The sequence below is a fragment of the Mesorhizobium huakuii genome, from assembly GCF_014189455.1.
Taxonomy (GTDB): Bacteria; Pseudomonadota; Alphaproteobacteria; order Rhizobiales; family Rhizobiaceae; genus Mesorhizobium; species Mesorhizobium huakuii_A.
Map to the genome: position 1 here is coordinate 403,700 of NZ_CP050299.1, position 115,343 is coordinate 519,042.

Annotated in this window: 92 protein-coding genes, 1 tRNA gene and 28 pseudogenes (1 of these 121 cut by a window edge); 78 read left to right on the plus strand and 43 right to left on the minus strand. The window is 59.8% G+C overall.

Going from position 1 to position 115,343, the window contains the following annotated elements; all coding sequences use genetic code 11:
- Positions 1–39: 39 nt before the first annotated feature.
- The 6 genes and pseudogenes from HB778_RS39605 to HB778_RS43785 all read left to right on the plus strand — a co-directional run.
- A pseudogene (locus HB778_RS39605) lies at positions 40–498 on the plus strand (pantoate--beta-alanine ligase); the annotation flags it as partial.
- A gap of 111 nt (positions 499–609) precedes the next feature.
- On the plus strand, positions 610–1,002 hold the full coding sequence (locus tag HB778_RS43010; protein WP_192021960.1) for an autoinducer binding domain-containing protein: 393 nt from the start codon (positions 610–612) through the stop codon (positions 1,000–1,002).
- Between the two features lie 163 nt (positions 1,003–1,165).
- The gene (locus HB778_RS43015; protein WP_280515988.1) at positions 1,166–1,318 is read left to right on the plus strand and encodes a LuxR C-terminal-related transcriptional regulator; all 153 of its coding nucleotides are present in this window, start codon (positions 1,166–1,168) and stop codon (positions 1,316–1,318) included.
- A gap of 483 nt (positions 1,319–1,801) precedes the next feature.
- Entirely contained in the window at positions 1,802–3,673 is a 1,872-nt protein-coding gene (locus tag HB778_RS39615; protein ID WP_183465608.1) for an acyltransferase family protein, read from the plus strand.
- Between the two features lie 152 nt (positions 3,674–3,825).
- Positions 3,826–5,040: an IS701 family transposase gene (locus HB778_RS39620; RefSeq protein ID WP_183445108.1), complete on the plus strand. Its 1,215-nt coding sequence runs from the start codon at positions 3,826–3,828 to the stop codon at positions 5,038–5,040.
- A 223-nt stretch (positions 5,041–5,263) separates the two neighbouring features.
- The gene (locus HB778_RS43785) at positions 5,264–5,539 is read left to right on the plus strand and encodes a transposase (RefSeq protein ID WP_183465609.1); all 276 of its coding nucleotides are present in this window, start codon (positions 5,264–5,266) and stop codon (positions 5,537–5,539) included.
- Here the strand turns inward: HB778_RS43785 and HB778_RS42515 are convergent.
- Positions 5,487–5,863 (minus strand): annotated as a pseudogene (locus tag HB778_RS42515) (LysR family transcriptional regulator); the annotation flags it as partial. The gene HB778_RS43785 and the pseudogene HB778_RS42515 sit on opposite strands and share 53 nt — an antisense overlap.
- Before the next feature lie 324 nt (positions 5,864–6,187).
- Between HB778_RS42515 and HB778_RS39635 the strand changes: the two are divergent.
- The 5 genes from HB778_RS39635 to fabG all read left to right on the plus strand — a co-directional run bounded on the left by HB778_RS39635 (position 6,188) and on the right by fabG (position 9,556).
- Entirely contained in the window at positions 6,188–6,778 is a 591-nt protein-coding gene (locus tag HB778_RS39635) for a NodA family N-acyltransferase (protein ID WP_183455235.1), read from the plus strand.
- Positions 6,779–6,796: 18 nt separating this feature from the next.
- Positions 6,797–6,955 carry a polysaccharide deacetylase family protein gene (locus HB778_RS43310; protein ID WP_348524794.1) on the plus strand — a complete coding sequence of 53 codons (159 nt, stop codon included), beginning with the start codon at positions 6,797–6,799 and terminating at the stop codon, positions 6,953–6,955.
- 95 nt (positions 6,956–7,050) lie between these two features.
- Positions 7,051–7,332 carry an acyl carrier protein gene (locus tag HB778_RS39640; protein ID WP_183465610.1) on the plus strand — a complete coding sequence of 94 codons (282 nt, stop codon included), beginning with the start codon at positions 7,051–7,053 and terminating at the stop codon, positions 7,330–7,332.
- Positions 7,333–8,541, plus strand: a complete 1,209-nt coding sequence (locus tag HB778_RS39645; protein WP_183465611.1) for a beta-ketoacyl-[acyl-carrier-protein] synthase family protein — start codon at positions 7,333–7,335, stop codon at positions 8,539–8,541. It begins immediately after the preceding gene.
- 277 nt (positions 8,542–8,818) lie between these two features.
- Positions 8,819–9,556: a 3-oxoacyl-[acyl-carrier-protein] reductase gene (gene fabG / locus HB778_RS39650; RefSeq protein ID WP_183465612.1), complete on the plus strand. Its 738-nt coding sequence runs from the start codon at positions 8,819–8,821 to the stop codon at positions 9,554–9,556.
- A gap of 485 nt (positions 9,557–10,041) precedes the next feature.
- Here the strand turns inward: fabG and HB778_RS39655 are convergent.
- A pseudogene (locus tag HB778_RS39655) lies at positions 10,042–10,232 on the minus strand (IS630 family transposase); the annotation flags it as partial.
- A gap of 130 nt (positions 10,233–10,362) precedes the next feature.
- Here HB778_RS39655 and HB778_RS39660 point away from each other — a divergent pair.
- The 11 genes from HB778_RS39660 to HB778_RS39710 all read left to right on the plus strand — a co-directional run bounded on the left by HB778_RS39660 (position 10,363) and on the right by HB778_RS39710 (position 21,325).
- On the plus strand, positions 10,363–10,794 hold the full coding sequence (locus tag HB778_RS39660; RefSeq protein ID WP_183465613.1) for a hypothetical protein: 432 nt from the start codon (positions 10,363–10,365) through the stop codon (positions 10,792–10,794).
- The gene (nodB, locus tag HB778_RS39665) at positions 10,791–11,447 is read left to right on the plus strand and encodes a chitooligosaccharide deacetylase NodB (protein WP_183465614.1); all 657 of its coding nucleotides are present in this window, start codon (positions 10,791–10,793) and stop codon (positions 11,445–11,447) included. Before HB778_RS39660 ends, nodB begins: the two co-directional genes overlap by 4 nt.
- A 14-nt stretch (positions 11,448–11,461) precedes the next feature.
- Positions 11,462–12,814, plus strand: coding sequence for a chitooligosaccharide synthase NodC (gene nodC, locus HB778_RS39670; protein ID WP_183465615.1), 1,353 nt, complete (start codon positions 11,462–11,464; stop codon positions 12,812–12,814).
- Positions 12,815–13,045: 231 nt separating this feature from the next.
- Positions 13,046–13,960: a nodulation factor ABC transporter ATP-binding protein NodI gene (nodI, locus tag HB778_RS39675; RefSeq protein ID WP_183455228.1), complete on the plus strand. Its 915-nt coding sequence runs from the start codon at positions 13,046–13,048 to the stop codon at positions 13,958–13,960.
- Between the two features lie 3 nt (positions 13,961–13,963).
- Complete coding sequence (locus HB778_RS39680) at positions 13,964–14,752, plus strand: ABC transporter permease (protein WP_183455227.1); 789 nt, start codon at positions 13,964–13,966, stop codon at positions 14,750–14,752.
- Positions 14,753–15,041: 289 nt separating this feature from the next.
- Entirely contained in the window at positions 15,042–15,788 is a 747-nt protein-coding gene (locus HB778_RS39685; RefSeq protein WP_183455226.1) for a sulfotransferase, read from the plus strand.
- Between the two features lie 216 nt (positions 15,789–16,004).
- Positions 16,005–16,238 (plus strand): DUF2061 domain-containing protein, encoded by a 234-nt coding sequence (locus HB778_RS39690; RefSeq protein ID WP_183465616.1) that lies wholly within the window; start codon positions 16,005–16,007, stop codon positions 16,236–16,238.
- Between the two features lie 195 nt (positions 16,239–16,433).
- Complete coding sequence (gene cysD, locus HB778_RS39695) at positions 16,434–17,339, plus strand: sulfate adenylyltransferase subunit CysD (RefSeq protein ID WP_183465617.1); 906 nt, start codon at positions 16,434–16,436, stop codon at positions 17,337–17,339.
- 2 nt (positions 17,340–17,341) lie between these two features.
- Positions 17,342–19,282, plus strand: a complete 1,941-nt coding sequence (cysN, locus tag HB778_RS39700; RefSeq protein ID WP_183465618.1) for a sulfate adenylyltransferase subunit CysN — start codon at positions 17,342–17,344, stop codon at positions 19,280–19,282.
- A gap of 442 nt (positions 19,283–19,724) precedes the next feature.
- Positions 19,725–21,167 (plus strand): methylmalonyl-CoA mutase subunit beta, encoded by a 1,443-nt coding sequence (locus HB778_RS39705; protein WP_183455222.1) that lies wholly within the window; start codon positions 19,725–19,727, stop codon positions 21,165–21,167.
- Entirely contained in the window at positions 21,164–21,325 is a 162-nt protein-coding gene (locus HB778_RS39710) for a hypothetical protein (protein ID WP_183455494.1), read from the plus strand. The genes HB778_RS39705 and HB778_RS39710 overlap by 4 nt, the downstream gene beginning before the upstream one ends.
- A gap of 283 nt (positions 21,326–21,608) precedes the next feature.
- Here HB778_RS39710 and HB778_RS39715 read toward each other — a convergent pair whose 3' ends face one another.
- The 6 genes from HB778_RS39715 to HB778_RS39740 all read right to left on the minus strand — a co-directional run bounded on the left by HB778_RS39715 (position 21,609) and on the right by HB778_RS39740 (position 27,637).
- Complete coding sequence (locus HB778_RS39715) at positions 21,609–22,646, minus strand: IS110 family transposase (RefSeq protein ID WP_183465578.1); 1,038 nt, start codon at positions 22,644–22,646, stop codon at positions 21,609–21,611.
- A gap of 398 nt (positions 22,647–23,044) precedes the next feature.
- Complete coding sequence (locus HB778_RS39720) at positions 23,045–24,190, minus strand: hypothetical protein (RefSeq protein ID WP_183465619.1); 1,146 nt, start codon at positions 24,188–24,190, stop codon at positions 23,045–23,047.
- A 652-nt stretch (positions 24,191–24,842) separates the two neighbouring features.
- Entirely contained in the window at positions 24,843–25,106 is a 264-nt protein-coding gene (locus HB778_RS39725) for a hypothetical protein (RefSeq protein WP_348524795.1), read from the minus strand.
- Between the two features lie 771 nt (positions 25,107–25,877).
- A complete protein-coding gene (locus tag HB778_RS39730) occupies positions 25,878–26,147 on the minus strand; it encodes a hypothetical protein (protein WP_183455218.1) in 270 nt (89 codons plus the stop codon).
- Positions 26,144–26,581 carry a PIN domain-containing protein gene (locus tag HB778_RS39735; RefSeq protein WP_183455217.1) on the minus strand — a complete coding sequence of 146 codons (438 nt, stop codon included), beginning with the start codon at positions 26,579–26,581 and terminating at the stop codon, positions 26,144–26,146. The genes HB778_RS39730 and HB778_RS39735 overlap by 4 nt, the downstream gene beginning before the upstream one ends.
- A gap of 576 nt (positions 26,582–27,157) precedes the next feature.
- Complete coding sequence (locus tag HB778_RS39740; protein WP_183455485.1) at positions 27,158–27,637, minus strand: ProQ/FINO family protein; 480 nt, start codon at positions 27,635–27,637, stop codon at positions 27,158–27,160.
- Between the two features lie 360 nt (positions 27,638–27,997).
- On the opposite strand from HB778_RS39740, the pseudogene HB778_RS39745 reads away from it, so the two are divergent.
- Positions 27,998–29,133, plus strand: a pseudogene (locus HB778_RS39745) (transposase); the annotation flags it as partial.
- 14 nt (positions 29,134–29,147) lie between these two features.
- Here the strand turns inward: HB778_RS39745 and HB778_RS39750 are convergent.
- From HB778_RS39750 to HB778_RS39760, 3 genes and pseudogenes are all read right to left on the minus strand, one after another.
- A pseudogene (locus HB778_RS39750) lies at positions 29,148–29,471 on the minus strand (helix-turn-helix domain-containing protein); the annotation flags it as partial.
- Positions 29,472–30,139: 668 nt separating this feature from the next.
- Complete coding sequence (locus tag HB778_RS39755; RefSeq protein WP_183465621.1) at positions 30,140–30,340, minus strand: hypothetical protein; 201 nt, start codon at positions 30,338–30,340, stop codon at positions 30,140–30,142.
- Between the two features lie 158 nt (positions 30,341–30,498).
- A tRNA-Leu gene (locus tag HB778_RS39760) sits at positions 30,499–30,586 on the minus strand.
- A 276-nt stretch (positions 30,587–30,862) separates the two neighbouring features.
- Between HB778_RS39760 and HB778_RS42520 the strand changes: the two genes are divergently transcribed.
- From HB778_RS42520 to HB778_RS39775, 4 genes are all read left to right on the plus strand, one after another.
- Complete coding sequence (locus HB778_RS42520; RefSeq protein WP_244662132.1) at positions 30,863–31,378, plus strand: CYTH domain-containing protein; 516 nt, start codon at positions 30,863–30,865, stop codon at positions 31,376–31,378.
- 107 nt (positions 31,379–31,485) lie between these two features.
- Positions 31,486–32,313, plus strand: a complete 828-nt coding sequence (locus HB778_RS42525; protein ID WP_244662133.1) for a CHAD domain-containing protein — start codon at positions 31,486–31,488, stop codon at positions 32,311–32,313.
- 191 nt (positions 32,314–32,504) lie between these two features.
- Positions 32,505–32,864 carry an IS630 transposase-related protein gene (locus HB778_RS39770; RefSeq protein WP_183465622.1) on the plus strand — a complete coding sequence of 120 codons (360 nt, stop codon included), beginning with the start codon at positions 32,505–32,507 and terminating at the stop codon, positions 32,862–32,864.
- A 16-nt stretch (positions 32,865–32,880) separates the two neighbouring features.
- On the plus strand, positions 32,881–33,126 hold the full coding sequence (locus HB778_RS39775; RefSeq protein ID WP_183455213.1) for a transposase: 246 nt from the start codon (positions 32,881–32,883) through the stop codon (positions 33,124–33,126).
- A 160-nt stretch (positions 33,127–33,286) separates the two neighbouring features.
- Here the strand turns inward: HB778_RS39775 and HB778_RS39780 are convergent, their stop codons facing one another.
- The 3 genes and pseudogenes from HB778_RS39780 to HB778_RS43315 form a co-directional block, all read right to left on the minus strand.
- Entirely contained in the window at positions 33,287–33,685 is a 399-nt protein-coding gene (locus HB778_RS39780; RefSeq protein ID WP_348524796.1) for a GFA family protein, read from the minus strand.
- Between the two features lie 224 nt (positions 33,686–33,909).
- On the minus strand, positions 33,910–34,260 hold the full coding sequence (locus HB778_RS42530; protein WP_244662217.1) for a sunset domain-containing protein: 351 nt from the start codon (positions 34,258–34,260) through the stop codon (positions 33,910–33,912).
- Positions 34,261–34,301: 41 nt separating this feature from the next.
- Positions 34,302–34,721: pseudogene (locus HB778_RS43315) on the minus strand (thermonuclease family protein); the annotation flags it as partial.
- Between the two features lie 665 nt (positions 34,722–35,386).
- Between HB778_RS43315 and HB778_RS39790 the strand changes: the two are divergent.
- The 5 genes and pseudogenes from HB778_RS39790 to HB778_RS39810 all read left to right on the plus strand — a co-directional run bounded on the left by HB778_RS39790 (position 35,387) and on the right by HB778_RS39810 (position 39,824).
- Positions 35,387–36,436, plus strand: coding sequence for a DUF1796 family putative cysteine peptidase (locus tag HB778_RS39790; protein WP_183455212.1), 1,050 nt, complete (start codon positions 35,387–35,389; stop codon positions 36,434–36,436).
- A gap of 379 nt (positions 36,437–36,815) precedes the next feature.
- Positions 36,816–37,547, plus strand: a pseudogene (locus HB778_RS39795) (DUF3363 domain-containing protein).
- Between the two features lie 202 nt (positions 37,548–37,749).
- Positions 37,750–37,944, plus strand: a complete 195-nt coding sequence (locus tag HB778_RS39800; RefSeq protein WP_183455211.1) for a hypothetical protein — start codon at positions 37,750–37,752, stop codon at positions 37,942–37,944.
- A 143-nt stretch (positions 37,945–38,087) separates the two neighbouring features.
- Positions 38,088–38,435 (plus strand): annotated as a pseudogene (locus HB778_RS39805) (glutamine--fructose-6-phosphate transaminase (isomerizing)); the annotation flags it as partial.
- 267 nt (positions 38,436–38,702) lie between these two features.
- Positions 38,703–39,824: a beta-ketoacyl-ACP synthase III gene (locus tag HB778_RS39810; RefSeq protein ID WP_183455210.1), complete on the plus strand. Its 1,122-nt coding sequence runs from the start codon at positions 38,703–38,705 to the stop codon at positions 39,822–39,824.
- Between the two features lie 88 nt (positions 39,825–39,912).
- On the opposite strand, the pseudogene HB778_RS43790 reads toward HB778_RS39810, so the two are convergent.
- Positions 39,913–40,314 (minus strand): annotated as a pseudogene (locus HB778_RS43790) (DDE-type integrase/transposase/recombinase); the annotation flags it as partial.
- A gap of 227 nt (positions 40,315–40,541) precedes the next feature.
- On the opposite strand from HB778_RS43790, the gene HB778_RS43320 reads away from it, so the two are divergent.
- The 22 genes and pseudogenes from HB778_RS43320 (at position 40,542) to HB778_RS39910 (ending at position 62,515) form a co-directional block, all read left to right on the plus strand.
- Positions 40,542–40,988, plus strand: coding sequence for a hypothetical protein (locus tag HB778_RS43320; protein ID WP_183455209.1), 447 nt, complete (start codon positions 40,542–40,544; stop codon positions 40,986–40,988).
- Positions 40,989–41,024: 36 nt separating this feature from the next.
- The gene (locus tag HB778_RS43325) at positions 41,025–41,834 is read left to right on the plus strand and encodes a hypothetical protein (RefSeq protein WP_348524797.1); all 810 of its coding nucleotides are present in this window, start codon (positions 41,025–41,027) and stop codon (positions 41,832–41,834) included.
- Positions 41,807–43,882 (plus strand): hypothetical protein, encoded by a 2,076-nt coding sequence (locus tag HB778_RS43330; RefSeq protein WP_348524798.1) that lies wholly within the window; start codon positions 41,807–41,809, stop codon positions 43,880–43,882. The genes HB778_RS43325 and HB778_RS43330 overlap by 28 nt, the downstream gene beginning before the upstream one ends.
- Positions 43,764–44,537, plus strand: coding sequence for a Ulp1 family isopeptidase (locus HB778_RS43335; protein WP_348524824.1), 774 nt, complete (start codon positions 43,764–43,766; stop codon positions 44,535–44,537). Before HB778_RS43330 ends, HB778_RS43335 begins: the two co-directional genes overlap by 119 nt.
- A 379-nt stretch (positions 44,538–44,916) precedes the next feature.
- Positions 44,917–45,099 (plus strand): annotated as a pseudogene (locus HB778_RS43795) (hypothetical protein); the annotation flags it as partial.
- Between the two features lie 515 nt (positions 45,100–45,614).
- Positions 45,615–46,508, plus strand: coding sequence for a nitrogenase iron protein (gene nifH, locus HB778_RS39830; protein WP_183455206.1), 894 nt, complete (start codon positions 45,615–45,617; stop codon positions 46,506–46,508).
- 98 nt (positions 46,509–46,606) lie between these two features.
- Complete coding sequence (gene nifD, locus HB778_RS39835) at positions 46,607–48,100, plus strand: nitrogenase molybdenum-iron protein alpha chain (protein ID WP_183465623.1); 1,494 nt, start codon at positions 46,607–46,609, stop codon at positions 48,098–48,100.
- 133 nt (positions 48,101–48,233) lie between these two features.
- Positions 48,234–49,775, plus strand: a complete 1,542-nt coding sequence (gene nifK / locus HB778_RS39840) for a nitrogenase molybdenum-iron protein subunit beta (RefSeq protein WP_183465624.1) — start codon at positions 48,234–48,236, stop codon at positions 49,773–49,775.
- A gap of 63 nt (positions 49,776–49,838) precedes the next feature.
- Positions 49,839–51,329: a nitrogenase iron-molybdenum cofactor biosynthesis protein NifE gene (gene nifE, locus HB778_RS39845; protein WP_183465625.1), complete on the plus strand. Its 1,491-nt coding sequence runs from the start codon at positions 49,839–49,841 to the stop codon at positions 51,327–51,329.
- A gap of 9 nt (positions 51,330–51,338) precedes the next feature.
- On the plus strand, positions 51,339–52,721 hold the full coding sequence (nifN, locus tag HB778_RS39850) for a nitrogenase iron-molybdenum cofactor biosynthesis protein NifN (protein ID WP_183465626.1): 1,383 nt from the start codon (positions 51,339–51,341) through the stop codon (positions 52,719–52,721).
- Positions 52,687–53,181 (plus strand): nitrogen fixation protein NifX, encoded by a 495-nt coding sequence (gene nifX / locus HB778_RS39855; protein ID WP_183465627.1) that lies wholly within the window; start codon positions 52,687–52,689, stop codon positions 53,179–53,181. Before nifN ends, nifX begins: the two co-directional genes overlap by 35 nt.
- 17 nt (positions 53,182–53,198) lie before the next feature.
- Positions 53,199–53,678 (plus strand): NifX-associated nitrogen fixation protein, encoded by a 480-nt coding sequence (locus HB778_RS39860; protein ID WP_183455200.1) that lies wholly within the window; start codon positions 53,199–53,201, stop codon positions 53,676–53,678.
- A gap of 27 nt (positions 53,679–53,705) precedes the next feature.
- A complete protein-coding gene (locus HB778_RS39865; protein ID WP_183465628.1) occupies positions 53,706–54,491 on the plus strand; it encodes a response regulator transcription factor in 786 nt (261 codons plus the stop codon).
- Between the two features lie 105 nt (positions 54,492–54,596).
- Positions 54,597–55,484, plus strand: a complete 888-nt coding sequence (locus HB778_RS39870; RefSeq protein WP_183455198.1) for a universal stress protein — start codon at positions 54,597–54,599, stop codon at positions 55,482–55,484.
- 741 nt (positions 55,485–56,225) lie between these two features.
- Positions 56,226–56,405 (plus strand): hypothetical protein, encoded by a 180-nt coding sequence (locus HB778_RS39875; RefSeq protein WP_244662207.1) that lies wholly within the window; start codon positions 56,226–56,228, stop codon positions 56,403–56,405.
- A gap of 67 nt (positions 56,406–56,472) precedes the next feature.
- A complete protein-coding gene (gene istA / locus HB778_RS39880) occupies positions 56,473–57,981 on the plus strand; it encodes an IS21 family transposase (protein WP_183465630.1) in 1,509 nt (502 codons plus the stop codon).
- Positions 57,978–58,783: pseudogene (gene istB, locus HB778_RS39885) on the plus strand (IS21-like element ISRm9 family helper ATPase IstB). The gene istA (HB778_RS39880) and the pseudogene istB (HB778_RS39885) overlap by 4 nt, the downstream one beginning before the upstream one ends.
- A gap of 850 nt (positions 58,784–59,633) precedes the next feature.
- Positions 59,634–60,791, plus strand: a complete 1,158-nt coding sequence (locus HB778_RS39890) for a TlpA disulfide reductase family protein (RefSeq protein WP_183465631.1) — start codon at positions 59,634–59,636, stop codon at positions 60,789–60,791.
- Positions 60,792–61,151: 360 nt separating this feature from the next.
- Entirely contained in the window at positions 61,152–61,619 is a 468-nt protein-coding gene (locus HB778_RS39895; RefSeq protein ID WP_183465632.1) for a NifX-associated nitrogen fixation protein, read from the plus strand.
- Between the two features lie 26 nt (positions 61,620–61,645).
- Positions 61,646–61,849: a CCE_0567 family metalloprotein gene (locus tag HB778_RS39900; protein WP_183465900.1), complete on the plus strand. Its 204-nt coding sequence runs from the start codon at positions 61,646–61,648 to the stop codon at positions 61,847–61,849.
- On the plus strand, positions 61,846–62,163 hold the full coding sequence (gene fdxB, locus HB778_RS39905; protein WP_183465633.1) for a ferredoxin III, nif-specific: 318 nt from the start codon (positions 61,846–61,848) through the stop codon (positions 62,161–62,163). Before HB778_RS39900 ends, fdxB begins: the two co-directional genes overlap by 4 nt.
- 4 nt (positions 62,164–62,167) lie before the next feature.
- Positions 62,168–62,515 (plus strand): exopolysaccharide production repressor protein, encoded by a 348-nt coding sequence (locus HB778_RS39910; protein WP_244662134.1) that lies wholly within the window; start codon positions 62,168–62,170, stop codon positions 62,513–62,515.
- 273 nt (positions 62,516–62,788) lie between these two features.
- On the opposite strand, the gene istB (HB778_RS39915) is transcribed toward HB778_RS39910, so the two are convergent.
- Positions 62,789–63,541 (minus strand): IS21-like element helper ATPase IstB, encoded by a 753-nt coding sequence (gene istB / locus HB778_RS39915; protein WP_183465635.1) that lies wholly within the window; start codon positions 63,539–63,541, stop codon positions 62,789–62,791.
- Positions 63,542–63,563: 22 nt separating this feature from the next.
- Positions 63,564–64,478 (minus strand): annotated as a pseudogene (locus HB778_RS39920) (Mu transposase domain-containing protein); the annotation flags it as partial.
- Between the two features lie 131 nt (positions 64,479–64,609).
- Here HB778_RS39920 and HB778_RS42550 point away from each other — a divergent pair.
- The 4 genes and pseudogenes from HB778_RS42550 (at position 64,610) to HB778_RS39930 (ending at position 66,520) form a co-directional block, all read left to right on the plus strand.
- On the plus strand, positions 64,610–64,921 hold the full coding sequence (locus HB778_RS42550; RefSeq protein ID WP_244662135.1) for a hypothetical protein: 312 nt from the start codon (positions 64,610–64,612) through the stop codon (positions 64,919–64,921).
- Positions 64,915–65,391 (plus strand): site-specific integrase, encoded by a 477-nt coding sequence (locus HB778_RS43800; RefSeq protein WP_432421296.1) that lies wholly within the window; start codon positions 64,915–64,917, stop codon positions 65,389–65,391. The genes HB778_RS42550 and HB778_RS43800 overlap by 7 nt, the downstream gene beginning before the upstream one ends.
- Positions 65,337–65,907, plus strand: a pseudogene (locus tag HB778_RS43805) (tyrosine-type recombinase/integrase). The gene HB778_RS43800 and the pseudogene HB778_RS43805 overlap by 55 nt, the downstream one beginning before the upstream one ends.
- Positions 65,846–66,520, plus strand: a complete 675-nt coding sequence (locus tag HB778_RS39930; RefSeq protein WP_183465636.1) for a tyrosine-type recombinase/integrase — start codon at positions 65,846–65,848, stop codon at positions 66,518–66,520. Before HB778_RS43805 ends, HB778_RS39930 begins: the two are co-directional and overlap by 62 nt.
- Before the next feature lie 264 nt (positions 66,521–66,784).
- Here the strand turns inward: HB778_RS39930 and HB778_RS39935 are convergent.
- Positions 66,785–67,901: pseudogene (locus tag HB778_RS39935) on the minus strand (IS110 family transposase).
- Between the two features lie 105 nt (positions 67,902–68,006).
- Here HB778_RS39935 and HB778_RS39940 point away from each other — a divergent pair.
- Together HB778_RS39940 and HB778_RS39945 are read left to right on the plus strand one after the other, a co-directional pair.
- Positions 68,007–69,092 (plus strand): annotated as a pseudogene (locus HB778_RS39940) (IS110 family transposase); the annotation flags it as partial.
- A 305-nt stretch (positions 69,093–69,397) separates the two neighbouring features.
- Positions 69,398–69,943 (plus strand): annotated as a pseudogene (locus tag HB778_RS39945) (IS630 family transposase); the annotation flags it as partial.
- A 392-nt stretch (positions 69,944–70,335) separates the two neighbouring features.
- On the opposite strand, the gene HB778_RS39950 reads toward HB778_RS39945, so the two are convergent.
- The 7 genes and pseudogenes from HB778_RS39950 to HB778_RS39980 all read right to left on the minus strand — a co-directional run.
- Positions 70,336–71,373, minus strand: coding sequence for an IS110 family transposase (locus HB778_RS39950; RefSeq protein WP_183465578.1), 1,038 nt, complete (start codon positions 71,371–71,373; stop codon positions 70,336–70,338).
- A 45-nt stretch (positions 71,374–71,418) separates the two neighbouring features.
- Positions 71,419–72,657, minus strand: a complete 1,239-nt coding sequence (locus HB778_RS39955) for an IS256 family transposase (RefSeq protein WP_183465579.1) — start codon at positions 72,655–72,657, stop codon at positions 71,419–71,421.
- Positions 72,658–72,789: 132 nt separating this feature from the next.
- Complete coding sequence (locus tag HB778_RS39960; RefSeq protein WP_244662136.1) at positions 72,790–73,614, minus strand: tyrosine-type recombinase/integrase; 825 nt, start codon at positions 73,612–73,614, stop codon at positions 72,790–72,792.
- A 313-nt stretch (positions 73,615–73,927) separates the two neighbouring features.
- Positions 73,928–74,922 (minus strand): annotated as a pseudogene (locus tag HB778_RS39965) (tyrosine-type recombinase/integrase).
- A complete protein-coding gene (locus HB778_RS39970) occupies positions 74,919–75,857 on the minus strand; it encodes a tyrosine-type recombinase/integrase (RefSeq protein ID WP_183465638.1) in 939 nt (312 codons plus the stop codon). The pseudogene HB778_RS39965 and the gene HB778_RS39970 overlap by 4 nt, the downstream one beginning before the upstream one ends.
- Positions 75,854–77,077 (minus strand): site-specific integrase, encoded by a 1,224-nt coding sequence (locus HB778_RS39975; protein WP_183465639.1) that lies wholly within the window; start codon positions 77,075–77,077, stop codon positions 75,854–75,856. Before HB778_RS39975 ends, HB778_RS39970 begins: the two co-directional genes overlap by 4 nt.
- A gap of 328 nt (positions 77,078–77,405) precedes the next feature.
- Positions 77,406–78,066 (minus strand): annotated as a pseudogene (locus HB778_RS39980) (IS110 family transposase); the annotation flags it as partial.
- Positions 78,067–78,702: 636 nt separating this feature from the next.
- Here HB778_RS39980 and HB778_RS39985 point away from each other — a divergent pair.
- From HB778_RS39985 to HB778_RS40005, 6 genes and pseudogenes are all read left to right on the plus strand, one after another.
- Positions 78,703–79,905, plus strand: a complete 1,203-nt coding sequence (locus tag HB778_RS39985) for an ABC transporter substrate-binding protein (RefSeq protein WP_244662137.1) — start codon at positions 78,703–78,705, stop codon at positions 79,903–79,905.
- A complete protein-coding gene (locus tag HB778_RS42565) occupies positions 79,902–80,306 on the plus strand; it encodes a hypothetical protein (protein WP_244662138.1) in 405 nt (134 codons plus the stop codon). Before HB778_RS39985 ends, HB778_RS42565 begins: the two co-directional genes overlap by 4 nt.
- Position 80,307: 1 nt before the next feature.
- On the plus strand, positions 80,308–81,312 hold the full coding sequence (locus HB778_RS39990) for an ABC transporter permease (protein WP_183465640.1): 1,005 nt from the start codon (positions 80,308–80,310) through the stop codon (positions 81,310–81,312).
- Entirely contained in the window at positions 81,309–82,241 is a 933-nt protein-coding gene (locus HB778_RS39995) for an ABC transporter permease (protein ID WP_183465641.1), read from the plus strand. Before HB778_RS39990 ends, HB778_RS39995 begins: the two co-directional genes overlap by 4 nt.
- Positions 82,238–83,241: pseudogene (locus HB778_RS40000) on the plus strand (ABC transporter ATP-binding protein). The gene HB778_RS39995 and the pseudogene HB778_RS40000 overlap by 4 nt, the downstream one beginning before the upstream one ends.
- Entirely contained in the window at positions 83,241–84,242 is a 1,002-nt protein-coding gene (locus HB778_RS40005; protein ID WP_183465642.1) for an ABC transporter ATP-binding protein, read from the plus strand. Before HB778_RS40000 ends, HB778_RS40005 begins: the two are co-directional and overlap by 1 nt.
- A 483-nt stretch (positions 84,243–84,725) precedes the next feature.
- Here the strand turns inward: HB778_RS40005 and HB778_RS40010 are convergent, their stop codons facing one another.
- Positions 84,726–86,402, minus strand: a complete 1,677-nt coding sequence (locus tag HB778_RS40010) for a CocE/NonD family hydrolase (RefSeq protein WP_244662140.1) — start codon at positions 86,400–86,402, stop codon at positions 84,726–84,728.
- Positions 86,403–87,895: 1,493 nt separating this feature from the next.
- Between HB778_RS40010 and istA (HB778_RS40015) the strand changes: the two genes are divergently transcribed.
- The 5 genes and pseudogenes from istA (HB778_RS40015) to HB778_RS40035 all read left to right on the plus strand — a co-directional run.
- Positions 87,896–89,404, plus strand: a complete 1,509-nt coding sequence (istA, locus tag HB778_RS40015; RefSeq protein WP_183465630.1) for an IS21 family transposase — start codon at positions 87,896–87,898, stop codon at positions 89,402–89,404.
- Positions 89,401–90,118: pseudogene (istB, locus tag HB778_RS40020) on the plus strand (IS21-like element helper ATPase IstB); the annotation flags it as partial. The gene istA (HB778_RS40015) and the pseudogene istB (HB778_RS40020), both read left to right, overlap by 4 nt.
- Positions 90,119–90,536: 418 nt before the next feature.
- On the plus strand, positions 90,537–92,642 hold the full coding sequence (locus tag HB778_RS40025) for a recombinase family protein (RefSeq protein WP_183465644.1): 2,106 nt from the start codon (positions 90,537–90,539) through the stop codon (positions 92,640–92,642).
- Positions 92,641–92,811: pseudogene (locus tag HB778_RS40030) on the plus strand (ATP-binding protein); the annotation flags it as partial. The gene HB778_RS40025 and the pseudogene HB778_RS40030, both read left to right, overlap by 2 nt.
- A 291-nt stretch (positions 92,812–93,102) precedes the next feature.
- Positions 93,103–93,358: pseudogene (locus HB778_RS40035) on the plus strand (phage integrase N-terminal SAM-like domain-containing protein); the annotation flags it as partial.
- A 459-nt stretch (positions 93,359–93,817) separates the two neighbouring features.
- On the opposite strand, the gene HB778_RS42570 reads toward HB778_RS40035, so the two are convergent.
- From HB778_RS42570 to HB778_RS40050, 3 genes are all read right to left on the minus strand, one after another.
- Complete coding sequence (locus tag HB778_RS42570) at positions 93,818–94,453, minus strand: hypothetical protein (protein ID WP_244662141.1); 636 nt, start codon at positions 94,451–94,453, stop codon at positions 93,818–93,820.
- Between the two features lie 278 nt (positions 94,454–94,731).
- A complete protein-coding gene (locus HB778_RS42575) occupies positions 94,732–95,061 on the minus strand; it encodes a hypothetical protein (protein WP_244662142.1) in 330 nt (109 codons plus the stop codon).
- A gap of 678 nt (positions 95,062–95,739) precedes the next feature.
- Positions 95,740–96,564 carry an IS5 family transposase gene (locus tag HB778_RS40050; RefSeq protein WP_183465646.1) on the minus strand — a complete coding sequence of 275 codons (825 nt, stop codon included), beginning with the start codon at positions 96,562–96,564 and terminating at the stop codon, positions 95,740–95,742.
- A gap of 662 nt (positions 96,565–97,226) precedes the next feature.
- Here HB778_RS40050 and HB778_RS43020 point away from each other — a divergent pair.
- Complete coding sequence (locus HB778_RS43020; RefSeq protein WP_183465933.1) at positions 97,227–97,709, plus strand: hypothetical protein; 483 nt, start codon at positions 97,227–97,229, stop codon at positions 97,707–97,709.
- Positions 97,710–98,100: 391 nt separating this feature from the next.
- Here HB778_RS43020 and HB778_RS40065 read toward each other — a convergent pair whose 3' ends face one another.
- Positions 98,101–98,301 (minus strand): XRE family transcriptional regulator, encoded by a 201-nt coding sequence (locus HB778_RS40065; RefSeq protein WP_244662208.1) that lies wholly within the window; start codon positions 98,299–98,301, stop codon positions 98,101–98,103.
- Here HB778_RS40065 and HB778_RS42585 point away from each other — a divergent pair.
- Positions 98,281–98,485: pseudogene (locus HB778_RS42585) on the plus strand (type II toxin-antitoxin system HipA family toxin); the annotation flags it as partial. The gene HB778_RS40065 and the pseudogene HB778_RS42585 sit on opposite strands and share 21 nt — an antisense overlap.
- 232 nt (positions 98,486–98,717) lie before the next feature.
- Here HB778_RS42585 and HB778_RS40070 read toward each other — a convergent pair.
- The 8 genes and pseudogenes from HB778_RS40070 to HB778_RS40100 form a co-directional block, all read right to left on the minus strand.
- Positions 98,718–98,969, minus strand: coding sequence for a hypothetical protein (locus HB778_RS40070; RefSeq protein ID WP_183465647.1), 252 nt, complete (start codon positions 98,967–98,969; stop codon positions 98,718–98,720).
- Positions 98,970–99,761: 792 nt separating this feature from the next.
- Positions 99,762–101,218: pseudogene (locus HB778_RS40075) on the minus strand (NAD-dependent succinate-semialdehyde dehydrogenase).
- A gap of 479 nt (positions 101,219–101,697) precedes the next feature.
- Positions 101,698–103,093: pseudogene (locus HB778_RS40080) on the minus strand (M16 family metallopeptidase).
- A 7-nt stretch (positions 103,094–103,100) separates the two neighbouring features.
- Positions 103,101–104,399, minus strand: a complete 1,299-nt coding sequence (locus tag HB778_RS40085) for a M16 family metallopeptidase (RefSeq protein ID WP_183465648.1) — start codon at positions 104,397–104,399, stop codon at positions 103,101–103,103.
- A gap of 1,327 nt (positions 104,400–105,726) precedes the next feature.
- Positions 105,727–106,266 (minus strand): annotated as a pseudogene (locus HB778_RS40090) (class I adenylate-forming enzyme family protein); the annotation flags it as partial.
- Positions 106,251–106,628, minus strand: a complete 378-nt coding sequence (locus tag HB778_RS43340; RefSeq protein ID WP_348524801.1) for a biotin carboxylase N-terminal domain-containing protein — start codon at positions 106,626–106,628, stop codon at positions 106,251–106,253. The gene HB778_RS43340 and the pseudogene HB778_RS40090, both read right to left, overlap by 16 nt.
- Positions 106,522–106,854 carry a biotin carboxylase N-terminal domain-containing protein gene (locus HB778_RS43345; RefSeq protein WP_348524802.1) on the minus strand — a complete coding sequence of 111 codons (333 nt, stop codon included), beginning with the start codon at positions 106,852–106,854 and terminating at the stop codon, positions 106,522–106,524. Before HB778_RS43345 ends, HB778_RS43340 begins: the two co-directional genes overlap by 107 nt.
- A 613-nt stretch (positions 106,855–107,467) precedes the next feature.
- Positions 107,468–107,716 (minus strand): hypothetical protein, encoded by a 249-nt coding sequence (locus HB778_RS40100; protein WP_183455186.1) that lies wholly within the window; start codon positions 107,714–107,716, stop codon positions 107,468–107,470.
- Between the two features lie 205 nt (positions 107,717–107,921).
- Between HB778_RS40100 and HB778_RS40105 the strand changes: the two genes are divergently transcribed.
- On the plus strand, positions 107,922–108,134 hold the full coding sequence (locus HB778_RS40105; protein ID WP_120019369.1) for a cold-shock protein: 213 nt from the start codon (positions 107,922–107,924) through the stop codon (positions 108,132–108,134).
- 249 nt (positions 108,135–108,383) lie between these two features.
- Here HB778_RS40105 and HB778_RS40110 read toward each other — a convergent pair whose 3' ends face one another.
- Complete coding sequence (locus tag HB778_RS40110) at positions 108,384–108,854, minus strand: MucR family transcriptional regulator (protein ID WP_183465904.1); 471 nt, start codon at positions 108,852–108,854, stop codon at positions 108,384–108,386.
- Positions 108,855–109,450: 596 nt separating this feature from the next.
- Between HB778_RS40110 and HB778_RS40115 the strand changes: the two are divergent.
- From HB778_RS40115 to HB778_RS40130, 3 genes and pseudogenes are all read left to right on the plus strand, one after another.
- Positions 109,451–110,499 (plus strand): annotated as a pseudogene (locus HB778_RS40115) (cytochrome-c peroxidase).
- A gap of 451 nt (positions 110,500–110,950) precedes the next feature.
- Positions 110,951–111,307 carry a hypothetical protein gene (locus HB778_RS40125; protein ID WP_183465651.1) on the plus strand — a complete coding sequence of 119 codons (357 nt, stop codon included), beginning with the start codon at positions 110,951–110,953 and terminating at the stop codon, positions 111,305–111,307.
- A 380-nt stretch (positions 111,308–111,687) separates the two neighbouring features.
- Positions 111,688–111,861, plus strand: a complete 174-nt coding sequence (locus HB778_RS40130; RefSeq protein WP_183465652.1) for a hypothetical protein — start codon at positions 111,688–111,690, stop codon at positions 111,859–111,861.
- Between the two features lie 9 nt (positions 111,862–111,870).
- On the opposite strand, the gene HB778_RS40135 is transcribed toward HB778_RS40130, so the two are convergent.
- The 4 genes and pseudogenes from HB778_RS40135 to HB778_RS42600 form a co-directional block, all read right to left on the minus strand.
- The gene (locus HB778_RS40135; RefSeq protein ID WP_183465653.1) at positions 111,871–113,268 is read right to left on the minus strand and encodes an ATP-binding protein; all 1,398 of its coding nucleotides are present in this window, start codon (positions 113,266–113,268) and stop codon (positions 111,871–111,873) included.
- 178 nt (positions 113,269–113,446) lie between these two features.
- Complete coding sequence (locus tag HB778_RS40140; RefSeq protein WP_244662143.1) at positions 113,447–114,085, minus strand: PAS domain-containing protein; 639 nt, start codon at positions 114,083–114,085, stop codon at positions 113,447–113,449.
- A gap of 48 nt (positions 114,086–114,133) precedes the next feature.
- Positions 114,134–114,385 (minus strand): hypothetical protein, encoded by a 252-nt coding sequence (locus HB778_RS40145; RefSeq protein ID WP_244662144.1) that lies wholly within the window; start codon positions 114,383–114,385, stop codon positions 114,134–114,136.
- A 174-nt stretch (positions 114,386–114,559) separates the two neighbouring features.
- Positions 114,560–114,712, minus strand: a pseudogene (locus tag HB778_RS42600) (ATP-binding protein); the annotation flags it as partial.
- A gap of 405 nt (positions 114,713–115,117) precedes the next feature.
- Here HB778_RS42600 and HB778_RS40150 point away from each other — a divergent pair.
- On the plus strand, positions 115,118–115,343 hold the beginning of the coding sequence (locus HB778_RS40150; RefSeq protein WP_183465654.1) for a hydrogenase small subunit. The gene runs 860 nt beyond the window's last position; only the first 226 of its 1,086 coding nucleotides appear in the window; it begins with the start codon at positions 115,118–115,120; its stop codon lies beyond the right edge, outside the window.

Below are 115,343 nucleotides of genomic sequence, written 5' to 3' on the forward strand. Positions count from 1 at the left end.
GCAAGGGAAGGAGGCGCGGGTTGAGCGCAGCTGGCTGTCGATGGTGTGGCGACGGTCGTGGCCAAGCTCTTTCCGCAGACCGGCGCTGACTTCGCGTTTTTTGGCGAGAAGGATTTCCAGCAGCTTCAGACTGTCAGACGCATGGTGAGGGACCTTGATATTGCGCAACGTCCGGCTCTCGCCAGCGGAACGCGTCATCGCCCCAAAGCTGGCATCGGTCCTCTTCGATACGGCCGAGCGGCTTGAGCGCGGCTCTCCCGTCAGCCAACGCTTGATGAAGCGCGTGCAACAATTCTGGCCGCCGGCTATCGCGAGGTCGAATACCTGGAACTTCGCGGGGAAACAGATCTGCGAGCTTTGGCAAGCCTTGACCGACCGGCACGGCTGCTTGTCGCGGCTTGGCTGGGCGACACACGGCTCATCGACAATGTGTCAACGTCACCGCCTGGCAATTGGTCAGGTTCGCGGCGTTGTCTTCAAGCAGAAGCAGGAAAGTAATGGGAGCGATGATGGGGACGAGATCCTGCGCGTCGCTTCGATTCGCGATCGTTTAGCCCGAGCCCCGCGCCTGAGCATCGAGGAACATCCGCGGAGTTTACGCAAAACCAGATGCATCGGCTATTTGAAAAATTCATCGAGCAACTTTCAGCAAGCGTCGATGCTGCGGATCTCCACGAGGCAATGGCCTCGGCCGCCGCCGGCTTGGAATTTCCGCTCTTCGCTTACTTCACTTACCCGCCAGCCTCCAGCGACACGCCGTTAGTGATCTCGAATTATCCTTCTTCCTGGACCTCCAATTATCTGCGACTGCGCTACCACAGCGTCGATCCGGTGATCCTGCGCGGGCTGCGAGGCTTGAATACTTTCCACTGGGGGCTGGATCGAGATCATCGGTATTTGCCAGCCTCGCAGCAAGAAGTTTTGGAAAACGCAGCTCAGTTTGGCATTCGGTGCGGCTTGACCATGTCCATACATGATCATCGCGGCCGCTTTGCTGGCTGACCTTCGCTTCAGATGAGGCGCGTCCGCCTGTCTTGCGGTCGCTGGAATGCTACGAAAAAGCCTTGCAGTTGGTAGCGATCAACTTCCACATTCATGTCCGGCGCAGGCTCGCCGGCAATTGCGTGGTGGATGGCGCAAAGACGCGGGAGTTCGAAGCTCTGAAATGGGCGGCGCGGCGTGGGATATCAGCCAGATCCTCGGCCTCTCGAAACGCACCGTGACCTTCCATCTGGAAAACGCCAAGGCAAAGCTTGGCGTGCGAACCATCAATCAGGCTGTAGCAAGGATGGCCGCTTCCGGTCACGCCACAACCTGATCGTCTCGTTCGCCTCTATCTGAACCGAGCATCGTCTGCGCCAGTCTCCTTAATTCCGGCAGTGAAGGCACCCGGGGGGCATGCATCCATCAATTGGATGGGGCCGCATAAACAAAATCGATTTGCTCAATAGCGCGAGGAGACGTTAGTCCGCCGTCGACTAAGTTTTGGTGCCGATTTTTGGAACCGACTACGCAGCATCGCAATGGATCCTCATGCTTCGAAATCACGTCAGGACACCTGGCACAGGATGTTTCTTGGTTCGGCGGTCAATAGCAGAGAACGCCTTTAACCCGAATGCCTTCCCCGAAAATGTCATTGTCCCAGCGAAGGAGGCTGGCGTCGATGACATGGTCGTACACGTCCGGAGAGCTTTGCGGGCGACCGGAAGGGGAGTGGCCGCCAAGGGCTGCGGGTACCGACGCCAGCCCAAACTGTGTGCTGCCGACACTCGCCTTGGCCTGTGAACAGAGGACTAATTTAATGACATACAGGCGTGATATCGATGGCCTTCGGGCCCTTGCGGTGTTGCCGGTCGTACTGTTCCATTTCGGAATCTCGGCAATTCCCGGCGGTTTTACCGGCGTGGACATCTTCTTCGTCATATCTGGCTACCTGATCACCGGAAGCCTTCTGGACGACCTTGAACGCGGCGAGTTTTCGATCGTCAGCTTCTACTGGCGCCGTGCCCGACGCATTCTGCCGGCCCTGATCTTTGTCACGCTCCTCACCTGCATCGCGGCATTGTTCATTCTTCTGCCGTCAGATCTGCACGAATTCAGTCTCAGCGTCATAGCGGCATCGACTTTCTGGTCAAACATCTATTTTTGGAAAACGTCAAATTACTTCTCCATCGATGCCGAGCTCCGACCGCTGTTGCACACGTGGTCGCTTTCGGTCGAGGAGCAGTACTATATCTTTGCCCCAATCCTGATGTTCCTGATCTATCGCTATTTTGCGAAGCGCTGGCTGACAGCACTCCTACCGATCATTCTCGGCAGCTTCGTGCTCGCGGTCATGGCGACATGGCTGGCGCCAAGCGCTGGATTCTACCTGCTGCCGACACGAGTCTGGGAACTCATGCTGGGCGCCGTGCTCATGCTGAAACGGCCCCCGCCGTTGAACAATCAATTTCTTATGGAAATGGTAGGGCTGGCCGGATTTGGCCTTCTCGCCATCGGGTTCTTCGCGATTTCGGAGAGCGATCCGTTCCCGGGCTACAACGCGCTGTATCCGTGCCTCGGAACGGCCCTCCTTATCTATGTCGGCCAAAATAGCCCATCGACGATTGCTAGCCGCATACTCGAAGTCCGGCCACTGGTCTTGATCGGCCTCATCTCCTATTCGCTGTATCTTGTTCACTGGCCGATCAATGCGTTCGCGCACTATCTTTCGTTACAAAATCTCGACCCGTCGATAATCATTGCGATGACGGTTGCAAGCTTCGCATTGGCTGCATTCTCCTGGAAGTATATCGAGCAGCCGTTTCGGCAGAAAAGGTCCTTCACCGCCCCGTTGCCGATCTTCGCCTTTTCAGCGGGTGCGATCGCTCTTGTTTGCGTTGGCGGGGCGGCCGGGGCGATCGGCAACGGCTTTCCGCAACGGTTCCCGGAGTATGCCCAGCAGCGGATTCCTGCCGGGGACTGGCTCGAGGGGACCTGTTTCAACGAGGGCTCGAGCCGGATCGAAAGCTGGAACATCGAGGACTGCACACGCACTCGCGGCTTCGCTACGACCGTTTTGTTGTGGGGCGACTCCTTCGCCGCCCACTATGTTTCAGGGCTGGAGGCCAACAAAAAGAAAATTCAAGCCAACGTCGTGGAATATACTTACGCAGGCTGTCCACCGATTCTCTCTTACTTCTCGTATGCACGCCCGGATTGCATACGGTTCAATCAGAAGGCCCTGGAGATCATCCGGGACGCAGGCATCAAGACGGTTGTCCTCAGCGGGCGGTGGACCGACTACGAGGCGAGAAGTTTCGACGGTCTCCAGCAAACGATCGATACGCTTCGTGGCCGGGGCGTGCGCATGTTCGTCATCGGCCAGTCTCCGCAATTCATAACCGACGTTCGGAAAATCGCATTCTTCGCAAAGCGCAGAAATTCGGATGATACATACTGGCCAATGGCCATGGATCCCGACATCAACAATCGTATGCGCTCATTTACCAAAGGCGCCACTTTCATCGATCCGCTGAAATTCCTCTGTAGCGCAGGACGCTGCCCCTACGCCGACGCAGGCGAGTTTCTCTATTTCGACTACGGTCATTTTTCTTCCGTCGGCGCCATTCTGGCAATTTCGAAATACTGGCCGGTTTTAGCCACAGACAATGCCCTTGCTGTGACGAAATAAGCCCGCGGGCGGCTGGCAAAGCACGAAAGCGAGGCGCACTCGCGCGCGTAGCAAAACTCACACATGTGTTGGGGCAAGTTTGGAGACACTGTCGTCTATTAGCTTAGCATTACAGTTGCATATTTATCTACGGTCTGAATCTATGGGTCTCCATGATTCGGAGGTCATGGATGACAGGTGCATCAATCGAGACGACGCTTGAGCTTTGGGCATCATCGCTGCGTGACGTGAAGGCTCGCATGCGCGGACTGTTTACGCAGGAGCGAGTTGCAGCCTCTGCGAACCTCTTCCTGGACGGCCTGCTGGGTGACGAGCGGCGTAAGACAGGTTGGATGCGCGCTGAGGCGGCCGGTGACCCCGGCCCGTGGCGGCAACAAGCCGTTCTGGGTCGCGGGCGTTGGGACGCGGACGCACTTCGCGACATCGTGCGAGAGTATGTTGTAGAAAACCTCGCCACGGATGATGCGGTCCTGGTCATCGACGAGACGGGCTTCCTCAAGCAGGGCAAGACGTCGTGCGGTGTTGCGCGTCAATATACAGGTTCGGCAGGCAAGATAACGAACTGCCAGATCGGTGTGTTCGCCGCCTATGTGTCCGCTCGCGGTCATGCCTTTATCGACCGGGCCTTGTACTTGCCCAAAAGCTGGACCGGAGATCGGGCAAGGCTTGCAGCAACCCATGTTCCTGAGGCTATAGCCTTCGCTACCAAGCCAGGCTTGGCTGTCGATATGATACGGCGTGCGCTGGCAGCCGATGTGCCGTTTTCATGGGTGGCCGCAGATGCGGTGTATGGCGTCGGGGACGTCGAAGGAACCCTGCGCCGAGCCTGCAAAGGCTACGTTCTTGGGGTCAAATCGGACCACCATTTCGGCTCCTGGTCGGGTAAGCCTCCGGTCGCCGGCACAGCTCAGGAGATCGCCCGTGATCTTGATCCAACTGCATGGCAGCGTCTTTCCGCCGGTGAGGGCACCAAAGGCGCGCGGCTTCATGACTGGGCCTACTGCGAACTCGCCGATCTCGATGCCGACGAATATAACGAGACGAAATCGGGGCTTTGGACCCGTGGCCTCCTAATCCGGCGCAATATCAGCGACGGTGATCTCGCATTCTTCACCACATGGTGCCCGGCCGGGACGGGCATCCAGACGCTCGTTTCCGTTGAAGGCCATCGCTGGGCGATCGAAGACAGCTTCGAGACCGCCAAGAACGAGCTCGGACTCGATCACAACGAAACCCGGTCATGGCATGGCTGGCATCGCCACGTCTCCCTCGTCATGCTGGCCTTCGCCATGATGGCGGTGATCCGATACCGCGCCAATGACGTGACGCCCCAAAAAAGACCGCGGATGCCGACCATCAGGATTTGATCCGCTGGTCTATCCAGGAAGTCCGGCGCATCGCCATCAGACTCGCCCAGCGTCGCATAAAACCCGCCTACGTCATCGCATGGTCATGCTGGAGGCGCGCCCATCAGGCGGCCGCTCGACGAGCTCATCTGAAATCTAAACCGCAACTGTAATGTTAGGCTTCGTGGACAAAGCTTGACGCTAGACTCGGTCGCTGATTCAAGGCTGTCTTTTGGAGGCAGCGTTGGGCGCGCGGATTGGGGTATCGGACGAGGAATGGGCACTGATCGGGCCGCTGCTGCCAGCACAGCGGGGTCGAGGGTGCCGTCCGGCGCAGGATAATCGGCGCTATTTCGAAGGCATGATATGTATGGCCCGAACCGGGGCGCAATGGCGTCATCTGCCTGATGAATATGGCAAATGGAACAGTGTCTTCCGCCGATGCCGACGATGGGTCGCGACGGGGGTTCAAGCAAGAACCATTCCTCGATGGAGGGCTTCAGAATACGCCCGAACCTGACCGAGACGTGCCTCATCGACATGTATCTCTCGAACGTAAGCTGCCGGACAGCTGCTTGTGGTGGACAGCCATAATCGAGCACTGGATGTGCAGAGATCGTCGCGAACCGCGGGGGCAAGTGCTGCCGCACGCGGGGTCACAAAACGTTCGCGGCCGCTCGTCGTAAACAGTTCATCGCCGAAAAAATCGCGCAGCGGGGGCGACGGCCGCACTCATGGCCGGCTGACTGAGGTTGATGGGGCGGGCCGCCGCCGAGAGGCTGCGCTCCACCAGCAGCGCGTCGAGCACAACGAGGAGATTTAGGTCAATCCCTTTGAAACGCATGTCTTTAGCTATCCATAGCGTGGATGCCGTCAATCGAAACAAACGATTTTACCGATTCTGGAGAACGTCGCATAGGGAGAATTCAAAGAAGCCCTAAAGGAAAATCGTCGATGTTTGCGTTAGCTCCAAGGAGCATTCTCGGCTCGGAGGAGCATCTTCTGGTGTACGCCTTCCGGCATACGCCGAAACATCAATCAACTCGCATGTCGGTTGCGGCTTGGTTCTTCGGTGATCCGCGCAAGGTCCATCGCGTCAGCTCGACGCGACAAGCTCTCCATGCGTAGGCGCTTATCTCAAAAACAGCAATCAAGATGAGGTATTTCCATGGGCTCTGACGTACGGTGGAAGTTGTGCTGGGAAAATGAGTTGCAACTGGCCGACCATGTCGAACTCTCCGATTTCTTTCTAAAGACTTATGGACGGCATGGGGCCTTCCTCGCAAAGCCATTCGAAGGCGGCCGTAGCTGGGCCGGTGCAAGGCCGGAATTCCGCGCAATCGGTTACGACGCGCACGGCATAGCGGCTCATATTGGCATACTGCGCCGCTTCATCAAAGTTGGCGAGGTCGATCTACTGGTGGCCGAAATTGGCTTATACGGGGTCCGTCCGGATCTTGAGGGACTCGGAATCAGCTTTTCACTGAGCGTTGTGTACCCATTGCTGCAGCGGATGGGGGTTCCATTTGTGTTCGGCACGGTTCGGCAGGCAATGCGGAACCACGTTGAGAGGTTCTGCCGCGGCGGTCTGGCGAGCATTGTGTCGGGGGTTGAGGTACGGTCCACCCTCGCAAATATACATCCCTACATGCCGCCTACCCGCGTCGAGGACGTGATCGTCTTCGTTGCGCCAATTGGACGCTCGATGGACGAGTGGCCGCCCGGCACCCTGATCGACCGAAACGGTCCAGAATTGTAAGCAGGACTACACATGTGAGTGCCGGGTGATGCGCTGACGCCGACCTTTGAGGACTGGCCTAACCCACATTGCATACCGCAGATCCGTCATCTGCTGGCGCCACATCGGGTGCCGGCGACCTTCTTCGTCATCAGAGCCTACGCCGCCGATCGGCCGGAACTCAGCCCGCCCTTATGAGCATGAGCTTTGTCGGTGGCTATTTTCGCAACGCGGCCCGCAGGAGTTGAGCCGCGCCCACGTCAAACCAGCTGAAATCGAAAGGAACAGACAGAATGGCTGATCAACTCGCGACGGAAATCATTACCATAATCAAGAAACGCGTCGAATCTGAGAACTTTGCGGGAGCGTTTCGACCCATCGTCGGCGAAATAACGACGGAGACGGAAGTGACCGCGCTCGGCATCGATTCGCTGGGACTGGCGGACGTGCTCTGGGACCTCGAGCAAGCCTATGGCATTAAGATCGAAATGAACACATCGGAGGCGTGGTCGGATCTGCAGAATGTTGGCGACATCGTGAAAGCCATCCGCAGCTTGCTTGCTGAGGCAGCTTGAATGGACAGGCGGGTCGTCATCACCGGAATAGGCGGGCTGTGCGGGCTGGGCACTGATGCCCCCTCCATCTGGAAAGAGATGCGCGAAGGTCGCTCAGCAATCGGCCCGATTGTCACTTCAGAGCTTCATGGGTTGACCGGCACGATCGGTGCCGAGATCAAGACGCTCCCTGAGCACGACATCGACCGCAAGCAGCTCGTCACCATGGACCGCTTCAGCCTGCTTGCCGTGCTTGCAGCGCGGGAAGCCATGCGACAGGCCGGACTTTCCTGCGATGAACGAAATGCCTATCGCTTCGGTGCGATAGTGGGCGTCGGCGGCAGCGGCTGGGAAGCGATCGAGGCAAGCTACCGCGCTCTCCTTTTGAACGGCGCGCGCCGTGCTGGCGTCATGGACGTACCCAAGGCGATGCCGAGTGCCGCTGCCGGCCAGGTCAGCATGAGCCTCGGCCTGCGCGGGCCGGTCTTCGGCGTCACCTCCGCCTGCGCCTCTGCCAACCATGCGATTGCCTCAGCCGTAGACCAGATCAGGTGCGGCCGGGCCGACGTGATGCTTGCCGGAGGCAGCGACGCGCCATTCGTATTTTGTGTGGTGAAAGCGTGGGAAGCAATGCGCGTGATTGCGCCAGATACCTGCAGGCCCTTCTCCTCCGACAGGAGGGGCTTGGTGCTGGGCGAGGGTGCGGGGATGGCAGTGCTGGAAAGCTATGAACATGCCACTGCTCGCGGCGCAACGATTATTGCCGAGATCGCCGGCATCGGCCTTTCCGCTGATGCCTTCAACCTCGTCGCGCCGGCTGTCGAGGGGCCGGAGGCGGCGATGCGCGCCTGCCTTGCCGATGCCGGGCTGAATGCCCAGGATGTCGACTACATCAATGCGCACGGCACGGGCACCAAGGCCAATGATCGGATGGAGACGGAGGCGATCAAGCGAGTCTTCGGTGGCCACGCCAACTCGATGTCCATCTCTTCCACCAAGTCCATGCATGCGCATTGCCTCGGCGCCGCGAGCGCGCTTGAAATGATCGCCTGCGTGATGGCAATCCAAGAGGGTGTCGTGCCGCCGACCGCCAATTATCGCGAGCCAGACCCCGATTGCGATCTCGATGTCACGCCCAACGTCGCGCGCGAGCGCAAGGTCCGCGTGGCACTGAGCAACGCCTTCGCCATGGCCGGCATGAACGCAGTTCTGGCATTCAGGCAGGTGTAGGACGACATGCCGGCAAGGTCACCTTCCGTATCCCGATGTTTGCGGAATCCCCGATCGGTCCGTGGCGGCCTCCTTGCTCAGGTGGGCTGAAGGGTTGGAGTGCAAGTACTTGCAGTAGCCCAGTGAAGCAGCAGATTGAGGTGATCACGTCGGTCATCCGGCGCCTGGAATTATCGTGGCCGAGACCTCTGCGCTGCGCGAGTTCGCGGCGAGGAAGCTGCCACGAACCGAGACTTCTGGCGCGGCGATGCTGCAGCATTTGAAAAGAGCATAATAAATGTTGGAACTGACTGGCCGCAAGGCGCTCGTCACCGGCGCATCCGGGGGCATCGGCGAGGCGATCGCCAGGGTGCTGCATGCGCAAGGCGCCGTCGTCGGCCTGCACGGCACCCGCGTCGAGAAGCTGGAGACGCTGGCCGCCGAGCTTGGCGACCGGGTCAAGCTGTTTCCGGCCAACCTGTCGAACCGCGACGAGGTCAAGGCGCTCGGCCAGAAGGCGGAGGCCGATCTCGAAGGTGTCGACATCCTGGTCAACAACGCCGGCATCACCAAGGACGGCCTGTTCGTGCGCATGTCTGACGCCGACTGGGACACCGTGCTCGAAGTCAATCTGACCGCCGTGTTCAGGCTGACGCGCGAACTCACCCATCCAATGATGCGCCGCCGCCACGGCCGCATCATCAACATCACCTCGGTGGTCGGCGTCACCGGCAATCCCGGCCAGACCAACTACTGCGCCTCCAAGGCCGGCATGATCGGTTTTTCCAAGTCGCTGGCGCAGGAGATCGCCACCCGCAACATCACCGTCAACTGCGTCGCTCCGGGCTTCATCGAATCGGCGATGACCGGCAAGCTCAACGACAAGCAGAAGGAGGCGATTATGGCGGCGATCCCGACGCGCCGCATGGGCACCAGCGCTGAAGTCGCGTCCGCCGTTGCCTATCTCGCCTCCAACGAAGCCGGCTACGTCACCGGCCAGACCATCCATGTGAATGGCGGCATGGCGATGATCTGAGCACGGGCTGACCGGAGCTTACCTGTTCCAAAACGCCCTTGCGTCACGGTCCGCGACCTGCGCAACCAGCTATCTGCCACGAAGATCTGGGATTCATCCAGCATCACCGAAGGGGCAGCAATATGCGTGATTTCAGATAGCCCAGCAGAGCGGCGTGATCGCCCTTGGCCGTCGGCCGCCCTGATGGCCAAGAGCCGCAGGTAGTGGCGGCCGAGATTACGCGGGAGATGGGCCACCGTGCGGGTAGGCATCACGCGAGAGGTCTCCACTCTAACGAACTTAGGGGGCGAGTGCTTCCGCACGCGGTATTAGAATACGTTCGCGGCTGTTCATGGCAATATTTCATCGCGGAAAGAATCGTGCAGCCCCGCGACGACATGGCCGGTTGGCTTAGAGCATTTTGATGGAAGCATACCCACGAGCGTTTGCGAGGTAGTTTGCGCATTCGGTGGATGTGGTTTTATGGATGAGCTGGCCCATCTCCACCCCTCGCGCCTGAGAAACTGCCAAACCGCATTACGGGACACTAAGATACCGCGTGCGGCCAGCTTCTGCCGATGCAGCGTCAGATTCGAGGTCTGCTCGATCCGCTCGATGATGATGAACGCCCGATGCTCCAGAACGCTGTGGCGATGGCCACCCCAGGCCGAGCGCTACCCGTAGCTCGATAGCGCTGGACCACACAAAGCGACGCCAAAGCGCGCCGCAAGCTGGCGGGCTAGTCCCGAAGATTGTTCGAAAGGGCTCGTGTCATCCGATGCTTCGGCTTGCCGCGGCAGTGAGGCCGCGCCCGGCGAGCGCGCGTCGTGCACCACGAGGAGATTTACATCGAGCCGTTTGAAAACGCATGTCATCAGCTATCCAAAGCGTGGATGCATCTGATCGAAACAAACGATTTTACCGATTTTGCAGAACGTCGCATAGGGAGAATTCAAGGAAGTCCTAAAGGAACGTTGTCGATGTTTGCCTTAGCTCCGAGGAGCACTTTCGGCTCCGAGGAGCATTTTCTGGTGTACGCCTTCCGGCATACGCCCAACATCAATCAAGTCGCATGTCGATTGCGGCTTGGTTCTTCGGTGACCCGTGCAAGGTCCATCGCGTCGACACGACGCGACAACCTCTCCATTCCATCCGACACGGTTTGGCAGGCGATGCCGAACCATGTTGCGCCAATTCGATGCTCGATGGGCGAGTGGCCGCCCGGCACCCTGATCGATCGGAGCGTTCCAAACCTATGAAAAATGTGGACTACATGTGCGAAGTGCCCAGTGACTGCGCTGACGGCACTCAAGATCGCAGCGTCTATTTGACGTTTGACGACGGGCCCAATCCAGTTTGCACACCGCAGATCCTCGATTTGTTGGCGCAACATCGGGTGGCGGCGACGTTCTTCGTCATCGGTGCCCACGCAGCAGACCAGCCGGAACTCATCCGACGAATGATTGCAGAAGGGCACGAGGTAGCCAATCACACGATGACTCATCCGGACCTGTCCAGATGCGAACCCGGCGAAGTCGAACGTGAAATAGTCGAGGCAAGCAACGCCATCAGGATGGCGTGTCCCGAGGCCACGGTGCGGCGCATGCGCGCGCCGTATGGGGTCTGGACCGAGGACGTGCTCACTACGTCGGCGCGCGCTGGATTGGCATGCGTCCATTGGTCAGTTGACCCGCGAGACTGGGCTCGCCCTGGCGTCGACGCGATTGTCGATGAGGTGCTCACCGGTGTTGGGCCGGGCGCAATTGTGCTCTTGCACGACGGGTGGCCCGAGGAGTTGAAATCGGCCACCTACGCCAGTCTGCGTGACCAGACTGTCACGGCGCTATCCATCCTGATTCCAGCGCTGCATCACCGCGGTTTTGTAATCCGCCCGCTCCCTCAACATCACTGAACATACGAGATCCCATGGACCTGCTTACCACGACCAGTACTGTCGCCGTCGCGTGCTATGCACTGCTCTCGACTGTTTATAAGGGCATGCAGGCGGTTTATTCCCTGCCGCCAACCGTTGCACCGGCGTCGGAAGACCTGGTCGGCTCCGACCTCTGGCCGAGCGTGGATGTCATCATCCCCTGCTACAACGAAGGCCCGCTTACGCTCTCGGCGTGCCTAGATTCCATTGCAAACCAGGAATACGCCGGAAAGCTACGTGTCTACGTGGTTGATGACGGTTCTGGAAATCGCGACGCCGTCATTCCCATTCACGACAATTACGCCGGCGACCCGCGATTCGACTTCATTCTGCTCCCAGAGAATGTCGGCAAGCGCAAAGCGCAGATCGCCGCGATACGTCGCTCATCTGGAGATTTGGTGCTCAACGTCGACTCGGACACGACACTTGCGTCCGACGTCATCAGGAAGCTTGCACGGAAGATGCAGGATCCAGCAATCGGCGCTGCCATGGGCCAGTTGACGGCAAGCAACCGGAGCGACACTTGGCTGACCCGATTGATCGATATGGAGTACTGGCTGGCCTGCAACGAGGAGAGGGCGGCGCAAGCCCGCTTCGGTGCCGTCATGTGCTGTTGCGGCCCCTGTGCTATGTACCGCCGATCTTCGCTGCTTTCGCTGCTAGACCAGTACGAGACGCAGATGTTTCGGGGCAAGCCAAGCGACTTCGGTGAGGATCGCCATCTTACGATCCTCATGCTGGAGGCAGGCTTTCGAACCGAGTACGTTCCGGACGCTATTGCTGTAACGGTGGTTCCCGATAGGTTAGGACCTTATCTGCGCCAACAACTGCGCTGGGCACGGAGCACTTTCCGGGACACGCTGCTTGCGCTGCGCCTGTTGCCCGGCCTCGATCGCTATCTTACATTGGACGTCGTCGGACAGAATCTTGGCCCGCTACTTCTTGCCCTGTCTGTAATAGCCGGGATTGCGCAGTTTGCACTGACAGCCACGCTGCCGTGGCCGACAATCCTCGTTATTGCAGCAATGACCATCATTCGGTGCACCGTGACAGCATGTCGAGCTCGGCAAGCTCGATTTATCGGCTTTTCACTGCACACTTTTATCAACATCTTTCTGTTACTCCCCTTGAAAGCCTATGCTTTGTGCACCTTGAGCAATAGTGATTGGCTTTCACGCAAGACTGCCACCCTGCCCAACGCCGACAAAAAGCAGATCATCGTCGCAAACCCGATTGCCGGAGTTGGTACAGGCAGTTCGGGAAGTGCTGAGGCAATTCGAAGAACGGATCTTCCGCGCGATTCTTCAAAGTTGGTGAACGCGGACAGCGTTTGCAGCGCTGAGTGATCGAGTGCGTTGGCTGGATGGACACGTTGTGAGCTTGGGCAACATCCATCAATTGTCAGCACGGCGATCGATTGCATCTCGACGCTAATCCGTCCGGTGAGAGCGACACACGCTTGCTTCGGCTGTGACTATCCAAAGGGGCCGTCACTATGCGATGGCCGGTTCTGCCAAGAAATATTCGCAAGTAAGCTACCGGGCCGGCTGATGGCCTCTTAAGACTGAGATAGACACATGTCCAAAGTAGCAATCGACCTTGCCGGCGTGAAGAAGTCCTTCGGCGACAAGCTTGTTGTGAACGGGCTGTCGTTCACCGTTGCGTCGGGAGAGTGCTTCGGTTTGCTGGGGCCGAACGGTGCGGGCAAGAGCACGATTGCGCGTATGCTCCTTGGCATGACAGTGCCTGATGCGGGCAAGATCACGGTTCTTGGAGAGCCAGTGGGTGCGCGGAGTCGCTTGGCACGCAAGAGCATCGGCGTGGTTCCGCAGTTCGACAACCTTGACCAGGAATTCACCGTACGAGAGAACCTGTTGGTGTTCGGGCGCTACTTCGGCATGAGCACACGCAAGATCAAAGAGGTCATCCCGTCGCTCCTCGAGTTCGCCCGTCTTGAGAGCAAGGCGGATGCACGTGTCGGCGAACTATCTGGCGGCATGAAACGGCGTTTGACACTGGCACGTGCGCTGATCAACGACCCCCAGCTACTCGTGATGGACGAGCCGACGACCGGCCTCGACCCGCACGCGCGACACCTGATTTGGGAGCGTCTGCGTTTCCTGCTGGGGCGCGGTAAGACGATCATTTTGACTACCCATTTTATGGAAGAGGCCGAGCGTTTATGCGATCGGCTGTGCGTTCTGGAGCATGGACGCAAACTCGCCGAAGGCAGCCCTCATGCCCTGATTGAGGAACACATCGGGTGCCAGGTGATCGAGATCTTCGGCGGGAATCCCCAGGAGTTGGTTTCGCTGATCAGGCCATACGTGCAGCGCGTCGAGGTGAGCGGCGAGACGCTCTTTTGCTATACGGCCGATCCGGAGCAGGTTCGCGTACAACTGCGCGGGCGCGCGGGTCTGCGCCTTCTGGAGCGTCCACCCAGTCTGGAGGACGTTTTCTTGCGGCTGACCGGACGCGAGATGGAGAAGTGAACGATGGGTAAAGGGTTTTCGGCGGCTCTACCCGCCAACGCTTGGAACTGGATTGCGGTATGGCGCCGCAACTATCTGGCATGGACGAAGGTCGCGCTCGCGTCGATTCTCGGTAACCTCGCCGATCCTATGATCTACCTGTTCGGACTCGGCACTGGTCTCGGAATGATGGTAGGTCGCGTTGAAGACGCGTCGTACCCTGCTTTTTTGGCAGCCGGCATGGTCGCGACAAGTGCGATGACCGCGTCCACCTTCGAAACAATTTATGCGACTTTCCCTCGCATGAACGAACAGCGGACCTGGGAAGCGATCCTGCACACACAACTTACCCTCGGCGACATCGTTCTCGGTGAGTTGGTGTGGGCAACCACAAGGGCCTTTCTGGCCGGCACGGCAATTGCGATGGTGGCCGTCATAGCGGGCTACTCAGCATGGTCGTCCGTCCTCTATGTGCTACCAGTCATCGCTCTCACTGGGTTGGCCTTTGCGAGCCTGGCGATGATCGTAACCGCGCTTGCGCCCAGTTACCACTACTTCATATTCTACCAGACGCTCTTCCTCACACCCATGTTGTTCCTGTCCGGCGCTGTCTTCCCGGTCACTCAACTGCCAAGCACCTTTCAGCACATAGCGGGCATCTTACCGCTGGCGCATTCGATCGACCTGATTCGTCCGGGCATGCTTGATCGCCCGGCTGGGGACATCGCCCTGCACATTGGTGCGCTTTGCATATACGCGGTAGTGCCGTTCTTCCTCTCGATGGTGCTGCTTCGCCGGCGCCTGCTGCGTTGATGCTACTTACGAATACAAGAAGGAGAACGAGAGTCGGCATCGCGAACGGCTACAGCCGCGAACGTGCTTGGCCCAGCGACTGTGAGTTGGGGACAGCAGAACACACAAGCTGAGGCGCACACGCGACTGGACGCAGCCTTGCACGCCGGTCTGCGATACCAGAACCTCATGGCGCGATCCGGCTGCATGAGCGCGGATTGCATCCGTCCGCGTCTCAAGAGATCACATCCAGTATTCTTGTCCTGGGCGCCCTGAACCGTCGAAACTATCATCAGCTGGAACACACACCATGACCCACATTTCACCGACACCTGAGCCTTTTGCCATCCTTGCTATGCCAAGGACCGGGACACACTACCTGGAAGTATTGCTAAACGAGCATCCGAACATATTGAGTAACGGTGAGTTGCTCAACGAGTACGACACCAACTGGCCCGATAAGGATCGCTTGCTGCTCGGCGATCGCGAGCTCCTAGAGCTTGCTTACGTGCGCTGTCCCACTTGGAGCGACAAGACGGTGACGCATGTTGGCTGCAAGGTCAACGAACCTCAGTTTCACGATCATCCGGGCTTTTTTGCGGAACTGGCCCGTTGGCCAGGACTCAAGGTCATCCTCGTGGTCCGGAGAAACATACTGGAATCGCTAAGGTCGCTCGTGCAGGCACGGCAAAGCGGCCAATGGCTGAAGTTCAGTTCGGACAAGGATGGGGCTCCGCCACCACGGGTCAGATTGCCAATCGACAACTGCGAGGCGTACTTCAAAACCGCCGACGCTTTCTACGCTCGAGTTGCGCACGCCTTCGCGCCGTCCAACGTGCTGGTAATCGAATATGAGAGCCTTCTTCAAGAACCCGCCGCATGTTTGGGAGCGGTTTGGGATTTCTTGGGGGTTCCGGGGCTTCAGCTTTCCGGTCGCGCCATCCTTCAGCGCCAGGAAGCGCGACCGCTCGACGAAACGGTAGAGAACTTCGACGAGTTGCGGCTTCACTTCGCAGACGGACCTTATGCGAGGTTCTTTGACGTCGCTGCCGTGTGACTGGCCTTCGCAGCCAGTAGCGGGCTTGCTCCACGACGGGGCTGCCACTTGGCCGCGATTGGCATCAACTAAGGGCGTTCTTGTTGCAGACTTGCCAAGAAGGGCATGACCGCCAACGTACTTCCTCCCCGACCTGATCGACAGGCAGGATCAAGAACGTTCCCACCATCAATGACCAAATCAGGTCGGTTTTGACGTCCCCTGGAGCGATTGCGCATGTTCATTCCTGTTCCCGAGACCCACGGCAGATCCATAGCCAAGGCTGTCAGCTGGCGCATCACAGGCAGTATCGATACGTTCGCGCTGAGCTGGCTCATAACTGGAAACGTCGTTTCCGCGGGATCGATCGCCAGTGCTGAAGTTATTACAAAAATCGTGCTGTACTATCTCCACGAACGGGCATGGTCGTTCATTCCGTTTGGCCGGCGCATGATATTGCCGGCTGATTGAACAGCACACCATTGGGGCAATCTCTCGGATGTCTCAGATCGTCGCGATGACGAAAGCTGTGATCATATGGTTTCAGCAAGCGTCGAACGTCCGGCGCACATTCGCGCTTGCAAGGGCCCGCTTCGGGGATGACTGGCAGCTCTGCCCGGGGCGGTGCTTTACGCGCCGTCAAAGGCTGGATTGGAAAGTGCCGACATGAATGTTCCTTTGACGCACCTGCAACGGCTTGAGGCCGAGTCCATCCATATCTTCCGCGAGGTTGCAGCCGCTTTTGCCAAGCCGGTCATGCTCTATTCGGTCGGCAAGGACTCCTCCGTGCTGATGCATCTGGCGATGAAGGCGTTTTATCCCGCCAAGCCGCCATTCCCCTTCCTTCATGTCGACACGACGTGGAAATTCCGCGAGATGATCGCCTTTCGCGATCAGATGGCGCAGAAACTCGGCTTCGATCTGCTCGTTCATGTCAACGAAGATGGCGTGCGCGACAACATCAATCCGTTCGATCACGGTTCCAACACGCACACCCATGTGATGAAGACCGTGGCGCTGCGCCAGGCGCTCGACAAATACGGTTTCGATGCCGCCTTTGGCGGGGCCCGTCGCGACGAGGAGAAATCGCGCGCCAAAGAGCGCATATTCTCCTTCCGCAACGCGCAGCATGTGTGGGACCCGAAGAACCAACGGCCCGAGATGTGGAAGATATTCAACACCCGCATCGCATCGGGTGAATCGATCCGCGTCTTTCCGTTGTCGAATTGGACCGAGCTCGACATCTGGCAGTACATTCTGCAGGAAAACATCCCGATCGTGCCGCTCTATTTCGCCAAGCAACGGCCCGTCGTCGAGCGCGACGGCATGTTGATCCTGCGGGATGACGAGCGCATGAAACTGCGCCCCGGCGAGACTGTGGAGGACCGCCTTGTGCGGTTCCGCACGCTCGGCTGCTATCCGCTGACCGGCGCCATCGAATCGGATGCCGACACGCTGGAAGCCATCGTCGGCGAAATGCTGACCGCGCGCACCTCCGAGCGGCAGGGTCGCCTGATCGACCGCGATGAAGCCGGCTCGATGGAAAAGAAGAAGCGCGAGGGGTATTTCTGACCATGCGCCACATCATGGCAAAGAGTCTCGCCCCCACCGACGGCGTCCGCGACTATCTGGCGGCGCAGGAGAAGAAATCGCTGCTGCGCTTCCTCACCTGCGGTTCCGTCGATGATGGCAAGTCGACGCTGATCGGGCGCCTGCTTTCCGACACCAAGCAGATTTTCGAGGACCAGCTCGCCGCGCTCGAACGCGATTCGCGCAAGCACGGCACGACCGGCGACGACATCGATTTCGCGCTTCTGGTCGATGGCCTCGAGGCCGAGCGCGAGCAAGGCATCACCATCGACGTCGCCTATCGCTTCTTCGCCACGCCGAAGCGCAAGTTTATCGTTGCCGACACGCCCGGCCACGAACAATACACCCGCAACATGGCGACCGGCGCGTCGACCGCCGACCTGGCCATCGTGCTGATCGATGCCCGGCAAGGGGTGCTGCGCCAGACCAGGCGCCATTCGATCATCGCTTCGCTACTCGGCATCCGGCACGTCGTTCTGGCCATCAACAAGATCGACCTCGTCGGCTTCGACGAAGCGGTCTTCGAACGGATCGTCGAAGATTACAGGCAGTTCTCGCAGAAACTCGGCTTCCAGACCATCGTGCCGATCCCGATGTCTGCCCGCTACGGCGACAACGTCACCAACCGTTCGGACAAGACGGAATGGTATTCCGGCCCGACGCTGATCGAACATCTCGAAACCGTGTCGGTCGACGAGGCCGCGGTTGAATTGCCGTTCCGCTTTCCGGTGCAGTATGTGAACCGTCCCAATCTCGACTTTCGCGGTTTTGCCGGCACCATTGCGTCGGGCTCGGCTGCGCCGGGCGACGAGGTCGTCGTCGCCAAATCCGGAAAATCCTCCCATGTCCGGCGCATCGTCGCGCATGGCGGTGATTTGCAGAAGGCGGTCGCCGGCCAGGCCATCACCCTTGTCCTCGACGACGAGGTCGAGGTTTCCAGAGGTAACATGCTGGTGTCGCCGGCAGCGCGGCCGCAGGTCGCCGACCAGTTCGCTGCCAACATCGTCTGGTTCGACGAGCATGCGCTGCTGCCGGGCCGCTCCTACATCCTGCGCACAGAGACCGACCAGACCAGCGCCACCGTCACCGACCTGAAATACCGGGTCAACGTCAACGACTTTGCCCATGAGGCGGCCAAGTCGCTGGAGATGAACGAAGTCGGCATCTGCAACATCTCGACGCGGGCGCCGATCGCCTTCGACACCTTCGCCGAAAACCGCACCACCGGCGCCTTCATCCTGATCGACCGCATCACCAACGCCACGGTCGGCACCGGTATGATCCTGCATTCGCTGCGCCGCGCCGAAAACATCCACTGGCAGTCGCTCGATGTCGGCAAGCGCGTCCGCGCCGACATGAAGAACCAGCGGCCCGCCGTGTTCTGGTTCACCGGGCTTTCCGGCTCCGGCAAGTCGACCATCGCCAATCTGTTCGAAAAGAAACTCTACGCCACCGGCCGCCATACCTACATCCTGGATGGGGATAATGTCCGCCACGGCCTCAACCGCGATCTCGGCTTCACCGACGCCGATCGCGTCGAAAATATCCGCCGCGTCGCCGAAGTGGCACGCCTGATGGCCGATGCCGGTCTGATCGTCATCGTCTCCTTCATTTCACCGTTCAGCGCCGAGCGGCGCATGGCGCGGGAATTGATGGCCGACGGTGAATTCGTCGAGGTGTTTGTCGACACGCCGTTCGAAGAATGCGCGAGACGCGACCCAAAGGGCCTGTATGCCCGGGCGCTGAATGGCGAGATCAAGAATTTCACCGGCGTCGATTCACCGTATGAAGTACCGGAAAAACCCGAAATCCATCTCAAGACACTCGGCAAGTCAGCCGAAGAGATGGTAGAGGCCCTGGAACTTTGGCTGAACGAGCGCGACATTGCGCAACCACCTCCTGCCGACAATGGTGGATCCATCTGATGACAGGGCAGTCCTCGCCCTGTTCGAAGGGTCGGCACTGGCGGCGAGTGGCGCCATCGGCTGTCTTTGATGCCGGATTTAGCCATGAGACGAAGGCGGACGCCTCGCCCCACCTGCAGGGATTGTTGAGCCGGGGTCGCACACATCAGTTCGATGTCGGTTGCAAACTCAAAAACAACGAAACAGCCGGAGACCACCCACCTGATCACGCAGCATCGCCCTGAACTATGCGCTTCCCGACCAGATGGATGGAGCTCGTGGGTTGCTGCCGAGATCGTCAATTTTGCCGGTATGTGGCAATCGGCCATGGTTTGTGCCACAGGCTGACATAATTCCGATAGGTCGAATTCAGATCCAACAAGTGCATTGCATTACGATATCGGACCGGGAACCGTAGACTGTGTTCCAGGCTGATGCGGACGCATAAAAACGAGGAAGAAGGATGGGAGCTGGAGCCTTGACCAGGGATGTTGAACCCGAGAATGCCGAGCGCCAGCGATGGCTGGCCCTGGCGGAAAAGGCGTTGGCCGGCGCATCCTTCGAGGAAAAGCTGGTCTCGCACACCGACGACAACATCCGCATCGAACCACTTTACGACCGCAGCACCGCAGCGGAACCAACCGTGCGCGCAAACCCGAAATCGCCCTGGATCGTCAGCCAGCGCGTCGACGATCCGGATATCGACCGCGCCAGGGCCCAGGCCCTGGAGGACGTAGCGCAAGGCGCGACGGGATTGTCGCTTGTTTTTGAAGGCGCGCCCAACGCATTCGGCTACGGCTTGCCGAGGACGGCGCAGGCACTGGAGACAGTGCTGGACGGTGTGCCGCTCAACCGTATCCAGATCCGCATCGATGCCCATCCCTGGAGCCGGGCCGTGGCCGACTGGCTGGTGGCGCTCCTGAGCAAGCGCCGTTCGGACCCGGCAAAGCTCAACCTCTCCTTCGGCATCGATCCGGCGGCGATCTTCGCCGGGACCGGCCGGCTGCGCATGTCGATCGAGGCGTTGCAGGCGTCGATGCCGCAGTCGTTGGCGCATTTCTTCTCGATGGGCGTTCCGGGCGTGCTCCTGGAGGCGGACGGCCGCGTGCTCCACAATGCCGGCGCCACGGAGGCGCAAGAGCTTGGCATCATGCTGGCTTCGGCGGTCTCCTATCTCAGAATGTTCGAGACGGCGCGGCAGCCGCTTGTCTATGCCGCACCCCATATCGGCTTTGCGCTCAGCGTCGACCAGGACCAATTCCTGTCGGTGGCCAAGGTTCGGGCACTGCGCAGGCTCTGGGCACGGCTGCAGGAAGCCTGTTCGATCCCCAATTCCACCGCCAATATCCACGCAGAGACGTCGTTTCGCATGATGACGGCATTGGACCCCGAAACCAACATCCTGCGCACCACGATTGCCTGCTTTGCGGCAGCATCAGGCGGCGCCGATTCGATCTCAATCCTGCCGCACACGATCGCGCATGGTCTGCCGGCGGGTTTTGCCCGCCGCGTTGCCCGCAACGCGCAACTGATCATGGCCAATGAAAGCCATATCGATCATGTCGCCGATCCTGCCTACGGATCCGGCGCGGTCGAAGCGCTGACCGCGGAACTGTGCGAGATGGCCTGGGCGGAATTGCAGACAATCGAGGCCGAGGGCGGCGTCTTGTCCAGCCTCCAGGGCGGGCATATCCAGGCACGCGTTCATGCCGCGGCAGCGCGGCGCAACGCAGCCTATCAGGCAGGCGAGCCAACCATCATCGCCACCACGCTCTATCCGTTGAAAAGCGAACGTCCGGTCGAGACGCTGGCAGCGGAACGACGGCCCGCCTTCACCGAAGGCGTTGCCGTCTGCGAGCCCCTGTTTGCGGTTCGCATCGACCAATCGATCGGAGCCTCCTCTTGATCCCTGATTTCAGCCAGATCGGCTGGGTGCCGCCACGCCGCGCACCCATCGAGGTCAAAGGCCAGCGGATGACGCCGGAAGGCCTTGTCAGCATTGATGCGGTCAATCTCCACGACGCAGGCTCCGGTCAGGCGAATCTTGGCCGCGTCGTTCGCTAGCAAGCTTCTCTGATTGGGGTCGTTGAGGTCAAGCTCCTCCTGATATTTTTCCGGACCATGTCGCCCCGCGGGTCACTCGCTTCTCTTCGCGGTCGACGTTAGGCCGCCGCATGATGGGGTCAGTAGAGCGAGGCGTCTCAATCTGTTGAACGACTTTGGGAGAGTTCGCCCAGGATCGTGCCTGCTAACGAGATCACCTTGCCCATCGTCCCCACGGGAACGATCCGGATCACGCCCTTTCGGGCGGAATAAACTCCTCCTTCGTTGGTCCGTTATCCCCATTTCATGCCGATACGCGGCCGGGTGCCTTGCCGAAGCGGAATTCTGTTGCATCACTCCACATGCGATGCAGAATGACAGCGAGCTTGCGGGCAACAGCAACTCGGGCTCGAGCCATACCGCGCCGTTTGGCGACGTTCATGCCCCAGGCTCTGAGGCTCGACCATTTCTTGCTGAGCACGAGCAGCGAATGGGCTGCCTCATAGAGAGCCGTGCGGGCGAGTTCGTCACCGCATCGGCTGACCTTGCCCTGAATGTCCGTCTCACCAGATTGATAGCGTGCCGGGGTCAGACCCAGATGCGCGCCGACATCCCTCGAGCGACGAAAGCGGTCCGGCTGATCAATCGTGGCACGAAAGGCGAGCGCGGTGATGGGTCCCACACCTGGAACGCTCATCAGCCGCCGACAGACCTCTTCCTGGCGAACGAGACCGAGAACCTGCTTCGTCAGGCGGGCGAACTCTCCCAGCATTGTAGCGAGGATCGTCAGCAGTGGCTCGACCAAAGGCATGACAACCGGATCCGTGCCGGCCAACTCGCGCACACGACTGGCGAAGGCGGTTCGCGACGGCGTGCCCAGCTTGATGCCGGCCTCCCGCAGGATCGCCCGAACCACGTTCTCGATGGTGCGCGTTTCGTTCAGCACCGTGCGGCGGGCGACGAGGAGGGATCGCCAGAGACGGCACTGCCGGCTCTTGACATGCACCTGTCGATACCAGCCGGTGCGCATGATCTGCGCCAGCGCGCGGGCGTCATTCCGATCCGTCTTGTTTGGCATCATCTTCATCGCCGCATTGGCCTGCCGGGTCTCGATGCAAATGGCCGGCAGGCCATCGGCGCACATCCCGTCGTGAAGCCAGGCCGTCAGCGAACACGCTTCGAGCCCGATGCGCTCCAGCGGCAGATCGACTTTCCGCAACGCTTCGATCAACGCCTGCGGCTCGCTCGCCGCACGCGTCTCCTTCACGATCCGCCCGGCCTCGTCGACCACGCAAATCGCGGTCTCTTCCAAAGACACGTCAAGTCCGGCAAAATACTTCATGGCTGCTCCTCCTGATGTTTGTGGCGATCTACATCGACCACGTTCTCACATCTCGACAGGAGCAGCCGCCCTCAATCTGGCTCGGGCGAGACCCCAATCACCCCATCTGTAAAGGTCTACAGGCTGCATCAATGGCGGCTTTGCCCTTCGATGGCGGGAACACATCCCGCATGGAGGCGACGCATGCGCCAACGACGTCCTGTCGGGACCCTCAAAGTTTGCCTCGCATCGTCGTGTAACTATTTGAAATATCTCAATATTTTATACAGAAATGCCTCACGAATTCAGGCTTTAGACACAACAGGACGCCTCGCTTTGGACACGACAGTGCGCCTCACTTGTGCTGGGGTACAAAAAACCCGGCAGGCGCCGGGCTTTGTATTGATGGACGTCTTGGGTCAAACGGACGGCAGCGAGTCTCGACGATAAAACCTCGTGCTGATCGTTTCGCGGTCGAATGCCAGCGGGACGCCGGACTCTTCAAGAGCCGACTTCAATCCGCTGAAATGAACTCCCCGTTCCTTTGCGAGCCGAATGAGCGACACATAGGTTCTCATGAATTCATCAAGGTCGGCTCGCATCACCAGTTTCTGCGGGCAACGGTTGACGGGATTGATGCCAACCCTGAATGGGAGGTGGCCTTGCGCGAGGAGGGCGGTAAGAACTTCAGATCTTACGCCGAGGCTCTTTTCGGTTTCGCGAAGGGACAGTCCGCCATGCTCCTCTCGTCGCACCAGTAGGCGGACCTCATCCGGATCGACCAGGAGAGAAAGGAAACCGCAGTCAGTCGGCGACTTTCTCGTGCGCGTCAGTTTCCCTTCGAGCTTAAGCCTGACGATCTCCATGACAGCGCAGCATGCTTGCTTTCCGGCACTGAGGAGATTGCAGAACCCGGGGTCCGCCTCGCCAGGTTCGTCTGCGCCGGCGAGGAGGCGCGCCAGGAAATCATCCAGGGCCGCCTTTGCAAAATTGTAGTGCGTAAGAACTCCTTGGTCGAGTTCGATCACGGGTCGGATGAACCCGTGCTCCAGCAGGCCGCGGTCGTGGAGGCGAGGCACGTTGAGGTATTTCGCAGCATCCGTCATAGGCAAAGCGTCGAACACGCGCCGGATGAACGTGCGGCCTTCTTCGGCATCGAAGAGCACCTTGTCATCGGGGACAGTTCGTGTCGTCTCATCGATCAACTTGCCAAGAAGGAGCAGTTTGCGAAGGCGTTTGGGATGAGTTTCGAACTCGATGGATGCGGTTCGTACGGAATGCAACTTCCGGGTAGATACCGGCCTTCCGAAGATCTCATCCTCTGGACCGACCGGCATCGTCTCGATCGAGTGGCGCATGATGATGTCACGAAGGGGTTCATAGGCGTCGTCGTCGGACTCGTGGGCGAGCCAGTCATACAGGCGGCAGAAAGCGGTTTTGGGACCGGTCTGCAGTTTCCTGTGATTGGACTTCGACTGGAGCAAATTCAATAGTTCCCGGATCGCAGGCTCGCCGAGCCGGGCGATTTCGAAACCCCTGAGGGAAGCGCGATGGCCCGCCGTCACCCGCCCCAACCTTTCGGGCTCGCAAAGGTTCCGAGGCGCAGTATCTCAGGCGCCAGCTGAACGCATCCACTATACCTCTGGATACGGCATTAGATATTTTGCAATCTCGTCGTGATACGCCACTTGGTCGAAGGTCCGCAGCGATCGATCCCAGCGAAGGTCGCTCCCGCAGACTATGGCGGTCATGAAGTTTTCATGAGGTGGCACTGTCTTGGGACGAGGCCCGTAAGAATCTGGCTCGGTTTCCAGAGATGGGTAAAACGTTCGATCGCCTGCCGATCCCAGGTTCCCATCGATTGGTGATTGGAGACTATCTTCTCTGGCGGTGCCACCGAATAGCGGATGGCGTCGGAGGCAAATCACGTCCTCGTCATGGCGGGTCGCAGTAAGCTGGCAGGCTTGGCCCCCGGTTTTTGCGCTGCGCCGCCATCAACTCGGTCGAATGCCCTATCAGGCATATTCAGCGCATTTTTACTCCCAAAAGCTTAGGCCCCACAGGCGTGAACCTGCAGGGCCTTGACGATCTATCTTGCCGAATGGGTACGGCTGACATTCGTAAATATGGTGGCTCACAGGTGCTCTGTCAAGCGACTGAGGCCTAGCCAGTGCAAAATAGCCTTACGCACCTCCAACAAGTCCACTTTCGAGAGGCTCACGTTAGACCTCTTCCCTGCCAAAAAGGCTGGTCGAGGCGTTCGTTGCTAACGGTCTCCAGCATGTCGGCCTTGAGCCAGTTTTCCTCATGCGGATCAAAAAATGGGTACGCCCCCGGAGGAATGCAATAATGATACTTTTGCGGTGTTTTTGGAGCGACAGTTGAGAACGGTGCGATGGTGGTGAGTCCTCGGCCGGCACTCAGCGCGACACAGTGACGCTCCTTGTACATCTCAGGTTTGACACCGAGCGGGCCCTTCATGATCCCTGGTTCCGCAATCTTGTCGGGTTCTGGTCCAAAATCGCATATCAACACTTGTCCCGGTTGAGGGAAAATTCCTGCCCTTAGCGCCATACGTCGGCACTACAACCTATGCGTCAGTTCGACAAGACCAGGCGGCAGGTCCTGTGTCGCTGCCTACGAGAAATCGGGTCTGCTCAGGACCCACCAAGGATTAGCCTACGATAGAACGGTCGCTGCGGCGGAGCGGTTGGCAGAGGCCGCGGGCAGCCGCTGCCTTCGAAGGACGTCGGCCGAGGCCGGGACGGTGAGGAAACTGACGGAACGGGGGGCTTCGGGGAAGCCGTGCCGCGCATGAAAGCCTGCGGCGGTGACGTGACGTCAACCCTGAATCGAAAGACCTGGCGCCCGAGGAGCGCGCCGGGGAGGGGCGGATGCTCGCGTCAATCCTTTCGCAAAGGACTCCCGTGATGGTGCAGCCGCTTTCGCAAGGAGTCGTTTCCGCGCGGGGTGGGGGCATGGGGGCGCACCGGTCCACGCCCGCGGGCCTCCTGATGCTGTTCACCGAGGACTGGCAAAGGAACATCACCATGCCTGAGAGAACGAGTTAAGCAGTGCCGAAGAGAACGCCCGCAGGATAGGATTTGTGTTCACTAAGAGCTTGGCTGCGTTGCGCGCGAGGGCGGAGGCATCCACCACGAAAAGGCTGTCGATCCTGCTTGATAGAACCCCAAGGCAAGGGCTAACGGGATCGAGCCTATCTACCAAACACAGGCGACCCTTTTGGAGTCCTCACATTTTCGGGCTAACCGAACTTCCTTCCTCTACAAGCTCGTCTCCTGGATCTGGCGCGACATCCGGCGCGCGATCCAAGATCGCCAAGGCCGCATCGGTACTGCCGCGCGCGGCCCTTTTCTTGAGACTGAGGATTGCGCGCCGATGGCCGACACCGTCGGCAATGAACGCCGATAGGAGCTGGTTCAGCGACACGTTGTCTTCTGCTGCAGCCTGCTTGGCCTCTTCCATCACATGGTCGGCAAGCCTCAACGGATATGTGCTCATGATGGTTGGTTCCTTCTTCTGAATTCGGCGACGAAAGCTCCTGCCTTGATGATCGAAATGCCAAAATCGCCTACTGCCGGAATGTCAAAATGCCGATCACTGGTGACGATGGTCCTCGCTCCGGCGGCGAGGGCACATTCGATGTAAAGGTCGTCCTTGGGATCGGTCAGGAACGGCCTGAACCGGAACCAAGGGGAGACCAGTTTGGCGCGCTTGAATACCGCGTCGAGGACAACATCGATCTCTTCGTTTGTGATCCATGGGTTCTCTCCGAGAATCCCGGCACGCTTCAGCACGTCCTCGTATTCGAGCGAGACGGCAGGCGACACGGCGAAAGGGACGTTTCCCTGGATCATCTCGCGGACGATCACGTTCGAAGCACCGTTCGATGACCGCAATCCAGCCAGCAAGACATTGGCATCGAACACATTCATAGCTTCAATATGATATCTCATGTGATATCATGTCAAGTGGCGGAAGGCGCTTGAGGATATCCCAGCGCTATCAACGCCCGGATGAAGGCAGGAGGCGCGCAAGTCGTCAGGGACGATGTAGGCGTGAAGGTGCGCATGGGCTTCGTCGGTTTGCCGGACGCCGACAGAAGGCGGTCGCCATACTGTCGCTCCATTGCCGTCGGCTCTCGGAGGGCCTTTGCCGAGGCTAGCAGAACTGGACAGGTAACCTTTTCCGCTGAACACGAGCAACCAACCCCCTTGTTGGTCGAGTACAATTTTGCCGACACCGTGACACAGCGACGTGCGCAGGCTCTCATGGGCGCGGAATGTCGACAATGCTGCTGCGGATGCCTTGCCTTCCAAAGCGAAAGCTCCGGCCGGCCCGATCAAGTTTGCCAACTCCTCGAATCGCTGGCCGACCAGATGGGGCAGTCTCACTCTCCCGTTGGCAGCCATTCATCAACGATGATCGGCAATCCGTAGAAAAGATCATGCGCTTGCCAATGCAGAGCTAGGCGGCTTTCCTGTTCGAACAACGTGATTGCTCAGCGGCGATCAAGCCATCGGCTTTCGGAATGACCGGCGACGCTTCGTCTCAACGACTATTCCGGTCGGGCTGTGGGCCGTATTCTTTGCCTTGAACACGACCGTTTGCTTCGGTTTCCGTTTGGGTGGCGCTTCAGGCTTTGCGCTTGGCTCCGGCGTTTGCTTGGTCTCTTGCTTGTCCTTGCGGGCGCACAGCAAAGCCTTGGCGGTCGCCGCGTCCGCATCCGATACCTCGCCGGCCGGCTTGCCGTCGAGATCAACCCGCGCGGCGCCTGCATCCAGCCTGGCCAAGTATCTGGCCATTCTGGTGTAGGCGCGCAGGGCTCTCCTCAATTCATCATCAGACAGTTCGCCATCAAGCGCGCGAATGTCATGATGGATGCCGATCTTGAGCGGCCTGGGGGCTTTCGGATTGAACGCTGAAGGCCACTTTGCCGATAGATGGCGGAAAAGCTGTGCGGAGGATTTCCCTCGGCTAGCGGTCGACATGATCAAGCCTCGCCCGATTTGGTTTCGTTCCCAATTCTGACCCTTCGTAGCGCGCATATATGCAATGATTATGGGCGTCTGAGAAAAAATGGGCATTCATCCCGCAAGGGCAAAGCAGCAGGTCCTGGCTCCTCCAGATCGAGTACCGTTGCCCGGATTTCGAGATACATGAGATGTCGCTCCCCAACCTCTCGCGACTTCTGAGGAACGGAATCGATCAGCCGGACGACGACATCGCGAACGCGTGCGGCGCGGCAATCAATGTGAGAGCGCGCATTGCATCGCCTGAACTGCTCCCGGATGTTGGGCCGTTGCCTCATCTGATTTGCTCCCCGCAGTTTTGGGGCGGGAGCAAATCAGATGAGGCGGATAAGCATGGCGACGCGGGATGAGCTGGTGAAGGTGGTAGCGGAGCGCTACGCCCGAGGCGATCGGGCAGAGAAGTCGCGCATTCTCGATGAATTCGCGGCGGTAAGCGGCGTTCACCGCAAGCATGCCATGCGGTTGCTGCGGAATGGACCACAGGCGCAGCGTTCGGGCCCGCGACCGGAGCGCCGGCTTTATGACGACGCGGTGCGCGAAGCGCTGATCGTGCTCTGGGAAGCTTCGGATCGCATCTGCGGCAAGCGTCTGAAGATGCTGATTCCGATTCTGGTGGAGGCAATGGAGCGTCACGGGCATCTGCACCTAACCGCCGAGATCCGCACACGGCTATTGGCGATGAGCGCGGCCACGATCGATCGCGCCCTTCGCGAGGTTCGAGACATCGCTGGTGGGCCGAGACGCCGTCGCAGTACAGCGTCCACCGCGCTGCGGCGCAGCATTCCGATCCGAACCTTCTCCGATTGGCAGGATCCTCCGCCTGGATTCGTCGAGGCCGACCTGGTGGCGCACAGTGGACCGACGACGCGGGGAAGCTTCATACAAACGCTTTGTCTTACCGACATCGCGAGCGGGTGGACGGAATGCGCGCCCTTGCTGGTGCGTGAACAGAAGCTGTTGAGCGAGGTGCTGACGGTATTACGGCGGCTCCTGCCATTTCAGCTTCTCGGATTCGACACGGACAATGACAGCGTGTTCCTGAACGAGACGATACGCGACTACTGTCTGGATGCCGGCATCGAGTTCACCCGCTGCCGTCCTTACCGCAAAAATGACCAGGCCTTCGTCGAACAGAAGAACGGCGCCGTGGCGCGACGCATCGTCGGCTGGAGGGGCGTGAAGCCGCTGCTGCCCTTGCACAGCTCTATTCGACGGTTCGGCTGTTCGTGAACTTCTTCCAACCCTCCTTCAAGCTGGCCGGAAAGGAACGGGACGGCGCCCGCGTGCGCAAGCGCTATCACCCTGCGGCAACACCGTGCCAGCGACTGCTGGCAGATCCACGCACGCCTGAACCGGTTCGTGCCAGGCTTGCGCAAACACAGGCGAGGCTGGACCCGGTAAAGCTGCTGCAGGAGATGCGATCGGCGCAGCAGCGCCTCGTCGACATCGCCGATGAATCCTGCACGCCGGCGCTGGTGGTGGGCGTTTCCAGCGTCAGCGCGATCACCTGATCGACCAGTTCGGGATCGAGTGGCGCAATGCCTGGCGGGCGGCTCTTGTCGCGCAAAAGGCCATCCACGCCTTCGGCCATAAAACGCTCCTGCCATCGCCACACGCAGGTCTTCGATTTGCCGGTAGCCTCCATAATGGTCACGGTTCCCAAGCCGTCATCGCTCATCAGAATGATCTTCGCCCGCCACGCATGCTTCTGCGGCGAACCGTGCTTTGCCACGATGGCTTCGAGCCGGATCCTGTCGGCGGCAGTGACGTCAAATGTAATACCGGTGCGCATGCCCGATCGTCGCACATGCGAAAACCGATGGGAATCCAACATCGGACTCTTTTGTCTCGATCAATCCACTAGATAGACCGTCGAAAGGACGATGCAGAAGGCCGCTGCATTAATCAGAGTTGGGCTTAAAGCGGCCTTCTCCCGTTCGTTGAATTCCATAGATCCCCTCCCAACTTTGCGAAGAACTGGATCGAAAAAACACGAATAACTGACGGCTGATCTCAAGGGAAACTGAAGTCATAAAAATGCATGAAGTGTATAAATAACTGGCCCCCTCTTGCAAAAATATGCAAATCCAGCAATGATTCTGAGGTTCGCAGCGGGGGCTTGCGACCAACAAGCCTCCCGCTACTTGTCACCAAAAGCTAGTAGGAGCTTCCAATGACCGATTGTGTTAATACCACGAAAATATCCCGCCGCTCAATACTTGACGGATTAGCCCCCGCGACCTCGACCAGGGCGCTGCCGGCGTCACCCCTGGCAAAGCAAATGAGCCCTAATTTAGTAGAGGTCTTACATGAGATCGAGGAGTATTACCGGGACCGACCTGTGGAGGATATCCTTGCGCTTCGAGCATGGATGATAGCCACGTTCCCCCATCTGCGGCCTTGACGCGGCCCGCCTGATTACCCGGCCGCCAATGGTGGCGTTGGCCAAGCCGTCCCCTTTTATCGGGGGCGGCTTTTCTCTAGGCGCCGCTTGAATTCTTCAAGGAGATCATCGTGCCGATCCGGCTTCGCTAATTCGGGCTTTTCCTTCACGAGTTGATTCAGAATAGCCAGTTCGGCTGCCCTCATCTCTCTCATCGACTTTTGCAACTCGTCGACGCCAGCTAGACCTCCCTTGGGTGGCTTTGGTGTCCTGCTCATCGAGTTCCCTCCCCCTTTTTCCTGCCGCCAATATGCGCACCCTGCGAGGCAACGGCAACCCGGCGTCAGTATGGTGCAATGGCTGCCGAAAAGAGCGCTCGGCAGCGATCAAGGCCGGGGCGAAAAAGGGCAAGCTCCTGCAGTTTCCAAAAAAAGTTTGAAACCCGCGAAGACTCGAACTTCCACGGGTTGCCCCACAGCGACCTCAACGCTGCGCGTCTACCGTTTCGCCACGACCGCAATTCCTTTGGCTTCGGCCCAATTCGGACCGGAGCGCTGCCCTTATAGGACGGGCAAATCTTCCCTTCGTACCGACGAAGGGCTTCCTGCGCATCCGCAAAAAAGTGCTCAACTCTGTTTTGGAGAGCGCATTCGCGAACCGACGCGGATGCTGGAAGCCATGCTGCACAAGGCATTCAAGGACAGTGAACAGGTCACATGGACTCGTGATATCAAAAACCGAGTGTGACGCACCATGTGGTGGGGTCCCTCCGATTATCGTGAAGCGACGCCGAGGATATCATGCAGGAAACGGAACTGAAGCTCGAGCTCTCGCGGTCGGGTGCAGCGTCGCTGCTGAGGAAAAATCCTTTCGGATCCTCGCCCACCATTCTTCAGCAGAGATCCATCTATTTCGACACCCCTGGATGGGATCTGTCCAAGCGCGGCCTGTCGCTTCGCATTCGGCAATCGGGAAATGAACGGATACAAACCGTCAAAGCCGGCGATGGTGCCGCGGTCGGATCGTTCACGCGCGAGGAATGGGAGCGACCGGTCTACGGCGATACCCCGATACTTGACGGTCCGCAGATTCGAGACCTGCTTGCAGGGGCTGGCCCAAAGCTTGCGCCCTTGTTCGAGGTTCATGTCAAACGGCATCGTTGGAATGTGATGGATGGCGACGCCACGATCGAAGTCGCTTTGGATCTTGGCAAGGTCCTTGCGGCCGATCGTGAGGCGCCGCTCTGCGAGATAGAGTTGGAAAAGAAGGCGGGTTCACGACAGCGCTGTTTGCGCTCGCCCGGAAAGTCGACCTGATCACGCCGGCACATCTTGGGGTGCTGAGCAAAGCGGAACGGGGCTATCGTCTGCTTGGCTCGGCGCCCTGTGCTGTGAACGCGGCCGCGACCCCGCTTACATGCGAGATGAGCGCGGCAACGGCTTTCGCGCGCATCGCAGCGGCGTGTCTCAAACAGTTTCGTCTCAATGAAACGGCGCTGGGCTGGTTTCGCGATGCCGAGGCCGTACACCAGGCTCGCGTGTCGCTGCGACGGCTGCGCTCCCTATGCTCGATCTGCAAGTCGCAGTTCGACGACTGCCGTTTCGACCGCCTGCGCGAAGAATTGACATGGCTCGCCTCGGAATTTGGCGATGCGCGCAATATCGACGTGATGATCGACCGCGCTTCGAGCGAGGCTCTTTCAATCCGTCTTCAAGACGCGCGCGACGAAGCCTATGCGGCGGTCGAAGCATCGCTCTCCTCGGCGCGCGCCCGCACGTTGATGATCGATGCCGCCGAGTGGATTTCCATCAGGGACTGGCGAACCGACCAAACGGACGAAACGTTGCACGAGCAGTCGTCGCGGGATTTCGCCTCCGGTGTATTTGATAGACTTTGGAAAAAGGTGGCGAAGGGCGGCAACAATCTGATCGATGCCGATGACGAGACCCGCCATGAAGTGCGCATCGCCGCAAAGAAACTGCGCTATGCGGCGGAGTTCTTCGAGCCGCTTTACAAGAGCAAGGCGGAAGCCAAACGCCATCGACGGTTCATCATGGCGATGAAGGACCTGCAGGATCAGCTCGGCAGCCTCAACGATCTCGCCACCGCCCCCGATATGCTGGCAGCGCTGGCGCTTTCGGACGTGGCTGGTGCGACGGATCTCTTCCGCTCCGAAGACAAGTCCAAGCTTCTTGAAGACGCCGCAGAAGCGCATGACACCTTTGTTAACACGAGGCGCTTCTGGCATTGAGGCAGCACGCAGAACCACAGGGATCGACGAAGCTCTGGCACCGCTTGCTGGAAGGCGACGAGGAGGCGGATCGTGCGGACTTGAGAGAAGTTGTGACTGTTGCTTTTGGGCTAAAGCGTGTCGCGATTTAAGGGATTCAGGATTCCCTTTGATTTGAGTTCGTGATTCATTGCGGTTGAAAGGAGACCGCGATGGGCAAGCCGCTACCGCTTGAGTTGCGTCGGCGTGTTGTTGCGTATGTCGATGAGGGACATGGTCACCGCGAGGCTGCGCGCCATTTCCGCGTTTCGCCTCGCTTTGTGAACAATCTGATCAACCTGCGCCGGCAGACCGGTTCGCTTGAAGCGCGCCGGCAGGGCCATGTGGGCGGCGGCAAGCTTGAGCCGCATGCCGAGTTTGTTCGCTTGCGATTGGCCCAGACCGGCGAACTGACGCTGGATGAGCTTTGCGTCGAACTGGAGGTGCGTGGGGTAAGCGTGCATCGCTCCAATGTCGGGCGCCTGCTCAATCGCCTGGGGCTCAGTCATAAAAAAAACTCTACAGGCCAGTGAGCAGCAGCGGGCCGACGTGCGCCAGGCGCGTGAATTGTGGACCGGGCGGCGAAAGCGGTTCTTCAACAAGGCTTTGGCGCGGCTGATCTTCATCGATGAGACGTCGACCAATACCAAGCTGACCAAACGCACCGGCTGGGCGCCGAAGGGCGAGCGCTTCAGGACGCATGCGCCATTCGGCAAATGGCAGACGCAGACCTTCATCGCCGGGCTGCGATGCCACGGTCTTGTCGCGCCGTGGATCGTCAATACGTGGCGGTAGTCTGGCCCTGCGACGGCATTGTGACGAATAATGAGAAGTGATCGGGGAACCCGCGCAATCGCGGATTCGACGAGCTAGATTTCGGCAGTAAACGCCACCAGGTCTGACCGACCGCCTCATCGCGAGCTGCGGTCCTGGTCTCGACAGCATGACCATATGTTCATTCTCTGAGGGACGATTGTTCCACCACGGGAATATCGGGGAGATCGTAATAGTCGCCGGCCGATTCAGGGTACAACTGGCTCTCCATCCTTAGTTTGGTTGGACCGTCGATGGTGCCGGCCCAAATAGAAATATGAGGCCTTCCGAAACCCTGCCAAAACAGGTTGCTGCCGCAGTTCGAGCAAAAGCCTCGCTTGGCCGTTTCAGAGGACTGAAACCATTTCAGCGTGTCGCCTTTGATGACGACATCCTTGAGTTCAGCCTGAGTCGCTGCAACGTAATGACCAGATGCTTTCCGGCACTGATTGCAGTGGCAGGCGACGATCGGACGCAAGTCGCCATGTACCTCGTAGGCAACGGCTCCGCACAGACAGCTTCCTTTGGTCATGCTCGTCATCGGCCTCTCTCCGTTGCAGTGGCGCACATAGAAATGCATCTGATCGGATTTCACCATCGCAATTGCGACAGCCGGGCGTCGAAGGCGCCTTTTGCTACCTATGCCGGGAATTCGTCCAGGATGTCCACTTTAGGGTGCTCGGATTCGGCCACACGACATATGCAGGACGTCGACGGTGTGGTTCATTCGGATGGTCGGCCGCTGCAATCCAATCCCAGAAATCGTCATCTCTTGGCAGCACGCCATCCGGCTGCCTGTGCTTCGGCTTCTGAACAGAACCACCGTTCTCCGGTGTCCTCCGTAATCTTGGTTTTCTCGTAGTTCTGCTGGCTAGGCACATGATAGATGCGTTCGCCAGTAGTGCTGATGTTGCCTTTGATGTTGCAGCTTTTGGCGCCGCCGGAGGTGACGCCAACCAGAGGCGCTGGTTGGCTAGGCAGATTTTTGCGGCCCTCAGCCCGCCATTCCCAAGGCGGCTGCACGGTTCCGGCCCAGATTCCGAGCCGGTCGGCTTTCGCGGCTTCCTGCTGGTTCGCGTATTTGCCGTTGCTGTACCGCGCCAGTCCATCGCCCACCCATTTCCGACAATCCACGCTTGGACGCTTGTGCCATCTGCCCGATAGCAATCGCCGACGAAGCGGCCGTACCGATCGCGCTCTACAAAGTCGCAACGAGTGGGCGAGGACGCGGATAAGAACGCGTCGACGGCCTTGGCTGCCTGAGCACCACAACGATAGGCCTTGCCTTCGCGGTCATCGCAGGTCTGGGCAGACTCAGGTGCATCGATCCCGTTGAAGCGGACACGCTCGCCATGAATTTCGATCGTGTCGCCATCGACCACGGAAGCGCGGCCAATCAGCTCTACTCCTTTCCCGGTGTCTGCCGCGAAGAGGGGATTTGTATTGTGATACCAAGCTGAGCCGACACCGAGCAGCGTGACGGCCACGAGAGCTGATGCAACAGATTTCGCATAAGGCCCGATGCGGTTGTTGCGCCTGCTATTTCGTCGCCTCCTGGACCGATCGATGTTGCCCACTTCGTGTTCCCTATTCAAGCCTGGAGGCCTACCGCATGAGAAGAAATCGATAACCCAAATTGACGATTAATGACGCGTTGCTCGCGCAAATAAGGCGCTAGGCGGATTTGCGCTCGAGAGGAAGTGTTGCCCTTTCCTATTTCCATGCCTAGAAGGCTCCATTGTGTGTGTACAGCAGAACTCGCTGGGGGGTGAGTATCGTTGTGCGTCGGGCGAAATGCCCTCCATGCGGTCAATTCTCTGTTTGTTCCGTAGAGGATTTTTCCGGACGCTTTTGCATCCGGAAAAATCGTTCCTTCACCTAAAAGCCTCAGTCACCCCACCTTTCGGACGGCGGAAAACCTATTGAGGCATACTGTTGTGTCTTTCGAGGCGGTTTAGCTGGAAATGTTTCCAAACTATGCGCGCACCGATACGTCCTGCTGACGCGAGCAGGGATGCAGCACGTGCTGCTGCGACAGGATTGCCAGAGTTTGCAGATCGCCGTTTCCGGCGCCTCCGTGCTCCGCCCGTTGCGGCTATGCGTCGACGCCATCGTGCCTACGCGGCGTCTGAAGTACCATCTTGCTGCCCTCCGGTGGCCGAATGACATCCACGGCGGCAGCCGCCCGATGGCCAGTGCCTCGCCAGCCGGTCGCTGTCACGGCCGATGGTGATCATTGTCGATGTTCAAGCAGGCGATCAAGGACACGGTTGCCACCAGCGTATCGCCAGACACGCTGCCCCACGACTGCAGCTTGTATCTGCTTCCGAAATTGAATGACCTCCATTTTCGACGATTTCGTTTCGCCCGCACGGCCAGCGAGCCGCCGCCGATGGAGAGTGCGTTCGCTTACCGCTGCCTCCATTCGGCGAGGAACGAACCCACAGGTAACAGCTTATCGCGGACAACGATCCTAAGCCGCGCGATGATGACCGGCTTGGCCAGTTTGATGCTGCGTGGTTCCATATCCGCAGCGCTGATGGTCCGTATCAATACAATCGATTTGCCCTATCTTTCGAAATGCTGGAAAGCATCGCTCTTTCACTCCTATCTGGTACCACCTAAGGACCGGGCAATGCCTTACGAAGCTATTTTTAGCCTTGGATCTGACTGCACTCCTGCGACGCAAATCAGACGCTATTTCAAACGGCGCCCGAGCAGCTGTTTTGATTGGATTGTGACACCTATAGCCTCCATCGAGGAAATATTGGCAGATGATGGAGCGCGATTCGGGCTTCGTGTATCAGCCTGCTTCAATGGGACGTCAGCTTTTTGCGAGAATTACGGGGTAGTTTACCACCATGAATTCGATCGGACCACGTCCAACGCAGTGATATTCACGCCGGAAGCGTTACGGTCCTGCCGAGAGAAGCTGATTTACAAATACAATAAGATGCTTGACATCGCTCGGACACGAAAGACGTTGTTTGTGCGTTATGTCTCGGCGACGGATGCTCCGGGGGATCAGCAGATGGGAAAGACGTTTGGCGTAGACGATCTCCAGGAGATGGTCACTCTACTTGAGAAAAAATTGGGACACTCAAGGTTCCATGTGGCCTATTTCCGCGCCAACGGGAATGCATATGATAAGTCGAAGTTCATAGGGCCAGTCCCGGAGCGCTGCAGTATCCATCAGGAGAACCATGTTCCTGATCAACTGGGCGAGGTTGAGGTATGGAACGTGTTCTTCTCGAAAATGGGACTTTCGCCAGACCGTCCACCGCTGCTGTAATCTTCAAGAGTTGACCAGAAGCATCCTTCGCGGCCATCCAAGCGGGATAGTCGGCGCGTCGATGTGGACGGATCCTCGACCTCGCCGACACGATCGGTTTTCGATCCCAGTTGGGCGAAGATTTCGAGTACAGGATCAAGCCCCCAAGCCCCACTATCGCAAACCCGTCCTATTGACGTTGGCGGGCGCCCGCGCGCCTGATGACGCACGGCGGGCTCTCGTGAACCGAGTCCGCTTCATTCGCTCTGGTACGGCGGTCTCGGCCCTTCGGGCTTTGATCCCTGGCCATAACAACCCTTTGGTTGTCCAGCGTAGCTGCTTTCGTGTCACCCCGAGGAACACCGAGCCAAGGCAGTTTGACCGTACGATCGCGGACATCGTGGCCGCCCATAACGGGCGCTACAACATCGACATCCATCTCAAGCATGATCGGTCGGTCACCGAACCTTTCGCCGAAACGCACGTCCGGCGCCTTGAAGCGATCCGCCACGCCACCGGTGGAGTGAAGCGCGAGCCTGACGGCACCAGGGTCATCGGGCCGGACCATCCCAAACGCGTCGTCGTCTACGAGCGTCAGCGTGCCAGGGAAGAACCTGTCACGGTCGAGAAGCTCTCCTCATTGTCGCTTGAGCAACAGATTGGTTTCGACGGCGCCACCTGGATTGACCGCGAGCTGGTCTCTGACAGACCGGAGGCTTTGCATGGCTCGGGTTTCGGCCGTGATGTGCGGGCCGCGCAGGCACGCAGGCGGCAGTGGCTGCTCGTGCAGGGTCTCGCGAGTGAAGAGCAGGACCGGATAGTTTATCGCGCCAACATGATTTCGATCCTGCGTTAGCGTGAGCTGAACCGTGTTGTCGGTCAGCTTTCGCAGGAACTTGGGCTCTCGTATGCCGAAGCCCGGGCAGGAGATCGAATAGAGGGTATGCTGCGCCGATCGGTTGAGCTCGCCTGCGGCAAATATGCCGCGATCGAGAGGTCGCGCGAGCTCACGCTGGTGCCATGGCGGCCGGTGCTCCATCGGCACATCGGCAAGGAGGTTTCTGGCGTGGTTCAGCGCGAGGGTATCTTCTGGAACATCGGTCGGCAAAGGGGTGGGCCCAGCGTTTCATGACGACGCAGCAGCGATGCTTCATGCAACGCCTGATCGACCCGTCGCGCCGCGAAGCGCGGCGGGTTTTTCTCTTGAGCACTTGTTTTTGGTCGCGGGACGTTTGCTGCCATAGTGTCCAGCCTGGACCTTGCAATAGCGCCCAACTATCGATTGTGCTCGACGGAGCCTGCAGCGAAGGGGGTGTCATGCCGATTTCGTCGAAATGCTCGCGCAATCCGGCGCCTTCAATCCCTCCGATCTGGCGTTGCTGGGGCGCGTCTTCGATCATAAGACATTGAGGGCCAATCCGCGCAATCTGCGTGAGGTGCTCGCGTCCCGGATCGTTCAGGAGGCCCGTATCGCCGAGATGAGCGGTTTCCGCCGGGATGATCGAGGACGTAGCCCAAACGCGTCCTAGCCCCATCCACTGGGTGGATAACAGTTATCCCAATAATCGATTTTACCAATCGTACCGAATTCCCCTAGGAGGCTCTGAATAGAAACGGCCGGGCGGGTGTCCTTCCGGTCGACCCAGGCTGCCGGGAGAAATCGGAGACGAGCATGTGCGGGATTGTTGGCATCGTTGGGCAACAGCCAGTGTCGGAGCGGTTGGTCGACGCGTTGAAGCGTCTGGAATATCGCGGCTATGACTCAGCCGGCGTTGCGACGATCACCGAGGGCGCCTTGCACTGCCGGCGCGCCGAGGGCAAGCTCGTCAATCTCAAGGCGAGGCTGAAGGAAGAGCCGCTGGGCGGCACCATTGGCATCGCCCACACGCGCCGGGCAACTCATGGGGCACTGACTGAACGCAACGCGCATCCGCACTTTAGCGATGGTGTGGCCGTCGTCCATAACGGCATTATCGAGAATTTCGCCGAGTTGAAGGACGAATTGGCGGCTGCGGGGGCTGCCGGCAGTCGACGAGATAGTCGCGCCAATGATTTTCTCGGTGCCGATACAGCTTCTTGCCTACCACACGGCGCTCGTCATGGGCACAGATGTCGACTAGCCGCGCCATCTCGCAAAATCGGTCACCGTCGAATGATTGTGGGAGCTGACATGGCTGACCGGTCCGGCGCCCTCTTTGTCAAATTCGAGGATGAGCGAACGCGGCCGGCTCGCGAATTCGACGCCCACGTGAGAGCCGCAGCGCCGGCGCGTGCGACGGACTGAAACATGCATCGCGTCATCATCAGCGGCATCGGCGTTGAAGTCCCTGAAGCCAAGATCACCAATGAAGAACTGGTCGCCAGCTTCAATGCCTGGGTCGACATGGAGAATGCGCGCCGCCAGGAGACCGGCGAGCCGCCGCTGCCGAAATCGGACAGCGACTTCATCGTCCACGCTTCGGGCGTGCGCACCCGCCATGTGATCGAGCGCGAAGGCATTCTCGACCCGACCCGCATGGCCCCGCGCATTCCGGCGCGGCCCGACGATGCGCTATCGCTCGAGGCCGAGTTCGGCATCGCCGCGGCGCGAAAGGCTCTCGACCATGCCGGACTGAGCCCGTCCGATATCGACCTGGCGATCTGCTCGGCCTCGCATCACCAGCGGCCTTATCCGGCGATCGCCATCGAAATGCAGCAAGTGTTGGGGACAAAGGGCGCCGGCTTCGACATGGGGCTTGGCTGCTCTTCGGCTGCCGCCGCCTTGCACATCGCCGTCAATTTGGTGCGGTCGGGCGCACACAAACGCATCCTGGTGACGACGCCGGAGATCATCACCGGCCATCTCAATTTCCGCGACCGGCAGACGCATTTCATCTTCGGCGACGCGTCCGTGTCCATGGTGGTGGAGGGTCTTGCCCAAGGCGAGAAGCGGCCGGGACGATTCGAGGTGCTCGACACGCGCATCTGGACGCAGATGTCGAACAACATCCGCACCAATCTGGGCTACCACACCCGCACCGCCCAGGATGATCCTTACATGATCAATCTGGAAGGTAATCTGATCAAGCAGGTCGGCAACAAGGTGTTCAAGGAAGTCACCGTCGCCGGGCAGAAGTTCATCGTCGAATTCCTCGCCGAGCACGGGCTGACGCCGCAGGCGGTCAGGCGCTTCTGGCTGCATCAGGCCAATGCGCGCATGAACGCGATGATCCTGAAACTGGCCTTCGGCCACGAGGTCGACCACGACCGTGCGCCGATGGTGCTGGAGCGGCTGGGCAACACGGCCGGCGCCGGCGCCATCATCGCGCTGTCGGAGAACCACGCCGACATGAAGCCCGGCGATTTCGGCCTGATCTGCGCATTTGGCGCGGGGTATTCGATAGGCGGCGCGCTGCTGAGGATGCTCTAAAATCGGCGGTTTCAGGCTGGTGCGAACGGCACCCGCATGGGCACCGCTCCTCCAGTCTTGCCTTCATGCAGCTTGCGGATCGCCAGATCCTCGCCTGTCGTCTTTGCATCATGTGGATCATCTCGATCCCGTCCAGCGTGCCGATCGCGCTGGCGCGTGATTGAAACCGAGCATGGGCCGTACACGACACCTGATGCGCCGATGGTCCTGCTCGATCGATTGTTGAGGTATTGGCTCTGCGGATCTGGATCGGCGTCAGTCTGCGCCGCGAACGGTCCCGGAGGGGGGTTGGTCGTGTTGTAGGAAACAATGGCCGCCCGATTGGTCCGCAAGCCATTTGCCGGTCACGGCACGTTTGCGCCCATTGAAGCGTTTCAGCAGCAAGGGCGAGAAGCGAACGACCCAGCGATAGATCGTCGAATGATCGATGGCCTGATGCCACGCTCGGGCCATCATTTCCTTCATTGCCAAGCCTCAAGCCGTAGGCCAGTTTTCAGCGAACGCAAAGCAGGATCACGGACTGGTCGAAATGGCGACCGTTGAACATCTGAACTCTCCGGCGAAACACCGGAGCCCATGCCATGCCTCTGGTTGCCGAAAACTTAGCAACCCATCCGTCTTGACGGGAACGTTGTCGTCGTCAGGTTCTCGATAGCTTCCCTGTGTCAAATCCAAGCCCAGCTTCAAACGGGCTTATATTGCTGAAAGTGAGAACCGATGGACTTCACCTCGACCAAGCGGGTGCGTGGACAATCGAACAGGGCTGGCCCGCAAGAGAGCTCACCCGCGGCTCCGTCCGCAGGTGCGGCGGCCTTTGAGCGGCAACTGAGCGAGGTCGCCAATACAGGTGGAGGTGGTGGAGCGATGCCGGCCGGCTCGGCGCCACAGCCGGCTCAGTCAACTCAGTTTTTGAAAAGGGTCAGCAAGCGCCCTCTTCATTTCAGGGATCAAGACTTTATTTTCAGTCTTGAGGAGGCCCTCATCAAAGGCGGGGCCTCCGAGCCCACCGCCAAGAATAATGTAAGTACTCTTCTCCGCTATGGCCACTGGCTCTTCGCAAATAACAAAGATCCCGTGAAGGATCGGCTCGACAAGCAGTCGCTGACCGATGATGCGCGCGAATTCATCGGAAAGGGTAATCCTCGAGGCTGCTTACGGCAATAAGTCATCTCCGGACCTCGCAGTCGACGGGGGGGAATCGTGCCGATCGTAGGCCGCGCTGAGTTGACTCCGTATCCGGAGGACGCGGCTATCATCGAAGAGTACAGGAAGGAAGCAGGGACAAACACCGGCGGTACGAATGCAACTGATCTTAGGAGCTTCAGTGACTACCTACGTCAAAGCAACAAAAAGGGCATTGCTGGTCGGCTTTCCGGCAACGCATTGGATGGAGATGTCAAGGGCTATAAGCAGGACGCCGGCGGTCATCGGAACATCGGTGCCGCACTGGCTCATCTTCGACAATCGCACGCCGGCGCTAAGGAGCTCGAGCGCCGTGTTTCCCCCGTTCCTGATCGCGACGACGCGGCACTGATGGAACCGAGGCGGGTCGGCGACGCCGCTGCGCAGCACAGCGCGTGGCAGGAAGCTGGCAGTTGGCCAAAGGAGCTTCCTGCGGAAAGCCACGATCGGCTGATCGACGAATCTGGCCCGTCGTCCTCGGCGCCACAGCCGGCTCAGTCAACTCGGTTTTTGAAAAGGGTCAGCAAGCGCCCTCTTCATTTCAGGGATCAAGACTTTATTTTCAGTCTTGAGGAGGCCCTCGTCAAAGGCGGGGCCGCCGAGCAGACCGCCAAGAACAATGTAAGTATTCTTCTCGGCTTTGGCCACTGGCTCTTCGCAAATAACAAAGATCCCGTGAAGGATCGGCTCGACAAGCAGTCGCTGACCGATGATGCGCGCGAATTCATCGGAAAGGGTGATCCCTCGAGGCTGCTTACGGCAATAAGTCATCTCCGGACCTCGCAGTCGACGGGGGAACCGTGCCGATCGCAGGCCGCCCTGAGTTGACTCCGTATCCGGAGGACGCGGCTCTCATCAAAGAGTACAGAAAGGAAGCAGCGACAAATATCGGCAGCACCAATGCAACTGATCTTAGGAGCTTCAGTGACTACCTACGTCAAAACAACAAGAAGGGCATTGCTGGTCGGCTTTCCGGCGAGGCATTGGATGGAGATGTCAAGGCCTTCAAGGAGGACACCGGTGGTCATCGGAACATCGGTTTCGCACTGGCTCAGCTCCGAAAATCGCAGGCCGGCGCTAAAGCGATGGAGCTCGAGCGCCGTGTTCCCACCGGTCCTGATCTCGACGACGCGGCACTGATGGAGCCGAGGCGGGTCGGCGACGCCGCTGCGCAGCAAAGCGCGTGGCCGGAAGCTGGCAGTTGGCCAGAGGAGCTTCAAGGACAGCAGGATAATCAACCAGCCCCGTCATTTTTCATTGCTCCAGGGAAGTTGCCCGCTGGACTGGATAACCTCGACAGCATAGGGGCGGGCGCTTTCGGAGCAGCCGGCTCTGGGCAGGCTGGTGTTCAGGCTGCCACCCGGCCGTTGTTAGCGGTCAGCGAACAGCAGATTCGGCGCTCGCCTGGCGCGATTGACAGGGGCAACCTCCTGCCAACCGAGTGGGTCATCATCAACAATGAACATTCCACAGCGCTGTTGAGGCCAGCGAAGCGGCAGAGGACCCTGAATGCGCCGTCAACCGTCGCCATTCAGCAGCAGCTGAGCGAGACCGGCAATTCAGGCGGCCGCATGCCGATGCAGCCCTCCACCTACCCGGTGGGCGCATTGCCATTGGAAGGGCAGCCCGTTATGCGGGAGAGAGAGAGCGAATACATCCCAAGGCTGCATGCGGAAACTAGCGGGATCGGAGGCGCCACTGCGCAGCACAGTGCCCCGCATGAAGCTATCGCTTTGCCACCCATGGAAGATTACGATCAGGATCTGCTTTGGGGGGGATTGGATAAGGCCGGCCCACAGCCATTTCTCGGGTCAAGCGCGAGCCATCATCAGCCGCCGGATTCCGCAGAAGCCGTTCATCCTTCGAACTGGCGCAACGACCACCAGTCGGCCGCGGACGAGTTGGCCGGGAGCAACGTCCTGCCAAGCCGGCAGGACGGCGGGTTTGAGGCAATGGTTCATCAGAACCCGCCCACATCATTCGAGCTCAACGCTTGGGTTCCATCGCCTGACTTTCCGCCGCTGTTTGCCGGGCCAGTACCGGGTCGTTACCAGGGCGCTCGACAGCCCGGCTCGCCGCAGGAGCTTTCTCTTGTGCCAGCCTCCTCGGACGATGAAGCTTTGGCGTGGCTGAGCGAGGAGTTGGTGCGGCGGCGGATGCAAGACCCGGCATCGCCATCAACTGCCAGAGCTCAGGATCTCTATCCTGGCTTTGAAGCATTGGTTGATCCAGATCCGGCTGAGTTAGGTTACAATGCTCACTTTGCGCCGGCGCCTTCTGCGAGAGCTCCCTCAGACATCTACGGCGATCTTGATTCTCTAGTTGATTTGCCGTCCACACCGGTCGACTTGCGCGACGATGCTCATTCTGCACCGGTGCGTCCGCGCGGGCAGATGGTCGAGACGGAGTGGCAGCAGATGATGCAAGGGACAGGGTCCGCCGCCGTATTGAGGCAGGGAGGCCCCGATGACGTTCAGCTCATCCATCACACTCGACCTCGGCCCATGAGTGAAGCAGCGCCAGCGGCACCGGCAAGGGCTCCAGGTCCCGGCTGGCCAGTCACCGCCAAGCTGCCAGACACCTACCGCGGGCTTCCAGTGGTTGATGTGACTACGTCCACGACCATCCTCCGATGCCCAGATCGGGGCGTTGGATCCGACAGCCTCGTCCAATGTCACCAACGGGTCGGTGCTCGGCGCCACCGAGTGGCTGAGCGACGCCCATGTGCAGAGGGATTACGATTTCGTAGAGCAGCAGCTGCAGGGGATCAATCCGACGCTCGCCGCCCGGACACGGCTAGTCAGTCCGTCGGTATCCCATCTACTGCGCCACATGGAGCCGCAAAACGCGCGAGGCACATTGCAGTCCATCTATAATCAAAACGACGCCCCAGCCGACTTCCTCTTCCTGCCATTGAACAATGGCACTCCCAATAGCCCCGGCACCCATTGGTCGCTGCTGCTCGTTGATCGCCGCAACCCGGAAAGGCGGTTCGCCTATCACTACGACTCCCTTCAGCGAGAGGGGTACAACGACGTGCCTGCAAGACAACTCGCAAGACTGCTGAACGCCACCTTGACGCCAGCCCGCATGCCGCGACAGCCGAACGATTACGATTGCGGCGTCTTTGTGCTGGAGGGCACGTGGGCGCTGCTTCAACGATTGGTGGACGGGCAGCGGCCGGACCACGAGCCGCTGCACCTCGACAACCTCATCGCCGATCGGCAGGCGCTGCAAAACCGACTGAGGGGGCTCATGCCGCAGGAGGAGGAGCCCTGGCAGCTGTTGGATGATGAACCCGCTTCCCCACCAATGATGGCATTCGAGCCAGGGGAACTCCGGCAGCTGTTGGATGATGAACCCGCCTCCCCACCAATGATGGCATTCGACCCAGCGGAACTCCGGCTACTGTTGGATGATGAGCCTGCCTCCTCTACGCCAAGAGTTAATTCGACTCCACATGCGCGAACGGACGGTGTTCATCAACCAACCCAGGCGCCGTGGCTCCCTGAACGCAAAAGATCAGCTTGAAGTCGAATTTGAAACGTTTTGCCCAAGCAACTGCGATCGCCTCGCTCTGGACGGTAACCGCTACGTCGGCGAACGAAGGGCTGTGGATCACAGGGCAGGCAAACCCTTCCTGTAGAAGCGCAGGCCCGGTCCGAACTGAACTATGGTGGCAAGCAGCGAAAACACGTACAGCGCCTGCTGCCCGACATTGCCGGGAAGATGTGGCTGTGGTTGGACCGCTCCCAAGCTGATCGACCTCGCCGCATCGGCAAGACGCCGACACGATTTACGCCGCGACTGAAGGAGGCCTGTCGGTCAGTAGGAACGGAGGCCTGATCTGGGAAACGGTCGGTGAGGGCGCGCCCGTCAATCTCGGAGCTGACGGCCGACGGTTCCGTCTAGGCCCTCCGTGCCCTTTATCGCCGATGATATAATGGAGACCTTCGACCACGGCCGATCAGAGGAGGTCTTCAAACTGTTTGGTGAGATGGCATGTGCCGGTCAGGTGATCTACCTGACGCATAACCGACACCTGTGCGAGATCGCCAAGGCAGCTATTCCCAGCGTGACGATCCATGAGCTCGGCCGGTTGTGCTCGTTTTCCGTTGGTGCAAATGCTCGCCTTGGGGTCAATCCAAGCGTATCAGCAGAAATGGCAGCCAAGCCTACAGGACGTCTGGTGCGAAGAAGCAAACCTCGTGATCGCGAAGACAAAGGCTGAACCGCGCGGGATCAAAAGCAGCCTGGAGCGATACACAGCTACGCGTGGACCGAAGTCTCTGCAGCAGGTCTCTCGACCAAAGTCGCCTTAACTCGCTGCTCCAACTTGCTCCGGACACCGAGGTCAACCTGTAGCGGTCTCGAGCAGACGCCATCCGATCTTTCTGTCGCCTTTGTCGCGTCCGCTACACGGGCTTGTTCCGACAAGCACTGTTTGCCCTCAGGCTAAATAGCTGAAAAGCAACATCAAAATTTTTCTTGTGTTCGATCAAGCCAATTGGCACGCATCTTGAGACCCTTTGGGTGTGAGGCGGCGAGAGCTGCCGACCGGCATGTCGCGGGCAGCCGCGATGGATGGAACGAAGGAAGGAAAGCTACATGTCAGGTCTGCGTCAGATCGCATTCTACGGCAAGGGGGGCATAGGCAAGTCCACCACCTCCCAAAATACGCTCGCCGCACTTGTCGACCTTGGGCAGAAGATCCTCATCGTCGGCTGCGACCCCAAAGCCGACTCCACCCGCCTGATCCTGAACTCGAAGGCGCAGGATACGGTCCTGCACCTCGCGGCAGAGGAAGGTTCGGTCGAAGACCTCGAGCTCCAGGACGTGCTCAAGGTCGGCTATAAAGGCATCAAGTGCGTGGAATCCGGCGGGCCCGAGCCGGGTGTCGGCTGCGCCGGGCGCGGCGTCATCACCTCGATCAACTTCCTCGAGGAGAACGGAGCCTATGACGATGTCGACTATGTCTCCTACGACGTGCTCGGGGACGTGGTGTGCGGCGGCTTCGCGATGCCGATCCGCGAGGGCAAGGCCCAGGAAATCTACATTGTCATGTCCGGCGAGATGATGGCGCTCTATGCCGCCAACAACATCGCCAAGGGCATTCTGAAATATGCCCATTCGGGCGGCGTGCGGCTCGGCGGCCTGATTTGCAACGAGCGTCAAACCGACCGCGAGCTCGACCTCGCCGAAGCACTGGCTTCCAGGCTCAATTCCAAGCTCATCCATTTCGTGCCGCGCGACAACATCGTCCAGCACGCCGAGCTCAGGAAGATGTCGGTTATCCAGTATGCCCCGGACTCCAAGCAGGCGGGGGAATATCGCGCGCTGGCCGAGAAGATCCATGGCAATTCGGGGCAGGGCACCGTGCCGACTCCGATCACCATGGAGGAGCTCGAGGACATGCTGCTCGACTTCGGCATCATGAAGACCGACGAGCAGATGCTTGCCGAGCTTCAGGCCAAGGAAGCGACGAAAGCGGCCGCCCAGTAACGAGCGCTGCCGCCACGAGGCGCCGCGTTGAGCTGACGCGCCTTTCAAAGAACGGCGCCTCGTCGGTGAGGCGTCACTCGAACCTTTAAAGGGGTCCCATGAGCCTGGATTACGAGAATGACGGCACTCTCCATGCAAAGCTTATCGAGGAGGTGCTGTCGCAATATCCCGACAAGGCGGCGAAGCGCCGCAAAAAGCACCTTAGCGTCGCAAAGAGCGGGGACGAGGCTGGCGAGGTCGTCTCCGAATGTGACGTCAAATCGAACATCAAGTCCATTCCGGGCGTGATGACGATTCGTGGCTGCGCTTATGCCGGCTCTAAGGGCGTGGTGTGGGGTCCAATCAAGGATATGGTCCATATCTCGCACGGCCCGGTCGGCTGCGGGCAATATTCCTGGTCGCAGCGCCGCAACTACTATGTAGGCACGACGGGCATCGACACGTTCGGGACAATGCAGTTCACCTCCGATTTCCAGGAGAAGGACATTGTTTTCGGCGGTGACAAGAAGCTGGAACAGATCATCGACGAGATTGAGGGACTGTTTCCCCTCAACAACGGCATGAGCGTGCAATCCGAATGCCCGATCGGCCTGATTGGCGACGACACCGAAGCAGTATCCCGCAACAAGGCCAAGGAGCACGGAAAGACGATCGTGCCGGTGCGCTGCGAGGGCTTCCGCGGCGTCTCGCAATCGCTCGGCCACCACATCGCCAACGACGCGATCCGCGACTGGGTCTTCGAGAAGAAGGACGTGGAGTTCGAGGCGGGCCCGTACGACGTCAACGTGATCGGTGACTACAATATCGGCGGCGACGCCTGGGCCTCGCGCATCCTGCTCGAGGAGATAGGGCTGCGCGTGGTCGGCAACTGGTCGGGCGACGCCACGCTCGCCGAGATAGAGCGCGCGCCGAAGGCCAAGCTCAATCTCATCCATTGCTACAGGTCGATGAACTACATCTGCCGGCACATGGAGGAAAAGTATGGGGTCGCCTGGATGGAGTACAATTTCTTCGGCCCCTCCCAGATCGAAGCCTCCCTGCGCAAGATAGCCATGCATTTTGGCCCTGAAATCGAGGAGAAGACTGAGAAGGTTATCGCCAAGTACAGACCGCTTGTTGACGCCGTCATCGCCAAGTACCGGCCGCGCCTGGAAGGCAATACTGTCATGCTCTACGTCGGCGGACTGCGCCCCCGCCACGTCATCACAGCATACGAGGACCTCGGCATGGTGATCGTCGGCACAGGCTACGAGTTCGCCCACAACGACGACTATCAGCGCACAGGCCATTACGTAAGGAACGGCACGCTGATCTATGATGACGTGACCGGTTACGAGTTGGAGAAGTTCATCGAGGGGGTTCGCCCTAATCTCGTTGGCTCGGGCATCAAGGAAAAATACCCCGTGCAGAAGATGGGCATACCGTTCCGCCAGATGCACTCCTGGGATTATTCAGGACCGTATCACGGCTATGACGGCTTTGCCATTTTCGCCCGCGACGTGGATCTTGCCATCAACAACCCGGTCTGGGGCCTGTACGACGCCCCTTGGAAAAAAAGCCCGAGCCGTGGGCGGGCGATGGCTGCCGAATAACACCCGGCCTTAGCCTGGTCTCCCCAAGGAAGACGATGAACGCCCGCGGCCCCTGGCCCGCGGGACACCTGAAACGTCTCGACGTCCCTGAGCTGCCTTATGGGGCGGCCAGATGAAAAAGAGGTAATCACCAATGCCGCAGTCGGCTGAAAAAATTCTCGACCACGCTCCCCTGTTCCGCGAGCCGGAATACAGGCAGATGCTCGCGGAGAAGAAGCTGAATTTCGAATGTCCGCACCCGGATCAGATCGTTACCGATCAACGCGAATTCACCAAGACGTGGGAATACCGCGAAAAGAATCTCGCCCGCGAAGCGCTTGTGGTGAACCCCGCCAAGGCCTGCCAGCCGCTCGGCGCGGTGTTCGCGGCCGCGGGCTTCGAACGAACCATGTCCTTCGTCCACGGCAGCCAGGGCTGCGTGGCCTATTACCGCTCGCACCTGTCGCGCCATTTCAAGGAGCCTGCGTCGGCGGTTTCCTCCTCGATGACCGAGGATGCGGCGGTATTCGGCGGCCTGAAGAACATGGTCGACGGGCTCGCCAACACCTACCAGCTCTACGACCCGAAGATGATCGCCGTCTCGACCACCTGTATGGCGGAGGTCATTGGGGACGACCTGCACAGCTTCATCGAGAACGCCAAGGACGAAAACTCGGTCCCGCGCGACTTCGACGTGCCCTTCGCCCACACGCCGGCCTTCGTCGGCAGCCATGTCGATGGCTATGACGTAATGGTCAAGGGCATCTTGGAGCACTTCTGGAAAGGCCAGGAGCGCACGGAAGCCGGGGAAACCATCAACATCATTCCCGGTTTCGACGGCTTCTGCGTCGGCAACAACCGGGAACTCAAGCGCCTGCTCGACCTGATGAGCGTGTCCTACACCTTCATCCAGGACGCCTCTGACCAGTTCGACACGCCGTCGGACGGTGAATACCGCATGTATGATGGCGGTACGAAGATCGAAGACGTGAAGGAGGCACTCAACGCCGAGGCGACACTTTCGCTGCAGTATTACAACACCCGAAAAACGCTGGACTACTGCGAGCAAGTCGGGCAGGCGACGGCCTCGTTCCATTACCCGCTCGGCGTCCAGGCGACGGACGAATTCCTGATGAAGGTCTCTGCGATTTCCGGCAAGGAGATCCCCGAGACGATCCGCCTTGAGCGCGGCCGACTGGTTGACGCCATGGCGGACAGCCAGTCCTGGTTGCACGGCAAGAAATATGCGATCTACGGCGATCCGGACTTCGTCTACGCCATGGCCCGCTTCGTCATGGAGACCGGCGGCGAGCCGACCCATTGCCTCGCCACCAACGGCAGCTCGGCATGGGCAGCCGAGATGAAGGAACTGCTTGCATCCTCGCCCTTCGGCAAGGATGCCCAGGTCTGGCCGGGCAAGGACCTGTGGGCGATGCGCTCGCTGCTCTTCACCGAGCCGGTGGACCTGCTGATCGGCAATTCCTATGGCAAGTATCTGGAGCGCGACACCGGCACGCCGCTGATCCGGCTGATGTTCCCGATCTTCGACCGGCACCATCACCATCGCTTTGCGCTCATGGGCTACCAGGGCGGGTTACGCGTCCTGACGACGATCCTCGACAAGATCTTCGACAAGCTCGATCGCGAGACCAGCGAGACGGGTGTGACGGACTATTCTTATGACCTCACCCGCTAGCAGCGGCGGCCGGCCTTTCGCCGAGGCTGGCCGCCTTCCAATGCACTTTTGGAGACCGACGCAATGTCCTCGCTCAGCGCCAAAATCCAGGATGTCTTCAACGAGCCCGCCTGCGATCAAAACCGCGGCAAGGATGCCAAGGCGCGCAAAGAGGGCTGCTCGAAGCCGCTGACCCCCGGGGCGGCAGCCGGCGGCTGCGCCTTTGACGGCGCCAAGATCGTGCTGCAGCCGATCACCGACGTCGCGCACCTGGTCCATGCGCCGCTCGCCTGCGAGGGCAATTCCTGGGACAACCGCGGCGCGGCTTCGTCAGGGCCAACGCTTTGGCGCACAAGCTTCACAACCGATCTGACCGAACTCGACGTGGTGATGGGGCAGGGCGAGCGCAAGCTTTTCAAGGCGATCCGCGAGATCAGGGAAGCCTATGCGCCGTCAGCGATCTTCGTCTATTCGACCTGCGTGACGGCGTTGATCGGCGACGACATCGAGGCCGTGTGCAAGCGTGCGCGGGAAAAATTCGGGTTGCCGGTGGTGCCGGTCAATGCCCCGGGCTTGGCCGGCTCCAAGAACCTCGGCAATAAGCTCGCCGCCGAGGCGTTGCTCGATCACGTCATCGGCACGGTAGAACCCGACGACGCCGGGCCGTACGACATCAACATCCTTGGCGAATTCAACCTCTCCGGCGAATTCTGGCTGGTGAAGCCGCTGCTTGATCGACTGGGCATCCGGGTGCGCGCCTGCATTCCGGGCGACGCGCGCTACCTTGACGTTGCTTCCGCTCACCGCGCCCGGGCGGCTATGATCGTGTGCTCGACGGCACTCATCAATCTTGCCCGCAAGATGGAGGAGCGCTGGGACATCCCGTTTTTCGAAGGCTCCTTCTACGGCATTACCGACACCTCGGAAGCACTTCGCAACATTGCTGAGCTGCTCGTGAGGAAGGGTGCCGATCGCGAGATCCTCAACCGCACACGGACGCTGATCGCGGTGGAAGAGGCGATTGCGTGGAGGAAGCTCGAAGCCTATCGGCGGCGGCTTCAAGGCAAGCGCGTGCTTCTCAATACAGGCGGCGTGAAGTCCTGGTCGATCGTCCACGCGCTGATGGAGATCGGCATGGAGATCGTCGGCACCTCGGTCAAGAAATCGACAGTCGAAGACAAGCAGCGCATCAAGCAGATCCTGAAGGACGACAACCACATGTTCGAGCAGATGGCAGCGCGCGACCTTTACGCCATGCTCTCAGAACACAAGGCCGATATCATGCTGTCGGGCGGGCGCACGCAATTCATCGCGCTCAAGGCCAAGACACCCTGGCTCGATATCAACCAGGAGCGCCAGCACCCTTATGCGGGCTATGACGGCATGGTGGAACTCGTACGCCAGATCGACCTCGCCATTCATAACCCGATCTGGTCCCAAGTGCGCGAGCCGGCACCGTGGGATTGCCAGCCTGCGGTGGAGGACGAACTGCCGGGCACGAGGAGCGAGACCGCGACGTTGCACGCTGTCCAGGAAGTCGCCGGCACGACGGCCGACGATTGCGGCGAGCGTTGAGGAAAGCCGATGGCCCGCATCCTTTCCCAGACCAAATCGGCAGCCGTCAATCCGCTGAAATCGTCACAGCCGCTGGGTGCGGCCTTGGCCTTTCTTGGGGTCGAGGGTGCGATGCCACTGTTCCACGGCAGCCAGGGCTGCACCAGCTTCGCGCTCGTGCTCTTCGTGCGGCATTTCAAGGAAGCGATCCCCCTGCAGACCACCGCGATGGACGAAGTGACGACAATCCTCGGCGGGGCGGACAATCTGGAAGAGGCGATCCTCAACCTCAAGGTCCGCACAAAGCCAAAGCTGATCGGGGTCTGCACGACGGCGCTGGTGGAAACCCGTGGCGAAGATTGCGCAGGCGATATCGCCAGCATCAGGCTGAAGCACGCGGAAGAAATCGCGGGTACGGAGATCGTGCTGGCCAACACGCCGGATTTCGACGGCGCGATCGAAGAGGGCTGGGCCAAGGCTGTTACCGCGATGATCGAAGGCATTACACGGCCCGGCGAACAGGTGCGGCAGTCGAAGAAGATCGCGATCCTGCCCGGCTGGAACCTCACTGTGGCTGACATCGAGCATTTGCGTGAGATGGTTGAAAGCTTTGGGCTGAAGCCGGTGATTTTGCCGGACGTTTCAGGCTCGCTCGACGGCACCGTGCCCGACCGTTGGGTCACGACCACCTATGGCGGCACCGGCGTCGAGGATATCCGCGAGCTTGGCACGGCCGAGCACTGCATCGCCATCGGCGAGCATATGCGCCGCCCGGCGCAGGTGCTGCAGAAGTTGACCGGCGTGCCTTACGTGCTGTTCCAGTCGCTGACCGGATTGAAGGGCGCCGATCGGTTCGTCTCGCTGCTGTCCGCGATTTCGGGCGCCTCGGTGCCGGCCGGGGTGCGCCGTCGCCGGGGCCAATTGCAGGATGCGTTACTCGACGGACATTTCCATTTCGGAGGCAAGAAAATTGCGATCGCTGCTGAACCAGACCAACTCTATCAACTCGCGACGTTCTTCGTCGGCATGGGCTCCGAAATCGCGGCGGCCGTCGCCACGACCGATATGTCGAAAATTCTGGAAAAAGTACCAGCGCAGTCGGTTCAAATCGGCGATCTCGGCGATTTGGAAGCTCTTGCCGCCGGCGCTGATCTCCTCGTCACCCATTCCCATGGACGCCAGGCCGCGCAGCGCCTTGGCATTCCGCTCATGCGCGTCGGCTTTCCCGTCTTCGACCGGCTCGGCAGCCAGCACAAGCTCACAATCCTCTATCAGGGCACCCGCGACCTGGTCTTCGAAGTTGCCAACATTTTCCAGGCTTACTGGAAGGCGCCGACACCTGAAGAACTTGATCCCCTCCGCAAGCGAGAAACGCCAGATGGGCCCCGTCCGTCGCCTCTCACTCGTCACTGACGAGGTTCACGCTGTGATGCCTACACGACGAACAGGCGCATTGCGCGTGGCGATCGCCACGCAAGACATGAAGGACCTCAATGCCCATTTCGGGTCGGCCAAACGCTTTGCTGTCTACGACGTGACGCGCGAGGAGTGGAAGCTCGTGGAAGCCGTGGCCTTCGACGACGTTTCCGACGAAAGCGGGGAGCATCGGAGCGAGGGCGATGACCGCATCACGCCGAAGGTGGAGGCGCTGAAGGGCTGTCATCTGCTGTTTTGTCTGGCGATCGGCGGACCTTCGGCAGCCAAGATTGTTTCGGCAAAGATCCATCCGATCAAGGTGCCGCACCCCCAAAGCATCCAGGAGGTGCTGTTGCGCACGCAGATGATGCTCAGGACGTGTCCTCCCCCTTGGCTGCGCAAGGTGCTGGCGGAGGCAGGCGTCACCGAGAAGAAGCCATCCTTCGAGGACGACTGAAATGAGGAGAAGGCGAAATGTCTGATGCCGCGGCTAGCACTGCTGTCGCCGAGGACGAGGCGGCCCTTGCCACCCCGTTCGTCAAATGCCTCGTGCGGCTGATCCGTGCTCAGGATTCCTACGGGTCATGGGAAGGCAAACCGGATGCCGAGTTGCTGGGCGACTTCATCATCACCAAGGAACAGCGCCGTGCGATCCCGATCATCGGCGATCCCGATCCGGACGTGCTGTGGAGGCTCGACAAGTTCTACGCCGCCGTCGGGCTTGCGATCGAGGAGCGCTGCGGCCTGATGGCATCGCCGATGATGGAGATGAGCCATGAGGGCTTTGGGCGCGTGCTCTTCGCGGCCGGACGGCTGGTGGTCCTGTCGAAGACCCTGCGCGACGTCCACCGGTTCGGCTTTGAGACGTTCGGGAAGCTCGCGGCGGCCGGCACGAAACTGGTCGGCGATGGCATCGCAGCTATTGAAGCCTATCCCGACGTGGCACGGGCGTGATGGAACCGAGTTTCGGACAGGGGGGTCATGTCAGGTCTTGAGCAGCTCCGATGGCCAGCCCACTCAACCGACGCGGTCGAGACCGATTTGGTTCCTGGGGTAGCGCTGATGAAGCCACTCGTCCTGATCTGTTCGCAAGATGCCGAGTTCTATCTGTTCCTGAGCCACATATTGGAGGTCGACGGCTTCACCAGTGAGCCGGCAGGCGGCGCGAAGGAAGCACTTGCAATGGCCGACGAACGGGAATTCCAGGCCGTGGTGCTGGACTGCGGGCCAGGGAGCATAACCGGGTCCGCAATCTGCGCCCGGCTCAAGCGGGAGCCCCGGACCGGCGCGCTGCCCATTATTGCCCTGATCGCGCCCGGCGCCGAGAACCAGCACCTCGATCTCCTGAAGGCAGGCATTGACGAGAGCTTTGTGCGGCCGATCGCCCCGGCCAAGCTGCTTGATTGTCTACGGGCGAGGCTGGCGCTGACGAAGCGGGGTGCAAACGGGGTTGAAAACGGCGGCTGGCTCTCCTGTGGCGACCTTGAAATGAGGCTCGATGCCCACCGGGTTCGTGGCAATGGCCACGAGATCCATCTCGGGCCGATCGAGTTCAACCTGCTGCGGCTTTTGCTTGAGACTCCCGGCAAGGTCTTCACTCGGGACGAGCTGATCGGCGCGGCCTGGCCGGCCAACATCCACGTCGGTGTGCGCACCGTCGATGTGCATATGAGCCGGCTCAGAAAGGCGCTGAAGGCGGCCTCGCCCTCCACCGTCATCCGTACCACCAGGTCGGCCGGCTACTCGCTCGAGAGGCCGGACGGCTAAATAGCGAACCGGTGGCCCTGAGCACGACGGAGATGAGGAGTGGCACAACTCTTGCGGCTTCGAAACGTGCCTACAGGTACGACATACTTAGAAAGAAGCAGGCAAATGGGTTTTAAAAGCGTACTCTGTGTGACGGGTTCTGACCATTCCGATCAGGACGTCAGAACAGCTGCCGGCTTGTGTGCCGAGGTCGGCGCGTATCTTTCCGTATTGATTATGTCGCCTCCACCGCTCGTTATGTCGCCTCCGCCGCTCGGCGATGGCATCCTCGAGTGGCCGGTACAACGCGCCCAGGCCATTGCCATGTTGGACAAACGGTTTAGGCAGATCGAGACATTTTCGCAGGACATGGCCCATCTGGAAAAAACATCCAAGGAAATTCAGAAACTGCTGAAAGCCATGTCGCTTTGCTCTGACGTCGATACAGACTACTGCGATGAGGCCGACGTCGGCGACGCCGTGCGACAGCGGGCGCACTGCACCGACCTGACAATTGTCGGCCCCGCACTTCTCAACGACAATAATCTCGGACCCCTTGTTATCAACGGCAGCTTGTTCGATACGGGAAAGCCGGTACTTGTTGTGCCCAAGGGCGCTGAGGCGACGCTGTCGCCGCGGCGCGTGTTGGTTGGCTGGGATTCGCGAGTCGAGGCGTCCCGCGCGGTTCGGGAAGCGCTGGATCTGCTATCCCGAGCTGAGGAAGTTCGTGTCACACTGGTCGATCCGAAGGCTACTTTCAACGGAAACGGCGCTGAGCCGGGAGCCGACATCGCTGCCTATCTTACTCGGCACGGTGCTCGAGTGTCAGTTGACCGGCTGCCGAGTGCCGGCAAACCGGTGGCGACGGTCCTCGCGCAGCACGCAATCGACACGTCCGCAGACATGATCGTCATGGGCGCATATGGCAGCCGCCGGCTGCGTGAGCGGCTCTTCGGCGGTGTCACGAGATGGATAGTTGGGAAGCTGCCATTGCCGCTGTTTTTGGCTCGCTGACTGGTTCCAGGGAGCACCGAGTTGTTCGAAGCTCTACTCCCTTGGGTCACCTATCCTGATGCCAATTCGAAGAAAGGTCGCGGCAAACGCGGGAAATTTCGCGAAGCTCCTCGGAGCCAATCTGAACGCGCCGTCGCCGAGATAATCCCGGACGTACCTAGCGCGGGGTTCTGCTCGCCCGAGATGATCCGTAACGTGGAGACCGGCCGCGCAGAGGTAGAGGCGCTCCTCAATGCAGCCAAAACCACGGCTTCGCAGGTCGGCGTCAGGAGAGAAGGAGCCGTTTCAGCGCGGCAGACCGAGTTCGGAGCTGTTGCGGAATCGCATGCGCGCTATCGCGATCTCCTTCACGACTGGCTGGGAGCTGAACGACGCAACGACCCATACCGTCGCCGAGGCCCTCACTTCGAGCCGAGACGGTCGTGCTCTTGGCCGTAGTCGGCGGGGATCGATGGCATCAATCATGTTATCATCGCCTGGGACGGTAGCCAGTAGCGGCGAGGGCGGCCGCGTCTTCGGGGTATTCAGCCGGTCCGGCCCGAGCCGCTGGCGACCGGGCGGTCTTTGGGCTTGGTCAATTCCGACAACGCATATTCGCATCAGGCGGTCCTTGTAGCGCCTGTGCACAGGGACACAGAAGATAACGACACGAGAGCAGCAAAATCCCGGAGAGTTCGCCGCCGGTACATGCCGGCACTCATCCTGGCCTTTTTCGCCACGATCATCATCGTCAATTTGACGATGGCGGTATTCGCGAGCCGCGGCTGGACCGGCTTCGTCGTGAAGAACTCCTGTGTCTACGGCGCGGCAATCAACCTGGAAGGAGCGTCAATCAGGATGGGAGCGTCGCCAGGGACGTCACGGAGGGAGGGCGTAGCCCGACTGGAGGGACGTTCCTGGCGACGGCGCGAACCCACATAGGGTTCACGCCGTCTGGTGATCGCGATGTGTCGGGTGCATTTCTTCTTCCCGCTCAAAGGAAGAATGAATGTCCGGCAGTCACATCACGGATCAACAATCGAGGCTCTATATGCAAAATCGCCAGAAGCACAGTGTCCCTGTCGCGGCCGCCAAATCAGGTTTCAGCCCATCCACTGGTTATCGGATCGAATCAGACCCCCGTCCACCAAGCGAAAAGAAGGCCAAACACGAACGACGTCGGCCTGATCCATTGGAAGGGATATTCACCGAAGAGGTGGTTCCCATGCTGCAAAGCGCTCCCGGCTTGCGCCCTGTCGGCATTCTTCGTGAGCTTTGCAAGCGTCATCCCGAGCTCGATTCTGGTATTCGCCGCACACTTGAGCGCCGGATCCGCGCATGGCGCGCGATCCATGGAGGAGATCAGGATGTCATATTCCGGCAGGTTCACGAGCCGGGACGCATGGGGCTGTCGGATTTTACCCATGCACTGGGCCTCAAGGTCACGATCGCCAGCGTGACCTTCGATTACCTGCTCTATCACTTCCGACTTGCATACAGTGGATTCGAGCATGCCGAGATTGTCGAAGGCGGCGAGAGTTTTGCCGCGCTGACAAGTGGTTTGCAGAACGCCCTTTGGTCTCTCGGCGGCGCGCCGCGCGATCACCGCACGGACAGTCTTTCGGCTGCATTCCGCAATCTCAATGCCGATACCGCACAGGACATGACAGATCGGTATGAAGCGCTTTGCGCCCATTACGGCATGAAGGCCAGCCGCAACAATCGCGGCGTCGCCCACGAGAACGGCGCGGTCGAAGGATCCCATGGCGATCTGAAGCGGGAACTGGAAGATGCTCTTCTCCTGCGCGGAACGCGTGACTTTGCGGACGTCACCAGTTTTGCCGCCTTCATCGACGAGGTTGTCGGCCAGCGCAATGCCCGTCGGGCCAGGGAGATCGCCATTGAGCGCGAAAGCCTGCTGGCGCTGCCGCGCAAGCGCCAGCCCGAAGGCGAAGACGAGATCGTCTACGTCACCAGCAGTGGAGGGTTTACCCTTCGCCGGGTCTTCTACACCGTTCCTTCACGGCTGATCGGACATCGGCTGCGCGCACGGCTCTTCAAGGAGCATATCGAACTGTTCCTCGGCGGCACGTCCCTGATGAAGCTGCCGCGCGTCAGAGGCCAGCTCGGCCCCACCCAGCATGTCGTGAACTATCATCACGTCATTCATTCCCTGCGCCAGAAACCGGGGGCTTTGCCCAGACTCGGCTATCGCGATCAGCTCTTCCCCAGGGATGCCTATCGCAATCTCTACAATGCCGCCATGGAGAGGCTGCCGGAACGCGATGCCTGCCGCCTGACGGTGGAACTGCTGAGCCTCGCCCATGAGCGCAATGTCGAGGCCGCACTCGCCCACGCCATCCAGGGCGAGCTCGATGCGGGAACCTTGCCGACGCTTGACGGCATGCGCGCCCGGTTCGCGCCGAACCCGGCCTGTGTCCCGCAGGTCAGCGTCAATCTGGGTAAACTGGTCGATTACGACAGGCTTATCGGCACCCGCGTGGAGGTCACGGCATGAGACCCAACGATCCTGTCGATACCGCGCGCTTGTCCCTGATGCTCACCGATCTGCGGCTGCCGGGCATCTCCAGGGCCTGGCACACCTTCGCCGAGCGGGCTGACACCGAAGGCTGGCCGGCTTCCCGGCTGCTGGCGGCGCTTGCTGAGTTCGAGGTCGCCGAACGCGAAACGCGGCGTATGCAGCGCCACCTCACTGAAGCGCGTCTTCCTCCGGGGAAAACCCTCGATGCCTTCGACTTCACGGCTGTGCCCATGGTCTCGAAGGCCCGGGTCATGGCATTGGTCGCGGGAGATGTCTGGTTGAAGAACGGCGCCAATCTGATGCTGTTTGGCGGGCCAGGCGGCGGAAAATCGCATCTGGCGGCCGCCATCGGCGTCGGGCTGATCGAGAATGGGTGGCGTGTTCTGTTCACGCGTACCACCGACCTTGTTCAGAAACAGCAAGCCGCCCGCCGCAATCTCGATCTCGAAGGGGCCATCGCAAAGCTCGACAAGTACCATCTGCTGGTGCTCGACGACATGGCATATGTGACCAAGGATCAGGCTGAAACCAGTGTGCTCTTTGAGCTGATCAGTGCGCGATACGAGCGCCGCTCGCTTCTCATCACCGCAAATCAGCCCTTCGGTGAATGGGACAAGGTCTCAAAGCCATGACGTTGGCCGCCATCGACAGACTGGTTCATCACGCGACGATCTTCGAAATGAATGTCGAGAGCTACAGGCGCAAAACCGCAATATCCCGTTTGACGGAAAACAGCGATGGCACGCCGGCAACGCTGGCCTCGGCCCTCGCTGATTGACGCGCCGCGACAAACAAACGTCAGCATAGATTGTCGCGCAAATGAAGGCCGGCCTCCCGCTTCAAACGGAGGCCGGCTTTTTTGGTGAGTTCACAGCGGCCCGCGACAAACATCTCTCATCCTGATTGACGCGCTCCGCGACAATCCAAAAACCGGCCTGGTGTCGCGCAGCGTCAACTACGAAAAATAGCCCTTGCAACTCACCGATTCACAGCCCATCTTCACCAAATCGCGGCCACCAAACTCTTCATCTTGATCGTCGCGCTTCCCATCCAAATTGTCGCCATACCTGTGTCGCCAGCTAGGAATTCAATCGCAGGGCGGAAGAGGGCAGGGCACAGGCTCGGATGGAGCAACCCCTCGCAAATCGCAAATGGCGAGATCCGCTACCGACAGAGACCAGAGCGGTAAGAAGCTCAAGCCAGATGGCGTGAAGCGGACGATGATGACGAGCCTGGCGGCAGCCAACGCAGTCATCATGTCCATCTGCTCGTCCCTCGGCCCGAATATATGTGGAGTCGTCCGTGGCCACGCTTTTTCTGGCGGCGCGAGGCGCGTGATGCATGTCCAGAACCTGACAGAGGGAGAAAACATGTCGGGTTCAATACAACCGGCCATCTCGAGCGGTTGGAGGTTTTTCAAAGCCTAATCATGCGCTTACTGCGCGTGGAGCGCGCTGGCACGGCCTTTGCAAATTGAGATACGGCAACACGGAGTGAAGGCTGACCGCACGCAGACGCGCGAGACGAGCGGTGCTCTCCTTTCCTTGAACCCTCGTGCCCCGTCTCTAAGGGGGAAACAAGCTCGCGCATGAAGAGCGCAATCTTTGGCAATAGCTTTGGAGAACAACATGGTATTGCAGATGGAGTCCCCGGCTCCTTCGATCAAAGTGGAGGACTGGCTGCGTGGCGAGCCCCTCACGAACTTCCAGCCCGGCAAAGTGTACATCGTCGAATTTTGGGCAACTTGGTGCGGACCATGTGTGTCGGCGATGCCCCATCTGGTGCAGTTGCAGGAGAAATACAAGGACAGCGGACTTGAGGTCATCGGAGTCGCGGCTGATGAACAGGCTCCAACGGCCGATGAGGCCCGAACCAAGTTGGACGCGTGGTTGAGCGAAAAGTGCTCGAATCTGAACTATCGGATCGCGTTTGACCACACAGGCGAAATGAACAAGCTTTGGAGGGAACCCAGCTTTTCTGTCGGGATTCCGGCCTCGTTCGTGGTCGACCGAGACGGCCACATCGCCTTTGTCGGTCATCCGATGCAACTCGATGAGGTTTTGCCGAAAGTGCTTAACGGCAGCTGGCGCACCAGCGATGAAGCGAAAGCTGCTGATAAGGAGCGGATTGCCAGTCACCAACGCACAGCGCGCGAACAATCGCTGACCAAGCCGATATACGCCAAACTTCGGCCGGCGATGGAGGCCAAGGATTGGACGGCGGCACTCACGGCTGTCGAAGAAGGCCTCGCCTTGATGCCCGACAATATCGAGTTCCGGCGCACTCACGCGAATCTACTGCTTCACAAGCTGCGCGACATGCGGGCCGGCTTGCCACTCATGCGCCAGTTGGTCGAGGACGCGATCGACAAAAAGTTCGAGGCCGTGTCTTGGATGGTCATGGCCCTGAACCAACTCTTCGATCCCGAGATGGACAACTCCCATCTCCCGCGTGCTGAGCGCTTTGCGATGGGCGACAAGCTCTCGGAACAGATACTGACCCTGAATCCTCCACAAGGCGACGGCCCCCTTAAATTCCTTTGGTACGTCCCGCTCGCTCAGTATTATTACGAGAGCGGCAACAAGGATCGCGCGATCGAGTTGATCGAGGTTGCACTGAAATCGCTGGGTGATCGGGAGCCAATGCCGGACCACATCAAACAGCACTACCTTACCCCATTGCTCCAAGCCCTGGCCAACTACACGGGTGAGCACGCCTGTTACGCGGATCTTTGCGTGGTTCCGCAAAACAAGGCTCCTGAAAATCAAACCGCAGTCGCCTCATGAGCAATGATCGCAAAGGGATGACAATTGGAATTGAACCCTGGCCAATTCGCCCATTGTCTGCGGCAAGCCCGCAGTAAGTATGTCCATTGCAGCACAGGGCGCATCGCTTGCCGCAGGTTGGAGTTCAAATCTTGTAATGACCTCCGGCCGCATCGCGGGAGACGCGATGTTCGACGCGAATTTTGGCGCGGTGGAAGACGTCACAGTCGAGGACGTCTTCAAGGTCGGCCACAGGGACATCACTTGCGTGGACTCGGCCGCCTGGAGCCGGACGTCGGCTGCGCAAGTGTGCCCGAAGCAGGCGCCCGAAAACAAAAATCGTCCATCGAGGACGAGGACTGAAATTGAGGAGAAGGCGAAATGTCTGATGCCGCGGCTAGCCCTGCTGTCGCCGAGGACGAGGCGGCCCTTGCCCGTCCGTTCGTCAAATGCCTCCTGCGGCTGATCCGTGCTCAGGACTTCGACGGCTCATGGCAAGGCAGAGCGGACGCCGAGCTGCTGGCCGACTTCATCATCACGAAGGAACAGCGCCGTGCGATCCCCATCATCGGCGATCCCGATCCGGACGTGCTGTGGAGGCTCGACACGTTTTACACTGCCGTGGGGCTTGCGATCGAGGAGCGCTCCGGCCTGATGACATCGCCAATGATGGAGATGAAACCCATGAGGGCTTCGGGCACGAGCTTTTCACGGTCGGGCGGTTGGTCCTTCTGTCAAGACGTCCACCGGTTCGGCTTCGAGACGTTCCGGACACTCGCGGAGGCCGGTACGAAACTGGTCGACGATGCGACTGCAGCTATTGCCTATCCCGACGTGGCGCGTGCGTGAAGAAACCGATTTTCGAGGAAGGATTTATGTCAAACCTGGATGAGATGGGGAAGAAAGTCCGAAAGCTTCAGCTGCGGGCGGCAGTTGCCAAGATGAAATTGCGCGACCTTGCAGAGGATCTCCCGGTCCAATGGACTGAGATAGAGGAAGTTGCCGAGAAAGCGTACGCCGTTTTTGCCGAGTTGGATGGTGCCAAGAGAGAGCTTGCTGCAATGAAGAATCTACGATGAGGAGCACATTCACCACCCGCGACGGCTCCATATGGCTGCCGGAATATCTGACCGCCATAGATGGCAAGATCTGTATCGGCTGCGGGCGCTGTTTCAAGGTCTGCTCGCGCGAGGTCATGCACCTTTACGGCGTCCATGACGAGGGTGAAATCCTCGGCGCCTGCGACGGCGAGGACGACGACTTCGACGGGGAGCTCAACCGCATGATCATGTTCGTCGATAATGCCGGCCGCTGCATTGGCTGCGGAGCCTGCGCCCGCGTCTGCCCGAAGAACTGCCAGACCCATGTTGCGGCCGACCAGGTCGCAGCATGACTCGATGGGACAAACCAGGAGAACGGCGTTGCCCTTTAGAATCTTTTGTGCCGTGTTTGTGCTGGTCCTCTGCAGCAACGCTCTGGCTGTCTACTTCGCTTCTCATTCCATCCGTCTAGTGGTCGTCACGACGCTGGCTTGTTCGCTGCTCCTCCAGGTGGGCTATTTCGCAAGCGTGCTCTTTCTGATCTGGCGGTCCGGCTGCGCTAGCAGGGCTGGCCAAAGGGCTGAGCATTTCGGTAGTTGCAAGGAAGTTCGATGCCAGCCGACAGACCATGACGAGGTGAGGAATGAATCTTCGGATGTGCCTCAGCTTGGCCCGGCATTTCCCTGCCCCGGTGAGGCGTCGTGATCCATGGGAAATCTACGCCACTTTGGATAACCAGGGACATCGAACTGACCGTCCAAGCATTGGTGTGCTTGAAATGGGCAGAGGTGACTGCATCGTGGCCCGTCTAGCGTGAATCCAGCTGTTTGGATTCGGTTGGCACATAATAACCGTCGCAGCACGCCATCCATGCGGGTGGCTTTGTCTCGATGCGCATTTCGCTGATCATGGGCAGTGATTTCACGCGATCGTGGGCAGCAGAAGCCTGACCGACGGTTGCTATGAGTTCACTGGTTTTTAGTCGGCGTCAAGCGCCTGCTTGCCAGCTATTTTCCGCAAGCTTTCGCCGGTCATGTTGATGCGGTGAGCATTGTGAACGAGGCGGTCGAGGATGGCGTCGGCAAGGGTGGGATCGTCGCCGATGACTTCGTGCCACTGATCGACGGGCACTTGGCTTGTTACGATGGTGGAGGCCCGCCCGTTGCGGTCTTCAAGCATCTCCAGCAGATCGATGCGCTGGCTTTGAGTGAGCACCGAGATGCCCCAGTCGTCCAATATCAGCAGCTCGACGCGAGCGAGAGACTTGAGCATGCGGGCATGGCGACCGTCGCCGCGAGCCAGCGCCATTGCCTCGAACAGGCGCGGGACACGCTGGTAGGAGACGGAGCGCCCGTCCCGGCACGCTTTGTGGCCCAGGGCACAGGCAAGCCACGATTTTCCCACGCCGCATGGGCCTGTGATTGCCAAATTATTGTGCCGAGAGATCCAGTCGCCGGCGACAAGCCTGGCTAGAAGGGCGCGGTCGATGCCGCGTGGGATGCGCAGATCGATATCTTCGACGCAGGCATTCTGCCGCAGGGCGGCAAATTTGAGACGCGCGGTCATGCGCTTGGTGTCGCGTTCCGCCGCTTCCCTGTCCGCCATGATGCCGATGCGCTCCTCGAAGGTTAGGGCCGAAAGATCGGGCGAGCTTCTCTGTTCCTCGAAGGCTTTGGCCATGCCGGCCAGGCCAAGGGCGATGAGGCGTTCATGAGTAGGGTGTGCGAGCATTTTTCTCTCCTGATGATGAGGGTCAGTGGAAGTAGGAGCGGCCACGGATGTTGCCGTGGCGCAGGGGTTTGGGCTCGGGTTCCGGGTCCGCGAAGGCGCGGTCCAGGCCAGACTTGAGGATGGAGCGAATGGAGCCAACAGAGCGGGCCTGGATGGCGTTTCCACGCCGGCAGGCTGCTTCCAGACGGGCAGCGCCGTAGGTTTTCTGCAGGGCGAAGATGCCCAGGCAAGTGCGGAACCCTTGCTCGGGATGAGGCCGAGCCATCATGATCGCGGTGGTCAGGGCTGCCGTGGACGGACCTATTTTCTCCGCAACGAAGCTGATCCGGGTCGGCGTCCAGGAGGCGTGCCGTCGATGAGCGCTGGGCATGTGATCGGCAAGCGTAGTGTGGTTGCGCCGGCCCGGGGACTTGGCATGGCTGGCAACCCGTTCACCCTTGTAGAAGGCTTCCACAGTGCGATCGGCGATGCGGACATCGATGAGCTCGCGGATCAGGCGATAGGGAACCGAATACCAGTTGCCGTCGACTTCGACATGATAGTCGGGCGCCACCCGACAGCGTTTCCATAGGGCGAAGGCATAAGGCTCGGCCGGCAGAGGTCTCAGCGCCGGAGCGTCCACCGCGGCAAACAGTTCGGCCCGGCTCATGCCATAGGCCCGCATGATCCGCCCATTGAGATCGGCGACCAGCTCACCGATCGCCTGATTGAGTTCAACCATGCTGAAGAAGCGGCGGTTGCGAAGGCGCGCCAGCACCCATCTCTGGGCAATTTGGGCCGAAACTTCTACTTTGCCTTATCGCGGGCCTTGTACTGCCGGGCTGGCAGGATTGCGGTGCCATAGTGCCGGGCCATATCCTGGTACGTACGGTTGAGACCGGTGACGGCCGGGATCATAGCGGTGGGGGTTGGTCAGAGCCGCCTTGAGATTTTCGCAGTTTTGTGTCCGACCCCATTATGTGGCGAACGGAGTTAAAACCCGCATTTGCGAACATAATCGTTGCAATAGTGGCAACACAACGGAGCGCTCATGGCATGATGATCTTGTTGTTTCCTTAGGAGATTATCATGCTAGAGAAGTACTACATCCGCCCTGCTACTATCGATCGCATTCAAGGTTCCTGGATTGCCTCCACAGTCGAACAATACGGCGGCTGGATGGCAGAACGCCGCTATACGGATCGCAGCGTGTCTCGCCGGATTCCCATCGTGGTGAGTTTCGGCGAGTTCGCAAAAGCTCAGGGAGCCAGCGAAAGAACCTACCTGATCACGTCGAGCCATTCGTGCAAGCGTGGATTGGTGAGCATGCTAGACGACGCTCGGGCCGGCGACGCAAGCAGATCGGCAATGAATTACGCAATCCCATCCGCCAGATGCTGAAGCTGGCAGTCTCCGGCTACATTGGCCGGGGTCGTCTCCATAAGCCGGACAACCCGTTCGAACGTCAGGCGCCGGGGTTATTGAAGTACCTGACCGAAGAGAAGGGGCTTCGTCAGAGATCGATAGACCAGTACCAATTTAGTTTGCGTCAGTTCGCAACCTATCTGGAGCGCATCGGCATCGGCGACCTCGCAAACCTGTCGCCCACCGTGCTCAGCGGGTTTATTGCCGATTACGCTCCGCCAGAGTTTCCTGGTCGACGATCCGCAATGCATGCGGGGTGCTACGGGTCTTCCTGCGCTACCTCCATCGACAGGGGGTTCTGGCCAAGGACCTCGGTTCGCTTGTCGAGTTTCCGCAGTCGTATCGGCACGCTGGTGTTCCGCGATCGATCAGTTGGGAACAGGTCGAGCAAGTGCTGGCAGGCATCGACAGACGGTCCACCTCCGGCAAGCGCGACTACGCAATGATGATGCTGCTTGCAACCTATGGACTGCGGGCTGCGGAGGTCGCCACGCTCACCCTTGATGACATTGACTGGCGCAACGAACGGCTCAAGATCCGGGATCGCAAAGCAGGCAATACCACGACTTATCCGCTCTCGGCGGCGGTGGGAGCTGCGATCATCGAATACCTCAAAAACGGGCGACCTGCCACGAATTGCCGCTATGCGTTGCTATGCTCCACATGCCCCGATAGGCTCCGCGGCGGTTGTCTGTCGCGCCGCTCATTTCATCCGCAAAGCCGGCATTAGCGTGCCACGGGCCGGTTCCCATGTCCTACGTCACAGCTGTGTGCAGCGACTGCTGAACGCCAATTTTCCGCTGAAGCACATCGGCGACTACGTTGGCCACCGCAGCGCCTCCTCCACCCAGATCTACGGGAAGATCGCTGTCGAACAGCTGCGCGAGGTTGCAATCGGCAATGGGGAGGACGTGCTGTGGCCACGATGGACGTTTCCAGAGTTTTCTCCGCCACGAGATTGAGCAATTTCTCGGCCACAAGCGCTCGTTGCGACGGCGCAGTGATGTCGAAGAGAAGACGCTCGCGCTGTTCGATGCCTACTTGTCGAAGAACAACATTGGTAGCCTTGCCGAGATAACCCCGGCACTGGTGGATGAGTTCCTCCTCTCGCGTCCAAGGTCGCGCCCGAGAAGCTATAACCACCTGCGCTGTACGGTAGGGCGACTGTTCTCATATCTCGTCGATCACGAGAAGCTCGCCCAGACACCGTTGAGATCCCCACCACGGCGCGGAAGATATCAGCGCACGCCATTTATCTTCGACACAGACGCAGCCACTCGGTTGCTCGCTCTTGCCAAGGCGCTTCCAAGCCATGGTAGTACGATCGAGCGTGACAACACATATTTCGTACTATTCGCTGTCCTTTACGGGTTGGGATTGCGCGTCGGCGAGGCCTGCCGGCTATGCCTCAAAGACGTCGATCTGAAACGGCGGCTGCTCGTTATCCGGGAGACCAAGTTCTACAAGAGCCGCCTCGTCCCATTTGGGCCGAAGCTCGGAGCACTCCTGGGTCTCGTTGGAACTCTTATGTTCAAATGCAAGCGGTATGGCCACGACTGTTCATCCCGCCAATAATGGCTGGTCCGGCATAGTGTAGCTAATGCACAATATAGGAGACAGGACCTCAAGACGACGGTTTGCAAACTCTTATACGCGGGTTGGATACCGCATTTCCGTGTGTACGCCTGGGGCTGCTTCTATCTTAGCACGGGCATCGACTTAGTCGGCCACTCAGTTCCATCGAAGATTCCCCGACCGGGGCCCTGCCTCCAATATTGAGCATCAGCAGATGATCGATCTTGTCTCCTCTTTCTAATGCGCGCGATATGCGGTGCTTGGCTAAGCGTGGTGAGCTGGTTGCACTTCCTGACCGATAGCCCACAGGAAGGCCCCTATTTCTCTAGCGATCGCGGTGATCGCGATGGCCTTGTGCTTCCCCGCGAGGATCATTTTTCGATAGCGAGAGCAGAGGCGGAGCTGACCTTTCCATGCTATTTCGCGAACGGTTCTCGGTAGGCCTTCCAACTGCGCTTGCTTGGTTCGACTTACCCGCGCAGGGAAGCGGTAAGCCCATGCGCCTTCGATCAGCATGCGACGGGCCCGAGAGTTCCCGGCCTTAGTGATCCCACCACGTTTGACATGTTCACCTGTCGAGCTCTCTGACGGAACGAGGCCAAGAAAGGCCATCAGCTGGCGGGGGTTTTCGAAGCGGCGGATGTCGCCAATTTCGGCAACAAAGACGACGGCGGCAATCAACGACACGCCTCGTAACGCCTGATAGGCTTCGACAACAGGAGCCATCGTCCAGGATTTGACAGTCTCCGAGATCAGATCGGTCAGACGCTTCAAGCGCACCTCGGCATTCTCGATCGCCTGGCAGTATTCCTTGAGCACGATGAAGTGCGCCGGATGCTCGAACTTCAGAGTCGATATCCACCGCATATGCGCCAGCGACCAGGATGAGCGGCCGAATAGATGCGGCCATGTCGAAGTAGGAACGACTGAAGCTGCTGACGCGCCCGCTTTTGAGCCTCCTGGGCTGCTTCACGGGCCCGCACGAGATCGCGCATAGCCTCATGCCCGCGGTCCGGCACCCAAACCGCTGTCAGCTCACCCGCACGATGTAACCGTGCCAAGCTGACCGCATCGCGCCGGTTGGTCTTCACTCGATCTCCAGGACGCTTGGGAATTAGTGCCGGTGCCACCACCACACAATCATGGCCCATCTCGGTGAGCTGACGGTAGAGTTCGTAACCTGTAGGCCCTGCCCGTAACAGAAGTGGAGCTTTGCTCCTCGCTTGGCCAGCTTTTGCACGATGGATGACACCGAGGCCGGATCTGAGGGTATGTCCCCGAAAAATCTTACCTCACCACCCCGCTCGCCATCCGCGACGGCTACAGAAATCTTCAGTTTCGAGACGTCCAGACCGATGAAAAGTCTGCTATGCTGATCCATGGTTCATCCTCGCTAAGCTTGGGGCTCGGCTTCGGCCACTCCGAAGCAACCCCCGATCTCAGCTTACGGCGAGGGTGAGCCGCCTTCACCCCGAGAACATACGGTCTTAGTCGATCGACCTGGCTGATTACATCGCTGTCGCCGGGCGGTGAAAAGATGTCGAAGCATACGGTTCGTAGCGGTGACATCGCTGGACTACGGGCACGGTTCTCTCAGCTCAAGGACAAGGTGCAGGTCCGCACGGGGCAGGTCGTTCCAATCATCGTGATTCAAGAGGCGGGCCTCGACGGCTTTTGGATCCACCGCTTGCTGCAGGACGGACGGGTCGAAAGCCACGTCGTGGACCCCGCTTCAATTGCGACGTCGCGCCGACGTCGACGGGCGAAGACTGACAAGATCGACGGGGAAGCTCTGGTGCGCGCGTTGCTGGCGTACAAGCGAGGCGAGCCGCGGGTGTGCGCCATGGTTCGAGCACCGACCCCACAAGAGGAGGATCGCCGCCGAATCTGCCGCGAGCGCAAGACGCTGACAGCGGAGCGGGTCGAGCACGTCAATCGGATCAAGGGGCTGCTCTTCGCCCAAGGCATCTCTGACTATGAGCCTTTATTGCGCAAAAGACGGGAGCGGCTTGAGGAGCTCAGGACCGGTGATGGTCGTCCGCTGCCTGAGCATTTGAAGGCACAGATTGGACGCGAACTTGATCGACTCGAACTCGCGCTTCAGCAGATCAAGTCCGTGGAGACTGAGCGGGATGCTATGCTCAGCCCGTCGGACGAAGGCACGCCAGCGCCGGGAGCAATGCTAAAGAATTTGAAGGGGATTGGCCCGGAATTCGCCGGTGTCCTGTGGTCGGAGGGATTGTTCCGAACCTTTTCCAACCGACGGCAGGTTGCCGCTTATGCCGGATTGGCGCCGACGCCCTGGCGGAGCGGATCCGTCGCGCACGAACAAGGTGTCTCCAAAGCCGGAAACCCCCGGCTGCGAACGACCATGATCCAGCTCGCCTGGTTGTGGGTAAGGCATCAGCCCCGTTCGATGCTGACCCTGTGGTTTCAGCAGCGTGTACAGCTCAATGGTGGCCGAGTTCGGAAAGTGCTGATCGTTGCCTTGGCGCGAAAGCTGCTGATCGCCTTCTGGAAATATGTGACCGCCGGGGTTGTGCTGGATGGAGCCGAGACAACGGCCGCGTAAAAACAAACGCTTCCCCCTTTCAATCATCCGGGGCCTGATCAGCTCCGGCGGATCCAGGTGAGCGGACCGAGATTTGGCCTGGCTTAAAAAGCCGAAAAAGGGAATGGTTCCGCCCTCCTGAGCCTTCGCCCGACGCAAGCGGGATATTGGTGCGGCCGATGTTAGCGGCGACCGGATGTGAGTTTGAAGCGGCATCGGAAACGGGCCGGGTCATGCAAACGGCTCAGACCTTGGATACCGAGCAACGAGCGGAGATTTACCATCGAATCCTGATCCGAACCTCTTGACCCGCAAATCCCCATGTGAGCCAGATCCAGGCGCTCGATCGGACGCAGCCAGGACTTCCTTTTAAGAGAGGCCGCGGCGGCACGATGACCCATGATTACAAGCGCCATGGCACCACGACACTCTTCGCTGCCCTGAATGTTCTCGACGGCTCCGTCATTGGCCGCAACATGCAGCGTCACCGGCATCAGGAGTTCATCCGCTTCCTCAACGCAATCGAGGCTCAGTTGCCGAAGGATAAGGCGGTTCACGTCATCCTGGATAACTATGCGACGCACAAACAGCCGAAGGTCCGGGCAATTTTGGCGCGGCACCCACGCTGGACGTTTCACTTCGTTCCCACATCGTGTTCCTGGTTGAACGCCGTCGAGGGCTTCTTCGCAAAGCTCACACGGCGACGACTGAAAAATGGTGTCTTTCATTCCGTCGTTGATCTTCAAGCAGCCATCAACCGCTTTATCAAAGAGCACAACGAAGAGCCAAAGCCGTTCATTTGGAAAGCAGACCCTGACAACATCATCGCAGCCGTCAGACGTGGGCACCAAGTGTTGGAATCAATGCACTAGCAAACAAGATCGCGCGCATCGCCGATCGTGTCCCAGGGAGTGGTGTAGTGACGGCTTGGTCGCCGCGCTCTCCGGCATTGGGCCGGGATGATCAGCGTGCCACGGCTGGCAGGCTTCTCTGATTGGGGTCGTTGAGGTCAAGCTCCTCCTGATATTTTTCCGGACCATGTCGCCCCGCGGGTCACTCGCTTCTCTTCGCGGTCGACGTTAGGCCGCCGCATGATGGGGTCAGTAGAGCGAGGCGTCTCAATCTGTTGAACGACTTTGGGAGAGTTCGCCCAGGATCGTGCCTGCTAACGAGATCACCTTGCCCATCGTCCCCACGGGAACGATCCGGATCACGCCCTTTCGGGCGGAATAAACTCCTCCTTCGTTGGTCCGTTATCCCCATTTCATGCCGATACGCGGCCGGGTGCCTTGCCGAAGCGGAATTCTGTTGCATCACTCCACATGCGATGCAGAATGACAGCGAGCTTGCGGGCAACAGCAACTCGGGCTCGAGCCATACCGCGCCGTTTGGCGACGTTCATGCCCCAGGCTCTGAGGCTCGACCATTTCTTGCTGAGCACGAGCAGCGAATGGGCTGCCTCATAGAGAGCCGTGCGGGCGAGTTCGTCACCGCATCGGCTGACCTTGCCCTGAATGTCCGTCTCACCAGATTGATAGCGTGCCGGGGTCAGACCCAGATGCGCGCCGACATCCCTCGAGCGACGAAAGCGGTCCGGCTGATCAATCGTGGCACGAAAGGCGAGCGCGGTGATGGGTCCCACACCTGGAACGCTCATCAGCCGCCGACAGACCTCTTCCTGGCGAACGAGACCGAGAACCTGCTTCGTCAGGCGGGCGAACTCTCCCAGCATTGTAGCGAGGATCGTCAGCAGTGGCTCGACCAAAGGCATGACAACCGGATCCGTGCCGGCCAACTCGCGCACACGACTGGCGAAGGCGGTTCGCGACGGCGTGCCCAGCTTGATGCCGGCCTCCCGCAGGATCGCCCGAACCACGTTCTCGATGGTGCGCGTTTCGTTCAGCACCGTGCGGCGGGCGACGAGGAGGGATCGCCAGAGACGGCACTGCCGGCTCTTGACATGCACCTGTCGATACCAGCCGGTGCGCATGATCTGCGCCAGCGCGCGGGCGTCATTCCGATCCGTCTTGTTTGGCATCATCTTCATCGCCGCATTGGCCTGCCGGGTCTCGATGCAAATGGCCGGCAGGCCATCGGCGCACATCCCGTCGTGAAGCCAGGCCGTCAGCGAACACGCTTCGAGCCCGATGCGCTCCAGCGGCAGATCGACTTTCCGCAACGCTTCGATCAACGCCTGCGGCTCGCTCGCCGCACGCGTCTCCTTCACGATCCGCCCGGCCTCGTCGACCACGCAAATCGCGGTCTCTTCCAAAGACACGTCAAGTCCGGCAAAATACTTCATGGCTGCTCCTCCTGATGTTTGTGGCGATCTACATCGACCACGTTCTCACATCTCGACAGGAGCAGCCGCCCTCAATCTGGCTCGGGCGAGACCCCAATCACCCCATCTGATGAGAGGATCATCGCTCATTTGGCTGATGGTTTCCAGCGTCATGTAGCGCGCCCGCTGCACGGCCCATTCGTCGTTCTGTTCGAGCAGGAGCGCGCCGACGAGGCGGACGATGGCGTCATCGTTGGGGAAGATGCCGACGACCTCGGTGCGCCGCTTGATCTCGCCGTTGAGGCGCTCGATGGGGTTGGTGCTATGCAGCTTGGCACGGTGCTCCCTGGGGAAGGTCATGTAGGCCAGCACGTCGGGCTCGGCGTCGTCCATGATTGTCGCCAGCTTGGGCACCTTTGGCCGGATCTGGTCGGCGACGGCACGCCATTGGGTGCTGGCGGCTTCTGGCGTCTCCTGGGCAAACGCGGTGGCGATGAAGGCGGAGACGACGCGGCGCCCGCTCTTGCCGGCATGGGCCAGCACGTTCCTCATGAAGTGGACCCGGCAGCGCTGCCATGTCGCGCACAGCACCTTGGTGACGGCCGCCTTGATGCCTTCATGGGCATCGGAGACGACGAGCTTGACGCCCCTGAGGCCGCGGCGGGTCAGCTTGCGCAAAAACTCCGTCCAGATCGGCTCGGCCTCAGACGTGCCGACCTCCATGCCCAGCACCTCGCGCCGGCCGTCCGCGTTGACGCCGACGGCGATGATGACGGCGACCGAGACGATGCGGCCGCCGCGGCGCACCTTGAGGTAGGTGGCATCGATCCACAGGTATGGCCAGTCGCCCTCGATGGGTCTTTCAAGGAACGCTTTGACCTTGCCGTCGATCTCTTCGCACAGCCGGCTGACCTGGCTCTTGGAGATGCCGCTCATGCCCATGGCCTTGACCAGGTCGTCGACCGAGCGGGTCGAGATACCCTGGACGTAGGCCTCCTGGATGACGGCCGTCAGCGCCTTCTCCGCCATGCGCCGCGGTTCGAGGAAGCCCGGAAAGTAAGAGCCCTTCCTCAGCTTCGGGATGCGCAGCTCAACGGTGCCGGCGCGCGTCTCCCAGTCGCGCTCGCGATAGCCGTTGCGCTGGGCCGTGCGCAACGGGTTCTTCTCGCCATAGCCGGCGCCGGTGGCGGCGCCCACCTCCAGCTCCATCAGCCGCTCGGCGGCAAAGCCGATCATCTCGCGCAAGATATCGGCGTCGGGGGTCTTCTCCACTAGCGTGCGAAGCTTCATCATGTCGTCGGTCATCGGTGGTTCCTTCGAATCAGGTTGGTGTTAGCAACCAGACCCTACCGGGGAACATCGATGACCACCGCAAAGCCGCTCGCTCGCTACGGCGCTGTTGAGGGCGCGCTCGCGAGCGGCTTCGCTACCGCCGAGCTACACCACGTCTGGGGACACGACCGCATCGCCTGTGGCAGGCAGCGGTGTGCCGGAATAGATGCGGACTGACTCGCTGGATTTCGGCCCGCGTGTATCGAAGGATGCGCCGTGGCGTCGGACAATCTTGTAGATCCCGAACCTCGTTAGAGGACGAGCCTTCGGAGCGCAGAAGACTGGCTCGCCTGGCGTTGCGCGGCGCTGGGCCAGGAGTGCCTGGATATGCTTCACTGTCTCATCCCAAAGCGGGCACGTCCGCCACTTGTCACCTTTGCCGTGCAAGTGGACTTTGGCCGGCGGCTTGAGTTCGAGGTGCTCGATACGAAGATCGGCAACTTCCTGTACCCTAGCGCCCGTGTTGTAGAGGAAGAGCAACAGTGTGTGGTCGCGCAGCGCGAGATGCCCTTGCCGCGGCAGCGAACGAAACAATGCCGCCACCTCCTCCCGCTCCAGGAAGTGCGTATCGGGAAGTGATGTGCGCTTGACGGGGATTGCCGCGACCTGCTGATAAACCGCCAGCATCTCGGGTGCACGCACAGCGAGGTAGGCAAAGAAGGTGTTCAGTGCAGCGCGACGTTGATTGCGAGTTCGTATCGAGTTGCCGCGTTCTTGTTCCAGGTGCTTCAGGAATGCCAGACTCCGTTCGAACGTCAGGTCGTCAAGGGCCAGTGCAGTAATTCTGCCGCCACGCTGCTCGGAGACGAAGCACAGGAACAGGCGGATCGTGTCACGATAACTGCGGATCGAACCGAGCCCCAGCCCTTTCTGTACCGGGAGATGATCGGCAAAAAATGACTGGACCAGTGTACCGAGGGAGAGGGTCATGACCGATCCTCCCCGAGCGTTGCCGCGGCAAAGGCACGGAAGACGGTTGGCGTGTTCGAGAAGCTCCTGTGTCGGCGTCAGATACACCGCCGTGGAACTGATGTCGCCGTGCCCCATGAAATTCGAGAGTGCAAGAAGCTTTGTCTGAGGATCCAGGCCGAGCCTGTAGCAGCGCGTGAGTGTGCCAACGGCAAACGAGTGCCGCTAATTCCGAGTTCGGAATTAGAGACATAACTCCGAGTGCCGGATTATTCCGAGTGACGGCCGGGAGGCCAAAGAGTGCGGGCGATCTGTGGCTGTTGGGTCGGCATAATCAGAGGCTCTTCAGGAATGCAAGGAGATGGTCGTCGGGCTTGTAGCGGCCCAACCGGATGTCGGCCGTGTCGGTCTTCGCCAGAGCTTGCTCCTTGAGCTTCATGTCGGCCTTAAGATAGATGGCGGTGGTTTCGACCGACTCGTGGCCCAGCCACAGAGCAATGACCGAGCGGTCGACGCCGTGCTGGAGCAGGTCCATTGCCAGGGTATGCCTCAGGACATGCGGCGTTACGTGCTTGCTGGCCAGCGATGGGCAGTGGCGACGTGCGACGGCGAGGTGCTTGTTCAGCAGGTATTGAAGTGCGTCGTGACTCAATGACGTGCCGCTTATCGTCGGGAAGGCAGGATCGGCGCTCCGCCCGCGTCGCTCGGCAAGCCAGGCACGCAGCACCGTGACCGTATCCTTGCGAAGCGGGGTGTTGCGGAGTTTTCGGCCTTTTCCCTGACATTGCACATAGGCGGCCGGGCCAAGGACAATGTCCTCGCAGCGAAGGCCGACGATTTCGGCAGCACGCAGGCCGGTCTGCACGGCCAGCAACAGAAGCGCCCGGTCACGGCGCCCGATCCAACTGCCGAGTGGGCGGCGAGCAATGCGGCGACTTCGACGCTGCTGAGGAAGGCGACCGGCCGGCGCACGTAACGCTTGCTCGGAATGGCGAGCACGCGCTGAGCCAATGCGCTGTGTTCCGGCGCATGCAAGGCCACATAGCGGAAGAAGGAATGGATGGCGGCAAGACGGACATTGCGGCTCCTGGCGCTGTTGTCGCGTTCGTGTTCGAGATGATCGAGGAAGGCGCCGAGGAACGCGGTGTCGAGATCCGGCAAGGTGACGTGCGAGGCCCCCTTGCGTAGCTGCCGCTGGGCATAGGCCAGCAGCAGGCAGAAGGTATCGCGGTAGCTCGCCAGCGTATGCGGGCTTGCTTGTCGTTGTCTGATGAGGCGATCGGTGAAGAAGGCCTCAAGAAGAGCGGGGAACGTTGGGGCGGCGCTCATGGGCGGGATTCCGGCTGAGATTGTTCCGCCCGCAGCAGCGCTTGCTGCAGCAGCTCCGGCGTTGCCGTCAAATACCAATAGGTGTCGGTGACGTGGGCATGGCCGAGATAGGTCGCCAACTCGGGCAGGTGGCGTTCGACATCGATGCCGTTGCGATACCAGCGCAGCAATGTTGTCACGGCCAGTCGGTGGCGAAGGTCGTGCAGACGCGGCCCATGGGAATCCTTAGAGCCGCGCAAACCGACCTCGCGCGACAGCTTGACGAACGTCCACCGCACGGCCCATTCGGTTAAACGCGTGCCGCGCTCGGAAAGGAAGAAGCTGGAGCTCAGGGGATTGGGGCATGACCGGTCTCGGCTGGCCGCATAGATTTTGAGGGCGTGTTGCGTCGAGGGGTGAAGCGGCACGTAGCGCGACTTGCCGAACTTCGTGTCGCGAACCGTCAGCACGCCATCAACGAGATCGGTGTCGCCGCGATCGAGACGCAGCGGTTCGTTACAGCGCATGCCGGTCGCCGCGTACAAGCCGAAGAGCGTGGCATAGGTCTGCGGGCGAAGGCCGACTGTCGACGGCAAGCGCTTTGCCGCGTCGATCAGTCGGGTGATCTCTTCGTCGCGGTAAACATAGGGCGACGATGACCGACGATACCGGTGAGGAAGAAGGTCGGGCGGCGGGACGACGGTCCGCAGGTCAATGGCGCTGCAATAGCGCGCGAACCGGCGAACCATCGCCAACCGGTTGGCCCACTGGGCGGGCTGTGCCTCTGCCGGCTGCATGGCCCAGGCCAGGGCAATCTCGGTGGTGATGAAGGTGGCGCCGGAAGATTCGGCAAAGACAACGAAACGCTGCAGCAACCGTCCGGAAAGACGCAGTTTATGGCCGAGGGCGCGGCGCGCGGCCAGGTACTCTTCGAGCGCCGCTTGCAACGCGCTCATGACGAGACTCCTGGCCAAGGTAGCGCAATGGCACGCAACGCCGCGATGTCGACTTTGGCATAGATCTGTCTGGTGTTCGGCTGGCTGTGGCGGAGAAGTTGACCGATTTCAACGAGCGAAGCGCTGCGGCGCAGCAGATCGGTGGCGAGTGAGTGACGCAACAGGTGCGCACCCTGGAACGCCGGCGTCAGACCGGCGCGCTTGAGCGCACGATGGACGATGCAGCAAATAGTCGAAGGGCTGACAAAACTCCGTCTGGGCGCCTTTATGCGAATGAAGACGCGGCGTGTTGAGCAAGCAGGCCGATCCTGCCGCAGATAGTCGACCAAGGCGGCACCGACATCCGCCGGCAGTGGCAGCCGCGCCAGCCGTTGACCCTTGCCATGCACGACGATCTCGCCGCAATCCCAGTCGAGATCGTCCAGGGTCAAGGCTGAGACTTCGCCACCCCGTAAGCCGAGGCGCGCGAGCAGCATCAGAACCGCGTAGTCCCTGCGGCCGGCCGGTGTTCTCCTGTCGCAAGACGCAAGGAGCCGTTCGACCTGTTCGGCAGGCAGCGCCTTCGGCAGGTGTGCCAAGCGCCAGCCGGCGATCCCAGGCACCGCGACAGCGAGATCGGTGGCAAGCAACCCGCGTTGCTGGAGGAAGCGCAGAAAGGAACGCAGTGCGGTGACCACCAACTTGGCGCGGCCGGGCGAACCGGCCTGGGCTCGCCGCACGATGAACCGATGAACGTCGCCCACTCGCAGGCGGTCAAAATCCGGATCGTTGCCGCCAAACTGTTCGTCCAGGAACCCACGAACAATCGGCAGATAGTTCGTCAATGTCGATGCCGAGAGACCACGCTCCTTGCGCAGGAATTCCCCAAATGCGTCGATCAGCTTACCCTTGGCGCTCGTATCGACCTCTGGCAGCAGGACCGGCACGCCGCCCGTGTCGCGCAGATATCGGAGCAACTGCCGAATGGTCCAGGCATCGCCACGCCTCGGGCGCAAACCAAGTTCCGTCAGAAATCGATCTGCGTCCTCTTCCCCGAGCAAGCTCAGCGGAACATTCTGCCTCTCCACCCAAGCACTGAAACCGGCCAGGAGCTTAATCTTCTGCTGAACAGTCGTTTTGGCGTATCCCTGGCCATCGAGCAAAGCCTCGAAACCATCCAGGTGGCTAGCCAATCGGCCTATCCAGCGATCTTTGGCTAGCGCCTTATTCAGATCAATCATCGTCTGTCTCCCTATAGCGTGGGAAAGTCCACGCTCAGAAAGAGCAGCCGAATAATGCCGAGCAATCAACGGCCGACGCTGATCCAATTACTTGCAATCATGAGAAAATTACGCCGCGGCGATGGCGTCATTCGGAATAATCCGGCACTCGGAGTTATGTCTCAGATCGTGCAGACGTGGAGGCGAAATGCCAGGTGGGATCCGCAGATTTAGGCTCGGGACCATAGCGTGAAAGGTCTGGCTGATGGTCCCAGGATTGATTGGGCGACCTCCGCGCAAGCAAAACAGCGGCTGATCGTCCGCAATGCTGGTTGCCAGCGCCGTAGTCTGGCGTTGATCCAGATGCTGGCGCCAGGCGCTGGCTGCACTCCTCAGCCCGATGCCAAGCCATCAATTTGGCGTCGACGTCTTTCAGATGTGTTTGCAGCTGCGCATATTCCTTGGCATGGAGCGCGAACAGCTCCCGCGCTAAATCCGGTAGCGTCTTAACTGCGGATACGCTCGAGCAGCGGTTCGATCTTGCACATCCCCCTGGCAGCGATCAGCCCGTATTCTGCCGCATAGCTGCGGATCGCATTGGCGAGCTGCGTGCGATTGCGGATCAGCCGGTCGCGCAGGCCAACCAGCATCAATGCCGCCTGTTGTTTAGCGGTCTTGACCGGCACAAACCGCATCGTCGGCCGGCTCATCGCCTCGCACAGCGCTTCGGCATCGGCCGCATCGTTCTTACCGCGCTTTACGTACGGTTTGACATATTGAGGAGGGATCAGCTTCACCTCATGCCCAAACGATTGCAGCAGGCGTGCCCAGTGGTGCGAGCCCCCGCACGCTTCGATCGCAACCACTGTCGACGGCAGCTTCTCAAAGAACGCCACCACCTCCTTGCGCCGCAGTTTTTTGCGCAGCGCCGGCTCCTCAGCTGCGTTCACACCATGGAGCTGGAAGATGTGTTTTGACGTGTCGATGCCAATGCGAATAATTTGTTCCACGGACGGTCTCCCTTTGCTTGAGATCTGTAACGACCTCATTCTGGCACTCGATGCCGTGCGGGGGCCGTCCACCCCAACATCGTGCGGCGGCCTAACGCCGACCGCGAAGAGAAGCGAGTGACCCGCGGGGCGACATGGTCCGGAAAAATATCAGGAGGAGCTTGACCTCAACGACCCCAATCAGAGAAGTCTTGAAGTCCATGCCAGCTACGACCCGGAACGTTAGCGTGTCGTCTCCGGGCTATCCTTAATCACTGTAGAGGGTTCTCCTACTCCGCACCAGAAATCGTCGCTTTTGAGCACACATAGCACAATAACGCTGATTTCCTGCGTCCTTATGGATATATTAGCGCAAAGCGACCCCATTGACCCTGCTACGTTCACGAAGCGGGCACCGTCCGGTATCAGAAATGGGCTAGAGCGAAGTCAGGGATCGAGGCGCGATTTGAAACCGCAGACAAGGGAAACTACTGAATCATAATTGATGCGAACGCATGGATATGAAGGTCGTCTCACGATGAGTTTTGATGGGACCTGCGAGAAACAATAGGGAGGAATTAATAGATGGTCAAATGTTCACTCAGTCGCCGTACGGTCTTGCATGCAATGCTGCTGGGATCGGTAGCGCCTTGGGTCATGAACTCAAGGGCCTTTGCCGCGCGATCCTGCGGCGATAACATCGTGCGCTTCGGCACAACCTCCGCCCCAGATACGATGAATCCCTTTGCTAGCTGGAACTCGTTTTGGCCGTGGGTCTTCGCCTATGACTGGTTTGTCTGCGTAGACGCCCAGCGCCACCCGGACCGGAAGGGATTTGCCAAAGATTGGTCCGTTGCCGCTGACAACGTCACGTGGACCTTCAAAGTCTGGCCGGGCATGAAGTGGTCGGACGGCCAGCCCGCCACAGCCAGGGACGCCGCGTTTACCTACAATTATTTGCGCGGCTCTATGGGTACGCCCAACGAGTTGAACGTTGGTTACAACAACATTACCGGACTGGAAAACGTCGAGTCGATTGCGGTGCTCGATGACGAGACTCTCCAAATCGTGACTAAGACCCCCACTCGTTGGCCGATCGACAATTCGACAATGATTGTGCCCGAGCACATCTGGAAGGACATTAGCTACGCCGATGCGCGCGGCGCCTTCCGCAACGATCCGCCGCTGGTAGGAACTGGTCCGATGATCGTTTCAGAGTTTCAGCAAGACCAGTTTGTCCGCTTGACTCCGAATCCGTATTTTCGCAACGGGCAGCCGGCGATAGTTGGAGCGATCCTCCAAATCTTCAAAACGTCCGATGCCCTGGGAGCAGGCCTGAAGAGCGGTAGCCTCGATTATGCTGCCAACCTGACAACAGCCCAGTGGATCGATCTCTCGAAAAATCCCGATATCGTGGTTGGACAACAGCGCATAGAGCAGCGGGATTTTTTGGCCTTCAATACAGCCTTTGGAAAAGGGGCAGGCAGCACGAAAGCCTTACAGGATCCCAAATTCCGCGATGCGATCGGCTACGCAATCGACCAGAAGGCCATCGTCGATCGAGCCATGCACGGACAGGCCGAACCCGGCGTCGGGCCGATCCCGCCTCTGTTAGCTGAATACTACTCGGACCTGAGCGATATCAGGCGCCACTTCGATCTTGCCGAGGCGGGACGCCGGCTAGACGCCGCCGGTTATCGCGACACGGACGGCGACGGCGTTCGCGAGGACAAGGAGGGCAAAAGCGTTCAGCTCGAGCTGGTCGCCAGTGCGAACAGCGGGGGAACGTGCCGATACCGATCGCGGCCGTCCAGCTCATTGCCGGTTGGCTCAAACAGATCGGGATTCCCGTGTCCGTGACCGAGCTGGACTTCGGCTCGCTCCAAGCCCGGACATCAGCACCCGAGAAAGGCGGCGGAGGCTGGGACCTCCTCATTGCCAATCGTTGGCCATTTGCCGCTCCCTTCTACCTGCTCGACATTGGAGATGGCAAAAGCATCGGCCTTTCAAATAAATCGTATTGGACCAACAGCAAATTCGATGAGCTCCTATCGGAGATCAAAGGCACCGTCGACCTCAAGAAGAGCCAGAAACTAGTCGATCAAGCGGCGCGCCTAATTTACACAGAGGCACCATACATCATACTAAGTTACCCATACCTGGTCGACGCCCGTCGCAAGGATTGCTTCAAGGGCTGGGGCACGCAGGACATTGTGTCGATGAATGGTTACTTCCCGATGGACCGTTTGGAGCCCATGTAAGATGGCATCTGGGGCATCTAAAGGGTCGACCGGTCGGCGCGCTTGGACCGTCCTCACACGAGCCGTCGTGACTCTCTTGATGGTAGCAGTCGTGAATTTCACTTTATTCAGAATCATTCCTGGAGACCCTGCTAGTTTGCTACTGGCTGGAGCGCGAGGTTCGATGACCTCCGAACAGCTCGAGGTGCAACGCCAGAATTGGGGTCTAGACAAACCATTGTTTCCGGATCAGATACTCGCCTACATGTCAACAACACTTCAGGGAGACTTGGGCTATAGCTTCAAGTTCAGGGGCAGGCGCGTCGCCGACTTAATTTGTGAGCGACTACCGGCCACCGTTGTACTGATCGGCTTAGCTCAGCTCATTGCAATCGTATTCGGGGTCGTGCTCGGCATCTACGCTGGGTGGCGGCGGGGCGGAGCCATAGACCATGTATCCACGGCAACTTCTTTGGCGCTTTATTCAACACCTCCATTCTGGCTTGGCATGATACTCGTGATGATATTTAGCACCGGGCTCGGCTGGCTTCCCGGCTATGGTGCCTATTCGCCGTCGTTCGCGTCTGTGGGTCTCGTTGACTGGATCGCAGACCGCATAAGCCATCTCGTGCTTCCGGCCTCCACGCTGGCGCTGGGTCTTATCGGACAATACGTGCTGGTCGCCCGCGCCGCGATGAGCGACGTCGTGACCGAGGACTACATGGTCACCGCTCGGGCCAAGGGACTAACTGGTCGCCAGATGTTGATGCGTCATGCTTTCCGCAATTCGATGCTACCTGTAGTGACCTTAATCGCCCTCAATCTCGGCTACGTGGTGGCTGGTGCCATCACCGTCGAATCCGTGTTTGCTTGGCCGGGGATTGGTGGTCTGACGGTCGATGCACTCAATGCGCGGGACTATCCGACCCTTCAGGGCATATTCCTATTGCTCGGTGTTTCGATCGTCGGCGTGAACCTCCTCGCCGATATTACTTACGGTTTTCTTGATCCGAGGGTCCGGCAATGAACGAAAGTAGTGCTGCATCCCGTTGGCGCGTCCGTGCGCGAGCAATCAATGCCTTTCTGAGCCAATTTCTTCACCATGGCGGTGCTCAGCTAGGGCTATTTTTTATGGTAATATTTCTTGTGCTAGCTGCGGCACCGGACACTCTCGTGGGACCGCTGGAGACGGTAGCAACCGCAACCGGCGATTTCCTGTCACCGCCGCAAAGGCAGCATGTGCTGGGCACCGATGAAGTCGGGCGGGATGTGCTCAACCTAGTGGTTCACGGGGCCCGAATCTCGCTTACTATCGCATTCCTCGCGACTGTGATCAGCCTCATTGTCGGGACAACCGTCGGCATGACGTCGGGCTACTATGGTGGGAAGGTCGACGTTTGGCTGATGCGTTTGACGGACTTCTTTTTCGTCCTTCCGTCCTTCGTACTTGCTCTTGTCATCACGCCCGTTGTTTTGGAAGTAATTGGGCGCGGCAGAGATATTCTTGGTTTTCGCCCTTCTCTTTTCGTGATCATTCTGGTCATTGGCTTGACGAGCTGGGCTTTTGTTGCACGCATCGTTCGAAGTCAGACCCTGTCACTGCGAGAACGCCAATTCGTCGAGCGCGCCCGGGTTGTGGGTACTAACGATCTCAACATTATGCTACGGCATATCCTGCCGAATCTCGTGCCGCAGGTCGCAGCCAACAGTGCCTTGGTTGTCGCGGGCGCGATCTATACCGAGACTGCTCTCTCATTTCTGGGACTCGGTGACCCTCTACAGCCATCTTGGGGCACTTTGCTTTCGCTCGCCCAGCGCGCCGGAGCCGCCAGTTCAGGAGCTTGGTGGTACCTCGGCGCACCGGGCGTGTGCGTGCTTACGGTTTCGCTTGGCTTCGTCCTGATTGGCAACGCACTAGACGACACCTTTAATCCAAGGCGCAGGGCGATCCCTTGATAAATTCCTCCCCAGATAAGGCATCGCTGCTTGAGGTCGACCGGCTTTCTGTTGACTATGGGCTTAAGGGTCGTTCATTACGAGCAATCGACGACGTAAGCTTCTCGCTCCGAGTCGGCGAGGCCGTTGCCCTCGTCGGTGAATCGGGCAGTGGTAAAACCACCACCGCGATGGCGATCGCGGGTCTGCTATCGCCCAACGCGCGGGTCAGCGGCGGCGAGGTACGCTATCGCGGTACCCGACTGCCGATCGACAATGATGCGGCCATGCGGCCTCATCGGTGGAGCGAGACCTCCGTTGTCTTTCAGGGAGCGATGAATGCGCTCAATCCCGTTCACCGCGTCATCAAGCAGATCGCCGAGCCATGCATGCTGAAGCTCGCGATGCCGAAGGCTGACGCATTCGCCCGAGCAAGGGAGCTGCTCGAACTTGTCGGCATTCCGGCGGATCGCGGCGCCGCCTATCCCCACGAGTTGTCGGGCGGTATGCGTCAAAGGGTGATGATTGCCATGGCGCTCGCGTGTCGCCCCTCGTTCATCATCGGTGATGAGCCCACCACGGCGCTGGACGTCATTACACAGTCTCAGATACTCAAACTGCTGGGTGAGTTGCGATCGCGGCTTAACCTTGCCCTGATCTTGATCACCCACGACCTTTCTGTGGTGGCCGAGTCTTGTGATCGCGTGATGATCATGTACGCGGGCCGGATCGTCGAGGAAGGCACTGTCGCTGAGATTTTCGCAAAACCCAAGCATCCCTATACCCAACTGCTGATCGAATCGATCCCGAACCCAGCGAACGGCAAACGGATGATCCGGCCCATCCCCGGTGATCCCCCAACTTGATGAACCGGCCGTCCGGCTGCGCCTTCCATCCACGTTGCCCGTCGGCCATGGCGATCTGCGCGACTGAACTGCCCAGCCTCGACAAGGCCGGCCGGAGACGTGTGGCCTGTCACCTTCACCGGTCACTTGACGCAAGAAGTGAAAATCGCAGCTAATGCCTGAGACCACGGCCATCCTGCACCTAGAAAACCTGCAGGTTCATTTTCAAATGCATGGCGGGTTCTTAGACCGTGTCCTCGGCCGCCCGCAGGGTGCTGTGCGTGCGGTCGACGGGATCGATCTCACCGTCGGACATGGCGAAATTGTCGCCCTCGTCGGGGAATCGGGGAGTGGCAAGACGACGGTGGGTCGGGTCATCACCAAGCTCGTTCAGCCGACCGGCGGCAAGCTCCTCTTCGAAGGCGACGATATGACCTCGGTGCGGGGCTCTTACGCCCTGAGACGCTACCGGCGCCGGGTGCAAATGATCTTCCAGGACGCCTATCAAGCCCTCAATCCGCGACAGACCGTGTTCGATATCGTGGCGGAGCCGCTGCGTTCACTACGGCTGGTCAAGGACAATAGCCAGCTGAGCGAGCGTGTCCAGCAAGCACTCTCTGCCGCCGGGCTCAATCCCCCTGATGAATATGTCGCACGTTTTCCCCACGAACTCTCCGGGGGGCAGCGCCAGCGGGTGGTAATCGCCGGGGCTCTTTCCGTGAAGCCGGATCTCATTGTTGCAGACGAGCCGGTCTCCATGCTCGATGTCTCGATACGCGCCCAGATCCTCCAGGTCCTGGTTGAACTCCGCCAGCAGCAGAACATGGCCCTCCTCTTCATCACTCACGATTTGGCTGTTGCCTGGCTGATCGCCGACCGGATTGCGGTCTTGTATCTTGGGCGGTTGGTCGAGATCGGTAGCGCCGACGACATCACGTTAAACCCCCGCCACCCGTATACGCGCGCGCTGCGCAGCGCCACTCCGCAGATTGGCAGCGAGATCGATCGCGGCGAGCAGTTGGTCCTGCAAGGCGAGGTTCCAAGCGCCGCGCGCGTGCCGAACGGGTGCCGGTTTCATCCACGTTGCCCGCTGGCTTTCGACCGGTGCCGGGAAGAGGAGCCGCCGGCCATCGAAGTGGGACCGCAGCACATGTCGGCCTGCTGGCTTGCGAAGTGAAGAACCCAAATCTCGCCCGCGATGGGAAACCCTATTGACCAGCCCTCGAAGAAGAAAACGCGAATGTGAGGCCCTCGCGCAAGCCGAACTCTGTCGGTTCCTGCATTATCCGATGAACGAGGGCGCATACTCTGCACCACTCCGGTGCCCACGCTCTAAGAGCACGTGCTCCAGTAGATCTCTGCGATCCAACGAGCCGGAGGATGGGGCCGCAACGCTGCTTTTGTCGCGCCAAACTGGCCCCGCATAGCGCAACACGAATCCACAAACCTCTTCGGACCGACAGCGACCTGCGGTTTTGCTCTACGATCTCGTAGGTTCGGTCCAGAGTGTTGCCATTCTAAGCGAGCGGCGGGATGGCCGCCCAACATCGAACGCTGCGAAACGGTATTTCATAAGCGCGCCGTAAATGCGTAAATGCGCGCTCTCGTTCTCAGCATTTGCAGCGGCATTGTCCGGCTCGAGATTATTGCGGACAAACTGTCACGGCACCACGGGCAAGATGATGTGAGAGGGATAGTTGCGATCATGATAGAGCGTGTTCTCGGCGATTGCGGTCGCGCTTTCCGTGGCATTGTCACCACCCGTGTTCAGATTGCGGGCATAGTGCGGGAAGCAGCTGCTCGCTACCTGTACGCGGATACGGTGGCCGGGGCCAAACCAGTTGCCGGTTGCCTGCATGTTCACCTCTATCCGATAAATCTTGCCAGGCGTCAGCAAGCTCGGGTCTCTGTAATCCTCAAGATAGCTCGCCTGCGCCGTATAGGCTTCACGATAACGCGCTCGCGCGATGCCTTTTTGAAGGTTGTATGCACGGCCATCCGGATAGACATCGCTCAGCATAACGATGAAGTCCGTGTCTCGGGCCGACGAGGATACGTAAAGCACCGCACGCAATGGACCGGTCACCTCCATGCCTGAACTAAGCGGCTCTGTTTGAAAAACCAGGCGATCAGGCCGTAGATCGACCTCCCGCTGGTCGGCGGCACTGCCGTCGGCCCGACCACGGATGCTTTCAGGGCTAGGTGTGGGATCGGCAGGATCATAGCGATAATGATCGGCGGGGCCTGTTGCCATCGCCATCGAAAGTATGCCATCGCCATTGCTCGTGTTCGCTTTCCCACCGCTTCTGAAGTAATAGGGCACGAAACGGGTTTCCGGCAGAGGCCAGCTATCGCCTGACTTCCAGCGGTTCGCTCCCATAAGATAATACTGGATGTGCGGCATCTCGAAGTCGCCCTGGCCGTCGCGCAGCCAGTGATCGAACCAGCGGAGGTATATCGACCAATAATCCTGGCGAATGTCGCCGACGTCGCGTTCACCAATTATGAACGGTGTTTGAGTCGATTCCGACTGGCAATGACCGGTGGGGGAGATTATCATATACTGATTACGCCGTACCTGCTCCGTCGTGGACTGCTTCTGGAAGGCGTTGAACAAATCCAAGGTCTCGTTGACCGAAACATTATACCAGGAGTCGACGAATAGCGCCGGCACGTTAGGGCGCGAACTTTCGTCGAACAAGGCGAACTGGTCCCACCATGGATCACTAGGCTCATGGATGACCCAATCCCGCCAGTCGTTGGGAAAGCCAGCGGATCGTTCGTTCATGTCGGCAACCGGAAGGCTTCGTAGCATTTCCTGATAGTCGATTTTTTCGGGCGTCTGGGAGCCCTGGTTACCATGATTGCGGAACCATTCGAATGCCCAGCCGATCTCGGGCACGCCGGAGACTATGACGTCGCCCGCCCGATTGCGCATCGCGCCACCTGCCGCCTGTGGGAGGATAGCCAGTAGCGCCGGCGGTTGCCGGGAGGCCATCAGAACCTGACTGATGCCCAGTGAAGAGCAGCCATAACCGCCGACCTTACCGTTGGACCAGGACTGCGCCGCGATCCAGCTAACAGTGTCGTAGCCATCGCCTGCTTCGCTCGCAGCCCCGCGGGAGCCCTCGGAACGGAAGCGGCCGCGAACGTCCTGCACCACGACGATGAAGCCTTGGCCAGCGAACATGAAGGCTATCCCATTCTTCATGTTCGAATCGCGCCCATCGCGATAAGGCGCTTTGCTATACGGCGTACGGATCAGGATCGTTGGTAGCCGCTCTCCGGCCCCGCGCGGACGGTAGATGTCGGCGTAAAGCCCGACGCCGTCAGTCATCGGTATGCGGACATCCTGCTCAAGGTCGACCGTGAAACGCGGCTTCGGGTACTCGTTGCATCTTTCGGAGCATCCGCTCTTCATGTTCCATTTCCCTTTCTTGGTTAGCGGTGCGGTGAATCCGCGACGAGCTTCCCTACTGCAAGCCTAGTCAGAGTTGCGGGCGCTTATCAGTCCAGGGCTGCAGCTGAGTCATTGTGCCCGCAATTGAGGGCGCCTGCCCCCGCGAAGAAGTCGAGATACTCACACCCTCTGCATCTATGAAGGTGGTGCCAAGCCCGCGGTCGATAGGACCGGAAACGGCCGGATGTAGCCACGCACGTCAGACTCGAGCGCTCGAAAAGCGCGAGGCTCACATCGTTCATAGCGGCGAAACTCCTTTCGGGGCGAAGACTTTCGAATTGGCAGTCTGCAGCCATGGGCGCCGCGGCCGGCATTGGGACTTGCGGACTCGACATCTGAATGTAGCAGTGTCAAATGGGGCGCTTTGGCGCGAATTATCTTCTACCAACGCAGGAAGTCGGCGTTTTCTGGCTTTCCGCGCATATAAGCCACGATTTGCTGGTGGGTGTGGTGGCCGTCCCCCATGAAGTGATCCATGTTGAACGTTGGTGCATGCTTGGTCTTTGCGCTACGGCTGGGGTTGCCGGCGAAGCTGGGCCGGGTTGCGCAGCCGGCCACAGGATTGCATCTGGCGCCCGGGGGTGTGTAATCCAAAGATAATGCGGTCGCACCGTGTTGTACAACTCGACCACGGAACGCCCGCAGGGTTGATGTTGAGCGCGAGCTTCTTTATCCATCGCATCCCTGGGCTGAGCGGCAAGTCTTTGTCCATGAGGTGATCGAGAAGGGTGACGTGGCGGTCTTCCGCTGCACCCTTTCTGGCCAGCCATTGCATCGGTGGCTGGAGATTCCGGCGTGGTTGTTCGACCGGGTGGTCAGCTCGAACTGGCGCATCGCGACTGTCGGCCAGGCCAACGAATTGACACCGTTGAGCCCTGGCGGACGTGATAAGCGTGGACATGGCGGCTGCCCGGGCAGCGCCGCGTTCGGAGCCGGCGAAGAGCCACGGTTTCCTGTTATGCAAAGGTGTGGATAACAGGAATTGGACTAACCCGCTCCGCGATCGCGGAGCGGCAAGGAGGGTGTGTGCCGACGTCGTGGTCTTGATCGCGTCGTCTGTCGCGCTGGTCATGTGTCCACAACAAGCTCCGACTGCGTCAGCATGGAGTGGCTGCTTGCAGCCCATTCCATCCAACAAAGGAGCTTGTCATGACCCACCTTCTGAGGACATGGAGGTGCGTACGGCGCGGCAATCAACCTGGAAGGAGCGTCAATCAGGATGGGAGCGTCGCCAGGGACGTCACGGAGGGAGGGCGTAGCCCGACTGGAGGGACGTTCCTGGCGACGGCGCGAACCCACATAGGGTTCACGCCGTCTGGTGATCGCGATGTGTCGGGTGCATTTCTTCTTCCCGCTCAAAGGAAGAATGAATGTCCGGCAGTCACATCACGGATCAACAATCGAGGCTCTATATGCAAAATCGCCAGAAGCACAGTGTCCCTGTCGCGGCCGCCAAATCAGGTTTCAGCCCATCCACTGGTTATCGGATCGAATCAGACCCCCGTCCACCAAGCGAAAAGAAGGCCAAACACGAACGACGTCGGCCTGATCCATTGGAAGGGATATTCACCGAAGAGGTGGTTCCCATGCTGCAAAGCGCTCCCGGCTTGCGCCCTGTCGGCATTCTTCGTGAGCTTTGCAAGCGTCATCCCGAGCTCGATTCTGGTATTCGCCGCACACTTGAGCGCCGGATCCGCGCATGGCGCGCGATCCATGGAGGAGATCAGGATGTCATATTCCGGCAGGTTCACGAGCCGGGACGCATGGGGCTGTCGGATTTTACCCATGCACTGGGCCTCAAGGTCACGATCGCCAGCGTGACCTTCGATTACCTGCTCTATCACTTCCGACTTGCATACAGTGGATTCGAGCATGCCGAGATTGTCGAAGGCGGCGAGAGTTTTGCCGCGCTGACAAGTGGTTTGCAGAACGCCCTTTGGTCTCTCGGCGGCGCGCCGCGCGATCACCGCACGGACAGTCTTTCGGCTGCATTCCGCAATCTCAATGCCGATACCGCACAGGACATGACAGATCGGTATGAAGCGCTTTGCGCCCATTACGGCATGAAGGCCAGCCGCAACAATCGCGGCGTCGCCCACGAGAACGGCGCGGTCGAAGGATCCCATGGCGATCTGAAGCGGGAACTGGAAGATGCTCTTCTCCTGCGCGGAACGCGTGACTTTGCGGACGTCACCAGTTTTGCCGCCTTCATCGACGAGGTTGTCGGCCAGCGCAATGCCCGTCGGGCCAGGGAGATCGCCATTGAGCGCGAAAGCCTGCTGGCGCTGCCGCGCAAGCGCCAGCCCGAAGGCGAAGACGAGATCGTCTACGTCACCAGCAGTGGAGGGTTTACCCTTCGCCGGGTCTTCTACACCGTTCCTTCACGGCTGATCGGACATCGGCTGCGCGCACGGCTCTTCAAGGAGCATATCGAACTGTTCCTCGGCGGCACGTCCCTGATGAAGCTGCCGCGCGTCAGAGGCCAGCTCGGCCCCACCCAGCATGTCGTGAACTATCATCACGTCATTCATTCCCTGCGCCAGAAACCGGGGGCTTTGCCCAGACTCGGCTATCGCGATCAGCTCTTCCCCAGGGATGCCTATCGCAATCTCTACAATGCCGCCATGGAGAGGCTGCCGGAACGCGATGCCTGCCGCCTGACGGTGGAACTGCTGAGCCTCGCCCATGAGCGCAATGTCGAGGCCGCACTCGCCCACGCCATCCAGGGCGAGCTCGATGCGGGAACCTTGCCGACGCTTGACGGCATGCGCGCCCGGTTCGCGCCGAACCCGGCCTGTGTCCCGCAGGTCAGCGTCAATCTGGGTAAACTGGTCGATTACGACAGGCTTATCGGCACCCGCGTGGAGGTCACGGCATGAGACCCAACGATCCTGTCGATACCGCGCGCTTGTCCCTGATGCTCACCGATCTGCGGCTGCCGGGCATCTCCAGGGCCTGGCACACCTTCGCCGAGCGGGCTGACACCGAAGGCTGGCCGGCTTCCCGGCTGCTGGCGGCGCTTGCTGAGTTCGAGGTCGCCGAACGCGAAACGCGGCGTATGCAGCGCCACCTCACTGAAGCGCGTCTTCCTCCGGGGAAAACCCTCGATGCCTTCGACTTCACGGCTGTGCCCATGGTCTCGAAGGCCCGGGTCATGGCATTGGTCGCGGGAGATGTCTGGTTGAAGAACGGCGCCAATCTGATGCTGTTTGGCGGGCCAGGCGGCGGAAAATCGCATCTGGCGGCCGCCATCGGCGTCGGGCTGATCGAGAATGGGTGGCGTGTTCTGTTCACGCGTACCACCGACCTTGTTCAGAAACAGCAAGCCGCCCGCCGCAATCTCGATCTCGAAGGGGCCATCGCAAAGCTCGACAAGTACCATCTGCTGGTGCTCGACGACATGGCATATGTGACCAAGGATCAGGCTGAAACCAGTGTGCTCTTTGAGCTGATCAGTGCGCGATACGAGCGCCGCTCGCTTCTCATCACCGCAAATCAGCCCTTCGGTGAATGGGACAAGGTCTTTCCCGACCCAAGCAGCGCAGGATACCCCTCTTTTTGATCGGTTGGTGTCTCATGTCACGGTGGTTGACCGTCGACACGCACTCTGTGGACAGCGGTTTGAGGTGGCATCACTTCGGTCCGGGCGCGGACCTGCCTTTGTTGTCATCCGCCTTCCGGATGGACGGTCGCGCAATATCCGCCGGTCAGTGACGGATTTGTCGCCTCCTAGCGATGACGATGGTGAACATCGTAGCGCGGCGGGAAAGTTAATATCCGTTCGGACTTTGCTTCCTTTAGTGTATTATGCGCGAATCACCTTTAGTAACTCAATGGCGAGTTGCGATGGTTGCTCATGCTTTGGCGCATCGGATTGCGGTGTCTCTAAGCCAGATACGCCCAGCCTTTGGAACAATCTCCCACCGGTATCTCAGCACCAAGTCGCGCAGATGCTCGCGACTCTGATCCGCCGGATGCCGCCGAACGCGCCAGCGGCGAGGGGGCGGTTTGATGTTGGCTATTCCGAGCAGTCCTGACGAGCGGCTCACGGCTGTCCGACGTTCAAAGTTCGCTTACGTGTATGTACGCCAATCATCAATAAACCAGGTGCGCCACCACCAGGAAAGCACCGAACTTCAGTACAGTTTGGTGGACCGCGCCGTCAGATTGGGTTGGCCGCCGGATCGTGTCGTCGTCATCGACGAGGATCTTGGAAAATCAGGAAACGGCCAAGTCGAGCGCGGCGGCTTCCAACGGCTCATCGCCGAGATCGGGCTCGGCAACGCGGGTCTGGTGGTCAGCCTCGATGCATCTCGATTGGCGCGCAACAACCGGGACTGGCATCAACTCCTCGAGTTGTGTTCATTGTTCGGCGTCGTCATCGCCGATGGTGAACGTCTCTACGATCCCTGCGCTTATCACGACCGGCTGTTGTTAGGGCTCTCGGGGATCATGAGCGAAGCGGAGTTGCACCAGATCCGCATCCGCCTGCATCAAGGGGAGAGGCAGAAGGCGGCGCGGGGCGAGCTTCGCATACCGCTGCCAGGTGGCTTGGCCTACAACCGCTCCGGCCAGATCGTGTTTAACCCTGATGAAGAGGTTCAGGCTCGGCTGCGTCTGATCTTCGACAAATTTAGAGAGCTTCAGACCGCGCGACGCGTTATGCGTTACCTGCGCACGCACGACCTACGCGTACCCGTGCGGCCGCTTCGCGGGCCGGCGCCCCATGAGCTGTTGTGGCGAGACGCCACCATCGCCCACGTCCATCATATTTTGCACAACCCGGCCTATGCCGGCGCATATGTCTACGGCCGGCGCCGAATAAATGCGGTCCGCCAAGGTCCGGGTTCGCACCGCGCAACCTCGAAGGTGGCCATTGACGACTGGGATATTTGCATCAAAGACGCACACCCTGGTTATATTAACTGGGAGGAGTTCATGGCCAATCAGCGACGCCTCGCCGACAACACCAATCTATACGAGGCCGGCCACCGCGGCGCGCCGCGCAGGGGCATTGCTTTGCTGCAGGGCTTGGCGGTCTGCGGCCAATGCGGACGGCGGATGACCGTGCGCTACAGCGGCCCCGACAGTGCATGCCCCGTTTACTGCTGCCTGGCGGACCGCAACCAGACCGGCAGCTCTCTCTGTCAGGAGGTTCGGGCGCCCGCAGTAGATGAGTTGGTCGCCCAAACCCTCCTGAAGGCGTTGGAACCTGACCAAATCGCCATCGCCATCGCTGCGCTCGACGAGATTGCGGAGGAAACACGAAGCCTCGAGAAACAATGGGCGCTACGGCGGGAACGTGCGCGGTATGACGCCGAGCGGGCTCGACGACAATACGACACCGTGGAACCGGAAAATCGTCTCGTCGCCAGAACCCTGGAAAAGGCATGGGAAGACAAGCTGCGCTTGATCGATGAGATCGAGCAGGAATATCGTCGGTGGAGAGACCGAGAGCCCTTGGTGTTACAGGCACAGGATCACGCGGCGCTTCAGGAACTCGCCGAGAATTTGCCGGCTATCTGGCACTCAGAAACCACCCAGCCAGAAGACCGCAAACGTATCTTGCGCTTCATCGTGCAGGAGGTCGTTCTCGACCAGAAGAAGATACGCGGCCAGGTCGCCATCAGGATTCTTTGGCAGACCGGGGCAACCAGCGACCATCAAATCCAACGGCGAGTTCAATCTTACGATCGAGACTATGGCGAACTCGAGCTTGTGCGTGAGCGGATCACGCAACTCAATGCTGCGGGCGATATGGACAGGAAAATCGCCAAAATATTGAATGACGAGGGCGTCCGCTCGGCGCGAGGCAAGCTGTTCAGCTATGAGAACATCTGGCTCTTACGCCACCGTTGGGGAATCCCCACAGCCAAGATCAACGGCGTCGCAGCCAATCCGCCGCGCTGGCCTGATGGAACCTACTCTGTACAGGGCGCAGCCGCTGCAATCGGCGTGACGGCTCAAACCATCTTCGACTATCTCGCCCAGGGCCTTGTCCACGGTCGGCAAAGCACGAAAGGCCAGCCTTGGCAGATCAGCCTTTCCAGCGACCAGATCGATCAACTTCAACGCCGACTGCAACGGACCAGGCGATCAAGGAAAGGTGCATCATGAAGCATTCGCGGACAAAGCCATGACGTTGGCCGCCATCGACAGACTGGTTCATCACGCGACGATCTTCGAAATGAATGTCGAGAGCTACAGGCGCAAAACCGCAATATCCCGTTTGACGGAAAACAGCGATGGCACGCCGGCAACGCTGGCCTCGGCCCTCGCTGATTGACGCGCCGCGACAAACAAACGTCAGCATAGATTGTCGCGCAAATGAAGGCCGGCCTCCCGCTTCAAACGGAGGCCGGCTTTTTTGGTGAGTTCACAGCGGCCCGCGACAAACATCTCTCATCCTGATTGACGCGCTCCGCGACAATCCAAAAACCGGCCTGGTGTCGCGCAGCGTCAACTACGAAAAATAGCCCTTGCAACTCACCGATTCACAGCCCATCTTCACCAAATCGCGGCCACCAAACTCTTCATCTTGATCGTCGCGCTTCCCATCCAAATTGTCGCGCCATAGGTGCGCAACCTCGCGCTCAACACCCAGCTCTCCTACCTTCAGCAGGTCTCGCTGTTTGCACGTCACTTCGGCAAGTCGCCGGACTTGCTCGGGCGAGGGGATATTCGGACCTACCAGGTCTATGACCAACGAGAAAGAAGCTGTCGCCCGGCTCGATCCATACCGCTTCGCGGCGCTGCGCTTCCTCTACAATGTGACGATCGAGAGGGATTGGGCGCTTGAAGAGGTCCTGCCGCTTCCCAAGAAGCCGCAGAAGCACCGGCAGGGCGCGCTGGAAAACCTGGACGTTGATCTTGGTCTGCTCGGAAACGGTGAAGGTGTGTCCTCCGCACCGGCAGAGTGCAGTTTTCAAGGCGCTGGATGGTAGTGCCTGCAGCGCGTCCGATCGGAGGCCACTTGATAAGGAGAGTGATCCGCAAATCCGAATGGCCTCGCGCGAATGTTCGCCACCACGCACGTGCCGCCGCGTTCGAGCCACAGCTTGCCTAGCGAGGAGTTGTGGTGGGGCAGGCGCGATATGCCGAACCCGCCGTAGGCTGTGAGATGAACCGGGGCATCCCCGGTCCCGTTCGCCGGACCGACCTGCGTATAGGGGATCATCTCACCATCAATCGAGACTGCCTCGTGGCGCGTGACCACGAGCCCGGATGCGTCGAAATTCTCCGGGTTGCGCTTCAGGATTACTGAAGCGTCGAGAGGCGGCGCGGCATCGAGGTCAAGTAGGAAAAGCTGCGGCGGCGTAATCGATGAGCCGAAACGAGGACCTCTCCATTGGTCTCGTGATGTTCCGCATCGAGTGACCAAAGGTTAACAGTCCCGCGGCCGGGCACGGTGTCCAGGGCTCGGCGCCTCCATTTCTGCCGGCCCGGCGTGAACGTCTCGAAAGAACGAGGTTCACCAGGTAGGAAATGATGAGCTCCCCGTTATTCCAGAAAAATGACTGCAGGGAGCGCCTCTCGCCTGGTTCAAACAGGGTGACAAAGCCGCGCTCGCCGGCCATGAAAGAGGAAAGCGAGATGCCGATCAGCGCGTCGGCGGCATAGGTAGTCCCTCCAACCGTCCAGAGTTTGCGCGGCTTTACCGCCAGCCAGTCATCGAAGCCATTCCACCAGGCGTCCCGAGGAAGGTCGATCTCAACCTTGGGCCCGCTTCTATCGCCAATGCGGACTATCTGCTCGAAGTAGGCCGGCTTCTCGATAAACCAAAGGCGGTCGCTTTCGGCGGTACGGTCCAGATGGCTAGACACGCCGATGGTTTCGGAACCAGTCTCGAAGATCATCGGCGCGGTGAGGGGATCCGCGCCACGCTTCCACAGCCGCACGGTGCGCGCGTAGCCGGAGCGGGTGGCCATGCCATCACCAAGCGCACTGGAAAGCAGAGGCGTGTCAGGGTCGAGCCAATCAATGCCGCCCTTGGCCTCCGGGAGATTGAAACCGTCGGCGACTAAGCTCAGAGTCCCTAGATCGAATTCGCGATGCGCGACCGCGTCGCTGCCGCCGCGCGACAGGCGCAGAACGGCTCTTTCCCGTCTCTCCGGCTCGATCGACGCGCCGCCCTAGATCCAGTCCTCTCCATCGCTAACGGCGAAGGCGTCCAGATCGAGCAGTACCTCCCATTGGGGATCCGCCTTCATGTAGGCGGCAAGGGTGGTCCGGCGCGCCAAAGTCCGCGCGGGTTACGGGCATCTTGCCAGAAATTGTAGAGGTGCTGACCGCGGCGCGCGATCAGCGGAATCTTGTCGGGACGGTCGAAAATCGCTGTCAGGGCCGCGCGGTCGCGCTCGAACTGCGTTCCGCCGAAGTGCTCCAGGGTCCTTGCCGACTGGTTGGCGGTCCAGTCAAGGGCCCGTTCGCCTTCCACATCTTCGAGCCAAAGGCAGGGATCATCGTCGGGAGCATTCAGCGTTGGACGGAAATCGAATGCGGTCATGTCCGGACAACCCCAGGAAAGAAAGCGCAAAGGCTTCCGTCGGGTCGGGAACGCTCAGTGTTCGCGGCGGCGACCGCATGTTCGAAAAGCGTGATCATGGGATGAGTTCTCCTCAGTCGGTGCGGCGCGGCAGTGCGTTTGCGGATAGGACTGCATGTGTCGTGCCAACTGAGAACATCGTTTCAGAACAATGCGATCACGCTGATAGCGCTGTGTCGCATGTCCGACATCGTCGAAGATCCAACAATGACTGCAACCGTAAACGCCTTATCGATCGTGTGCGAGCTGGCAGGACACCCTGCAAAACTCAAGCAGTGAAGCTCACAGCGCATCAGGTCGGGCGACCGGTGGGCCCCGTTCTCTTTTTCTCGGGTCTTCGAACTTTTCGTTGGCGTGAAGGTTCGCCTGCGGGGAAATTCCTTCCAGGAGGCCTTCGATGACCCAGCCTATTGCGCCCGACGTTACGACAACTTCGCGGCGTGCAATCCACCGTCCGCCATACCGACCCTTCAAGGAACGTCTGGAACGGGCGCAGGAGTCGATAGCGGCTATGAAATCGACTCCTTTGACCCGCTACAGGAGTTGGCCTCTCATGCATGGAGATTCGAGAGTCTTTGCCCGCAATCTGCGACAGCATCGACAGACAAAGAGCAGGACGCGTTGGCGCATGAGGCCGGCGTTGACCGGACTTAGAGTCCGTTTTGAAAATCACGGATGGGCGTTTCGGCGGATGAGATTGCCGCCCATTGCGACAAGGATCATGGCGTGAGAGACGTCGATGCGCTGCTCGTAGTCGCGCACGAGGCGGCGCCATCGGGTCATCCAGCCGAAGGTCCGCTCGACGACCCAGCGGCGGGGCAAGACTTCGAAGCCCTTCTGGTCGTCGGATCGACGGATGATCTCGACCACGAAGTCGAGATAGGCGGCTTTGTCCATGAGCTTCAGCCGGTCATAGGCGCCGTCGGCGAACAGATGCTTGACCCAGGGCCAGCGCTTGCGGATACCATCCAGGATCGCCTGAGCGCCGGCACTGTCGGAGATATCGGCGGTGGTGAGGTTGACCATCAACAGCCGTCCATCCGTATCGACGGCAATGTGTCGCTTGCGGCCGACAATCTTCTTGCCGGCGTCGTAACCCCTTGTTTCAGCTTGCGGAGCCTTGATCGACTGGCTGTCGATCACGCCAGCCGTGGGACTGGCCTCGCGCCCGGCTCGCTCGCGATCCAGCATCAGCGCCACGTCGTGGATGGTCTGGAACAGAAAGCGCCTCGCCAACTCGCGGAACCAGCCGTAGACCGTCTGCCAGGGGCCGAAATGGATCGGCAGCATCCGCCAACCGCAACCCGAGCGGACCAGGTAACGCACCGCGTTGACCACCTCCCGGAAATCAACCTCGCGCGGACGCCCGCGACGCCCAGGCTTGGGCATCAGCGGTGCGAACTGCTCCCACTCCTCGTCCGTCAAACCAGACGGGTAGCGCTTGGTCTTCTTGGCAATCTGGGCCATCCGGCCACGGCTCTGCTCTGTCCACATCCACAGCCTGAATCATAACCCAGCCTCAGACGGAACCCATAGCCAGCCGATTTTCAAAACGGTCTCTTACATCAGTGCGCTGGAACGTGGCGTGTAAGGCGCCACTATCGATATGATCGACAAGCTTGCCAAGGTACTCCAAATTGAACCGGCGGTCTTGTTGGATCGGCGGTCGCAGACAGACGCGCAATGATGATGCGCGGGAAAGTTTGACAGCGCTACGCGCCGTCCCCGCATCGACCGACAGCTCGGTTGAATAGACGTCGCACTCGATGCTGAGAGCCGTCGCAATCGATCAGGGCGTGCCTGGCGTGCAGTGGGTCCCGGTTGCCCGGCGCTGTCTCAAGGAATAGCGCACAAAATCCCCCCGGGGAAACTGATTCATGCGCCATTTAGCCACGTTCAGCGTTTTCCGATACCCGACGGGCACGCTACATAGCATGATCTGATCCATAAGTTGTTTTTAAATGCTTTTTTGCTTTGGCACGGTACATGCGCGGTCTACGGCAAAAGGCGTTCGGACTGAGGAGAGTCGTCTCATGGCCCCGAAAAGCCGCTGACTTACGCCACCTCCCAAGGCGTACCCGGCCCGGCAGCGAGCTCAGTCTCCTGCCGGGCATCCGGTTTCAGGGTGGATGTGCCCTGGTGTTCAGGAGTTGAAGTTGGGCGGCGGCAATGTCCGCGCCGAATGGAATATGAGAAGGCAATCTCCAACCGTCTCGAGTGGGATTTCCGACGGCATTAAGAAGCGCCGGATAGACTCAGCGCCCAGGGGCGAGGAACTCGTCGTCGAGGAGCTTTTGTCCGACGATGCGACGGTGGCATCGGAAAACATCGCCGGCATGAGCGACCGCAGCCGGCGTCTGTTCGACGGGATGATCGCGTCGGCGCCGTCCGTGAGCGGCGCATGTCCATCACCGCATGAACAGATCCGCGGCGACAACTCCTGCGCCCAATCGGACGCGACGCTCGGCTGCTATTTGTCCGTCGCTGCTGAGATACCCCACTCGGATCGGACGCGCGCCCTCGTCACCGAATTCCCGACCGATCGGATCCCGACGGAGACAGATGGCCCCGTCACTCAGGTTGACGGTCGTCCCAGCGAGCGCGCTGACGGGAACAACTGCCGTCGCCGCGATTGCTGACGTTCGGAATTTCCCGGTCGATGCCGCCTCGCGACCTCGGTAAGATTAAACCTTCGCTTCCTGCTGGGCGGCGCCCTTGACGGGCTAGAAAAATTGTAATCTTCGTGCTACATATTCAGTCATATTGTAGTACGGAGGTGTCAAATGCCAACCCCACACAACCCGCATGGCACCCGGACCGCTTCTCGCTCGAGCCAGATCTTGCTCTGACCCGCGGGGCCTTCGCTCCTTCTGCCGGTCTCGCGACTTTCGGGTCCATCGGCGACTCGGCGCCAGATACTTGGGGGCGCCATCATACTCGAAAAGGATGGTCTCCGTGCCGCGGACGCGATTGCTCCTCGCCATTCCGATCGGGCGTATGCGACCGTCCAGATCGATATGCACCTCGAACTCAGTCATCGCGCGATGATCCGACTGGCCGCCTGAGATGGACGTGCGTAGGCAGATCGGCGCTGGCCAGCGCCTGTCCGACGCTGTCGTTTCTGATGTCGGCAACTTGACTCAGGCCCTCTAGCAGGCCGAGCGCCTGCAGGACGCCGGCATAAATGCCGATGCTGACGTTGTTGTCCCCGAGGACACCTGTTCGCTCGATCTTTTCTGCGTCGGAGTTTTTTGCGCTCACGCTGGCGCAAGCCCGGGCGATTATCAAAGGAGTCGCGGCCGTGACCGCGACATGGCGGGACGCCGCCAACGCAGTCGGCGCCCGCTCGGCCGAGATAAACCGCATGGCCAGCGCCTTCGAGCACGACGACCTCAAGCGGGCGCTGGCGCTGTGACAAGGACATTCCTTCACAGTTTCGATCCAGCAGCGCCAGTCCCGGCGGCCCCGCGTCGCATGAAATACGACACAGATAAACGAAAGGAACATACAGACAGTGATTACCCGAGGGGTGATCCGGATCGCTCCCAAGGGAACGATGGGCAAGGCAATCTCGTAGGAAGTCTAGGTCCTGGATGGACCCTCCCAGGGACGTTCAACAGATTGAGAGGCCGCGCTCTCCTACCCCATCACGCGGCCGGTTCGGTGCAGACCGCGAAGAGAAGCGAATTACCAACGGGGCGACATCGTTCGGAAAAGACGGAAAGCCTGACCTCACCGACCCCAATAGGAAAACTCCAGCCTCGCCAGCGCCTCCGCGTCTCCAGCAGGGCCTGCACCGCCTGCGCCGCGCCCTTGGCATCCAGGATCTTGAGGATATCGTCCTTGCTGGGTTTCTGGCCGCCGAGCCCGAGTTTCCCCAGCGGCTCCGCATTGTCCACAAAGGCCTTCAAAGCAAGTGATCCCACCGGTGGCGGCGGAAGCGATGATATCCTTGCACTACAGTGCCAAAGGTTCATCGGCCAGGCATTGCTGTGGACGAACCTCCCGGAGCGGGGCACGCAACGTATCTGGGACTGTGGCCTTGGGATCGCGATCCGTTCATCATCCAGGAGTTTCGCTTCGCGCCAGATGTTCCCGACATCCAACCGCGGGTCTCGACCACAATGTCCCGATCGCTGCCTCCTATTCCAGGCGCAGACCCCAAGGATCGCCTGATGCCGATCTGAGCTGACGTCGCGCAAGCATCGGTCAAGTAGCGTTCGCCCTGCCGGACGCAGGCGAGCCACGCGATGCCGTAGGCTACCGGCAAGCGTCTGCGTATCAAGATCCAGGCCGCCCCCATAAGCTTCAGTCGATCGAGCAGTGGGCTCGCTGCCATGGGCGGAACCGATGAAGCCGCTGATCTACCGGTCCACGCGGCGCGCGACTGCAAACAAGCCCGACGTAGAGACCTTGTTCGGGCCGCTTGCCGAACTGCAACTCGAAACGTTCGAAGCCTCTCGGCGAGGACCGCCTGGTCCCTCGCAAGCTTGTCGCCCGCCACATGCGCCTTCTGCGCCGACAACCAGGCGCTTTCCTCGTCGAGACAACATCCAGCCAGTACTTCAGAATTGCGTCTGCACGGGTTGCGGAGCCGCACGCCGGCACCCATCGAGCAGCGATCTTTCGATTCCCGTATTCGGAGATCGCTCGCGCGGTTGCCGTATCTGCGAACCGCGCAAGCAGATGCTTCAGATTCCGCCCATGCAAAGGTATTTCATTTCGAGGTAGTCCTCGAGGCCATGGCGGGAACCCTCCCGCCCGATACCCGACTGTTTGATCCCGCCAAAGGGTGCCGCTTCCGAGGACATGCGTCCCGTGTTGATACCGACCATGCCATATTCCAGGGCCTCGGCCACACGCCAGACTCGCTTCAGGTTTGAGGCATAGAAGTAGGCAGCGAGGCCGTAGATCGTGTCGTTGGCCTCACGCACGACCTGATCCGCATCGTCGAAGCGAATGATTGGCGCCAGCGGCCCGAAAGTCTCTTCCTGCGCAACCGCCATCACGCTGGAAATCTCGGTGAGGACCGTTGGTTCGAAAAACGTGCCATCCTTGCCGATGCGATTGCCCCCGCATCGAATTGTACCGCCTTTTTCGACCGCATCCGCAATATGGGATTCGATCTTGGCCAGAGCATGCTTGTCTATGAGCGGTCCGATATCCACCCCGGGAGCGAAGCCGTCGCCGACCGATAAGCGGCGGACTTTCTCCACGAATTTCTCGACGAACTCGTCGTGAACTTTCGATTGAACGTAAAGGCGGTTCGCCGACACGCAGGTCTGGCCGGCATTGCGGAACTTCGCCTGGATCGCACCGTCGACCGCAGCGTCGATTTCGGCGTCGTCGAAGACGATGAAAGGTGCATTGCCGCCGAGTTCGAGGCTGACCTTCTTGATCTGGTCCGAGCATTGGCGCATCAGCAGCCGGCCAACCTCGGTCGATCCTGTGAAGCTGATCTTGCGGACCTTGGGATTGGCACAAAGTTCGCGGCCAACCGCATCACCTTCGGACGCATAGATCAGGTTGACGACGCCTTCGGGAAAGCCGGCCTGATGGGCGAGGGCGAACATTGCGCCAGCCACGAGGGGGTCTGCTCAGCGGGCTTGAGGACAATGGTGCAGCCTGCGGCCAAGGCTGGCGAGATCTTGCGTGCGACCATGGACGCTGGGAAATTCCAGGGTGTTATCGTCCCGACGACGCCGATCGGTTGCTTGATCACCAGCATCCGACGGTCCGTCGATGGTGCGGAGATCGTCTCGCCATAGATGCGATTGGCCTCCTCGGCGTACCATTGCAGGTACGCCGCAGCATGCGACACCTCCGATTTGGCTTCGGCAAGCGGCTTGCCCATCTCCGCTGTGAGTATAGCGGCGAGATCGTCGGCGTGGTCGATGATCAACTGATGCCAACGCCACAGAACGTCGCTGCGCTCACGTGCGGTCAATCCTGCCCATCCAGGTTGGGCGCCATAGGCCTTGTCGATCGCAGCGCATGTTTCCTCGACACCCATGTCGGGAAGCTCTGCCAGGACTTCGCCAGTCGACGGGTTGACGACCTCGAATGTTCGGTTGCTAATGCGCGTGCCAAGTGCCGGCAGGCGATCAATGGGTCCAAACAGGGCGGGGGATTTCAGGTGACGGATCATCGGCAGGCACAGGGGCAATACCGGATTCCTCTTCAGCGCAGCAGAGATGTATGTCGGCAGGGTTCGGTGTATTCCGCAAGCGCGGGAACGTAGTAGGACCTCGGCCAAACAGCTGGTAGGCCACCGTCCCCAAACTGGAAAGGGAGGATACTTTTGAATTCTCTAATAGATGCTCGCGGTTCTCGCTAGGCGAAAAAATCAGAAGTCGGCTTCGCCATCCGCACGCAGTGCATGCAGGGGGCCTGCGCCTTCAATCTGCGGACCATGATCGGGGTCCTCTATCCACCCGAAGAGAAGCTGGCGTGAGGAGGAGCGTGCCACAATCAGGCGAGTCGGCCGCCTGAACCGGCAGACGCCCCGCAAGGGCCGCCAAAACCGCTCGGCGGGCTTCTAAAAAACCACTAGCCCACCGAACAGGGTTTCGCTCCCCCATGGGAAGACCTCACAAGGGGAAAAGGAAGGCGAATGGCGACCTGGTCTCATCCTTTGCCCCCCAGCGGCGGGCCGACCACCATAATGGCGGGCTCGGCCGAAAGCAGCTTCTTCGCCGCAGCCTTGACCTGGTCGAGCGTCACCTGATCGATGAGGGCGGTGCGGCGCTGGATGTAGTCGGTGCCGAGATTGTTGAGCTGCAATCCGACGAGCGTGGCTGCAATCGAGCTGGAGGAATCCAGATAGTTGATGGCATAGGCCCCGATCAGATGCTTCTTGCTCGCCTCGAGCTCGGCCTCCGTCGGCCCCTGCTGTGCCATCTGCTTCACAACCTGATGCACGATGCTCAGCGTCTCGGCGGCGCGGTCGGAGCGTGTCGCCGTCGTAACCAGCAGCGCATAAGAATGCTCGTAACCGGCCAGATAAGAGCCGACGCGATAGGCAAAGGCCGCGCTTTTCGCGCACCTCCTCCCACAGGCGCGACGTGGAGGGCGAGCCGCCGAGGATATCGTTCATCAGCAGTGCGGCGAAGAAATCCGGCTCACTGCGTCCGATGCCAGGAAAAGCCAATTGCAGCGAGGTCTGCGGAAGCTCGTAGTTCACCTCCACCTGCTGTCCGAGTTTCGCGGCGACATCGGCAACGGGGGAGAGCGTCTGCTTCTCGTGCAAATCGCCGAACAGCTGGTCGAGCTTTTTACTCAGCCTCTTCCCGTCGATGTCGCCAACCACGACAACATGGAGCCCGTCGCGTGCGAAAATGGCCTTGTGGAAGGCGCCGAGATCGGCCGCCGTTATGCCGGCGAGGCTCACTTTGGTCCCTTCGTCCGGCCTCGAATACGGATGCGTGCCGTAGATCGCGCGTAGCCATTTGCGCTGAGCGATCGCATCGGGGTCGGGCTCATTGGCAATGATGCCGGAGAGCACCTGGGCGCGGATGCGGTCGACCGGCTCCTGGTCGAAGCGCGGCCTGTTGACCGCGAGCCTGAGCAGATCGAAAGCGGCTTCCTGTTGTTCCGAAAGCATGCGCATCGAGCCGTGGATGCCGTCGCGTTGCGCGTCGAAGCTCATCTCGGCGCCGGCATCGTCGAGCTTCACCTGGAAGGCATCGCTGTCGAGATCGCCGGCGCCCTCGTCGAACAGGCGGGTCATCAGATGAATGAGCCCCTCCTTGCCGACCGGGGCCTGCGTGGTGCCGCCCTTGAAGACGAAGCGGACCGAGATAATCGGCACCGTATGGTCCTCGACCAGCCAGGCGTTGATTCCCTTTTCAGATTTCACCTCCTGGATGTTCATCGCCGCATGGGCCCTGACCGCAGGCAGGATGAGGAAGAGGATGGCGAGGAGGAGGATGGCCAGCGGGGTGGCGAGGCGTGCGACGCTGCCTTCTGCCGCTGAAAGCGGAAATGGCAGGGCTTGTGCATAGGCGGCACGGTGTTGGTTCATCGTCACATCAATTCTCCGTCTTGGGCAAGAGATAGCCGGTGGTCGAATGGTCGGACACGAGATAGCGGGCGGCGACGGCCTTCACCTGATCGGCGGTGACCTTGCGGATGCGGTCCGGCCATTCCTGTACATCTTTTACGGTACCGCCGGTGGCAAGCGTCGAGCCATACATGTTGGCGAGGTAGTCCTGTTCGTCTTGGGCGAAGATCACCGAGCGGACATAGCGGTCTTTGGCCTTTTCCAGCTCTTCATCTGTCACACCGTCCTTGGCGATGCGGGCGACTTCGGCGTCGGCCGCGGCTTCTAGGTCGGCAAGCCTTGCACCGCCGCGCGGCGAGCCGTAGATGCCGAAGTTGGTGGCATCCAGCATGGTGCCCTGGAAATTGGCGCTGGCCTCGGTGGCTATTCCCTGTTTCACCACCAACTGCTGGTAGAGCCGGCTGCGGCTGCCGCCGCCGAGGATCTCGGCCAGGAGGTCGAGCGCCTCGGCCTCGCCAGGTTCGGCCGTATGATAGGACGGCACCACCCATTGCGTGGAAAAGCGGGGCACCGAAACGCGCGCGTCGGTGAGCGTCACCGTGCGCTTGGTGTTCTGCTCCGGCTCGACCGGCCGGACTCGCGGCTGCTGCTCCGGTCCGCGCGAGAGCTTGCCATACGTCTTCTCGGTCAGCGCCTTCACCGTCTCCGGGTCGACATCGCCCGCCACCACCACAACGGCGTTGTTGGGGTTATAATATTTGTTGTAGAAGGCCGCGGCGTCGACGCGGTTCAGCTGCTCCATCTCTTGCATCCAGCCGATGATCGAAATGCGGTAGGGGTGGTTCTGCCAGAGTGTGGCGTCGACCTCCTCGTCCAGCACCGCCTGCGGGTTGGTCTCGATACGCCAACGGCGCTCCTCCAGGATCACGTCGCGCTCGGTCTTGATGACATCGTCGGTGAGGATGAGGTTGCGCATACGGTCGGCCTCGAAGCCCATCATCTGCTCCAACGCCGAGGGCGCCACTCTCTGGTAGAAGGCGGTATAGTCGTAAGAGGTGAAGGCATTGTGCGAGCCGCCGATCTCGGCCACCGCGCGGTTCAGCTCGCCGGCGACGTGATTGGCCGTGGCCTTGAACATCAAATGCTCGAAGAAATGCGCGATGCCGGATTTACCCGACGGCTCGTCGGCGCTGCCGACCTTGTACCACACCATATGGGTGACGATCGGCGCGCGGTGATCGGGGACGACGACCACCTCCATGCCGTTGTCGAGCAGGAAATCCGTCACCTTGCCGTCGTCGGTGGCGGCCAGAGCCGGAGCGGTCATCGCGAAAACCAAGGCGGTCTCGATGAGTGCCCTGCGCAGCCACCGTGACGGAAGTTTGGTGGATGGCTCCGGTTGTGGTGGCCGGACGATCGGCAAGGTTCGTGGCAAAGCGATTTCCTTAATTTGAAGGCGCTGCGTCCCCGTCTCCCCGTGTGGGAGAAAGTGGACCGGTAGGCAGCGCCGATCCACCCGAGCCGCCTGCATGTTGCCAGGCCTTGCTCGAGCCTCATCTTTGGATGCGTCCGGGAGACGTGCGGCGTTATTTTTTGGTGAGGTGACCATGGGACGGCTTCTCCTTGGTCCGTGACGCGTTTGCGGATGACCGCGCACGTGCCGTGCCAAATGAGAAAACCGTTTCGGCAATGTGATAAATCGGGCTCTGCTATGTTGCGTATCCGACATTGTCGGACATCGGACGGCGCCGAACGCGAAGCGCTTGCGGCTTGGGACGATATCTTGCTCGTGCGGAAGACGATTGAGCGTGCTGCCGCGGGAGGGATAAAATGCGCCTCGAACTGGCCGCGGCACTGAGAGGGTTGGAATGGAGACGATGTGGTGGTCGACGCAGAACGCTGTCCTCGACAGGCAGGCCAGGGTCGACGCTGAACGAGCAGCGGAGTCAGGAGCCTGGCCGGTTAGGAAGGAAGGTGGCCGCCAGGCTCGCAGTGGAGGTGGCGGAGAGGCGAGGGGGAGCTCGGCAGGCCGACGTCAAGGAGGCTTGCTCAAGGGCACCTGGCGAGAGCGTGGCATTGCCGGGTCTGGCCTCGGCAGCGTGCTTGATCAGTTGCCAGAGCTGCCCAAAGCTATCCGGGATCGCGAGGCAATGTGTGTACACCTCCCGACAAAGTCGCGGGGTTGCTAGACGCTGGGCCGTGCACCCAAGCCGACAGAGAGCGCCTAGCCATTTTGAAAAACCAACAAACAAGGCAGCGCCGGGAGACGCTCTCGGCGTGTTTCTTATAGGAACCGCAATTCGCCATCCTCAGGACGCTGAGACATTGCGGTTGATTGATCATATATCGGCGGATGCGAGGACGAAGCGGCCTTGAGCGACGCCCTTTGCTGATCCCGCCGGCAGCCGAAGCTGGTCGAGATTTGGTAAAAGGCGATCGACGGCCGGACGGCGATTGGTGAGGCGGCATGAGCAGCGCGCTCAATATTACGCTTCTCGTCCAAAATCTAAATCGCGAAAGAAATCACAAGCGATAGCCTCCGAACCTTTCGCCGAGGCCGAGTTCGTATGGCACCGTCACCGCCGCATTCATCTTGAATCGCAAGTTCACCTGTGGCCGTAAAAGAACCCAGTCATCGCGCAACGCCCCGTTCTTCAATTGCTGCCTCTTTGCTGGCTTGATCGCGCATCGCGCTCTTTCAGAATAGATTGCTGGATTTTGCCCAACGCCGTTCGCGGCAATTCTTTGGTGAAAATAAACTCGCGCGGGACTTTGAAACGGGCGACCTGGGACTGCACATAGGCAGCCAGTGCTTCTGCTTCGATCCGAGCCCCCGCCCGCCTGATCACGTAGGCGACAGGTACTTCGTGCCAGCGCGGATCCGGCCGGCCGACGACAGCGCATTCTGCGACATCGGGGTGCTCGTTAAGCACACGCTCGACTTCCGCCGGATAGATGTTTTCTCCGCCGGAAATGATCAGGTTCTTTTTGCGATCACGGACCCAAAAATAACCGTCGGCATCGCGGTGACCGAGATCGCTACTGCGATACCATCCCTCACGCTGCGCCTCTCGGGTCGCTTGTTGATCGCGCCAATATTCATAGAAGACGTTGAGGACCCGCACCGCTATTTCTACTGTCACGCTTGGCGGCAACTCATTGCCAGTGTCATCGATAATCATGGCTTCGCAGCATCTCCGAAATACCGCTGCGCCTCACTGCGTGCCTGCACAATGGCGTGTTCCAATGCATCGAGGTCGCGCACGATCCGCATGCCCTTGCCGCCGCCGCCGACGGATGGCTTCACCAGCAAAGGCGCTCCACTGGCCCGTGCGCGCGAAATGAACGTTGCTGGATCACCCTCCTCGATCGCCGAAGGCGCGACGGGAAATCCATTCCGCCGAACGAACTTGCAGGCCCGGATCTTGTCGCCCATCAATTCGATATTCTCAGGAGTAGGTCCAATGAACTCGATGCCGGCCTCCAACACCTTGCGAGCAAACTCCGCATACTCCGACAGAAATCCATAGCCTGGGTGAACCGCCCCGGCGGTCACCTCGTGGGCCGCAGCGAGATTTGCGCGGTATCGAGATAGGCCGCGACCGGTGTGCGACCCTTATGGGAACTGCCACGTCGACCACTGAGACGGCTGGCGTCCCCGCATCGAGATCGTGGCAGACAATTGCAGAGCGCAGCTCTAGCTCGCGCAGCGTCTTGATGATTCGTATGGCGATCTCGCCTCTATTGGCGATCAGAACTGTATCAAAGGATAATTCTGGCATTATCCTATTTTTCCAGGAACACGGTTTGGTTAGTATTGTCGTTATTCGCAGTTTAGGTGGCGGACTACTTCACGGCGGTTAAATCATCCAAGATAGATTTTCCATTCGAGAGCCTAAATCGCATGTTGTTCGCATAGCCATTTTCAGCAACGGAAGTGGACTTCGCTCATTACAGCCTGGCGCAGCCAGGTCGGGCGCAGCCCCGATTGGAAGGCAGAACATCTGATGCCTCGCCATCTGCGAAAGTGCCGAAAACACACTTTGCAGTTTGGGCAGTTTGGATCAGAATTTTTCTCTTCTCCGTTCAGTCGTCGGGACAAGCAGAAACCGTAACAATTTCCGCCGATCGGGTTCTTCGGGGTGGTTAAGTGGGCGACAAAGAGGGGCCTTTTGCGTGGGCGCCATGCCGAGTGCGCTATTCACTGATGTCCGTGTGGCATTGTACGTTTCCTTTTCCGATCGGGGCGGCGATGCTGGAAAGGTGAGGAGTTGCAACCGCCGCTGGCTGAGGGGGCGACGGAATTTTGCACACGCCATGCAGGCAGTTTTTGCGCGCTGGTGAGCCGACGAACAGATCGATGCCTTCTAACCGGGACCGGCTCTAAGCTCAAGGCTATGATGCCAACAACAGCCTGACCCTGGTCAATTTCAGATGTGCCAACCGCCGTGCCGGATAATGGAACATCTCTTGGGTGCTTTCTATAACAAACACCAGGGTCATCAGATCAAGCAGGAAGTCGTCGATCGCTTGGGCGATTGTTTGCGACTTATCGTCCAACTGATCCAGCAAAACGCGCGCCCTATCGATCGCATCCGCGCTGGCCGCATCGATTAACGCCTCGATCCTTTTGAAACAATCCAATTCCGAACTCCTTCAAGCCTCGCCAGGGTTATGCACCAAGGTGGCGACGTGAACCACCCGGCCGTTGACCCAGTGGCGCGAGCCACCATCAGCAGATCGAGCCGGGCCCCGCAATTTTTCGTTTTTGCTTTGCCTAAAGTCTCGGCTATGTATCGGACTGGCCTAACGGCCTGCCCACGTTGCAATTGTACAAAGGAATACGCATATGGCGACCGGAACAGTGAAGTGGTTTAACAGCAGCAAGGGATTTGGATTTATCCAGCCCGACAATGGCGGTCAGGATGTTTTCGTCCACATTTCCGCTGTCGAGCGCGCGGGCCTCTCAACCCTCACTGACGGCCAGAAGATCAACTATGAGATCGAACAGGACCGCCGCACTGGCAAGTCATCCGCTGGCAGCCTCAGCAAAGCTGGCTGATTTTTCCTCTGCGTCCCGCAAGAGCCGGAAGCACGCGGCACCTCCCGGACGGGCTGACCCCTCGACGAGAGTGGGCGAGAACATGGCTTGACCGGAGAATCGGTCAGCAGATTGCTGCAAACCGTCGCGAATTCCTGAAACCAGGCTGCCTGCAAAGACAAGGCGGGGTTGCTCCCCCGCCTTTTCATACTACGCGCAGATCATGCCAATGGCAGCAGCACACTCCAGAACGAATCTCGATTACCGAAATTAAGCCGTGACCTTCTTGCGGGTCCGCTTCGCCGGCGCCGGCGCCGGCGTTTCCGGCTCCTTCGGTTTGCGGCCGAGCCCCATCGTCTTGGCCAATGCCGAGCGCGCCGCGGCGTAATTCGGCGCGACCATGGGATAATCCGCCGGCAGGCCCCATTTGGCGCGATATTCGTCCGGCGTCAGCCCGTAGTGGGTCGACAGATGGCGCTTTAGCGATTTGAATTTCTTCCCGTCCTCAAGGGAGATCATGTAGTCCGGTGTCACCGACTTCTTGATCGGGACTGCAGGCTTAAGGACCGCCGGCTCTTGTGCGGAGACGCTTCCGGCCGTGCCTTTCAGAGCCGCATGCACTTGGCCGATCAGAGCAGGGAGGTCCCCTACCGGAACCGGATTGTTGGAGACATAGGCTGAGACCACATCGGCTGTGAGCTCGATGAGGGTGTCGATGTTTTTGTCGGCTTCTTCTGTCATGAAAATCTCCGGGCGGCTTGGAACATAGTCGGCGAAGCGTCGCTTCATAGTGGGGGTTGCCGCTGAACGCAACAATTGTCTCGACAGGATTATTGCGATGCTCATCCCAGCATCGAGGTCTATAGCGCCGCATCCCACCGTCATGCACGTTGATCCGCTCGGTGTTGGCTGCCCCGTAACTGGGTCGGAGTTTTCTTTGAAGCTCGATCCCGTCCGTTTGAATTTTGCAAAATGAAAAAGCCGAAGGTGTTTCGCGCCGCTGAAGGTTTCGTACGTCATCGGATACACGGCTTCGACCTTCATGGTCTCCAATGATGCTTTCCGCCTTGGCATTGTTATGGTGATCGTCGCCACGCCCCAAGGAACCAACCAGGCAGTCAGCGCGAGCAAATTGCGATGCGCCGGCCACGTGTTGGGGTCCACGGTCGGAGCGATGGACACAGGCTGGTGGCGGCTTCCGCCATTCGATGGCAGGCCCGATCGAAGTCTGGCCGTCAGGCCCGGTCCTCTCCCGCCGTTGATCTAGCGCAGGGTTTTCACGAACCGCATATCCCACAATGGTTTCCGTGCACAACGCTCGGAGATCATTTATGAAAATGCTATTCACGACGATGGCTGTCGCCTTGCCGGCAGCCATCGCCTTTGCTGCGGAACCGATCCCCGCCGACCTCAGAGAAACGGCACTGGCCACTTTCAAGGCTTTGCCATCCACCACGCCGGCAGTCGCCAACAACCCGATCACACCGGAAAAGGTCGCGCTCGGCAAGGCATTGTTCTTCGATCCCCGTGTCTCGGCGTCAGGTGTCTTCTCGTGCAACTCGTGCCACAACTTGGCCACCGGGGGCGACGACAATCTTGAAACCTCGATCGGCCATGGTTGGCAGAAGGGACCGCGCAACGCGCCGACGGTACTGAACGCTGTCTTTAACATCGCGCAGTTCTGGGATGGTCGCGCCGAAGACCTGAAGGCTCAGGCCAAGGGACCGGTCCAAGCCGGTGTCGAAATGGCCAACACTCCGGGTCAAGTCATCGCGACGCTCAAGTCGATGCCGCAATATGTCGATTGGTTCAATGCAGCTTTCCCCGGTGAGGCCGATCGCGTCACCTTCGACAACTTGGCCAAGGCTGTTGAAGCCTTTGAGGCGACACTGGTCACGCCGGCGCCCTTCGATGCTTTCCTCAATGGCGATGACGCCGCCAGACTTCCGAACAGAAACAGGGGCTGGCGCTTTTCATGGACAAAGGCTGCTCGTCCTGCCATGCCGGCATCAACGTTGGCGGGGAGGACTATTACGCATTCGGCCTTATTGAAAAGCCCAGCGCCGAGGTACGGCCGGAAAACGACAAGGGCCGCTTTGCCGTCACCAATTCAGCCGACGATTCCTTTGTTTTCCGCGTGGCGCCGCTGCGCAACGTGGCACTCACCGCGCCCTATTTTCATTCGGGCAAGGTTTGGGATCTGAAACAGGCCGTGGCTATTATGGGCACCACCCAGCTCGGCGAAGAGTTGAAGGCCGAAGAAGTCGACCTGCTCGTTGCCTTCCTTAACTCGCTGACCGGAAAGGTACCCGAGGTCGTCTTGCCTATCTTGCCCGCCGAAACGGCGACAACGCCTCGACCTGCATCGCAGATCTTAGGGAAATAAATGGCCCGGGCTGGCTACGGAAAGTCGCAATCAAGAATGATTGCGACCATTACTGGGACGACACGGATCGCGACCTCTTTGAGAAGGCAATGCCTGGCATGATCCCAAACTGCAGACAATGCTTCCGTCGCCAGCTCGTTGCGATGGCATCATGTTAGGTATCTGGTGCGAGTCAGACAAAAGGGCTTCGAAAAGTTGGAGGATTGTCGCAGATACTACAACAAGGAGCGCCCATATGGGACGATAGGGCACATGGCCCCCGATCGCCGGTCTCAGTCTGTGCCAAATTCAACGGCGTTTCACCGCCCAGTTCCGCTAATTCCCCGCACAACCACCTGTTCGCTTTGCCAGAAGCTCTCTTGACTAATTGGCAGCGATGTACAGGGATTTCCCGAGAGCTTAGCCTCACACTGTGCAAAGGCCTGCTACGACTGAGGGAGGGGAGGGACGCTTGGACGAGCACGATCCGAAGGAAGAGCTGATCGAGACGATTTTCCGCAATGGCACAATCACTGTCGTGGGCATCCTGCTTGCCTTTTCGCTCGGCTTCGTCACGCATTGGGCGGCAAACCCCGTGCCATGGCGGCTCTACGACCTATTCGCCGTTGTGCCGATCCTGGTCGGCATCGCGTTGCAGATGCGGGCGCTGTCCAAGCTGCTCGACATGAGTTCGCTGCGCCGACCCATCTACGAACGCGCCAACCGCATCTTCATGGCCGGCCTCATCCTGACCGCGTGCGGCGTTGGGCTGGCTATCCTGCTCGATGTCTTCGAGATGTCGGCGAAGGGCACGCTTCCCGGCGGTTAACGGCCTGTCACTGCGCTTTGGCGCTGCCGCTCATCGCTGTCAGTCGATTCTTGCATCCGTCGCAGGTCCGGCATCTTGGCAGTGTCGCACCATTTGACGCCGATTCTTACCGCTGGCCTTGGTTTCGCTGGCCGCCGGCACCAACGTGATCGTGGGCGCGTAGCGACACATCGCAAACCGCCGAACCCATCACGCGATTTGCGGTTGTCGATGCACGCGCCAAGCTCTGGGAACCACTTGGGTCAGCCTCAGTAGCGCCGCGGCCGGCTGCCCATGGCCGAAAGCGTCAGGGAACTCGACAAGGTCATCGGCGAGACAAACAAGCGCAAGATGACTCTCGACATTCTGCGGACCGCCAAGCGTCCGATGTCGACCGCCGAATGCGCGCAGGAGTTCGCAACGAGGCACGGGGGTCCGGGGACGATCCGCGCGCCGTCACCATCATCGGCAAGCGCCTGTCTCCGATCCTTAGCACCCTCGAGAAAGCCGGACGCGTCGGACTGAACCGCGAGGGTGACTGGGCCGAGGACCGCATCGACCGTCGCCCGATTTGACTGAGGATTTCAGAGGGCGAGCATGGTGCCGGGCGTCAGCAACACAATTCGCCCGTCCTCCTTGGCACGCTCTTGGACACCTGCCTTGAAACCGGTGCGCGCGTATAGGACGAAGTGGCGATCTTCTACGCCACGACCATAGTCGGTTCTTCCGGCGCGCTCGATCAGTGTCGCGAGGACATCCGCCCCGATCATTCCGCGGCGCCACTTGCACTCGCCGTATAGCATCGATCCGTCCAGCAAGCGTCCGGCTACGTCAATGTCATATTCGGCACCCCAGATTTGACCGATCTCCTGGGCCGGAGACGGAAGAGCCTCCTGCGCATGGCGGCGGGCGTGCCCTCGGCAGATTTCCTCGAACGCGCCGCCCATATACTCGTCCAGCCGCGGCACCACTTGGTGCCGCCAAATCTCGGGACCGAAGCCCTGCATCACACTTGACATGTTCGGCCGGACGAACCGATGCCAGAAGGCAACAAGCGGATCGTCCACGAAGTAACGCGTGTCCCGTGACTTGGGGTTGGCGTCGAGGGAATGTACGGTCCGAACCAGCCGCATGCGCTCGAGCCGCTTCATGTAGGGGCTCAGCGAAACGGAATCCTTGATGTCCCGGAGACGGCCGCCGATTTCCCCGAGTTTGGTGCAGCCGTCCGCGATCGCCGCCAGGATGCTGGCGTAGCGTTGGGTCTCCCGAAGTTCCGATTGGAGCAGGACGTTCGGCTCGTCTACCAGCGCCCCAGTATCGGCGAGCAGCAAATTGGTGACGTTCTCCTCGAGACTTGCGCTCGGATCGCAGAGCCTTAGGTAAAAGGGGATACCACCGAAGATGGCATAGGCAAGGATACGATCCACAGCAGGGTAATCCGGGAAGAACCCGGCCGCGTCCCGCAGCGGCAGCGCCTTGACTTCCAGGGGTAGGGTTTGGCGCCCGTAGAGTGGGTTCCTCTCGGCCAACAGATCCTCCATCTGGGCAATCATCGACCCGCAGAGCACCAAGTTCAGCTTGCCCTCGGCGGCGACGACCGCGTCCCAGAATTTTTGGATGATCGATGGCAGGGCCTGATCGCCCTCGACAAGGTAGGGGAATTCGTCCAGGACGACGATCAACCCAAGCGTTCCCTCGGCCTTACGCGCGAGGTATGTCAGCACGCTCAGCCAATCGCCGAGGCCGTCCAACAGGGGATCGGCGCCGAGCGAGCGGGCGATTTCCGCTTTGAAGCCCTCCAGATTCAGAGTGGGGGTTACACGCGTCGCTTGATAGAGAACGTGGGGACGGTCCTTGGCAGCTTCCTTGAGCAGCGCGGACTTCCCGATCCGGCGCCGTCCATATACCACGAGCAAAGAGGGCCTAGCGAGGGAGAATTCCTTGCGGAGGCGGGAGAGCTCTTGAGCGCGACCTACGAACATTAGTGTAATCCTGATTACGGTAATCAAGGTTACACTAACCGAGTACCAAAGCAAGGGCGGTCAGGCAGCTTGGTAAGTAAAAAGCACCAAAGCCGGGACAGGCCACTGGAAAGACACCGCTTTCAAAGCGCCAAAATCCCGGCCGATGGGTCCGCTGGGCCTGGTTGGTCGAAGAAGACTACGGGCAGAAAGGCAGATCGCCTTTGGGCCGATCCAGCCGGGACTCGACCGTTTCGCGGATCGCCCGCGGATCGGAATTGGCTCGAGATGCCTGCCAGACGATCGACTGCACCGTTGCCAGCGTGTTCTTCACCCGATGGTTCAATTCGTCGATGAGCATTTTGGATTGCGCCTGCTCCTCCTTGTGTCTGGTCAGATCGACAAAGGAGGTAAAATACTGGACGATGGCGCCGCTCTTGTCGGGGACAGGACTGGCGAAAAGACCCGCCCAGAACTCGCTGCCATCCTTGCTCCTGTAAAGGATTTCCGTGCCCGCATCCGCATTGGCTTCGAACTCGAGCTTGATGCGTTTCAGCGCCCCGGCGTCGGTGCCGTTCGCCATCAGGAAATTGAAGTGCCGACCGCGGACCTCTTCCCTGGCGTATCCGGTCATGCCGAGGGAGGCGTCATTGGCAAAAATGATGGGATTGCCGGGTTCTTTTGCGTCGGTGAAAACCATGTGTTGTCTCGGCGGCAACGACGAACGGCCCAGGTCGTCCTGAAAGCCCTCGACTTCGGCTTCGGCGTCCTTCTGCTCTTCGGACTTGGCGACTACGCTGGACATATTGACTAGATCCCGCGCCTTGGCGCGATCCAACCGGATGGCGGACCGGCGCCCACGGCTCCCGCCACCGGATGGATCATGCTACGCCGCCTGCGACACGCGCGAGGTGAACGTTGCCCTTGTCATCGACACGCTGGTGCCGTTCTTGTCGCTGATGACCTCGATGTTGGCCTCCAGCTGCTTGACCAGCGCCTCGACAATGGCGGTTCCCAGGCCCGTACTGGCGACGATGCTGGCGGGCTTGCCGGCGCCATTGTCTTGCCGTGATGCACGTAACCCCTGGCTTCTGCCGCAGTCGCACGGGTGCCGTTCTGGTCGCGGCCTTGAATGCATCGCGGCACGGCACGTTCGACGCTGAACCGGCCGTGAGGGCGAGGGGGCCACAAACGCAAGACGGTTCGCGGCGAGATACAACGGCAGTCGGCGCGTTGTGTTGATGTTGGGCTAGCAATTGCGAGCGAAGAATTCCGGCAGTCGGCAGCAAGGGTATCCGGCACCGTACCTGCTCTACCGCCAAAGTACCGAAAGCGGTGCCGCATGGAGGCGCTCTCCGAATGGGACAATCTTATCGTGGTCTTATAGCACCACTCCAGAGACAAAACGGTCTCCGCATGCGTCTGCCAGCATTCGCAAGCCCTTGAAATCTGAGCTTGTGACTGTGGTTCGGGTGCAGACAGGCCCTTCGCGCCTGCTGTCGACTTCCAATGCTTGGCCAAGGTTCCTCGAACTATCTCGCATCCAGGGCTCCTCGGAAAGGCGTGAGCCGAGGCGTATGCCCTAATTCATCTTGAGCTTTCGCCACTGGGGCTTAGGGCCGCCTGGGGTAACCCCTCAAGGGTGCAGCTATTGGCTTCCGTTTGAATCGTGACTACGCGAGCTGGCGCTGCGACCCGGTAGCGGACCCTCCAACGTCCGCAGTGGGGTCGGAAACAGCATTATCCCAGACCGGGTGATTATCCCTCTGACCCCTACTAAATTGGTCCGCTTCTTGCAGCAAGCATTTCTGGCAGAACCCGGCGTCTATCCGGGTGATGGGATGGGGGATGAAATTGCTGGAGGAGCAACATGGCAGCTGCCCAAACCTTATATGACGTCATTCGTCGCCAGGGGATCACCCGGCGCGGTTTCACCAAGTTCTGCAGCCTGACGGCCGCGAGCCTCGGTTTCGGCCCGGGTGCCGCGACAGCGATGGCTGAAGCACTTGAGACCAAGGAACGCGTTCCGGTCATCTGGATGCATGGGCTCGAATGCACCTGCTGTTCGGAGAGCTTCATCCGCTCGGCCCATCCGC

What these genes read in the sequence shown, in the direction of transcription:
- HB778_RS39770 (WP_183465622.1), top strand. Translation starts at nt 32,505, where the DNA reads ATGGGCAAGCCGCTACCGCTTGAGTTGCGTCGGCGTGTTGTTGCGTAT.
- nodI (WP_183455228.1), top strand. Translation starts at nt 13,046, where the DNA reads ATGTCCAAAGTAGCAATCGACCTTGCCGGCGTGAAGAAGTCCTTCGGC.
- HB778_RS39995 (WP_183465641.1), top strand. Translation starts at nt 81,309, where the DNA reads ATGAACGAAAGTAGTGCTGCATCCCGTTGGCGCGTCCGTGCGCGAGCA.
- HB778_RS40145 (WP_244662144.1), bottom strand. Translation starts at nt 114,385, where the DNA reads ATGCATTCAAGGCCGCGACCAGAACGGCACCCGTGCGACTGCGGCAGA.
- HB778_RS39870 (WP_183455198.1), top strand. Translation starts at nt 54,597, where the DNA reads ATGGGTTTTAAAAGCGTACTCTGTGTGACGGGTTCTGACCATTCCGAT.
- HB778_RS39730 (WP_183455218.1), bottom strand. Translation starts at nt 26,147, where the DNA reads ATGAGCACATATCCGTTGAGGCTTGCCGACCATGTGATGGAAGAGGCC.
- cysN (WP_183465618.1), top strand. Translation starts at nt 17,342, where the DNA reads ATGCGCCACATCATGGCAAAGAGTCTCGCCCCCACCGACGGCGTCCGC.
- HB778_RS39755 (WP_183465621.1), bottom strand. Translation starts at nt 30,340, where the DNA reads ATGAGCAGGACACCAAAGCCACCCAAGGGAGGTCTAGCTGGCGTCGAC.
- HB778_RS39635 (WP_183455235.1), top strand. Translation starts at nt 6,188, where the DNA reads ATGGGCTCTGACGTACGGTGGAAGTTGTGCTGGGAAAATGAGTTGCAA.
- fabG (WP_183465612.1), top strand. Translation starts at nt 8,819, where the DNA reads ATGTTGGAACTGACTGGCCGCAAGGCGCTCGTCACCGGCGCATCCGGG.
- HB778_RS42550 (WP_244662135.1), top strand. Translation starts at nt 64,610, where the DNA reads ATGCTAGAGAAGTACTACATCCGCCCTGCTACTATCGATCGCATTCAA.
- HB778_RS39875 (WP_244662207.1), top strand. Translation starts at nt 56,226, where the DNA reads ATGGCGGTATTCGCGAGCCGCGGCTGGACCGGCTTCGTCGTGAAGAAC.
- HB778_RS39800 (WP_183455211.1), top strand. Translation starts at nt 37,750, where the DNA reads ATGCTCGCGCAATCCGGCGCCTTCAATCCCTCCGATCTGGCGTTGCTG.
- HB778_RS40010 (WP_244662140.1), bottom strand. Translation starts at nt 86,402, where the DNA reads ATGACTGACGGCGTCGGGCTTTACGCCGACATCTACCGTCCGCGCGGG.
- HB778_RS39860 (WP_183455200.1), top strand. Translation starts at nt 53,199, where the DNA reads ATGTCTGATGCCGCGGCTAGCACTGCTGTCGCCGAGGACGAGGCGGCC.
- HB778_RS39890 (WP_183465631.1), top strand. Translation starts at nt 59,634, where the DNA reads ATGGTATTGCAGATGGAGTCCCCGGCTCCTTCGATCAAAGTGGAGGAC.
- HB778_RS42570 (WP_244662141.1), bottom strand. Translation starts at nt 94,453, where the DNA reads ATGGCCACCCGCTCCGGCTACGCGCGCACCGTGCGGCTGTGGAAGCGT.
- HB778_RS39615 (WP_183465608.1), top strand. Translation starts at nt 1,802, where the DNA reads ATGACATACAGGCGTGATATCGATGGCCTTCGGGCCCTTGCGGTGTTG.
- HB778_RS39985 (WP_244662137.1), top strand. Translation starts at nt 78,703, where the DNA reads ATGAACTCAAGGGCCTTTGCCGCGCGATCCTGCGGCGATAACATCGTG.
- HB778_RS40050 (WP_183465646.1), bottom strand. Translation starts at nt 96,564, where the DNA reads ATGTGGACAGAGCAGAGCCGTGGCCGGATGGCCCAGATTGCCAAGAAG.
- HB778_RS39910 (WP_244662134.1), top strand. Translation starts at nt 62,168, where the DNA reads ATGGGACAAACCAGGAGAACGGCGTTGCCCTTTAGAATCTTTTGTGCC.
- nodC (WP_183465615.1), top strand. Translation starts at nt 11,462, where the DNA reads ATGGACCTGCTTACCACGACCAGTACTGTCGCCGTCGCGTGCTATGCA.
- nifN (WP_183465626.1), top strand. Translation starts at nt 51,339, where the DNA reads ATGGCCCGCATCCTTTCCCAGACCAAATCGGCAGCCGTCAATCCGCTG.
- HB778_RS40135 (WP_183465653.1), bottom strand. Translation starts at nt 113,268, where the DNA reads ATGTTCGTAGGTCGCGCTCAAGAGCTCTCCCGCCTCCGCAAGGAATTC.
- HB778_RS39725 (WP_348524795.1), bottom strand. Translation starts at nt 25,106, where the DNA reads ATGAAGGGCCCGCTCGGTGTCAAACCTGAGATGTACAAGGAGCGTCAC.
- HB778_RS39640 (WP_183465610.1), top strand. Translation starts at nt 7,051, where the DNA reads ATGGCTGATCAACTCGCGACGGAAATCATTACCATAATCAAGAAACGC.
- HB778_RS43015 (WP_280515988.1), top strand. Translation starts at nt 1,166, where the DNA reads ATGGGCGGCGCGGCGTGGGATATCAGCCAGATCCTCGGCCTCTCGAAA.
- HB778_RS39790 (WP_183455212.1), top strand. Translation starts at nt 35,387, where the DNA reads ATGTTCAAGCAGGCGATCAAGGACACGGTTGCCACCAGCGTATCGCCA.
- HB778_RS39955 (WP_183465579.1), bottom strand. Translation starts at nt 72,657, where the DNA reads ATGACCGACGACATGATGAAGCTTCGCACGCTAGTGGAGAAGACCCCC.
- istA (WP_183465630.1), top strand. Translation starts at nt 87,896, where the DNA reads ATGTCCGGCAGTCACATCACGGATCAACAATCGAGGCTCTATATGCAA.
- nifE (WP_183465625.1), top strand. Translation starts at nt 49,839, where the DNA reads ATGTCCTCGCTCAGCGCCAAAATCCAGGATGTCTTCAACGAGCCCGCC.
- HB778_RS39970 (WP_183465638.1), bottom strand. Translation starts at nt 75,857, where the DNA reads ATGAGCGCGTTGCAAGCGGCGCTCGAAGAGTACCTGGCCGCGCGCCGC.
- cysD (WP_183465617.1), top strand. Translation starts at nt 16,434, where the DNA reads ATGAATGTTCCTTTGACGCACCTGCAACGGCTTGAGGCCGAGTCCATC.
- HB778_RS43345 (WP_348524802.1), bottom strand. Translation starts at nt 106,854, where the DNA reads ATGCCAGAATTATCCTTTGATACAGTTCTGATCGCCAATAGAGGCGAG.
- nifD (WP_183465623.1), top strand. Translation starts at nt 46,607, where the DNA reads ATGAGCCTGGATTACGAGAATGACGGCACTCTCCATGCAAAGCTTATC.
- HB778_RS39975 (WP_183465639.1), bottom strand. Translation starts at nt 77,077, where the DNA reads ATGATTGATCTGAATAAGGCGCTAGCCAAAGATCGCTGGATAGGCCGA.
- HB778_RS39960 (WP_244662136.1), bottom strand. Translation starts at nt 73,614, where the DNA reads ATGACCCTCTCCCTCGGTACACTGGTCCAGTCATTTTTTGCCGATCAT.
- istA (WP_183465630.1), top strand. Translation starts at nt 56,473, where the DNA reads ATGTCCGGCAGTCACATCACGGATCAACAATCGAGGCTCTATATGCAA.
- HB778_RS40105 (WP_120019369.1), top strand. Translation starts at nt 107,922, where the DNA reads ATGGCGACCGGAACAGTGAAGTGGTTTAACAGCAGCAAGGGATTTGGA.
- HB778_RS43010 (WP_192021960.1), top strand. Translation starts at nt 610, where the DNA reads ATGCATCGGCTATTTGAAAAATTCATCGAGCAACTTTCAGCAAGCGTC.
- HB778_RS40025 (WP_183465644.1), top strand. Translation starts at nt 90,537, where the DNA reads ATGTTGGCTATTCCGAGCAGTCCTGACGAGCGGCTCACGGCTGTCCGA.
- HB778_RS42525 (WP_244662133.1), top strand. Translation starts at nt 31,486, where the DNA reads ATGAGCGCGGCAACGGCTTTCGCGCGCATCGCAGCGGCGTGTCTCAAA.
- HB778_RS43320 (WP_183455209.1), top strand. Translation starts at nt 40,542, where the DNA reads ATGGACTTCACCTCGACCAAGCGGGTGCGTGGACAATCGAACAGGGCT.
- HB778_RS39705 (WP_183455222.1), top strand. Translation starts at nt 19,725, where the DNA reads ATGGGAGCTGGAGCCTTGACCAGGGATGTTGAACCCGAGAATGCCGAG.
- HB778_RS39930 (WP_183465636.1), top strand. Translation starts at nt 65,846, where the DNA reads ATGGGGAGGACGTGCTGTGGCCACGATGGACGTTTCCAGAGTTTTCTC.
- HB778_RS39895 (WP_183465632.1), top strand. Translation starts at nt 61,152, where the DNA reads ATGTCTGATGCCGCGGCTAGCCCTGCTGTCGCCGAGGACGAGGCGGCC.
- HB778_RS40130 (WP_183465652.1), top strand. Translation starts at nt 111,688, where the DNA reads ATGCGCGCAGGAGTTCGCAACGAGGCACGGGGGTCCGGGGACGATCCG.
- HB778_RS39645 (WP_183465611.1), top strand. Translation starts at nt 7,333, where the DNA reads ATGGACAGGCGGGTCGTCATCACCGGAATAGGCGGGCTGTGCGGGCTG.
- nifK (WP_183465624.1), top strand. Translation starts at nt 48,234, where the DNA reads ATGCCGCAGTCGGCTGAAAAAATTCTCGACCACGCTCCCCTGTTCCGC.
- HB778_RS42520 (WP_244662132.1), top strand. Translation starts at nt 30,863, where the DNA reads ATGCAGGAAACGGAACTGAAGCTCGAGCTCTCGCGGTCGGGTGCAGCG.
- HB778_RS39735 (WP_183455217.1), bottom strand. Translation starts at nt 26,581, where the DNA reads ATGAATGTGTTCGATGCCAATGTCTTGCTGGCTGGATTGCGGTCATCG.
- HB778_RS39620 (WP_183445108.1), top strand. Translation starts at nt 3,826, where the DNA reads ATGATTCGGAGGTCATGGATGACAGGTGCATCAATCGAGACGACGCTT.
- HB778_RS39715 (WP_183465578.1), bottom strand. Translation starts at nt 22,646, where the DNA reads ATGAAGTATTTTGCCGGACTTGACGTGTCTTTGGAAGAGACCGCGATT.
- HB778_RS39685 (WP_183455226.1), top strand. Translation starts at nt 15,042, where the DNA reads ATGACCCACATTTCACCGACACCTGAGCCTTTTGCCATCCTTGCTATG.
- istB (WP_183465635.1), bottom strand. Translation starts at nt 63,541, where the DNA reads ATGCTCGCACACCCTACTCATGAACGCCTCATCGCCCTTGGCCTGGCC.
- HB778_RS39740 (WP_183455485.1), bottom strand. Translation starts at nt 27,637, where the DNA reads ATGTCGACCGCTAGCCGAGGGAAATCCTCCGCACAGCTTTTCCGCCAT.
- nifH (WP_183455206.1), top strand. Translation starts at nt 45,615, where the DNA reads ATGTCAGGTCTGCGTCAGATCGCATTCTACGGCAAGGGGGGCATAGGC.
- HB778_RS39810 (WP_183455210.1), top strand. Translation starts at nt 38,703, where the DNA reads ATGCATCGCGTCATCATCAGCGGCATCGGCGTTGAAGTCCCTGAAGCC.
- HB778_RS39780 (WP_348524796.1), bottom strand. Translation starts at nt 33,685, where the DNA reads ATGACGAGCATGACCAAAGGAAGCTGTCTGTGCGGAGCCGTTGCCTAC.
- HB778_RS40005 (WP_183465642.1), top strand. Translation starts at nt 83,241, where the DNA reads ATGCCTGAGACCACGGCCATCCTGCACCTAGAAAACCTGCAGGTTCAT.
- HB778_RS39690 (WP_183465616.1), top strand. Translation starts at nt 16,005, where the DNA reads ATGTTCATTCCTGTTCCCGAGACCCACGGCAGATCCATAGCCAAGGCT.
- fdxB (WP_183465633.1), top strand. Translation starts at nt 61,846, where the DNA reads ATGAGGAGCACATTCACCACCCGCGACGGCTCCATATGGCTGCCGGAA.
- nodB (WP_183465614.1), top strand. Translation starts at nt 10,791, where the DNA reads ATGAAAAATGTGGACTACATGTGCGAAGTGCCCAGTGACTGCGCTGAC.
- HB778_RS39990 (WP_183465640.1), top strand. Translation starts at nt 80,308, where the DNA reads ATGGCATCTGGGGCATCTAAAGGGTCGACCGGTCGGCGCGCTTGGACC.
- HB778_RS39680 (WP_183455227.1), top strand. Translation starts at nt 13,964, where the DNA reads ATGGGTAAAGGGTTTTCGGCGGCTCTACCCGCCAACGCTTGGAACTGG.
- HB778_RS43800 (WP_432421296.1), top strand. Translation starts at nt 64,915, where the DNA reads ATGCTGAAGCTGGCAGTCTCCGGCTACATTGGCCGGGGTCGTCTCCAT.
- HB778_RS40110 (WP_183465904.1), bottom strand. Translation starts at nt 108,854, where the DNA reads ATGACAGAAGAAGCCGACAAAAACATCGACACCCTCATCGAGCTCACA.
- HB778_RS40085 (WP_183465648.1), bottom strand. Translation starts at nt 104,399, where the DNA reads ATGACCGCTCCGGCTCTGGCCGCCACCGACGACGGCAAGGTGACGGAT.
- nifX (WP_183465627.1), top strand. Translation starts at nt 52,687, where the DNA reads ATGGGCCCCGTCCGTCGCCTCTCACTCGTCACTGACGAGGTTCACGCT.
- HB778_RS39950 (WP_183465578.1), bottom strand. Translation starts at nt 71,373, where the DNA reads ATGAAGTATTTTGCCGGACTTGACGTGTCTTTGGAAGAGACCGCGATT.
- HB778_RS39900 (WP_183465900.1), top strand. Translation starts at nt 61,646, where the DNA reads ATGTCAAACCTGGATGAGATGGGGAAGAAAGTCCGAAAGCTTCAGCTG.
- HB778_RS39865 (WP_183465628.1), top strand. Translation starts at nt 53,706, where the DNA reads ATGTCAGGTCTTGAGCAGCTCCGATGGCCAGCCCACTCAACCGACGCG.